The sequence below is a fragment of the Acinetobacter tjernbergiae DSM 14971 = CIP 107465 genome (genome assembly GCF_000374425.1).
In the GTDB taxonomy this organism is placed as follows: Bacteria; Pseudomonadota; Gammaproteobacteria; order Pseudomonadales; family Moraxellaceae; genus Acinetobacter; species Acinetobacter tjernbergiae.
In genome coordinates this window covers 57,672-146,657 of the sequence record NZ_KB894360.1, presented here as the reverse complement: position 1 = coordinate 146,657, position 88,986 = coordinate 57,672, and the positions used below count along the sequence as shown (strand labels likewise).

General features: G+C 36.5%; 93 protein-coding genes, 1 tRNA gene and 9 pseudogenes (1 of these 103 cut by a window edge). 60 read left to right on the top strand and 43 right to left on the bottom strand.

The features are described from left to right. The coding region (locus C502_RS0108005; RefSeq protein WP_018677050.1) for a transposase at nucleotides 1–266 on the top strand (266 nt) is incomplete at its 5' end. Nucleotides 267–408: 142 nt separating this feature from the next. Here C502_RS0108005 and C502_RS18610 read toward each other — a convergent pair. The 5 genes and pseudogenes from C502_RS18610 to C502_RS0107980 all read right to left on the bottom strand — a co-directional run bounded on the left by C502_RS18610 (nucleotide 409) and on the right by C502_RS0107980 (nucleotide 4,638). Then, nucleotides 409–1,707 (bottom strand): hypothetical protein, encoded by a 1,299-nt coding sequence (locus C502_RS18610; protein WP_018678316.1) that lies wholly within the window; start codon nucleotides 1,705–1,707, stop codon nucleotides 409–411. Further along, nucleotides 1,707–1,961 (bottom strand): annotated as a pseudogene (locus tag C502_RS19480) (hypothetical protein); the annotation flags it as partial. The gene C502_RS18610 and the pseudogene C502_RS19480, both read right to left, overlap by 1 nt. Continuing rightward, on the bottom strand, nucleotides 1,897–2,139 hold the full coding sequence (locus C502_RS0107990; protein WP_018678315.1) for a P-loop NTPase family protein: 243 nt from the start codon (nucleotides 2,137–2,139) through the stop codon (nucleotides 1,897–1,899). The pseudogene C502_RS19480 and the gene C502_RS0107990, both read right to left, overlap by 65 nt. 49 nt (nucleotides 2,140–2,188) lie before the next feature. Then, nucleotides 2,189–4,366 (bottom strand): Mu transposase C-terminal domain-containing protein, encoded by a 2,178-nt coding sequence (locus C502_RS0107985; RefSeq protein ID WP_018678314.1) that lies wholly within the window; start codon nucleotides 4,364–4,366, stop codon nucleotides 2,189–2,191. Next, a complete protein-coding gene (locus C502_RS0107980; protein WP_018678313.1) occupies nucleotides 4,363–4,638 on the bottom strand; it encodes a helix-turn-helix domain-containing protein in 276 nt (91 codons plus the stop codon). The genes C502_RS0107985 and C502_RS0107980 overlap by 4 nt, the downstream gene beginning before the upstream one ends. Before the next feature lie 148 nt (nucleotides 4,639–4,786). Here C502_RS0107980 and C502_RS0107975 point away from each other — a divergent pair, with 148 nt between their 5' ends. Together C502_RS0107975 and C502_RS0107970 are read left to right on the top strand one after the other, a co-directional pair. Next, the gene (locus C502_RS0107975; RefSeq protein ID WP_018678312.1) at nucleotides 4,787–5,524 is read left to right on the top strand and encodes a hypothetical protein; all 738 of its coding nucleotides are present in this window, start codon (nucleotides 4,787–4,789) and stop codon (nucleotides 5,522–5,524) included. Between the two features lies 1 nt (nucleotide 5,525). Beyond that, nucleotides 5,526–5,723 carry a hypothetical protein gene (locus C502_RS0107970; RefSeq protein ID WP_018678311.1) on the top strand — a complete coding sequence of 66 codons (198 nt, stop codon included), beginning with the start codon at nucleotides 5,526–5,528 and terminating at the stop codon, nucleotides 5,721–5,723. Between the two features lie 503 nt (nucleotides 5,724–6,226). Here the strand turns inward: C502_RS0107970 and C502_RS0107960 are convergent. Beyond that, a complete protein-coding gene (locus C502_RS0107960; protein ID WP_018678309.1) occupies nucleotides 6,227–7,378 on the bottom strand; it encodes a catalase family protein in 1,152 nt (383 codons plus the stop codon). A gap of 210 nt (nucleotides 7,379–7,588) precedes the next feature. Here C502_RS0107960 and C502_RS0107955 point away from each other — a divergent pair, with 210 nt between their 5' ends. Beyond that, nucleotides 7,589–8,017: an Sbal_3080 family lipoprotein gene (locus tag C502_RS0107955; RefSeq protein ID WP_026315767.1), complete on the top strand. Its 429-nt coding sequence runs from the start codon at nucleotides 7,589–7,591 to the stop codon at nucleotides 8,015–8,017. 133 nt (nucleotides 8,018–8,150) lie between these two features. On the opposite strand, the gene C502_RS0107950 is transcribed toward C502_RS0107955, so the two are convergent. From C502_RS0107950 to C502_RS0107920, 7 genes are all read right to left on the bottom strand, one after another. Further along, nucleotides 8,151–9,263: a tryptophan 7-halogenase gene (locus tag C502_RS0107950; protein ID WP_018678307.1), complete on the bottom strand. Its 1,113-nt coding sequence runs from the start codon at nucleotides 9,261–9,263 to the stop codon at nucleotides 8,151–8,153. A gap of 1 nt (nucleotide 9,264) precedes the next feature. After that, nucleotides 9,265–12,285, bottom strand: a complete 3,021-nt coding sequence (locus C502_RS0107945) for a LodA/GoxA family CTQ-dependent oxidase (protein WP_018678306.1) — start codon at nucleotides 12,283–12,285, stop codon at nucleotides 9,265–9,267. Nucleotides 12,286–12,728: 443 nt separating this feature from the next. Next, on the bottom strand, nucleotides 12,729–13,022 hold the full coding sequence (locus C502_RS0107940) for a type 1 fimbrial protein (protein WP_018678305.1): 294 nt from the start codon (nucleotides 13,020–13,022) through the stop codon (nucleotides 12,729–12,731). A gap of 260 nt (nucleotides 13,023–13,282) precedes the next feature. Continuing rightward, nucleotides 13,283–14,299 carry a fimbrial protein gene (locus tag C502_RS0107935; RefSeq protein WP_018678304.1) on the bottom strand — a complete coding sequence of 339 codons (1,017 nt, stop codon included), beginning with the start codon at nucleotides 14,297–14,299 and terminating at the stop codon, nucleotides 13,283–13,285. Further along, nucleotides 14,296–16,851: a fimbria/pilus outer membrane usher protein gene (locus C502_RS0107930; RefSeq protein WP_023274787.1), complete on the bottom strand. Its 2,556-nt coding sequence runs from the start codon at nucleotides 16,849–16,851 to the stop codon at nucleotides 14,296–14,298. The genes C502_RS0107935 and C502_RS0107930 overlap by 4 nt, the downstream gene beginning before the upstream one ends. 63 nt (nucleotides 16,852–16,914) lie before the next feature. Beyond that, nucleotides 16,915–17,649: a fimbrial biogenesis chaperone gene (locus tag C502_RS0107925; protein ID WP_018678302.1), complete on the bottom strand. Its 735-nt coding sequence runs from the start codon at nucleotides 17,647–17,649 to the stop codon at nucleotides 16,915–16,917. An 86-nt stretch (nucleotides 17,650–17,735) separates the two neighbouring features. Then, entirely contained in the window at nucleotides 17,736–18,269 is a 534-nt protein-coding gene (locus C502_RS0107920) for a fimbrial protein (RefSeq protein ID WP_018678301.1), read from the bottom strand. A 476-nt stretch (nucleotides 18,270–18,745) separates the two neighbouring features. Here C502_RS0107920 and C502_RS0107915 point away from each other — a divergent pair, with 476 nt between their 5' ends. Both C502_RS0107915 and C502_RS0107910 read left to right on the top strand, forming a co-directional pair. Then, nucleotides 18,746–19,093, top strand: coding sequence for a hypothetical protein (locus C502_RS0107915; RefSeq protein ID WP_018678300.1), 348 nt, complete (start codon nucleotides 18,746–18,748; stop codon nucleotides 19,091–19,093). 138 nt (nucleotides 19,094–19,231) lie between these two features. Beyond that, entirely contained in the window at nucleotides 19,232–19,444 is a 213-nt protein-coding gene (locus C502_RS0107910; protein ID WP_018678299.1) for a hypothetical protein, read from the top strand. Between the two features lie 47 nt (nucleotides 19,445–19,491). Here the strand turns inward: C502_RS0107910 and bioB are convergent, their stop codons facing one another. Both bioB and queG read right to left on the bottom strand, forming a co-directional pair. Beyond that, on the bottom strand, nucleotides 19,492–20,481 hold the full coding sequence (gene bioB, locus C502_RS0107905) for a biotin synthase BioB (RefSeq protein WP_016163427.1): 990 nt from the start codon (nucleotides 20,479–20,481) through the stop codon (nucleotides 19,492–19,494). An 87-nt stretch (nucleotides 20,482–20,568) separates the two neighbouring features. Beyond that, the gene (gene queG / locus C502_RS0107900; protein ID WP_018678298.1) at nucleotides 20,569–21,684 is read right to left on the bottom strand and encodes a tRNA epoxyqueuosine(34) reductase QueG; all 1,116 of its coding nucleotides are present in this window, start codon (nucleotides 21,682–21,684) and stop codon (nucleotides 20,569–20,571) included. A 21-nt stretch (nucleotides 21,685–21,705) separates the two neighbouring features. Between queG and C502_RS0107895 the strand changes: the two genes are divergently transcribed. Continuing rightward, nucleotides 21,706–23,214, top strand: a complete 1,509-nt coding sequence (locus tag C502_RS0107895) for a bifunctional ADP-dependent NAD(P)H-hydrate dehydratase/NAD(P)H-hydrate epimerase (RefSeq protein ID WP_018678297.1) — start codon at nucleotides 21,706–21,708, stop codon at nucleotides 23,212–23,214. Here the strand turns inward: C502_RS0107895 and ruvC are convergent. Continuing rightward, nucleotides 23,211–23,756, bottom strand: a complete 546-nt coding sequence (gene ruvC, locus C502_RS0107890) for a crossover junction endodeoxyribonuclease RuvC (protein ID WP_018678296.1) — start codon at nucleotides 23,754–23,756, stop codon at nucleotides 23,211–23,213. The two genes, C502_RS0107895 and ruvC, sit on opposite strands and share 4 nt — an antisense overlap. Nucleotides 23,757–24,052: 296 nt before the next feature. Here ruvC and C502_RS0107885 point away from each other — a divergent pair. The 9 genes from C502_RS0107885 (at nucleotide 24,053) to C502_RS0107840 (ending at nucleotide 28,410) form a co-directional block, all read left to right on the top strand. Further along, nucleotides 24,053–24,129, top strand: a tRNA-Met gene (locus C502_RS0107885). Nucleotides 24,130–24,308: 179 nt separating this feature from the next. Further along, entirely contained in the window at nucleotides 24,309–24,542 is a 234-nt protein-coding gene (locus tag C502_RS0107880; RefSeq protein ID WP_018678295.1) for a hypothetical protein, read from the top strand. A 117-nt stretch (nucleotides 24,543–24,659) separates the two neighbouring features. Further along, a complete protein-coding gene (locus C502_RS0107875) occupies nucleotides 24,660–24,869 on the top strand; it encodes a cold-shock protein (protein WP_018678294.1) in 210 nt (69 codons plus the stop codon). Between the two features lie 454 nt (nucleotides 24,870–25,323). Then, complete coding sequence (locus C502_RS0107870) at nucleotides 25,324–25,533, top strand: cold-shock protein (RefSeq protein WP_005054361.1); 210 nt, start codon at nucleotides 25,324–25,326, stop codon at nucleotides 25,531–25,533. A 435-nt stretch (nucleotides 25,534–25,968) separates the two neighbouring features. Beyond that, the gene (locus tag C502_RS0107865; protein ID WP_018678293.1) at nucleotides 25,969–26,187 is read left to right on the top strand and encodes a cold-shock protein; all 219 of its coding nucleotides are present in this window, start codon (nucleotides 25,969–25,971) and stop codon (nucleotides 26,185–26,187) included. A 466-nt stretch (nucleotides 26,188–26,653) separates the two neighbouring features. Next, complete coding sequence (locus C502_RS19265; protein WP_018678291.1) at nucleotides 26,654–26,815, top strand: hypothetical protein; 162 nt, start codon at nucleotides 26,654–26,656, stop codon at nucleotides 26,813–26,815. 24 nt (nucleotides 26,816–26,839) lie between these two features. Further along, complete coding sequence (locus C502_RS0107850) at nucleotides 26,840–27,133, top strand: hypothetical protein (protein ID WP_018678290.1); 294 nt, start codon at nucleotides 26,840–26,842, stop codon at nucleotides 27,131–27,133. Nucleotides 27,134–27,253: 120 nt separating this feature from the next. After that, nucleotides 27,254–27,688, top strand: a complete 435-nt coding sequence (locus C502_RS0107845; RefSeq protein ID WP_023274786.1) for a putative hemolysin — start codon at nucleotides 27,254–27,256, stop codon at nucleotides 27,686–27,688. 161 nt (nucleotides 27,689–27,849) lie between these two features. Continuing rightward, nucleotides 27,850–28,410 carry an FxsA family protein gene (locus C502_RS0107840; protein ID WP_018678288.1) on the top strand — a complete coding sequence of 187 codons (561 nt, stop codon included), beginning with the start codon at nucleotides 27,850–27,852 and terminating at the stop codon, nucleotides 28,408–28,410. Between the two features lie 44 nt (nucleotides 28,411–28,454). Here the strand turns inward: C502_RS0107840 and C502_RS0107835 are convergent, their stop codons facing one another. Next, on the bottom strand, nucleotides 28,455–28,637 hold the full coding sequence (locus tag C502_RS0107835) for a hypothetical protein (protein ID WP_018678287.1): 183 nt from the start codon (nucleotides 28,635–28,637) through the stop codon (nucleotides 28,455–28,457). Nucleotides 28,638–28,879: 242 nt separating this feature from the next. Here C502_RS0107835 and C502_RS19475 point away from each other — a divergent pair, with 242 nt between their 5' ends. Beyond that, nucleotides 28,880–29,137 carry a hypothetical protein gene (locus C502_RS19475; protein ID WP_026315766.1) on the top strand — a complete coding sequence of 86 codons (258 nt, stop codon included), beginning with the start codon at nucleotides 28,880–28,882 and terminating at the stop codon, nucleotides 29,135–29,137. Nucleotides 29,138–29,187: 50 nt separating this feature from the next. Here C502_RS19475 and metK read toward each other — a convergent pair whose 3' ends face one another. Continuing rightward, the gene (gene metK / locus C502_RS0107825) at nucleotides 29,188–30,354 is read right to left on the bottom strand and encodes a methionine adenosyltransferase (protein ID WP_018678285.1); all 1,167 of its coding nucleotides are present in this window, start codon (nucleotides 30,352–30,354) and stop codon (nucleotides 29,188–29,190) included. Between the two features lie 382 nt (nucleotides 30,355–30,736). On the opposite strand from metK, the gene tkt reads away from it, so the two are divergent. Both tkt and C502_RS0107815 read left to right on the top strand, forming a co-directional pair. Next, complete coding sequence (tkt, locus tag C502_RS0107820) at nucleotides 30,737–32,728, top strand: transketolase (protein ID WP_018678284.1); 1,992 nt, start codon at nucleotides 30,737–30,739, stop codon at nucleotides 32,726–32,728. A gap of 136 nt (nucleotides 32,729–32,864) precedes the next feature. Further along, on the top strand, nucleotides 32,865–33,497 hold the full coding sequence (locus C502_RS0107815) for a hypothetical protein (RefSeq protein ID WP_018678283.1): 633 nt from the start codon (nucleotides 32,865–32,867) through the stop codon (nucleotides 33,495–33,497). 37 nt (nucleotides 33,498–33,534) lie between these two features. Here the strand turns inward: C502_RS0107815 and C502_RS18810 are convergent. Next, nucleotides 33,535–33,639 (bottom strand): annotated as a pseudogene (locus C502_RS18810) (OsmC family protein); the annotation flags it as partial. Nucleotides 33,640–33,676: 37 nt separating this feature from the next. On the opposite strand from C502_RS18810, the gene C502_RS0107810 reads away from it, so the two are divergent. Next, nucleotides 33,677–34,174 carry a hypothetical protein gene (locus tag C502_RS0107810; protein WP_018678282.1) on the top strand — a complete coding sequence of 166 codons (498 nt, stop codon included), beginning with the start codon at nucleotides 33,677–33,679 and terminating at the stop codon, nucleotides 34,172–34,174. 9 nt (nucleotides 34,175–34,183) lie between these two features. On the opposite strand, the gene C502_RS0107805 is transcribed toward C502_RS0107810, so the two are convergent. Beyond that, entirely contained in the window at nucleotides 34,184–34,594 is a 411-nt protein-coding gene (locus C502_RS0107805) for an OsmC family protein (protein WP_018678281.1), read from the bottom strand. Nucleotides 34,595–34,821: 227 nt separating this feature from the next. Here C502_RS0107805 and C502_RS0107800 point away from each other — a divergent pair, with 227 nt between their 5' ends. Both C502_RS0107800 and C502_RS18180 read left to right on the top strand, forming a co-directional pair. Further along, complete coding sequence (locus C502_RS0107800; protein WP_018678280.1) at nucleotides 34,822–35,400, top strand: YceI family protein; 579 nt, start codon at nucleotides 34,822–34,824, stop codon at nucleotides 35,398–35,400. 152 nt (nucleotides 35,401–35,552) lie between these two features. Beyond that, nucleotides 35,553–36,578, top strand: coding sequence for a site-specific integrase (locus C502_RS18180; protein ID WP_023274785.1), 1,026 nt, complete (start codon nucleotides 35,553–35,555; stop codon nucleotides 36,576–36,578). Here C502_RS18180 and C502_RS0107790 read toward each other — a convergent pair. Further along, complete coding sequence (locus tag C502_RS0107790) at nucleotides 36,556–36,747, bottom strand: hypothetical protein (protein ID WP_018678278.1); 192 nt, start codon at nucleotides 36,745–36,747, stop codon at nucleotides 36,556–36,558. The two genes, C502_RS18180 and C502_RS0107790, sit on opposite strands and share 23 nt — an antisense overlap. 171 nt (nucleotides 36,748–36,918) lie before the next feature. Between C502_RS0107790 and C502_RS0107785 the strand changes: the two genes are divergently transcribed. The 7 genes and pseudogenes from C502_RS0107785 (at nucleotide 36,919) to C502_RS0107760 (ending at nucleotide 43,262) form a co-directional block, all read left to right on the top strand. Further along, a complete protein-coding gene (locus C502_RS0107785) occupies nucleotides 36,919–37,104 on the top strand; it encodes a hypothetical protein (protein WP_018678277.1) in 186 nt (61 codons plus the stop codon). Between the two features lie 9 nt (nucleotides 37,105–37,113). Further along, on the top strand, nucleotides 37,114–39,993 hold the full coding sequence (locus C502_RS0107780; protein ID WP_018678276.1) for an SGNH/GDSL hydrolase family protein: 2,880 nt from the start codon (nucleotides 37,114–37,116) through the stop codon (nucleotides 39,991–39,993). A gap of 77 nt (nucleotides 39,994–40,070) precedes the next feature. Continuing rightward, entirely contained in the window at nucleotides 40,071–40,355 is a 285-nt protein-coding gene (locus C502_RS0107775) for a holin (protein ID WP_018678275.1), read from the top strand. Next, on the top strand, nucleotides 40,345–40,854 hold the full coding sequence (locus C502_RS0107770; protein ID WP_018678274.1) for a glycoside hydrolase family protein: 510 nt from the start codon (nucleotides 40,345–40,347) through the stop codon (nucleotides 40,852–40,854). The genes C502_RS0107775 and C502_RS0107770 overlap by 11 nt, the downstream gene beginning before the upstream one ends. A gap of 393 nt (nucleotides 40,855–41,247) precedes the next feature. Next, nucleotides 41,248–41,313 (top strand): annotated as a pseudogene (locus C502_RS19115) (YceI family protein); the annotation flags it as partial. Nucleotides 41,314–41,417: 104 nt separating this feature from the next. Continuing rightward, complete coding sequence (locus C502_RS0107765) at nucleotides 41,418–42,287, top strand: IS982 family transposase (protein ID WP_018678273.1); 870 nt, start codon at nucleotides 41,418–41,420, stop codon at nucleotides 42,285–42,287. A 336-nt stretch (nucleotides 42,288–42,623) separates the two neighbouring features. Next, on the top strand, nucleotides 42,624–43,262 hold the full coding sequence (locus C502_RS0107760; protein WP_018678272.1) for an energy transducer TonB: 639 nt from the start codon (nucleotides 42,624–42,626) through the stop codon (nucleotides 43,260–43,262). A 174-nt stretch (nucleotides 43,263–43,436) separates the two neighbouring features. Here C502_RS0107760 and C502_RS0107755 read toward each other — a convergent pair whose 3' ends face one another. The 3 genes and pseudogenes from C502_RS0107755 to C502_RS0107745 form a co-directional block, all read right to left on the bottom strand. Further along, complete coding sequence (locus tag C502_RS0107755) at nucleotides 43,437–43,961, bottom strand: GNAT family N-acetyltransferase (protein ID WP_018678271.1); 525 nt, start codon at nucleotides 43,959–43,961, stop codon at nucleotides 43,437–43,439. Between the two features lie 53 nt (nucleotides 43,962–44,014). Continuing rightward, nucleotides 44,015–44,272: pseudogene (locus tag C502_RS18805) on the bottom strand (YjhX family toxin). Between the two features lie 231 nt (nucleotides 44,273–44,503). Then, nucleotides 44,504–45,037 (bottom strand): lecithin retinol acyltransferase family protein, encoded by a 534-nt coding sequence (locus tag C502_RS0107745; protein WP_018678270.1) that lies wholly within the window; start codon nucleotides 45,035–45,037, stop codon nucleotides 44,504–44,506. 171 nt (nucleotides 45,038–45,208) lie between these two features. On the opposite strand from C502_RS0107745, the gene C502_RS0107740 reads away from it, so the two are divergent. Continuing rightward, complete coding sequence (locus C502_RS0107740; RefSeq protein ID WP_018678269.1) at nucleotides 45,209–45,949, top strand: phosphodiester glycosidase family protein; 741 nt, start codon at nucleotides 45,209–45,211, stop codon at nucleotides 45,947–45,949. A gap of 45 nt (nucleotides 45,950–45,994) precedes the next feature. Here C502_RS0107740 and C502_RS0107735 read toward each other — a convergent pair whose 3' ends face one another. Beyond that, entirely contained in the window at nucleotides 45,995–46,222 is a 228-nt protein-coding gene (locus C502_RS0107735) for a hypothetical protein (protein ID WP_018678268.1), read from the bottom strand. 260 nt (nucleotides 46,223–46,482) lie between these two features. After that, nucleotides 46,483–47,568 (bottom strand): tRNA (uridine(54)-C5)-methyltransferase TrmA, encoded by a 1,086-nt coding sequence (gene trmA / locus C502_RS0107730; RefSeq protein ID WP_018678267.1) that lies wholly within the window; start codon nucleotides 47,566–47,568, stop codon nucleotides 46,483–46,485. A gap of 336 nt (nucleotides 47,569–47,904) precedes the next feature. On the opposite strand from trmA, the gene C502_RS0107725 reads away from it, so the two are divergent. Next, complete coding sequence (locus tag C502_RS0107725; protein ID WP_023274759.1) at nucleotides 47,905–48,264, top strand: hypothetical protein; 360 nt, start codon at nucleotides 47,905–47,907, stop codon at nucleotides 48,262–48,264. Between the two features lie 56 nt (nucleotides 48,265–48,320). On the opposite strand, the gene putA is transcribed toward C502_RS0107725, so the two are convergent. After that, complete coding sequence (gene putA / locus C502_RS0107720) at nucleotides 48,321–52,082, bottom strand: trifunctional transcriptional regulator/proline dehydrogenase/L-glutamate gamma-semialdehyde dehydrogenase (protein ID WP_018678265.1); 3,762 nt, start codon at nucleotides 52,080–52,082, stop codon at nucleotides 48,321–48,323. A 120-nt stretch (nucleotides 52,083–52,202) separates the two neighbouring features. Between putA and C502_RS0107715 the strand changes: the two genes are divergently transcribed. Further along, nucleotides 52,203–52,694 carry an Lrp/AsnC ligand binding domain-containing protein gene (locus tag C502_RS0107715; RefSeq protein ID WP_018678264.1) on the top strand — a complete coding sequence of 164 codons (492 nt, stop codon included), beginning with the start codon at nucleotides 52,203–52,205 and terminating at the stop codon, nucleotides 52,692–52,694. A 47-nt stretch (nucleotides 52,695–52,741) separates the two neighbouring features. Here the strand turns inward: C502_RS0107715 and putP are convergent, their stop codons facing one another. After that, the gene (putP, locus tag C502_RS0107710) at nucleotides 52,742–54,247 is read right to left on the bottom strand and encodes a sodium/proline symporter PutP (RefSeq protein WP_018678263.1); all 1,506 of its coding nucleotides are present in this window, start codon (nucleotides 54,245–54,247) and stop codon (nucleotides 52,742–52,744) included. 484 nt (nucleotides 54,248–54,731) lie between these two features. On the opposite strand from putP, the gene aspA reads away from it, so the two are divergent. Next, a complete protein-coding gene (aspA, locus tag C502_RS0107705; RefSeq protein ID WP_018678262.1) occupies nucleotides 54,732–56,174 on the top strand; it encodes an aspartate ammonia-lyase in 1,443 nt (480 codons plus the stop codon). Between the two features lie 66 nt (nucleotides 56,175–56,240). Here aspA and gcvH read toward each other — a convergent pair whose 3' ends face one another. The 4 genes from gcvH to C502_RS0107685 all read right to left on the bottom strand — a co-directional run bounded on the left by gcvH (nucleotide 56,241) and on the right by C502_RS0107685 (nucleotide 60,137). After that, nucleotides 56,241–56,615 (bottom strand): glycine cleavage system protein GcvH, encoded by a 375-nt coding sequence (gene gcvH / locus C502_RS0107700; protein ID WP_018678261.1) that lies wholly within the window; start codon nucleotides 56,613–56,615, stop codon nucleotides 56,241–56,243. 72 nt (nucleotides 56,616–56,687) lie between these two features. Further along, nucleotides 56,688–57,713, bottom strand: a complete 1,026-nt coding sequence (locus C502_RS0107695; protein WP_018678260.1) for an AraC family transcriptional regulator — start codon at nucleotides 57,711–57,713, stop codon at nucleotides 56,688–56,690. Between the two features lie 133 nt (nucleotides 57,714–57,846). Then, nucleotides 57,847–58,287 carry a MaoC family dehydratase gene (locus tag C502_RS0107690; protein WP_018678259.1) on the bottom strand — a complete coding sequence of 147 codons (441 nt, stop codon included), beginning with the start codon at nucleotides 58,285–58,287 and terminating at the stop codon, nucleotides 57,847–57,849. Continuing rightward, the gene (locus C502_RS0107685) at nucleotides 58,287–60,137 is read right to left on the bottom strand and encodes an ABC transporter ATP-binding protein (RefSeq protein WP_018678258.1); all 1,851 of its coding nucleotides are present in this window, start codon (nucleotides 60,135–60,137) and stop codon (nucleotides 58,287–58,289) included. The genes C502_RS0107690 and C502_RS0107685 overlap by 1 nt, the downstream gene beginning before the upstream one ends. Before the next feature lie 160 nt (nucleotides 60,138–60,297). Here C502_RS0107685 and C502_RS18175 point away from each other — a divergent pair, with 160 nt between their 5' ends. The 22 genes and pseudogenes from C502_RS18175 (at nucleotide 60,298) to C502_RS0107585 (ending at nucleotide 71,422) form a co-directional block, all read left to right on the top strand. Further along, nucleotides 60,298–60,864 carry a hypothetical protein gene (locus C502_RS18175; RefSeq protein WP_154650410.1) on the top strand — a complete coding sequence of 189 codons (567 nt, stop codon included), beginning with the start codon at nucleotides 60,298–60,300 and terminating at the stop codon, nucleotides 60,862–60,864. Between the two features lie 153 nt (nucleotides 60,865–61,017). Then, nucleotides 61,018–61,278, top strand: a complete 261-nt coding sequence (locus C502_RS19740; RefSeq protein WP_042064228.1) for an HNH endonuclease — start codon at nucleotides 61,018–61,020, stop codon at nucleotides 61,276–61,278. Further along, entirely contained in the window at nucleotides 61,275–61,418 is a 144-nt protein-coding gene (locus tag C502_RS19110) for a hypothetical protein (protein WP_018678255.1), read from the top strand. Before C502_RS19740 ends, C502_RS19110 begins: the two co-directional genes overlap by 4 nt. A 99-nt stretch (nucleotides 61,419–61,517) precedes the next feature. After that, entirely contained in the window at nucleotides 61,518–61,841 is a 324-nt protein-coding gene (locus C502_RS18165; RefSeq protein WP_018678253.1) for a hypothetical protein, read from the top strand. Nucleotides 61,842–62,036: 195 nt separating this feature from the next. Beyond that, a pseudogene (locus C502_RS18160) lies at nucleotides 62,037–62,690 on the top strand (IS1595 family transposase). Nucleotides 62,691–62,748: 58 nt separating this feature from the next. Continuing rightward, nucleotides 62,749–63,123, top strand: a complete 375-nt coding sequence (locus C502_RS18155) for a hypothetical protein (protein ID WP_018678251.1) — start codon at nucleotides 62,749–62,751, stop codon at nucleotides 63,121–63,123. Nucleotides 63,124–63,222: 99 nt separating this feature from the next. Next, nucleotides 63,223–63,645, top strand: coding sequence for a hypothetical protein (locus C502_RS0107650; protein WP_018678250.1), 423 nt, complete (start codon nucleotides 63,223–63,225; stop codon nucleotides 63,643–63,645). Nucleotides 63,646–63,834: 189 nt separating this feature from the next. Next, nucleotides 63,835–64,152, top strand: a complete 318-nt coding sequence (locus tag C502_RS19260; RefSeq protein WP_018678249.1) for a hypothetical protein — start codon at nucleotides 63,835–63,837, stop codon at nucleotides 64,150–64,152. Continuing rightward, on the top strand, nucleotides 64,153–64,599 hold the full coding sequence (locus tag C502_RS18600) for a hypothetical protein (protein ID WP_018678248.1): 447 nt from the start codon (nucleotides 64,153–64,155) through the stop codon (nucleotides 64,597–64,599). A gap of 156 nt (nucleotides 64,600–64,755) precedes the next feature. Further along, a pseudogene (locus tag C502_RS19685) lies at nucleotides 64,756–64,984 on the top strand (hypothetical protein). Between the two features lie 124 nt (nucleotides 64,985–65,108). After that, nucleotides 65,109–65,246 carry a hypothetical protein gene (locus C502_RS19105; protein WP_018678246.1) on the top strand — a complete coding sequence of 46 codons (138 nt, stop codon included), beginning with the start codon at nucleotides 65,109–65,111 and terminating at the stop codon, nucleotides 65,244–65,246. Between the two features lie 52 nt (nucleotides 65,247–65,298). After that, nucleotides 65,299–65,574, top strand: a pseudogene (locus C502_RS0107630) (hypothetical protein); the annotation flags it as partial. 5 nt (nucleotides 65,575–65,579) lie between these two features. Continuing rightward, nucleotides 65,580–65,969, top strand: a pseudogene (locus tag C502_RS18140) (putative metallopeptidase); the annotation flags it as partial. A gap of 14 nt (nucleotides 65,970–65,983) precedes the next feature. Then, nucleotides 65,984–66,118, top strand: coding sequence for a hypothetical protein (locus C502_RS19640; RefSeq protein WP_018678243.1), 135 nt, complete (start codon nucleotides 65,984–65,986; stop codon nucleotides 66,116–66,118). A 104-nt stretch (nucleotides 66,119–66,222) separates the two neighbouring features. Then, the gene (locus C502_RS0107620) at nucleotides 66,223–66,558 is read left to right on the top strand and encodes a hypothetical protein (protein WP_026315764.1); all 336 of its coding nucleotides are present in this window, start codon (nucleotides 66,223–66,225) and stop codon (nucleotides 66,556–66,558) included. Between the two features lie 47 nt (nucleotides 66,559–66,605). Next, nucleotides 66,606–66,782, top strand: a complete 177-nt coding sequence (locus C502_RS18135) for a YdcA family protein (RefSeq protein ID WP_154650409.1) — start codon at nucleotides 66,606–66,608, stop codon at nucleotides 66,780–66,782. An 8-nt stretch (nucleotides 66,783–66,790) separates the two neighbouring features. Then, a complete protein-coding gene (locus C502_RS0107610; protein ID WP_018678240.1) occupies nucleotides 66,791–67,093 on the top strand; it encodes a DUF4236 domain-containing protein in 303 nt (100 codons plus the stop codon). Nucleotides 67,094–67,146: 53 nt separating this feature from the next. Continuing rightward, nucleotides 67,147–67,707 (top strand): hypothetical protein, encoded by a 561-nt coding sequence (locus C502_RS0107605; protein WP_018678239.1) that lies wholly within the window; start codon nucleotides 67,147–67,149, stop codon nucleotides 67,705–67,707. Between the two features lie 73 nt (nucleotides 67,708–67,780). Further along, nucleotides 67,781–69,091, top strand: coding sequence for a DNA recombination protein RmuC (locus C502_RS0107600; RefSeq protein WP_018678238.1), 1,311 nt, complete (start codon nucleotides 67,781–67,783; stop codon nucleotides 69,089–69,091). A gap of 718 nt (nucleotides 69,092–69,809) precedes the next feature. Further along, nucleotides 69,810–69,974: pseudogene (locus C502_RS19735) on the top strand (hypothetical protein); the annotation flags it as partial. Between the two features lie 292 nt (nucleotides 69,975–70,266). Continuing rightward, a complete protein-coding gene (locus C502_RS0107590; RefSeq protein WP_018678236.1) occupies nucleotides 70,267–70,770 on the top strand; it encodes a hypothetical protein in 504 nt (167 codons plus the stop codon). A gap of 94 nt (nucleotides 70,771–70,864) precedes the next feature. Then, the gene (locus C502_RS0107585) at nucleotides 70,865–71,422 is read left to right on the top strand and encodes a lysozyme (protein WP_018678235.1); all 558 of its coding nucleotides are present in this window, start codon (nucleotides 70,865–70,867) and stop codon (nucleotides 71,420–71,422) included. A gap of 685 nt (nucleotides 71,423–72,107) precedes the next feature. Here C502_RS0107585 and C502_RS0107575 read toward each other — a convergent pair. Next, nucleotides 72,108–72,347, bottom strand: coding sequence for a hypothetical protein (locus tag C502_RS0107575; RefSeq protein WP_023274755.1), 240 nt, complete (start codon nucleotides 72,345–72,347; stop codon nucleotides 72,108–72,110). A gap of 1,048 nt (nucleotides 72,348–73,395) precedes the next feature. Further along, nucleotides 73,396–73,923 carry a hypothetical protein gene (locus tag C502_RS0107570; RefSeq protein ID WP_018678232.1) on the bottom strand — a complete coding sequence of 176 codons (528 nt, stop codon included), beginning with the start codon at nucleotides 73,921–73,923 and terminating at the stop codon, nucleotides 73,396–73,398. 515 nt (nucleotides 73,924–74,438) lie between these two features. Here C502_RS0107570 and C502_RS0107565 point away from each other — a divergent pair. The 4 genes from C502_RS0107565 to C502_RS0107550 all read left to right on the top strand — a co-directional run bounded on the left by C502_RS0107565 (nucleotide 74,439) and on the right by C502_RS0107550 (nucleotide 78,242). Continuing rightward, entirely contained in the window at nucleotides 74,439–74,633 is a 195-nt protein-coding gene (locus C502_RS0107565; RefSeq protein ID WP_018678231.1) for a hypothetical protein, read from the top strand. Nucleotides 74,634–75,396: 763 nt separating this feature from the next. Next, nucleotides 75,397–75,840, top strand: coding sequence for a DUF7868 domain-containing protein (locus C502_RS0107560; protein ID WP_018678230.1), 444 nt, complete (start codon nucleotides 75,397–75,399; stop codon nucleotides 75,838–75,840). A gap of 58 nt (nucleotides 75,841–75,898) precedes the next feature. Next, nucleotides 75,899–77,425 carry a tyrosinase family protein gene (locus C502_RS0107555; protein ID WP_018678229.1) on the top strand — a complete coding sequence of 509 codons (1,527 nt, stop codon included), beginning with the start codon at nucleotides 75,899–75,901 and terminating at the stop codon, nucleotides 77,423–77,425. 16 nt (nucleotides 77,426–77,441) lie between these two features. Further along, on the top strand, nucleotides 77,442–78,242 hold the full coding sequence (locus C502_RS0107550) for a copper chaperone (RefSeq protein ID WP_018678228.1): 801 nt from the start codon (nucleotides 77,442–77,444) through the stop codon (nucleotides 78,240–78,242). A 121-nt stretch (nucleotides 78,243–78,363) separates the two neighbouring features. Here C502_RS0107550 and C502_RS0107545 read toward each other — a convergent pair whose 3' ends face one another. The 9 genes from C502_RS0107545 to C502_RS0107505 form a co-directional block, all read right to left on the bottom strand. After that, complete coding sequence (locus tag C502_RS0107545) at nucleotides 78,364–79,614, bottom strand: mechanosensitive ion channel family protein (protein WP_018678227.1); 1,251 nt, start codon at nucleotides 79,612–79,614, stop codon at nucleotides 78,364–78,366. 117 nt (nucleotides 79,615–79,731) lie between these two features. Next, nucleotides 79,732–80,271, bottom strand: coding sequence for a DUF2058 domain-containing protein (locus tag C502_RS0107540; RefSeq protein WP_018678226.1), 540 nt, complete (start codon nucleotides 80,269–80,271; stop codon nucleotides 79,732–79,734). 3 nt (nucleotides 80,272–80,274) lie between these two features. Then, nucleotides 80,275–80,955 (bottom strand): YoaK family protein, encoded by a 681-nt coding sequence (locus C502_RS0107535; RefSeq protein ID WP_018678225.1) that lies wholly within the window; start codon nucleotides 80,953–80,955, stop codon nucleotides 80,275–80,277. A 9-nt stretch (nucleotides 80,956–80,964) separates the two neighbouring features. Then, nucleotides 80,965–82,164 (bottom strand): serine/threonine transporter SstT, encoded by a 1,200-nt coding sequence (sstT, locus tag C502_RS0107530; RefSeq protein ID WP_018678224.1) that lies wholly within the window; start codon nucleotides 82,162–82,164, stop codon nucleotides 80,965–80,967. A gap of 419 nt (nucleotides 82,165–82,583) precedes the next feature. Further along, entirely contained in the window at nucleotides 82,584–82,895 is a 312-nt protein-coding gene (locus C502_RS0107525) for an ArsR/SmtB family transcription factor (protein ID WP_018678223.1), read from the bottom strand. 515 nt (nucleotides 82,896–83,410) lie between these two features. Further along, nucleotides 83,411–83,977 carry a TetR/AcrR family transcriptional regulator gene (locus C502_RS0107520; protein WP_018678222.1) on the bottom strand — a complete coding sequence of 189 codons (567 nt, stop codon included), beginning with the start codon at nucleotides 83,975–83,977 and terminating at the stop codon, nucleotides 83,411–83,413. 349 nt (nucleotides 83,978–84,326) lie between these two features. Beyond that, a complete protein-coding gene (locus C502_RS0107515) occupies nucleotides 84,327–84,839 on the bottom strand; it encodes a hypothetical protein (protein WP_018678221.1) in 513 nt (170 codons plus the stop codon). Between the two features lie 34 nt (nucleotides 84,840–84,873). Beyond that, the gene (locus C502_RS0107510; RefSeq protein ID WP_018678220.1) at nucleotides 84,874–85,929 is read right to left on the bottom strand and encodes a linear amide C-N hydrolase; all 1,056 of its coding nucleotides are present in this window, start codon (nucleotides 85,927–85,929) and stop codon (nucleotides 84,874–84,876) included. 225 nt (nucleotides 85,930–86,154) lie between these two features. Continuing rightward, complete coding sequence (locus C502_RS0107505; RefSeq protein WP_018678219.1) at nucleotides 86,155–87,318, bottom strand: ribosomal protein uL16 3-hydroxylase; 1,164 nt, start codon at nucleotides 87,316–87,318, stop codon at nucleotides 86,155–86,157. A 192-nt stretch (nucleotides 87,319–87,510) separates the two neighbouring features. Between C502_RS0107505 and dnaX the strand changes: the two genes are divergently transcribed. Beyond that, a protein-coding gene (gene dnaX, locus C502_RS0107500; protein WP_018678218.1) for a DNA polymerase III subunit gamma/tau crosses the window boundary here: on the top strand, nucleotides 87,511–88,986 show its 5' portion. The gene runs 537 nt beyond the window's last position; 1,476 of the gene's 2,013 nt are visible here — the first part of the coding sequence; it begins with the start codon at nucleotides 87,511–87,513; its stop codon lies off the right edge, out of view.

Genomic DNA, 88,986 nt, shown 5'->3' with positions numbered 1-88,986 from the left:
AGTTAAAGAATCAAGGTATTGATTTAATTACGTATCATCGAAAGAACATGCGGACTGTTCAACTCTGTGCACAAGATGAATATCACTTAAAACAACGTAATAAGATAGAAACGTTATTTAGCTTATTGAAAGGACAATACAATTTAGTGACGAGTAAGGCACGTAGTATTCATGGATTTCTAAGTGGGATTTATGCATCGTTATGTGCATATCAATTAACCCAACGAAATAAGCCAAAAATTCAAATTATGGAATCAGTGGCTTAAACAGGATTCGGGTTAATTAACATACTAGTGTAAGTTTTCGCGCAATTTTGCACTAATTCATTTTTAATTTTGCACTAGAATTTTATATATTATTTTGCACTTACCACTTAAATAAGCCATGCATTGCATGGCTTTAATCAGATTAACTTCTACAATAAATAGTATTGATACCACCTAATGACCCAACTGGCATTGTACCTAAGCTTTGTGTTTGCTCTGAAGAATAATAAGCAACTTTATATACTACTGTTTCATTGTTCGGTGTATTAACGTTACGCATCGACAATGGTATTTGAGTAATAGCGATGCCATTACCATCTGTACCAGCTCGTAAAATTTGCTGTGAAACAGCGGTATAGTTGTCAGAAAGTGTTTGTGTTCCTACTTCTACAACTACCCATAAATCCGTATTAATCAAAGCCAGTGATTTTCTGTGGAAATGAGGTACTTTGTTAACAGGTGCTTCAAGTGTGCTAATCGAGCTTAACTGTAAATATTGATCAGTATCAGCATTGTAATAGAACCATTCGAATGCGGGGAACGGTGAATAATCGTTATTATTTGACTGAGTCGAATTTTCATTAAAGTTCGCTGCATCAACTCTCGATGTATAGCCAACAGGCATAAAGCTCTTAGCCCGATCTTCAACATAGATTGAACCTTTAAAAAATGCATACGCATCATTCCAAGGTTGACCCCATAGTCTTATTTTTGCATAGCCGCCTTTTTCTAGCTGAAAAACATGTTTCACGTCTTGAGCATAACTAGTGCTTTCCTCGTGCCAAATTTCATTATCACTTAACAAGATATCGTCTTTTGAATAAGTCCTTACAGTTAGCCAAGCTTTACCTTCGGGCTGACAAAATATTGATAACAGAAACGTTCCGTATGACCGCCAAGGCTTAAATGTCACTTCTTCATCGTGCCAATTCCACCAGCGGATACTTTTATCAAAAATACTTCTATCACCAGATTCACCGTCCCAACCAAAGACTCGATGAGTATCACTAGTCGCTGTATTTAAATTTGCGGTCATAAGTAAATGATCGCTAAATGTTGTCGCTAATAGGTATTGAGGGTGAGGGTTAGCACCATTTTTATGCTGTGCAATATTTGAGAGTAAATAGCTTACAGCTTGATCAAGCGCTGATTTTGTTGCACTAATTAACTCTAAATTATGGATTCTATTTTCCATTGCTTCAGCTAAAGCCATTACGGTTTCATTTGTTGCAATAACATCATATAGCTGTTTGCGGCTGTTTGGATCGAGCGCGACCCCATTCATTTCAATGATATTGCATAATTCTTCTTGAAACGCATTTAACCAGCGTGGAGACAAGTATGTTGCATCTTGACCCGATAAATCATCGTTAGCATGAAATCCAGTTTTACCCGCACCGTTTACGTTTGCGCGGGCATTCACTGTCGCAATTCGTTCCATTATACAAACTCCAAATCATATCGAATAAAAGCGGGTAAATAGTTTTTTATGATGCATTCCGTATCAGCCAAAACAGGGCTTTGAAGTCTCAATTTGACTTTAAATCTAAGTTGCTCTGTATTGACTGGTGAATTACATGAGTCCGTGCATTTCAGTGGTTTGTAAGTCACTAATTCAATTAAAGTAACGTTAAATAAACTCAATAATTGCTCTAAATAAGTTTTGTTTAAAACGTTTTTGGTGTTTCTCATCCAGCTCAGAATAGATATTCGCTACATAATTCGCGGCAAATGACTTTCCAAATCCTGAAGGACCATAGAAACATGCAAGCCCAGCTAAGTTTGGATTGCGTTGTAAAGTTCGCATTACAGCGTCATAGCATTGAGCTATGTTACGAATATCTGCGATTCCACCATTGACAGAATTAATCATGTAATTCATCCTTTTTAAGTTCGTTTAAATTAGTTTTGCGTCAACAAGACTAGAGACCATTTGATAAGCGCAGTTGCTCAGTATTTTCTAGGTGCTGTTGCAACTGCTTATCATCTTCACGTAAGCGCCCAAAGGCTTTCGACAACTGGAAGTTCTTCCAGTATTTTTTATCCTCCTCTGAAATATCTTCACGATTTAAAATCGCTTGGTCGATCTCAACCCAGCGCATCACTTTTTCATCATTTGAATGCGAAATTTCATTCTTGGTTTGATTACTTGGAATCACATATTTCACATCAAAAATCTGTTTTTCCTTTTGAGCTGGTAAAGCATTCAATTCAGCTAATAGAGAAGAATGATCACGACGAGTAGGGAACGTAATCACTGTTTGTTGTTCCAAATGTTCGATAACACGTTGAGGATTGAGTTCTGCAACTGCTTCAGCTTGTTTGACAGCAAGACGACGTAATCGACCTGATGCACGTTGTTCACGCGCTTTTTCCATCACAGTTTTAGGGAAATAATCACGCTTGTTGTCGTTCCAAATTGCGACACAAATCAGACGCCCATCTATGTCACGTACTGTAATTTTTTCAGCACAATGAATGTCATAGCCAACCTGTACCAACTCATCGTGATACTGCTCAAGGTCACGATGAAAATATCGGTTGCTAAACAATTCGATTTCACAACGACGAACTTTGCGTTCGACTGTTGGTCTAAAGAAATTTTCAACATCCCAATCATCAACACGATCAATAGGGTGTTCCTGATCTAACGATATGCCCCACATTTCTAACGGGGTCATGTGACGTGATTTCATCGTCACAGGGTCAGTGAAACGCTTTAAACTGCTATGTGGCTTATGGTTATAAGCTTCGACAACGCTTTCTGCATATTTTACAAAGTCAGTCCAAGCCATTAATGACTTAGCTTGCCCAAATTTGATGATTTCACCACGAGTCAATTTATGTGTCTTATTACTCGCTTCAGCATCCATATCTTTGCCGATATACGTTGGCAAGTTTTTAGCTGCTTTCACCCAAAGGGTTTGATGGCTACGTTCAATCAAACCCTTTGCTTGAGAGTTATATGGCAATGCATGACTAACCGTTACGTTTAAACGGCTTAAAATACCGTTTGTCCGTCCTTTTAATAGGTCATTTTTATAACCCGAACCATTATCAACATAGAAAATTGCTGGTATTCCACATTCGGTCGCACTCATTCGGATTGCATCAAGAACAGCCCAACGGTTTTCCGATAGATCAATAGACCAGCCCACAATACGACGTGTTGCTACATCAATAATTGATGTGATCTCAGGTCTAAAAGGCTTACCATGTATTGGGTGAGCGATTTCAGCATCAAAACAATGACCATCTGCCGTATAAACATCTGTAGCGAACAAATCAGAAGTATCACGACGAATAAAGCCTTTGATATTCTTTAATTCACGCGCACCCATCCGACCTTTTTGAACTTCAACATTGCCCATCTTCTCATTCAAGAAACGATAAGCTTGTGCATAGCTAGGGCATTCGATATTGCTATCTAAATAACTAGGAAGCAGTTCCAGTGCAGCGGTTAAAGTTGGTTTTTGTGGTTGTCCCCAAACTTTTAACAGGGCACTTGCCCAAGCTGGTAGGGTTGTCGCTCGTTGTTTCGGTGCTAAAACACTCAATAAATTAAGCTTATGCTTTTCAGCATCATCAACAGCACCGATCCAGTCGAAAACTGAACGACGGCTAACAGTACGATCTTCACCTGCTTTTGCATTTGCTTTACGAACTGCAATAAGCATTTCTTCAGGTAAAGTTTTTGCCACAGCTTGAGAAATAAATGACTCAACTGCTTTAGTTTTCTTAATTCCTGAAGTGACACTGTTTTGAATATAACGCACTACGAATAAACGGTTTTCTGCAACTTCGCGTTGCCATTCCATTAGATCATTCGCATTTGGTAAATTTTGAACAACAGCAATCTCTAAAGGTTGTTCGTAATTAACCATGTTGTGTAGTTCGCTTTTCATTTGTTTAAGCACGACTAACTGAGTTAATTCATCATTTAGTTCGTATTCCTTTCTTAAACCTCCTTTCCCTCGACTTGGAACTTCTCTATACTTGAATTGCTTGTTTAAGACGTATTTTTCTAACCCTCTACGAGTAGTGGGTAAACCAACCAATTCAAGTGCTTGTAAATCAGTAATGCTGTAGTACGCTTTCATTTACATTCACTCTTGTTGTAACGTGGATAAATACGCTTGTTATCAGTAGTCCAACGCTCTGGAAATAGCTCAAATAAAGGCTTTTCAAGAAAATTAGAGATAACACGCTCTGCTTCTAAACTCGGTTTAATCAACGCGCTGCGAATAGAAGATTCAGGCATTTGGTGAACTCTCGCTAAAGCTGCAAGACTGCCGCCCTTACGGCAAATTGCAGCTTTAATCGAGTATCTGTCCCAAATTTGTTCGCTTGGGTTTTGTGTGATTGCACCCATAAGAACTCCTTAACCTGCCAAAAATGGCATTTTTTTAAATCGTTAGAATCAACGTTTGTCGAATCTAACGCTAGATTAATTCGTAATTAGTTCGTTGTAAATAGTTCGTAATTTAATTTACGAACAAATTTAAGGGTGTTTCTAGCAAATGATTGAAAATAAAGAAGATATAATTGTTCGTTATTCTGAATTTAATTTTGCAGAGTGTTCGCAATTTAAGGAATTTAATTACGAACATGAAATGACAGATATTCAAAAGCGGATGTACTTCCTTATGATGCATAGTGAAATGCAGAGAGGAAAAGGGGAATCACTTTATAGTTGGAGTGGTAGAGTAGGGCTTTCCCGATCTACTGCATTCGGAATATTCAACAAAGGCAATGCAACAATGCATAGTTCTGTAGCTCAAAAGATTGCAGCAGCAACAGGCGCAAATGAGCAATGGGTTCAGAATGGCATTGGTGAACCCTTTACAGGTCGCACAGTCACCAATCAAGTCGTAAGTGATTCAGGCTCTAGCAGAGTTGAAACAGAAGGTCTAACGATTACCACGGCAATTGATAAAGACAAGCTACAGCAGGCATTTGAGACAACAGAACAGGCGCTTAATGACCAACACAAGACAATGAAGCCTGAACCAAAAGCTGAATTTATTACTATGCTTTACACGGCACTTATTGATACTGAAAAACAAAAAATTGATAAAAAACTATTAAATACAGCGATTTACTTAGTAGAGAATGAACTGTCTGTTCAGCGACATATTATGTCGCCTGATAAGAAAACTTTATTGATTATAGCTATTTACACGCTGTATATTGACGGCGCTTCAAACGTAGAAGCATTAGAACTTTCGATTAAAAATTTAATAAGGAGTGCCGCTTAATATGCCTGATTCAAATATTGTCAGTTTCTTCAACAAAAATGCAGAGGATTTACAAACACAACGAACATCTTTAAAGGTTGAAATCTATGGGGTAAAAATTGAAATGGATGTCTATGGTAAAGACAATACAGGAATAAAGGATTTTCTTGAAACTTGTCTAAGAACTGCTTCTACGTCCTCCCACGCTAGTGCAAAATAATAATTAAAAAAATCCGCCGCCGCCAAATTCAAATAATTTAGTGCAGAAAAAAGGGTAAAGCCATGATCTAGCTTTACCCAACAAAAAAAATCCTGAAACTCTTACGCTTCAATCATTTCATCCCGCTTCATCCCATTACTTCCCACATCTTCCCAGCTCTCTCTAGTGCAGAATCAATTAGAAAGTCACATGATTTTGGGTCTGGTGTATATCAAATCAATACTCAAAGTAATGCATTTGGTTCTAGTAAAGCAATGAGAACAAAGCTTCTTAAAAAAGCAGATGAACTATGCAAGGGTAAAGGTTTTGATGAATTAGATGGCAACAACAATATCATTAATAATATGAATGTTTACAATGCTGGGATGGTGATCCCCGTAAGTACAAAAGCTTCATATATGAAAATTAAATGTAAGGATTAAATTCGATTGTATATTCAACTTTTTTGAACTGAATCCAATAAGTGAAACATTGATGTGTGCTGAAATAGTAAGAGACTTCCACTATTGAGGCTCTTTCCTTGGAGCAGAATTCATTTCATGTCTGATCAGACTAATGTTTTCGTAAATCACCTTACGCAACCTGTTTATCGCGCCGAGAGGTCTATGTTCAGGAAGAGAATGCCAAGGGGTAAATGAAAGATTTTCACAAAATTGATTCTGCTCAGGTGTGTCAAAAATCTGCTGAGGTATATGAATAGTTGCAACCTGATAAAATGGTGCTTGGGTTTCTTGCCATTCAGTCATAGAGTCTTCAATGAGCATTTTATTTGATGTTCTCGGTTGTATTAGAAATTCCATACATGCATCATTTTTATTTAGCGTATTTTGTAGAGCTTCTCTTAAGAAATTTGGGCTTGGTTTATTCGGTATTTGATCTAAATGGGAAGAGCAAGGTCTTGCAGAATATTTTACAGCTTGACGATCAGCACCTAGTCCTAATTGATAAGGAACCATTGACCAATATCGTGCTTGTAGTGGATTAGAGATTTTTGAGTTACTTGCTCTCAATGCATTTATTGTTCCTTGAAAACCTAATGCAAAAGGAACATGTAATTTTTTAAGTGTACTTTTACTATTCATATCTTCGATAAAAGCTAAATAGCGATGAGGTTCATCCACAAAAAATACAGGGTGGTTGATCATAATAAAATCTTGGGTCATTGCTTGATCATCATTTTCCAAAATCTTTTTACCCGATACACCTAAAATTTTGATCGCCATACCACGCGCATCTTTTTTGTCATCAGCTTGGGTTGCATCTCCTGAAGCATTAGAGAAACGAATCCATGCGGAATAGGTTTTATCAGGAACAAAAATTCCTTTGGCTAAGTTTTTAGGCAATGATTTTGATACATGAAATTCGGCACGAACGCAGCCATGCGCTTTAGGGTGAGCATCTCGTAGAACATTGCCTGATGTATATTGTGTACGAATCGCTTGTCCAATATGATCTGCTATTTGTTTCGCTAGAATTTCTTCATTAGGTTGTAGTTTTTCACCTAATTCATGATCAATTTGGGGGTAGGGCAGTTGATGTGCCTGAGTCACTATTTGAGTTGGTTGAAGATTATTAGAGCAGCCATTTATACTGATAAAAATTGGGGAAAGTACGAACAACAGACTATAGCGTAGCGATTGCGTAAGATATGACATGTGTTAACTCCTTGCTGCAAATACAACGCTCAGATCAATGATGCACTTTATCGATCTGCTCATGTTCATCATTCGACTATCCTTCAGCTATTAGTACATCAAAATCAGAGTGATAATACAAGTTGTACTTAGATGTTTGTTTTTTAAGTCGCTTTTATTCACAAAGTGAAATATTCTTATTTACAGAGATCAGCTGCTTTATTGGTTAAAATAAAAAATATCGTATTACAGGGGTTTGCGATTACAGGTTGTACATCAATTCAGATTAATAATACTTCTGAATTTCATCCCGAGTCTATTCGGCAAGTATGTATCGTGAATAATCCGAAAGTAGTCATCAAAGATTTTAATGGAATTGTTGAGCGTAGTTTTTCTCGTTATGGGATTGAAGCTAGAACATATCAAGAAAATGATAATTTAAGTTTATGTCAAACGACGCTACATTATACGGCCCTGCGCTCATGGGACTTTGCTCCTTATATGGTTTCAGCCCAATTCAATTTACTACAAAATGGACGTCAAGTTTCAGAAGCTTCTTTTCGATTAAAGGGCAATGGTGGTTTAGCATTGAATAAATGGCGAAGTACGGAGACAAAAATTAATGAATTGATTGATCAACTACTTAACAAAAAATCTTGAAAATAATGCAATTATTCAAGCTTATTGGATGTGAAATCGGTATAAAAGTGATCCATATATGATGAATAGTCGACAAAAGCTTGCCTTAGATCTTAGGTCGCTAAAACTGACCTATTGATAGCAATTCTATTGATTAAGTTGTCTTTGTAATCGTCTGATGTGCTTGCCAAAAAGGATTTTCTGACCATCTTTGCTCCTGTTTATAGAGCAAATAGCGACGATTTTCATAGGTCTTTATAATCTGATTAATCTCTGTTAAATAGTCAGCGCGATGATGTGTATATTCCGTTGATGACAATATGGTCTCAGCTGCTTTCATCCCTGTGTAAATTGCATTAAATAAGCCTTGTCCAGCAATAGGGTCAAATGCAAGTAATGCATCCCCACAAGCAACCCAACCTTGACCCATAGGTTGCTCTAACCAACTACTACGAACATCATGTGAGAAAACATCTTTACCAAACTCAAAATTACCCAATAAGTTGTATAACCCTACATTATTACGAATGATTTGTTGCCATTGTTTTGCATCATGATGAAACTGAGTGGCTGTTTTAGGGGTAGTGTGATAACCAACAACCCATTGATGATCATTAATTTTACCTGCATAGATCCAACCATGTTGGCTTGCAGAGATAATTGTTCGATTGAGTTTTAGATTTTTCTCAGGTGTGCAGGTTCGATACAATGCAACCAATGGAACACCTCGATGACGTTGAATGCCAAGTAGACGAATTAATTTTGCACTACGACCCGTTGCATCCACGACCCATTTTGCTTGAATCATTTTCCCATCTTCAAGTTCAATCAGCCAAGATTCGTTATTTTTTGCTAAAGCGATGACATCTGAGGGATATAATATAGTCCCTTGTGCTAAGGCTTCTTTTCTTAATAATTCATCAAAATGTTTCCGATCAATCCTTAGTCCGAAGCCATAAGGATCATGAATAGAATCTGTTGTCGATAGAATATTACTTCCCCAAAAAGTCATATTGCCACCGACACGCTCTGAGTGGCTAACATTGCTATGACTTGCGGTTTGTAATTGCCCTGTCAGAGAAAAAAGCCCTAGTTTATTGAGTAGACGAATTGCCGCACTAGGCAATGTCTCACCAAATTTATGTGTTTTATGTGCAGGTCTATCAATCAGCATCACTGATAGACCCGCTTGTGCAAGTTGCCTTGCCGCAATGGTGCCAGCAGGGCCACTACCTGCTATGCACACATCAATATTGAGCGTTCCCATTTTAGCGTTTCTGTACACGAACAGAACGGAAAGCCAACAACTGTTCTTGATCTGCCCATCCCGCTTTCTCAAGTTCTGTGAGTGGGCGAGCTATATTTTGTAATAAGTTCGTTGCATTTTCCGCTGCGGTTTTGAGTTGTCCTGCAATCAACGTTTCAACATAGATGTATTCAGGAATATCTGGATCATCTTTGATGCCAGGGCGGACTTCTACAATGCCGAGTTCATTAAAATGAGCAATCATCCGCATCATGACTTCTGCGGTATTTGCATCTTTAATGGCACGAAGCCAGTTCAGACGTTGATTAAATGCTGCGATACGTTCTTCTCTCGGTAAATCAAGATTAATGACCTTTTGATAGTCTTGCTCTGTCAGTACATGGTTAGGAACACGTGCTGCCCAAAATGTTGGTAAGTATGGGTCAAAGTCGGGATCATAGCCCGAACGACAGAACGCGGTATCACCTTGCCATGGAATCGCCATCCATCTGGTAATACTTCCTGCGCTTTGAGCATACAATGGACCATCTACTTGTTGTACTTTAATTGGTGTCATTGTTGAGCCATAATTTGGCTCAGGTTCGGAACTTGGACGTAAGCGAATACGGAAAGGCGAGCTATACATACTGGCGTGACGCATTGGCCAAGTCATTTCACAACCAGGGTGGAAGGTATCAGCTAAACAATAATGTAGAGCAGCTTGATCAAGCATACTCGGTTGTTGTTTTAATGGGACTTGATCAATTGATGTAGGTGGCGTAGTGATTTCAGTTGACCAATCATTGATAAATTGACCATTGACCCAGTGTTGTAATAAGGCTTCTTGTAAACCTGTCATGGTGAGCATGTTACCCGTGCCATTTTCAGAGAAGCTTCCAAACGCATCACCATAGATCCAAGGCCAAATATGAGGCCATGTGACTGGTTCAGCAACAGCAGGTTTTGATGGTCGGAAGCTATGGAAAATCGCGCGACGTAGTTCACCATAAGGGTCTAAATCAGTTGGTTGCTCAGGTTTATACGATAATTTCGCAAGCAGAGATGGATTGGTGAAATCCATTGGGCAGCCTTTACCAAAATAAGCTGAGAAACCTTTGTTCACCCATTGCAAACCACCAAGACGTTGAAGCAGAGGTAAAATATCTTGAGTGAAAGAAGGAGATTCAGGCATGTTCATCCAACCAGCATTCACATACACATTGCACATCAAGTCATACATTGTTCTCCAACTTATAACGTCAGGTGCATAATTGGGTGGAGCAACAACGACCCAAGCCGACTCCACTGGAATCGCAATACCATCAATGGCAACGCTTGCGGTTACTGGGCCGTCAGAAGTGTCATCATACCAATCATTTGCATTGTTAAAACTGGGTGGGTTTTCTGGATCATACACAGGCGCACCTGTTGGTGAGGCTGCTTTACCATGTCCTCCGAGAAATAATAAGCGACCATTTTCATCGGTTTGAATTTCTCCTAGCGGTACAGTGACTGCTTGAGCAGCAGCGGCTTGAAATGTACCTGTATCAAAACGATGTTCAGCACCACCAGCGACACTACGACCAAAAATACTCCGTGGACCTGGGTCAATTGCCAATGTTTTACGATTCTTAACTTTGGGATTGCGTAAGGTAAAAGCATTGTCAGGTGCATTCACGGCTTCAGGGATATCGAGTGCATATTGGAACTGATACCATTCGGCTTTGCGGTTAGCAACATGTACTGTCCAAACAATGTCGGCATTATCAGGGTTTAGTTCTCGAACAACTTCACCCGCAGCATTGTAACCATATAGGCGGAAGCGAGCGGCTTGTCTTTTGATCGCACCTGTTGCATCACGATAAAAATTCGGTTGTTGAGTCGGATCTGCTGGAGCATCGACAACTTCTGGACCTATAAAGAATTCATTAAGACTATCACCCACACGAGCGATTCCGATCGCGGGATGAATTGCAGCACGAACAATTTGTGTATCGACAGCATTCGCCGTCGAGATTAATGGGCGAGGGGTATCGGGTTCACCTAATGGCACGCCATTTACATTGCGACGTAATTCTGCGGAAGCAGCATAAACAACACGACGTGCATCAGCGATAGAACCAACAGGTGCATGTGCAGCTGTTACACGCCAGATATTCATTGATAAGTTTTCGCCATATTCTGCTTGACCACGAGCAACAATATCTTGAATAGGGATGACAATATCGGCAACGTGAATAGGTGGACTGAGATCTTCTGGCCAAACCACAGTTGCTTCATCTAAAGGCATTCGTTCAGGATTAGTTCTCAGCTGAATCATAAATCGAAAACGTGCTTCAGCATTTTTTAATCTTGAGCTGAGATCAGTTGCAAGGTAGGACGGATCATTTGGGGAGTGAGTAGGCGGGTCAAGATAGAACGTTGGTTCGAGTTTATATTTGACATATTGGTGATCACCAAAGTGGAAAGGTAAACCACTCCAATAAGGAGAAACTAATACACTTGCGACAGGTTTTGCCATCGCATCAAGTAGTTCAGAAGTCTTCGGATGGGCTTTCAGATATGGGTCATAATCGCCATCAACAACACCAGCTTTGGTGAATTCACACATGTCTTTTGCTGTGTCGACAAAGAATGCATCAAAGTTCTGTAGGATAAAATCGAAGGTATCTGAATCAGGATTACCTAGTAGTTTCTCGCCCTCAACATCAAATAATTTAATTCCAATACCGAGTGTAGATTTATAATCTGTTCGTGTCGGTGTGGTATCTGATGAAAAACGAATCCAAGTGGGGTAGCTTTTGCCTAAATTTGTAAATATCCCAACACGTAGATTCTCAGGCAGATCATTACGGATAATAAATTCAGCCGCAGCAACGCCATGAGGTTTTAGAAATACAGGACGCATAGCAGGGCATTGACCTTTCGCAATACGCCCAGCCTGTACCATATCTACAAACATCGCTTTTAATGATTCTATCGGGTCAGTAGAACAGTCTACACAAGCTGTTTTTTCAGACGTTGTTGAACTTAAATGATCCATGTTTTATCCTTTATTATTCTAAATTATTTATAATGTGTATTGCCGATATGACGTTACAGAAAAGGATTTAGGTGGTCAATATCTATTATATAAAAACAGTTCTGTATGTTTTTAAGCTGCTGTTTGTATTAGTTTTATTTTAATTTATCCGCTGATTGGGTGATCGGATTAGTATTTTTTAGCTTGATAAGTTGTATTAAACAAACAGCTGATAATGATAATTGTTATTCTAATTCTTATGGATGAGATATTGCATTTATTTAGAGATAAATAAATGCAGAAATAAAAATGAGTTAAAATTATTAAGAATAATTAAACTTATTACTTTTGATTCGATGTGTTATTAAGATAATTTTCATTCAATTTTAATTTAATAACACCTAAACTTTAAAATAATAAAATGTTGCTTATTTCACGGTTATTTTTTATTTTGAGACTTTTTATTAGTAATAGGTAGCTAAAATAACAGCACTTTTTTGATCAGATAATTGTTCGATCGTTATTTCAGTGGTGTTATTTTTCTGTGATTTCGTTGTTAAATCACTGCCTGAGATTGACTGAGTCTCAATTTTTTGACGTAAATTATTCAGTATTTCACAATCATGGCTATTTTGATTCACAGAGCATGTATCTTCAACAATACTTCCACTGATTTGAATAGTATTTGCTGAATAAGCCACCGAAGTAAATGCAATTAATGATGAACCCAATAGAATTTTATAAATATTTTTATACATGAATATTTCCTTTATATAATATATTTATTATTAATTAACATGAAATTTATTATTAAGGCAATATTGAAATTAGCTATGATAAAAATATTTATTTAAAATGTGATGTATGTTTAATTTTTCTTTAGTAATGATAATCTTGGTGTATTTTTAATTATCTATACAATATCAATATTTCTTTATTTAGTGTGATTTATTTCAAATAAATAAAAACCCCAACTCTATGACTAGATTTGGGGTTAGGTAAATTGGGAATTAAAGTTTTAATCGTACTGAATGGTAACCGTTGCCATCGCCCGTACAGTTCCAGCAGTGACAGTTGTTGCTGTTTGATAGTAACGAGCAGCTAATGGAACATTGTATTGAATGACTTCATTTGATTTAACCGTACCCAGTGCAAGTTTGTCGCCACGAGCAATCACCTTATTGATATTTTGGTAATTTGAGATCAATTGAACCCCAACACCATTCGCTTTCGTTGCAGTCGGTGCGGTATTGGTTAAAACTTGGTTATTACTGCCATCTTGGGTGTAATCGAAGCTTAAACTAACCTGAGTTTTTTCTTCGTAACCTGTTGGGTTGATACCACCATTACATAAAATATTCAGATCAAATGCTTGTTCACCTTGAGTCGAACCAACACCTTTAAAACCAGATTTCATTACCGTTGGAAGCTGAACTGTTTTATTGATGTTGCCTTGTAGCTCACATGAAGAAGAAGCAATGGTAATAGCGTTACCATAAACAGTACTGGTTAAAAATGGACGACTGTTTTGTCCAGTCACGTAATAGGTACTATATCTACCCGGAACAAGGGCACCAGATCCAGTTTGCGATGCTGTTTTAACGATCTCAACAACAAAGTAGCCTTGTGCTAAATTGTAAAGTGTTCCTGGTGATAGACTGCGCGAGTAGGGATAATATCCAGAGAAATTGGTTGCATTTTCGGCTTCACGATATAGTCGAATACCAATTCCTGCAATATTGGTTGAGTAAATACTATCACCTAAAGGACTGATAGGATAATTTTGCGATAAATCTGCGTAAATTCGATCCGCACTTGAATTACATCTTAGTGTTGAGCCATTGGGATTGATCGGAAACGTTGCTTTACGCAAAATAGTCCCGACAGGATCACTTGGGCGCACAACCACGCGACCTACAGCCATAGAAATATCAACTGTACTGAAGCCTGAGCTGAGTGTACAAAATGCATTGGTCGCCGTATTAAAAGCAAAACCTGCCGTAAATAAAGCACCAGTAATTAGAATTTTCTTCATTTACAAATTGCCTCAGTCATGATCATATTTTGTTGATCTTTATCTAGTTGAGAACGAACATCATAGCTCACCTGACATTGCTCAGACGCTTCATCACCCCAGTTAACGTAAAGCGTATCTTGAGGTAATTTTGTTCGAACATAAATGAGGCTTCCTTGTGCAACCATGCCAACAGCTTCTTTGTCTTTGTTATAGACTTGAGTAGCAAAGGGTAAACTTTCTCCATTTGCCTGTTTGCTTTGGATATAGATTGCATAACCTGTTTTTGTTGAAAAATCTACTTTTGCAATTGCACCTGCAAAAGGGGCAATACGTTGGCTAGTTTCCTCTAGTTCAACATTTGTAGACATGTTTTGAGGGTCAAGGGTAATGTCATTTAAACGATATGGTGTAACATAAGGAATAACAGCATAACCCGCTTTATTAATACTTAAACCAACGGTATTACCGACTTTTGCACCTGCAGCGTCTGGTGCATAAACTAGAACCATGGTTTGCCCTTGATCTGGTCCAAATAAGACGCCTTGAGAATGTGCAACAATACTACCGCTTAGACTTAACATTGCCTGTTGATAGTCTTCTGCATAACTATAAGATCCGCCGACTGTTGCAAAATTAGTTCTATAACGACTATTGACGTTAGCGCTAGGATCATTGCGATCTTGGTGAGACATACTCGCACCGTAACTGAAACGATCACCTACTACGCCACTTACACCCACAGTACGATTATTATCTGCAATGGTAGTATTTACGTTCGCAGAATTTTTCTTGAAGCTTAGCGGGAAGGAGATTGTCGCTAAATATTCAGTATCTTGGTCACTACGATTTGAGCCATATTCTATTTGACGGCTTACAGCTGAAATACCATAGGTAATACCTTGATAATTATTACTATAACCAATCTGGTATTGCTTGGTTGATTCGCTGCGATTCCAATAATCAATCCATGAACCAACAACATAGACATTACCCCAACCTTCAGGTAGCCCTTGGTTCAGCGTAATTTGGAACTCACTACGTTGTTTGCCAACGGCATAAGTATTTTCGCCTTTTTCTTCAAGGTCACGAATTAAAATTGCATCACGAAGGTTGTAATAGTTTTCTGTAGAGTAGCGATATGCTGCAAGTGTTAAATTCGTATCCGTTGGAGCAATTAATTTACTGTAACTTAAGCGAAAACTTTGACCAGATTGAGACTCTTGTTTTTTGAAATCTGCTTGTGAGTGAGTTACGTCTAGAGAAATTGCACCTATTGGTGTAGCAAAAGCGGCTCCGACGAGTGCAGATCCATAATCTTCTGCTAATTGGAAACCAGTATATGCTGTTAGGTAGTTATTAATACCGCGCTGATATTTACCTTGCGTTACCCATGGCGTTAAATCTATATCTCGGTCGCGAAATTCACCCGCTGTGAGCGAGTAACGGCTTAAACCGGGACGTAGCATTTGAACAACTGAGGCATAAGGCACAGCGAATTTTTGAATTTCACCATTTGATTCAATAACCGAAACTTCGAGTTCGCCGCCAAATCCAGTCGGATATAAGTCATTAATTTCAAAACGCCCAGGAGCTACAGTAGTTTGATAAATCAATTGACCTTGTTGTCTAATCTCAACTTTTGCATTAGTTTTTGTATTACCACGGATCTGAGGCGCATAACCAATCATACTGTTTGGCAGCATCCGATCATCACTAGAAAAATCGACACCACGATACCCAAAAGAATCAAAAATTTCGCCGTTAGTAAAACTATCACCTAAAGTGAGAACGCCACGATAATTTGGAAAAGCACGTTGGGCATAGCTACTGACAGCTTCGTAATTTGAGCCTTTTTTTTCTGATTCTTTGTTATCTTGCCACTGCCATTGACCGTTATGTCTAAATTGCCAACCACCGATGTTGGCGCCTGTTGTTAGACCAATAAAAGCATTCGTCGTTTCTTGTTGATCAGAAGATTTGTTAAATGTTTTATAAGTACTTCCGTTATACGACAAAAAGCCAGCATTAATACCTCGATCCCAAACACTCGGATCGACATAACCCTGCGCATTTTTTTGTAATACGATTTGTGGAATAGAAACATCAATTCGTAGACGTGAGGTATCAAAATCGTAATAAGCATTTTCTACCCATTCTTCGATTTTATAACACGTATTTGGAGCTGTCGTTTCGGTACGATTGACCAAAACTTCTTGTTTCACGCCATATTCAAGTAATGAATTGGCGGTAAAACATGTATAAGCATTTTGATTTTGTTCGGTAGAGCGGAAAACCATCCGTTTTTTACCAAACCAATTTCCGTTGATATAAACATCAACGCTATATTCACCTGGTAGGACGGGATTACCGTATTTAAAACGTGAAATATCAACTTTTTGAGCGTCACCCATTAAGAAAACAGAGTCAAATTCTGCTTCCATAGGGGCTTGTTCTTTTGTTTGTTCTGCTGAGTAAACAGCCATAGGCATCGTAATTGTTATTATCCCAGAAGTAAGGTAATAACAAATACGACGCTTAAGGAACTTAGCAGAAGCTTTCTTATTTGACATAATTCTTTCGCCTATTCAAGGATAGGTATTCAATAATTTATCGCTAGGTAAGTAATATCTTTATTATTGAAGTTTGATTTGATGCTCAATACGACCGCCATAATCATTAATACTAATAAAGCTTAGTTTTTCAGTATTTGCAGTTTTTAGCTGTACTTTATCTTCACTAAAAGGCGATAACATTAAACCTTTGGGCAAGAGATCAACTGGCTGAGTACCATTAAGTTGATATACGGCAGTCATCGTAACGTGAAATGGAGTTGGATTTTTGACCGTTAAGGTCTGGCCATTTCTAATCCATTGCAGTTTTTCAGCAGCTAAATTAGCGTCTTCTTTAATACCAGCAGGTCGGTAGAAAAATTTAATACGTGAACGGATTGCAAGTTGCAAAAAATTATCTGGAACAACATCTTTGCTATTCGCAGTCGGTTTAGGAGGAATATCCAAAACATTAAGCCAATAAACAGTTTCTTTCTTTTGATCTAATTGTGCTGCATTCGGTAGTGCAGAAATACGAAGAGATTGACTCTTTGTTGGGTCGACACGAGAGATAGGTGGGGTAATCATAAATGGAACTTTAGATTGGTCTGGTGTACTTTTAGGATCACCATCATCAATCCATGCTTGAACAAGCGATGGTTTTGAACCATTGTTACTCACTTGCAAAGTCACTTCACGAGCGTCAGATGGGTATACAACGCGAGTACCATGTAAGATAATTTCTGCTTGAGCTGTGCTTACAGCCAAAACGGAAGATATCACTAAACCAAGCAAAATATTGTAACTGTTCAATGCCATTTATACGTACTCTATTACCGCAATATATTGTTTATAACAAACTGCGAATTTCTAAATTTTAGAAATTCGCATACATTATCAATAAATTATTGATAAATGATTGTGTACTGAACAGAAGTACTGACTTTACCAGCAGTAGAAGCACCAGTTGCATAGTATTCAGCATAGTAGTTCAAGTCAGCGCTGCCATTGTCTACAACATCAACCCATTGAGAGTTTGCTTGAGCGCCGTTTGAACCTGTTGCCAGTACAGGAATAAATTGGTTGTTGCTACCTAACAATTGAACTTTAACGTTATTCGCACCACCAACAGCTTGGTTATTTAAACGACCTGTAGAAAAGTCAACAGTTGCACCTGGTTCAAAATAAGTTGCAACTTTACCTTTTGAACATTGGTCAAGTTTGATTTGAAAAGGGGTACGGCCAGCAACATCACCTGTAGCAGCTAATGTTTGTTTAGAAACAGTTGGGAGTGTAACTGTAAAATCTTTTCCTGCAGGAGTAACAATTTTACAAGTTTGGTCAGTGACTAAACCATTAATAGTAATCGTACCATCAGCAGCTTGAGTGTTAGCGATACCAACAACTGAAAGAGTAGCGATCAAAGCAAGTTTTTTCATAATAATTTCTCTAATACATCAGCTAAAAGTTTGAATTAGATTACTTTTCCAGTTATTTTTTGCGCTGAACAAGTAATGTGCAAAATATATCATTTATTGTAAATAATGCAAAATTGATCACATTATTTTGCTGGATCATTTTGTTAAATTTTTATGAAAGATAACTTATTGTTTATTTTAAATTTTAATTATAAAAGCTATTTTATTATGTGAATTTTATTAAAAAAACTGTATAAAAATGCTATTTTTTGTAAGTAAAACTGAATTGTTTGTTTATTTTTTATTCAAATTTTAATGGGTTTTATGTGATGGTTTATATGAAATTTAAAAGTTTAGAGAAAATTTTCAAAAAATATTAAGTGAAAACAGTTCACAATTTTAACAAAAACACCGAACTGTTTTTAAGAAACTTTTAAGATTAAATCTTTAGTTTTTTAGTCATGATTTGATGAAAAAATCATCCTAAGGAGTTTCAAATGAACATGCTTTATACTCATAAACCGAATTACTATTTTTTCGCGCACAAGTTGGTTTTGTTTCTAGAAAGTTACCTAAAAAATCATCCTACGCAGGAACAGACAAGCTTTAATTTACAAACAATCTATGATTTATTCAGCCATGACCGTGCGTCGAGTACAACTAATCTTGAAGGTATTTTAAATATTGCTGATGAATATGTACTTGAAACTAATGAAGGACAGCAGCCATTGATTCGTGATTATCATGTACATTTAGACAATCATGTACTGACTCTGCAATTCAATGCTAAAGCTGTTGCGAGCTTAAAATCAGGTCAAATAATTGTAAGTCCCCAAGCAGCTTAATCGATATTACAGTTTCCTCTTTTATACACTTAGTCATTAATCTCCTTTGACTAAGTGTTTTTTTTATTTAGCTGATCTAAGACGTAGTATTGAGTATCATCATCATCATCATTGTTGATAATATTAGATAACGCGCTTATGCATAAGGATTTCAAGTTAGAAACATATACAGCAGATGACTGTATTGCTGATACTCTTTTATGGCTGATACATCATCAGGAAACCTTTGATTCATTCCATTTTGATGTACATACACAGGAGCTTTCGGTCACACATGCGGCTGGTGTGGATATCATTCGAGTAGGAATGTTTCTAAACGCTAAATATGGAATTTTAGTGACATCAATTTAGTTGTATAGAAAGAAAAAAAGCCTTGTTCGATGACAAGGCTTTTTTGTTTATGCACTCATGGCATCGACAGAGAGTTCTGCAATCGTTGGTTTTGGTTTTTCCGCAGTTAAACCTAATTTAGCAAATAGAACCTGATCTTTGCCTTCACCCGCATTTGGCGTCGTAAGTAATTTTTCACCAGAGAAGAGTGAGTTTGCACCAGCCATAAAGGCAAGTGCTTGGTCAGAATCACTTAATGATTCACGACCAGCAGAGAGGCGCACATAGCTATGTGGCATGATGATGCGTGCAACTGCAATCGTACGAATCCATTCAGTCACATCAAGTTTCTCAACATCAGCCAAAGGTGTGCCTTCAATTGGAACCAGCATGTTAATTGGCACAGATTCAGGATGTACTGGCATGGTCGCAAGTTCATGTAATAAACCAATGCGGTCATTACGGCTTTCACCTAAGCCAACAATACCACCACTACATACTTTCATACCTGCTTGACGCACATGATCTAGTGTATCCAGACGGTCGTCAAAAGTACGTGTGCTAATAATATGTGAATAATATTCACGAGAAGTGTCTAGGTTGTGGTTGTAATAGTCTAGACCTGCATCTTTTAAGCGTTCCGCTTGAGATTGGTTGAGCATACCTAAAGTCATACAGGTTTCTAAGCCCAATGATTTCACTTCACGCACCATTTCAAGCACGTAAGGCATATCACGCTCATGCGGATTGCGCCAAGCAGCTCCCATACAGAAACGCGATGAACCAGATTCTTTTGCTGCAAGTGCTTCACGAATAACTTTATCAACGGCAATACGCTTTTCTGCTTCTAACTTAGAGTCGTAACGAGCAGATTGTGAGCAATACTTACAGTCTTCAGGGCACTTACCTGTTTTGATTGAAAGTAGCGTACTGACCTGAATCGCATTTGCTTGGAAATGCTGACGATGAACGCCTTGTGCTTGAAATACTAAGTCTAAAAAGGGTTGGTCATATAAAGCTTGGATTTCATCACGAGTCCAGTCATTACGTAAAGTCATTGTTATATCCATGATGATTGATTACAGACATTGAGATTAATAATACAGAAATCGTGCCAAAGCCAAAGGGCAAAAAACATCATTTTTCTATTCAGGTACGTTTATTTGCTGCAATTGTTGTTGAATTGCCCACTCAATATGTACATTGACAATCTCATCGTGTAGAGCTTTAGCTTCTTGCAATTGGCTCACGATTTCAGCCGAGTATGGAGCATTTCCTAAGCCGATTGCAATATTCCGTTTAAAGGATTGATAGCCTGTGCGGCGAATTGGACTACCTTCTGTTTTTGCAAGAAAAGTTGCTTCATCCCATTGCCAGATCTCTAGTAAGCTAATGTCATCTAAACTATGTCTTGGGTCAAAGTCTGGAATTGACGCAGTTTTAGCAAAGCCATTCCACGGGCAAATCAGCTGACAATCATCACAACCAAAAATACGATTACCAATCCCTGATCGTAACTCTTCAGGAATGATTCCTTTATATTCAATAGTTAAGTAAGCAATACATTTCCTTGCATCCAACATATAAGGCTCAACAATGGCTTGTGTTGGGCAAATGTCGATGCAAGCAGTACATGAGCCACAATGGGCTGTTGCGGGTTGATCAAAAGGGAGGTCAAGAGAAGTAAATAGCTCACCCAAAACGAAGAAAGAACCTGATTTTTTATGAATGAGTAAGGTATGTTTTCCTGTCCATCCCATGCCTGCACTTTCGGCAAGTGATTTTTCAAAAATAGGTGCTGAGTCGGCAAATGGACGTGACTCAAAATCACCAACCTTTTCCCGAAGACGTGTGGCTAAAGTTTTGAGTCGTCCACGCATGATTTTATGATAGTCACGTCCACGCGCGTAGCGTGCAATAATGGCTGAATTTGGTTCAAATGGTACATAACGGGGCTTAGGTGATGCCACAAGATAATTCATTCGCACACAAATAATGCTTTTAGTCCCAGGCACAAGCAATGTTGGATCAGCACGTTTCTCTAAATTCTCTTCCAGGTAGTGCATATCAGCATGGTAACCACGTTTTAAATATTCTTTAAAACGAGGCATTTGATCTTGAGCATCTGGTTTGGCAATGACACAATCAGAAAAACCTAAGTCCAAAGCTTGTGCTTTTATCCATGCTTTAAGTGCTTGTGGATCGAACTGTTGTAGCTCGATTTTTTGAGACAATTTCTGAGATGAAGTGGATGAAGCCATAAACCAATAAGAGGAGAAAATATGCAACGCTCAGTTTACCATAGCCCTGTTTATCATAGCCAAAGTATTCACGCATGGGAGCAACGTTGGTTTGCTCAGCAAAACTCATCTTTAGGATTGATGCAACAAGCCGCTTGGACAATCTCACAACAGTTAATTGAACTATTTAATAAAAATAAAATTCAAAAGATCGCAATTTGGTGTGGACAAGGTAATAACGCAGGTGACGGTTACTATATCGCTGCTTTTCTAAAGCAACATGGATTTCACATCACGGTTTATGCAGCTGAACTCGGTCAATCTTTAGATTTAAAACAAGCTGTACAATATGCACTGTTAAATCGAGTTGATATTCAAAGTATTGATTATTTATTGTCGGAAAAAGTGGCTCACCAAGAAATACCAACTTTTGATTGTCATATTGACGCCCTGTTTGGCATTGGTCTCAATCGAATGCTGGATCAGAAATGGCAGTCGATCATCCAGTTATTTAACTCACAGATTGGTTTAAAGATTGCTATCGATATTCCGAGCGGACTACATGCGAATACAGGTCAAGTGTTGCCATGTGGAGTACAAGCCAATCAGACCTTTACAATTTTGGGTTATAAAGTAGGTTTGTTTACAGGTCAAGGCAAAGAATATGTGGGAAAACTACATTTAGTCAGCTTGATCCCAATTGATACAGAATTAAAACCACTTGCATATCTATCGTCTGAAAAAATTATCTTGCCGAAACGCCAAGCTTTTGGACACAAAGGGAGTTATGGGCATGTGCTTGTAGTTGGTGGGCATGCAGATATGGGCGGAGCGGTGATTATGTCTGCTGAAGCTGCTTTTCATGCTGGCGCGGGAAAAGTGAGTGTGGTTTGCCATGCCAAGCATCACCAAGCGATTTTATCTCGTTCACCGAATATTATGGTGCGAGATATTAATGCTTTAGACCAAGAAACCATTCAAAAGTTATTAAATCATGTCGATGCTGTCTGTTTTGGGATGGGTTTGGGACGAGATAAATGGGCAGAATATATTTATCAACAATGGTTTGCTTTATTGAATAAAAGCTCGCATTTAGAAGTGGTATTGGATGCAGATGGATTGTGGTTTTTGGCAAAACATCCGCAACACTTAAATGCCCATATTTACGCAACCCCACACTCTGGTGAAGCTGCTACGTTGTTGGCTTGTACTACCGCTGATATTGAGCAAGATCGCATTGCTGCGATTCAGCAATTACAACAAAAATATGCAGGGCAATGGGTGCTTAAAGGTGCAGGTAGCTTGGTCTTAGAAGATGAATTATTTATCTGTACCCAAGGCAATGCAGGTATGGGTACAGGTGGAATGGGGGATGTCTTAGCAGGCATGATTGCCAGTTTAAGAGCTCAGTTTCATCAGCAAGTCGCATTACATGAAATTGTGAGTTTACATGCGCGTGCAGGTGATCTCTTGGCTGAAAATGGAGAGAGAGGTTTGCAAGCGCATGACATGGGAAAAATGATTTATCGAGTGGTGAATCAAGACGATTAACGGCGTCTGCTACTTGAGCGACTACGCCCACGAGCCATACCACCTAATGCATTGAGTACTGCCATTTTGCTCATACTGCCTGACGCATGGGCATGACAAATCGCAGCAGCTAACGCATCGGCAGCATCGGCTTGTGGTTGAATGTTCAGATTTAATAAGCGCATCACCATCATTTGTACTTGTTCTTTTTCAGCAGCACCGTAGCCCACAACAGACTGTTTGATTTGTCGTGCTGTATATTCTGCTACCTGTAAATCCAGATTGACCAATGCCGCAATTGCAGCACCACGGGCCTGACCTAGTTTGAGTGCAGAATCAGGATTTTGGGCCATAAATACTTGTTCTACAGCAGCCTGTGTCGGACCATGAAATTTAACAATACGTTCTACACCTGCAAAAATACGTTTTAAACGCTCAGGCATTTCTTGAGTTTCGGTACGAATCGTACCTGCATCAATAAAACGTAACTTATTACCATCTTTTTCGATAATTCCGTAACCTGTTAAGCGTGAGCCAGGGTCAATACCAATAATCAGCGACATGTAATACTGTAAGAAAAAAAGAGTCTTGATATTGTTACATAATCGAGTTTTTGCTGCATAATAATTTTGTAGTATTCTAAATTATAAAAATATAGGTTTTTTATTGAACAACTCAAAAAATTCGCTTTAGATACTTTGCATTTTTATAGTTGTTGATGGGAAGCATTAGATTTGATTAGAAATGCAAGTTTATGTTGAATTTGTACTTAATGTGAGCACTTGGTTGAGAAATTTGTACTTTTTATCAAAATAATTTGCATTATTAAGTTTGCTAGCGTATAAAGCTAACTCGTTGATGCGGGATGGAGCAGTCTGGTAGCTCGTCGGGCTCATAACCCGAAGGTCGTTGGTTCAAATCCAGCTCCCGCTTCCAAATAATTTTGCTCTGTGATGTGTTTAAAATTACTGTTTTGGAAAGAACAAAACAGTAATTAAATTAGCTTAGATAACCCTAAATAAAGCTAAAAATTATTAGATTCTAGAAATGTTGTAATAAAACCCCTCATCTGTCTAGTCTTGTAGTAAATTCAAATCGATCACTTGAGCTCAGTAATGAGTGATTTTGTGTTGAAAATTATTAATGAATGGCATATAGCTAAAGCCAGTAATGGCAATGAAATTAGTGTGCAAATTATCCCGATTAAACGCCAGCAGAATACGATGACTGGGTTTAAGTGGGTAGAAGTAGGTAAAAAGGTGCTTTTGCAATCTGGTCAAGAAGTTGACTTTAATTTGGATGGCAATAGCTTTTATACTTCAGTCAATCAGTTGTATCGTTTGACTTAATATTTGCTTATACTTGAAGGTATCTATCTTAACAAAGGTAGACGGAGTTAGAGATAAGACTATTTGATAGTTAAATTTAGCTCTTTTATTAACAAAGATTTTAAAGGTTTAGATTTTATGTCTGAAACAGTTACTGGCACTGTAAAGTGGTTTAACGAAACTAAAGGTTTTGGTTTTATTCAAGCTGACTCTGGTCAAGATGTTTTTGCTCACTTTAGCGAAATCCAAAGCAATGGTTTCAAAGTTTTAAACGAAGGCCAACGCGTTAAGTTTGTTCTTGGTCAAGGTAAAAAAGGACCACAAGCAACGACTATTACTGTTATCTAATTAAGATAATGAAATAGAAAAGAAGCTCACAGTTTGTGGGCTTTTTTATTTAATATAGAATTGTAGCTCAATTTATCAAATTTGATTTTAGTTCACACAGCGGAAGTCATTCTTTAAAGCTAAAGTTTTGGGATGGAAGTGAGTGGTGAATACGCTAATTTAATGGGTTTGTCATATATTGAAACGACTAATCTACGTGACTCAATGATCTTTCTGAAAATACAATATAATGAATAACTTTAAATAGATAGAAGTTTTTTTTAGCTTATTGATAAATTAAATTACGTCAAAATGAAAAAAGTTTGCATACTTTCATCAATCAGCTATATCGCATGACTTAAAATTTGTTATGCTTATGGTATCTATTTAAGCAAAATAGACAGAGTTCATTTGAAAATATTTATGTTTTTATTTGACTCTTTTTCTAACAAAAGATTTTAAAGGTTTAGGTTTTATGTCTGAAACTGTTAACGGAACTGTAAAGTGGTTCAACGAAACTAAAGGTTTTGGTTTTATTCAAGCTGACTCTGGTCAAGATGTTTTTGCTCATTTTAGCGAAATTCAAAGCAGTGGTTTTAAAGTTTTACATGAAGGTCAACGCGTTAAATTTGTGCTTGGTCAAGGTAAAAAAGGACCTCAAGCTACAAATATTACCGTTATCTAACAGAAGTAATTCGGTAAGAAAAGCTCACATAAGTGGGCTTTTTTTATTGTTGAAAAATAAATTATTTCTTTAATTGGACTGATTTTAATAATTGAAAAATTGATATGGATATTTGTATTTCTGATAAATATCTCGGTTTAGGGGGCTATTCATAAATTTATATAAAATAAGAGTTAATTGCATTTTTATCTTTAGATGATCTTTTCAAAATTAAATTAAAACTGAATTTTTATATGTTGCTACATAATTATTGCGTGGAAAAAGTAAAGTAGTATATACTTAAAAACAACTAGAAGAATAACACTGTTGATTCAGCAAATCTTTAATTTCGTAGTTTAGACAAACCTCTCGTTTTATCAGATTTAGTCTCAGAGTTTATGATTCCAAGTTACTTGCTGCTAAAGCATTCCAAATTTTTTTAATAGGTTTAAGTATATGTCTAACACTGTGACTGGTACAGTTAAATGGTTTAATGAAACTAAAGGTTTTGGTTTTATCCATGCAGATTCTGGGCAAGATGTATTTGCTCATTTTAGTGAAATTCAAAGTAATGGTTTCAAGGTTCTTCACGAAGGTCAGCGCGTTTCTTTTACAATTGCTGATGGTAAAAAAGGGCCACAAGCAACAGGTATTACGGTAATTACACAGAACTGATTATTCTTAAAAAAAAGCTCACTATGGTGGGCTTTTTTTATTTCAACAGCCTAGTTTTTGAATTTTTGATGATTAATTTTAGGGATGTTCCCATTTTTGTCATAATTTGACTTTTTGGTTAAAATATTGCACTAGTATGTTCTTATACTTTTTGCTAATTTTGTTTTGTGGACTATTTAGGCAAATTAATAAATACCGTACATTAAATGAGCGTAAGGGTTATGGAAAACTTAGAGCAGTTTACTCAAGGGTTTGAGCAAGAAGTTCATGTACATTGTAAAAGATCTTTAGGTACGTTGTTGTTCAGTTTTATCGTTCTGATCGCAACTAGCTTATAGTGAGAAAAGCATCTTCGGATGCTTTTTTAATTTTAAATGTTTAAATTTTAAAATGACTCATAAGGTTGAAATTTAGACTGTATGTAAATCCCTACCGTATGCTAGGCTTAATAAAAAAGGGTAAGCCTATGGATGCTATCGAAATAAAAGATTTTCCTGCAATTACTGGATATACGAAAGCGATTTTAGCAATGGATGAATGGCTTGAACATAAGCCTGATTTCTATCTCATAAAAGATCACTATTTGGTTGATGAAGCGATTCGGGTTGAATACATCATTGTTCAGTAATTTTTGAAGTTAAGCGAACTCAAAATGAAACAAAACGTAGTCTTAATTTTTTTAATTGCTATGACAAATACGGCTTTTGCTGGAGATATCTATAAATGCACGATAAACGGTGCTGTGCTATATCAAGCAAAACCTTGTAAGGGTGTGGGGAATAAGCTAGATATTCCTCAAGCGTATAATCCGAAAGATGGTCGTAATTCAAGCGCTTCAAAGAAAAATACGCAGGTTGAAGCAAATACTGTACAAGAATCCGATGCTGCTAAAAAAGCTGGATTAGCAATCGCTCAAGAAGCCTATCAGATGACAAAGAATAGATAGTTCGAGTTAAGTTTGGCTTGTAGATAGCTCGTGTTTATCATATATCCTTGTTTCAAATAATAGACATAATATTCAGCTTTATTTGTTATCTTTATTTGTACTTTATTAGACTTCAAATTTATGAAAAATATTTTACTTCTAAGTGTTGTTCTCACTTCAGTTGTAGCGTGTTCAGCAACCCCAAATAAGGATATGACACCACCCAAAATTGGTATGGCAAATCCTGCTAGCCAATATTGTGTTGAACAGGGTGGGCAACTTGAGATCCGTAATGAAGCAAATGGTCAAGTTGGCTATTGCAAGCTAGCAAGTGGTCAGGTTATTGAAGAATGGGCATTTTTCCGTGCGAATCAAACCAAGTGTGTTGCTGATGAAGCGCAGAAATTAGTTGGTCAGTCGGGGTTGAGTGAAGATCAAATCAAGCAAAAAACTAAATCTGAGATTGTACGTCATGTTGGTCCAAATCAACCTGTAACAATGGATTATCGTGAAAATCGGATCACGGTGACGATTGATCCAGAGTCTAAAAAGATCATTAGTGCAAACTGTGGTTAACGTATAAGTCAGGTCTTTGCTTTCGATTAGGGGGCTTTTATTTGCAAGCTTTTCTTATCTTATTGAAACAAAGACCTTGATAAATCTTCATTAGTACCCATCAACTAAGATATTACAGTTGTATTTATTTTTCTAATTTTTGAGATAGACGAAATTTTGACATGAATCTACTTCTTATCGTAGTGTTTGGTGCAATTGCTGAGATTCTGGTATGGATCGGCGTAGGTGACTTTGTAGGGAGCATGTGGTACGTATTCTTTTGGTTTGTTATCACGTTTTTTATAGGTCTCAACCTCGTTCGTTCAAGTACATCTGGTATTATGCCGCAATTACAACAGATGCAAATGACAGGGCAGTTAGGTGGTGATCCTGCTGTTACCAAAAAATTAGCGATTGCGATGTCGGGTTTCTTATTGATGCTTCCGGGATTAATCTCAGATGTATTGGCTATTTTAGTTCTGATTCCTGCTGTTCAAACAGCGTTTAGAAATATGTTGATGAAAGCGATGGCAAAACGTCAACACGCGATGATGAATCAAATGATGGGTGGTATGGGGGGAGATGCTACAGGTCAGAATCCATTTGCTGATCTTATGCGTCAAATGCAAGATATGCAAAATCAACAAGGTGGTGGTCAATATCGTGACTCAACCATTATTGATGGCGAAGCGCGTGAAGTAAAACCAGATCAGAAGAAAATTGAATTTAAAGATGTGAATTAATTATTCATAAATCTTGTTAAAGCACATCGTATTGGTGTGCTTTTTTATGCTTCATTTTTAGGTGGATAATCCTGTTTTGGTTCTGTTTTGGTCAGTGGTGGCTCATCTTTGTGTTGGGGGTGATATTGGCTAGGAGGGAGGCTGGTTATCTCATTTTCTGATTGTTTGTATTTACGACTTCGATTGGCACGTTCACGAAAGCCACCTTTATTGATCAACTGAGTCATGATGATGTCATCTATGATTTAAAAGTTATATTTTAACAAATTATGTGAAAGATCAAAATAATACTACGAGCGAGCTGTATCTCTTGAACATACTCTGTTTACAATGTATCCAAGAGAATTGTTAATTTAAATGAATTACCCTTAAAACTAGATTGAATTCTCATTTTTTTTCTCATAGGATAAATCTGTGACGGTAGAAATTGTTGTAAAAAGAAAATAAAAAAGAGTAAATGGAAGGAGGAATGATGTTATATCAATATCATTGCGCATGTTGTGACAAGGTGGTCGCATCAACAGATAAGGAATGCCCTTATTGTGGTTCTCAACATATCAGAAGCCCTTATGGGTTATGGATGTTCTGTGTGGCGGCGTGTTTTGTTATTGTCGTAGTGATCAAATTCGTACATTTATATTCACAGCACTATGAAGATGAACCGCCTGCCCAAAGTAGCTCAATATTTGAAATATTTAAGCACGATAGTACCGAGCCAAATAAATAACAACAAATAAAAAAGTTCGCAAATTGCGAACTTTTTTATGAATTAGTAAATTACAGTCCAGCCGCATCTTTAAGAACATCGACTTTATCTGTTTTTTCCCAAGTAAATGCAGAATCTGAACCTTCACGACCAAAGTGACCATAAGCAGCCGTTTGTTTATACATTGGTTGGATTAAGTTCAGCATACGCGTGATGCCGTATGGGCGTAAGTCAAAGTGTTCACGAACAAGTTGAATGATCAACTCGTCTGATACTTTACCCGTATTGAACGTATTAATTGAAATCGAAGTTGGTTCAGCAACACCAATCGCATAACTCACTTGGATTTCACATTTGTCTGCCAAACCAGCAGCAACAATATTTTTGGCCACATAACGACCAGCATAAGCAGCAGAGCGGTCAACTTTCGATGGATCTTTACCAGAGAAAGCGCCACCACCGTGACGAGCCATACCGCCGTAAGTATCTACAATAATCTTACGACCTGTTAAACCACAGTCGCCAACTGGACCACCAATTACAAACATACCTGTTGGATTGATATGGAATTTCGTACCTGCATGGAACATATCGGCAGGAATGATTGGTTTAACAATTTCTTCAATGATTGCTTCTCTTAAATTAGCTTGGCTAATTTCAGGATCATGCTGTGTTGAAAGCACAACTGCATCTAAGCGTACAGGCATACCATTTTCATAGGCAAAAGTTACTTGGCTTTTTGCATCTGGGCGTAACCAAGGCAAAGCCCCTGAACGACGTAATTCAGCTTGACGCTCCATTAAACGATGCGCATAAGAGATTGGCGCAGGCATAAGTACATCGGTTTCACGGCTAGCGTAACCAAACATTAAACCTTGGTCACCAGCACCTTGATCTTCTGGTTTTTGGCGATCAACACCTTGGGCAATCTCTGGAGATTGCTTCCCGATCATATTGATCACGGCACAAGTTGAACCATCGAAACCTAAGTCTGAGTGATGATAGCCAATACCATTGACGGTTTGACGTACAATCGCTTCAAAGTCAACATTTGCTGTTGTTGTGATTTCACCAGCAAGAACAACCGCACCTGTTTTTACTAAGGTTTCACAAGCGACACGCGCATATGGATCCTCTTTTAGGATCGCATCTAAAATAGCATCACTAATTTGGTCAGCCATTTTGTCTGGGTGACCTTCGCTTACAGATTCTGAAGTAAAAACAGCATACTCGCGCATGAACGTCCTATCATGGTTATTTTCAAAAAGACAGAGTATGTTACATCGACTTGACTGATAGGACTAGCATAAGCTGACTAAAATGCATGAATTTATTTCATTTTCATTGTGTTTTTATTGATATGTGTATCAATAAAATTGATATTAAATTTAATATTATAAAGTTTTTCTGAATTTAGTTGTTTGTCAGTTTTATGAAAACGTTTTGGACTCGCCTATGAGTTGAACGTTTGTTTATATAATTGTTGGTGATTGATCGAAATATAAGAAATATCGTGTATTAGGCTTTACCCCATGTGTTTTTTTTAAGACAATAGTCGCATCTTTTGAAAGGTGATCTCTCATCTTCTCTCATCTAATTGATTTAATCGGATTCTGACTTATGACAACCCCTTTGAATGAACGTCGTATTGCAAATGCAATTCGTGTCTTGGCTATGGATGCTGTGCAACAAGCAAACTCAGGGCATCCTGGTGCTCCAATGGGGATGGCAGATATCGCTGACGTGGTTTGGCGTGAATTTTTAAATCATAACCCGACTAACCCACAATGGGCGAACCGCGATCGTTTTGTATTGTCAAATGGTCATGGCTCTATGTTGCAATATGCATTATTGCATTTGACAGGTTATGAATTATCTATTGAAGATTTAAAACAATTTCGTCAATTACATTCTAAAACTCCAGGTCATCCAGAATTGGGTTATGCACCTGGTATCGAAACGACAACAGGTCCATTAGGTCAGGGTATCGCCAATGCTGTTGGTTTCGCTTTAGCTGAAAAAACCTTAGCTGCACAATTCAACAAAGATGACTTAAACGTTGTTGATCATTTCACTTACTGTTTCTTAGGTGATGGTTGCCTAATGGAAGGTATTTCTCACGAAGTATGTTCACTTGCTGGTACTTTAGGTCTTGGTAAGTTGATTGCGTACTACGATGACAACGGTATTTCAATTGATGGCGAAGTGGAAGGTTGGTTTAGTGATGATACTGAACAACGTTTCAATGCTTACGGTTGGCAAGTCATTCGTGTAGATGGTCACGATGCTGCTGCAATTCGTCAAGCAACAGTTGAAGCGAAAGCTGAAACCAATAAGCCAACAATCATTATGTGTAAAACGATTATTGGTTTAGGTTCTCCAAACAAACAAGGTAAAGAAGATTGCCACGGTGCGCCACTAGGTAAAGACGAAATCGTTTTAACCCGTGAAGCATTAGGTTGGACGGATCAAACTGCATTTGCAATTCCTGAAGATGTTTATGCAGCTTGGGACGCAAAAGCCAAAGGTCAAAGCTCTGAAGCAGCTTGGAATGAATTGTTTGCTCAATATCAAGCAAAATATCCAACTGAAGCAGCTGAATTACTACGCCGTATCAATGGTGATTTACCTGCTGAATTTGCTGCACAAGCAGATGCATTCATTGCTGAAACCAATGCAAAAGCAGAAACGATTGCTACACGTAAAGCAAGCCAAAATACTTTACAAGCCTTTGGTCCATTACTTCCTGAGTTATTAGGTGGTTCTGCTGACTTGGCAGGTTCTAACTTAACACTTTGGAAAGGTTGCCAAGGTGTACAAGAAAACCCAGCTGGCAACTACGTGTATTACGGTGTCCGTGAATTCGGTATGACTGCAATTGCGAATGGTGTAGCTTTACACGGTGGTTTCGTTCCTTACGTTGCAACATTCCTCATGTTTATGGAATATGCACGTAATGCAGTGCGTATGTCTGCATTAATGAAGCAACGTGTAATTCATGTCTATACACATGACTCGATTGGTTTGGGTGAAGATGGTCCGACACATCAACCTGTTGAGCAAATAGCATCTTTACGTGGTACACCAAACTTAAATACTTGGCGTCCATGTGACACAGTTGAAGCTGCGATTTCTTGGAAATCTGCATTGGAACGTAAAGAAGGCCCATCAGCGTTAATTTTCTCTCGTCAAAACTTGCCATTCCAAGCACGCACTGAAGCTCAGATTCAAAATGTTGCAAAAGGTGGTTATGTACTTGCTGAAGAAAAAGGTGAATTGAAAGCAATCATCATTGCGACTGGTTCAGAAGTTTCATTGGCAATGGAAGCATATGCACAACTTGAAGGTGTGCGTGTAGTGTCTATGCCATGTGCTGAAGAGTTTATGAAGCAAGATGCTGCGTATCGTGAAGTGGTATTACCTGCACAAATCCGTGCGCGTGTAGCGGTTGAAGCGACTCATGTGGACTACTGGTGGAAGTTTGTTGGTTTAGATGGCAAAGTGATCGGTATGACGACTTATGGCGAATCTGCACCAGCGAAAGACTTGTTCCAATTCTTTGGTATCACTACTGAAGCAGTTGTTGCTGCGGTTAAAGAATTGACTGCTTAATTGAATTAAGTGGTATAAAAAAGCGTCCTGAATAGGGCGCTTTTTTATGTATCTCAATTGAGTTTATAAAATCAATGCTGATATAACTAACGAAATTATTCAATATTCTCTTTGCTATCGGTTAATAATAACGATCATGACTGACATACCACCACATTTATTCTCAATGATTTGTAGAATCGCTGCTAACCGTGCTTATTATTTTGAATTTGATGACTGGCGTTTAAAACTTAGGAATGCTCTATTTGAGCAAAGTGCTATGGCTGAACTTGGGCTGGGTTTTGATACAGAAATTCTTTTCACAGAAGACCCAAAGCAGAATTTATGTAAATATCACCTATTTAAATATACAGACTGTCTAATTCAAAGTTTGCAAGATATTGAAAATTTATCTACTTGGCGATTATTTGAAGTTGATTGTGTTAATGAATACGAAACACAATTTTTGAAGATGGCAAGTTTAGAGATGGTTCATTATTTTGAAAAAACAGAACTTTTTCCACAATATAAGCCTAAAATTGTAGAGCTGGTGAACATACTTTTATCCCATAAATATGGCTATGAGTTAAGAGGTGTTAATGGAAAATACATTAAATTGGATCAACAAAAGGGGCATTTCTACTGTCCAGATGATAAGAGTGAAGTGAATTGGTATGACTTAACTTATATGATTATAAGCCCAGAAGCAAAACAGATCGTTCCTCAGCATATGTTGGAAGAATTTGAGTGTCAGGAACTTAATTATCAGTTAAATATTAAATTTTTATAAAATATAGTCTTTAACATAAAGACTATATTTATATCACTCATCCGATATTTAATTTACTCTGAATCGAAATATTCGACGTTAACAATTTATGAGTCGGGCAATTTTCCGCTACTTTTAACAGGCGTTTGTGCAGATCAGTGGTACTTTATTGAAATTTAATAGATTGTGGGGATATCGTGATGAAAACAGAATTTGAACTTAATTCTTTTGATGAAATATTAAATAATATCAAATATTTATACTTTTTTAATTTGAACGGAAGTAAAAGATTTTGGCAACACGCTGAATATGATTTTTTGATTTGTTTTCTCCACGAAAGTTCAAAAATAAAGGAGCATAATGAGAGAGTTGATAACTATTCTTCTCGATTACATTCCTATTTTGATCAAGTGATTCAAAATAGGCTTAACCTTGAGATCAATAAATCTTTATTAAAGCTAGAAGGGAAAATCTTAGCTTTTAATGTTCATTCAACGATGTTTGATAGTCTAGGGGAGAGTGAAACAGGTGGGTTTATCGATGGTTGCGATACTCCACCACCTGAATTTTGGATTTATTTTGATGGCGAAAATTTGTATTCATTTATTCCTGCTGAATTCATCGAAATAGTAAATTCAGCAATAGAAGTTTCTATGGGTGAATCATTGAAATGGAAAACAGATTTAATTGAAATCTAGTAAGCGTATTTACTCTATATTCAATTCACTCTGAATCGAGATATTCGACGTTAATAATTTATGCACAGGACAGCTTTCAGCTACTTTGAGTAATCGTTTGTGCTGATCTTCGGTAAATTCACCTTTTAAGATAATTTTACGTTCAATATTGTTTTGACCTGATTCAGGTTCGCCATTGGGATTTAAAGCCAAATCAACCTGAACATGATCAAGCTTAATCCCTTTGTGGTTGGCATACATTTCCAGTGTAATAGTTGTACACGCACCTAACGCAGACAAGAGTAACTGAATTGGATTTGGTGCTGTATCTTGACCACCTTTATCGGTAGGCTCATCTGCATACCAAGTATGACCTGAAGAATCTGTAAGTGTTACACGATAAGGTGTAGATGTACTCAGTGCTTGTGCTGTATGTGTCATGTTTTACCTTGTTGTTTATCTATAAGAAATTAAATGAAAATATACCAATTGATCATGTTGTTTATAGGGTCAATTGTCCAGTACCGAATAGTCTTATAATAATTGTGTTTGATATGTGCTGTAACGCTTTTATTGTTGCATGGATGAAACATATCGTTTTATAAAGAATAATGAATAAAAATACTTGACCTATAAACTATTGCCTATATCAAACAAGGATACGAAAAATGCAATTTAAAACATTAAGCCTCGGTTTAGCTGCTGCTATCGCAAGTTCTGTAACATTAGCTGCGCCAGTAGACTATAAAATCGATCCAACACATACAGCAACAGTATTTAGCTGGAATCACTTTGGTTTCTCTACACCAAGTGCAAATTTCACTGATATCCAAGGTGTGATTAAAGTTGATAATGCAAAGCCTGCTAACTCATCTGTGGAAGTAACGATTCCTTTAAGTAGTGTAAATACCAATGTTGCTGCTTTGGATAAAGAATTCCAAGAGGAAGCTTGGTTTAATGCCGCAAAATATCCAAACATTACCTTTAAAAGTACCAAAGTAGAAACCAAAGATAAAAAGCACTTTAAAATTACAGGTGATTTAACCGTTAAAGGTGTAACTAAACCTGTGGTATTGGATGCTGTACTGAATAAACAAGGCGAGCATCCAATGGCGAAAGTACCTGCAATTGGATTTAATGCAACGACTTCATTTGATCGCTCAGTATTTGGTATCGGTAACTACGTTCCGAACGTAGGTGACAAAATCACTGTAAATATTACAACTGAAGCAACTGCTGCGAAATAATATTTAATAAATACAATGGCTTGTAAGATATTTTTCATGTATTTTACAAGCTTTTTTATCGCCTATGATTTTTAAAAAGTTGATTATTTTCTTCATTTTCGCAATAAAATAGCTAAAATAAAAAGAATATTACGCCAAGATTACGCCGAGAAATGAAGATTCCAAAACCTAGAAAAAGAGGAGACTCTTTTCGAATAGAGTTAATGTATGAAGGCAGAAGGATAAGTGCCACTAGAGATACAGAAAAAGAATGTGAGCAATGGGCAGCCTTGAAACTTCTTGAATTTAAAACAGGAAAGGCCCAAGAAGAAAAAGGAATTAAACCCTCATTTCCTTTTAAAAAGTTATGTGAGAAATACTTTTTAGAAAAAGGTTCTAAGCTAAAGTCTAGTCATGTGATTAGAAACAAACTGGATAACTTAGAGCGCATCACTGGTGAGTTAGCTAATAAGTCAATTTATGACTTCAAGCCTAATGATATTGTCCGTTGGCGAAATAGGCGTGTTCTAGAAGTGAAAAGCAGTACTGCACTGCGTGAGTTCGCAATGTTCTCAGCTATCTTTACATATGCCCAAAAAGAGCTTTTTCTAATAGAGAATAATGTATGGAATACAGTAGTTAAGCCAGATAAAGGTAAAGGTAGAAGTCAGCGTATTTCGCCAGAAGATCAAGAGAAGATTTTTAAAAGATCAAAATGGGATAATGAGACGGCACCTTTTTATTCTCAACATTATGTAGGCTGGTCTTTATTATTTGCTTTAGAAACTGCAATGCGTCAGGGTGAGATCCTTGCGATGAAGCGCAAAGATGTACGCGACGGGTTTATTCATTTGCCGATTACTAAAAATGGAGAATCTCGTGATGTACCATTGTCAAAAGAAGCAAAAAGACTTCTTTCGTTATTGCCAGTTGAAAATGATATTTTAGTTCCAGTTAAAGTTAAGACATTCAAGCGAACATGGATTCGTATGCGTGATGAAGCAGGGTTAAGTCATATCAACTTTCATGACACTCGCCATGAAGCAATCACCAGGATGGTTAGAAATAGAAAATTACCAGTTGAGGTTTTAGCGAAGATAACAGGACATAAGACGATTAATATTCTTATCAACACTTATTACAATCCAAATTACGAGTGCAAATTCTTTCCAAGGGTCAGTCATGACATTCACCAGTAATCCGTTCATACTCAATAAATGCCATTTCTATAGAGTCGCAGTCATAATGCTTTTCAGTGCTATCTATAAACAAAGACACATCCAAAGAAACCTGAGAACCACCACACCAATTTGCACTAACTGAGACAGATCCATGCTCTAAAATTATTTCATTACCTTCAACTTTCATTCTTCTTCTCCACGGAGCGCTTAAATGCGCTCTCTTAGTTCTTGTTCGATAATGTCTTTGATCTCTACAACATCGAGACGATCAACGTATGCTTGGATTGCTGCTTGTGCTGCCTGTTGAGCAGCTTGTCCAGCTCTAACCGCACCACCCTGAACTATTGGTGAGACACCTTTGGCAGCTTGTGCTGCAAGGCTAAATTCTGCTGATGCAGGAGATAATGAAACAGGAACATATGGGCCTGTCGTATTTGGACGTCCAAATTCAGGAGTTAAATCAAAAACACAACTTCAAATCAAATCATTTGGATTAACAGCAGCTCTTGATGCAGCAGAAGTCACCTTGTCAATAAATTGCTAGGAAAGAATTATGAGTAATATTATTACCCCGCCACACCTAATTTTCACTGATATTGATGGAAGCCCTCTTAATGAGGGCTTTGTTTTTATTGGGGAAAGTGGCAAAGACCCAGTAAGTTTTCCAATCAATGTGTATTGGGATGAAGAAAAAACGGAATTAGCACAACAGCCGATTCGCACTAAAAATGGTTATATCATTAACGGTGAATTGCCCGCTAAGATTTACACTGAAGTAAATAATTGCTCTATTTCGGTATCAAATAAGAATAATACAATCATTTTAATAGAGCAGTTTTTTGAGCAATTAGCACTGGCAGCTAGAGTCCAAGAATCTGTAAATAATGAAACCAGCAGAGCTCAATTGGCTGAAGCAGCTCTATCAACAAGTATAACTAATGAAGTTGCACGAGCAACTACAGCAGAAACAGCATTAAGCACCGCAGTAACGAATGAGACAAATAGAGCTGTAAGCGCAGAAGCTGCTATCCAAACTCAAGTCAATACGTTGGGGGTAGGAAACAAAGCATATCTAACATATGCAGCAATGGACGCAGACAAAGCAAGCATTCCTGCAAAATCAAAAGTTATGGTTACCAATGACGCGACATCATCAAATAATGGCGACTGGCAGTGGGATGGAACAACTTTCACAAAATCTGTTTACGATCCATTACAACAAGCAAAAAACTATGCTGACGCGAACCCAATGTTTAAGTCTGTAGCGATTGTTGCAGGAAACAACGTAAACAATTTTGTTATAGACGGTAAGTACAAACTATCTGCAAATTTAGCAACAGGAAATCTAATCAATTGGCCACAAGATAATGCAGGGTTCCATCAGTCAGGCACGATATTTGTTTTGGGCATAACGTCGGCAGGAGTAGATTACCCTACGCAGATCTATTTGCCGTATGTCAATCTATTCAAAATGAAAGTGCGACGCAAAATATCAAGTACAACTTGGGAGCCGTGGGGTACGCTAAGCACACTTGAGGACTTGGTGGCTATTTTTGTATCAAAGACAGAGCTTACAGCAAGTAATACCGCACTTTTATCTGAAATTGCTCAATACTCTTATTTTGGCAAGCCTTTTACTCCTGCTGAAATTTTAGGTACAGCAATATATTCAACTAATACTTACTATGTCGGGTTGAATGCTACACACACCAGCGCAGTCAATTTTAATAAAATTAAGGCAAGAATTTGGAACCCAACAGTTGGAAATGTTGAGTATCGAATTTTTACAGGATCAGCGGTAAGTAGTGGCGCACAGGGATATTTTGTCACATCTGCAAACACTGGTAATTACACTTACACTGGAACATGTAAGGTATTCCCAAGCTCGGATCTAGGTGATGAATCAATAATAGAACTAGATCAGATAATCTCGATTGGTGCTAACAGTCCATTCGTTATTGCATTCAAACATGCATCATTAGCAACTTTTAGAATTGGATATCATACTGTTCTAAGTGGTAATTTGGTAAGCCGAGGGTTTAACTTAGGCGCTACAAATACAGCGGGTTGGGCTTTAAATATCACAGCAACAAACCCTGCGGCATTCATTGAGGCTGGATTTCAACTTCTTCTCGATGTTATGACTACAAGTGATAATAGTGGAAGTGACTATGTACCAACATTGGTTATCCCGCCAAAAATTTATGCGTTAGAAGGCTTGGAAAGCCATATTTATCCTGAACACACGCTAGTAGAGGACTACAAGCTGTATGAACATGATGTGACATGCACAAAGGGTATTCACAAGAAACGTGGTTGGGTTTGGACACCTACTTCACAAGACACAGCAGGAACCTATCCAATAACTTTGGCTGTGCATAATAAACAGACAGGAGTGTTGCAGGATGTTAAAAGCTCTTCAGTGATTTTGGCAGCAAAAAATGCGTACAGTGGTATTACAAAGAATGTTTGTGTAATTGGCGATTCCCTAGTTCAGCCAGGAGTTATCACGCAACGATTACTTGATATTGATGTTACAGATGTGATGAATATCAGTCTTGTTGGTACAAGAGGCACTGCTCCAAATAAACACGAAGGACGCGGCGGTTGGACTATTGCTGACTACACTGGCGCAGGAAGAACTTATTATAGATTTTCAGTCAGCGGAGTTGTTGTAGAGCCAGCGGTAAATGCAACAATTTATGCTTATGGTGGATCTAAGTTTTTAGTCCAAGAAATTGCATTAAGTAGAGGTTCAGGAACAATCACTTGTAGCTTATCCAGCGGTTCAGCACCTACTAATGGATCATCTGGAACATTGGCGAAAGACAATACAGCGGCTGGAGATGCATCCATTGCGTTTAGCAATGTTCAATCACAACCTGGTAATCCTTTCTGGGATGGTTCGACCATTAATTTTGCAAACTATTTGAGTGTGAATAGTCTATCAACTCCTGACTATGTGTTTATCCAGTTAGGCATTAACGATACATTCAACTTAACAAGTGATGTTGCGGTTGAAGCATTTACATCAACAGCATTTCCAGCACTGGATACTTTAATTAACTCAATTAAGGCATCAAGTGCGTCTACCAAGATTGCTGTTGTAGCACCACCTTCGTATGCTGATCAGGATGCATTTGGATATAACTATGCGTGTAATCAAACTTCATGGAGAACGAAGCGAAATATCATCACATACAACAAAAAACTGTATGAATATTATGCTGGTAAAGAAGCACAAAATATTTATGTGGTTGGAGGTGGTGTGAATTTAGATACAGAAAACAACTTCCCTATTTTTTCGGATGGCGTTCCTGTGAACAGCCACAATCCAAAGCTGGAATATCCGCAAATAAATGCTGTCCATCCTGCTGATTCAGGCTATAAACAGATCGGGGATGTTTTCTTTGCATTTATAAAAGCGGTGTAACGCACAACAAACCACATCAAGCCTTAGCTTTAAATGAGCTAGGGCTTTTTTATTATCAAAAATTAGGGGAATGGTGAATGCAAGATCAAGCAGCAAGCAGCGTTGCAGAAATTGCAGCGGGGGTATCAGCAAAAACAACATATTTCGGAGGGGGGGCAAGCATATTTGGGATGATAGCGAGCATAGATTGGTTAGCACTGGCAGGCTTTTTTATTGCTTTGTTTGGATTTTTATTGAATGCATATTTCCAAATAAAAAAGAATAAACGAGAAGAAAAAGAGTCTGATCTGCGCATGAAGCGAGAGCAAGACATTCATGAGTTGAAAATTAAGCAACTCAAGGAGAATTGCAATGTCGAATAAAATTAAGATTTCAGTCGCATTATTAGCAGCTTCGGCTGCTTTTTTTGTGCCTTTAAAAATCAAAGAAGGATTCACAGCAAAACCAGTTATTCCTGTGGCTGGCGATCGACCAACGCAGGGGCATGGCTCAACATTCAAGCCAAATGGCACACCAGTCAAAATGTCAGATCCACCAATTACACGAGAAACTGCTGATAAATGGCTTCGCAACGATGTTTCAAAGCGAGAAGTTGCTTTTAAAAAAGCTTTGAATGGAGTGAAGCTTTCACAAGCTGAATATGACATCTATCTCGATTTCACATATCAATACGGCACATCTGCTTTTGCTAATTCTTCAATGCTTCGGAATTTAAAAGCAGGGCAATACAAAGCTGCCTGTGATTCTTTATTGAAGTATAAGTTTGTTGCTAAGCGTGATTGCTCTATCAGATCTAACGGCTGTTATGGAGTCTGGGCACGTCAAGTTGAACGTCACAAAAAATGCATTGAGGTGAACTAATGAAAAGCCACATCTCAATACATTGCAAAAGATCAAAAATAGCAATTCTTGTATGTGTGGCTTGTTTATTATTCTCAGGCTGCACAGCTCACTCAATTAAAACTAACGTCAATATCAGTGTTTGCTTGCAGTGTGTGCAGCATTAGTAAAAATTCTTGATAACACTTATAGACATACTGCTTGATATGCAGATATTGCTTTCCTTTCTTTATGTAGAAGTAGCGCATACCAAATCCTCATTGTTATTGTTTTGCATTTATAATAACCTTTAGTTCATGCCGACATAGTTTAAAAGCTTGTCGGTTTTGTTGTTTTTAATGACTGTGGATAACCCATATTTACGCCAATATTTCGCCAATTGTATTTAAGTATTTGAATATATGTATTTTATATTATATTCCGAATGTAGGTGACAAAATCACTGTAAATATTACAACTGAAGCAACTGCTGCGAAGTAATGTTTGTTAATTAACCCGAATCTCGGATAAGAAATTGACTTGAAAAATAAGAGGACTAGAGCCATCAGTTGAGTTACCACACCAAACTTAAAGCTCTAGTCCTAATGTTCAATAGTACCGAATTATTCTGTGTAATCGATGATTTCTTTCTTAAATTTGAAGCAACTTATTGGAAATTTCTTAAACAAAGTCGTCACTCTATAAGAATTCGACCAGCCCAATTGAGCCTCTCAGAAATCAATTTTATCGCCATTTGGTATAAGTGTTCTCACTTCAGTAATTTCAAAGCCTTTTTCACATGGTTAACGGAAGATAAAAGTCATTTATTTAAAACCTTACCCTGTTACCAACGAATGATTCACCTCATCAATATGCATCAATTGGCACTACATGCTTTACATGTCGCCTTAATGAAAGGCCAACGTAGCCAATATTTATGGGTTGATTCAACCACTTTACCTGTCTGTAAAAATCAACGGATTCAACGCCATAAATCATTAGCCAAAATTGCATCACGTGGTAAAAGCTCGATGGGCTGGTTTTATGGCTGTAAATTACATATCGGGATGAATCAATTGGGTGAAATCACTTGTTCTGCTTTATCGAATGGGCATATTTCTGACATCAAAATGGTTGAACATTTGGTTGAAGGCTTAGAAGCAAAGCTTTATGCGGATCGTGGCTATATCAGCCAAGAATTAAAAAGCAGATTAAAAAGTCAAGGTATTGATTTGATTACCTATCATCGAAAGAATATGCAGTCTGTTCAACTCTGTGTATCAGATGAATATCACTTAAAACAACGTAATAAAATAGAAACGTTATTCAGCTTATTGAAAGGACAATACAATTTAGTGACGAGTAAAGCACGTAGTATTCATGGATTTCTAAGAGGGATTTACGCATCGTTATGCGCATATCAATTAACCCAACGAAATAAGCCAAAAATTCAAATTATGGAATCCTTGGCTTAAACAGGATTCGGGTTAATTACAAAGGTTTATAATTAATTTTATAAACCTTTTTTATATTTAAAATGTAATTACTTTTTATTTCACAAGTAAAATAGCATAAATACAATTTATTGGGTTTAAAAAAGGGAATAACCTTGATTAAGGGTAGATTAATTTAAATTAGAAAATTTTGTAAGAAATTTATAAAAATCTATTTGAGAAAAATATTAAAATTATAGAGAATAGCTTCTAATAGAGGAATTTATGGTTCTTCAATGTTATATGAAATATATTAGATATATTTTTCAAATTGAAAACTCTTTTTTGTGAAAAACCAAATAAATCTAAAGGCATCAGATGAAAATTTTAAGTTCTATCTTTCTGTGTATGACATGCTTTATCACTACTAATGTTTATTCTAATAGTAGGGGTACAGATGAGATTAGTAGTATTCCTGATGTGAAATGGAAATGGTCCCCTAGAATTACCCTTAAATCGGCTGAACTTGAGGGGTATGATAGAGAGGCTTTAATCGAAATAGAGACAAATGTAAAAGGTGATATGGTTGATGCAAAAATAATTAGAAGTACTGGAATAGAGAAATTAGATCAAAAAATACTAGATAAAACTATGAAGTCTAGTTTCTATCCTTACCAAGAAAATGGAATATTTTATAGAATTAAAGTTGAGCAACCATTTAAATTTTTTCTCTCAAGAGAACCAGAGTTCGAAAAAAAACCAAATATCAAAGTTAATATTAATGATATTAAAGGGAAGAGTAGGTTTATTACTATTTATTCAGAAGCAGATAATAATGGAAATTTAACAATTGCAAAAATTGAAAAAAGTAGTGGGCTTACAGAACTAGATAACTATGTTTTAAACGAATTTCGTAAGCAAGCAAAATTTCTTCCACTTATTATTAATGGTAAGCCATACCCGATAACTAAATCAGAAATTTTTTACTTTTCAGAAAATTTTAATACGATCAAATAAACATGCTTACGTCAATCTCAACTTAAAACAGGTTTTAATTCAGACAATACCCCTCCCAGTCCCGCTTTGATAAAGGGGGGTGGGAGGGGTTGAAAAACATAAAAATAATATTATCTATTTGATTTTTATAAAATTAATATTTTATAAAATTGAGATTGGTGTATACTTATAGTTTTATACAGTGGATGGTGAACTCTCTGTTGCATTAAATGCGTCTGCATAAGTGACATAACCTGTTGGAACTATTTCTGAAAAAGTTAGGATTTGGAAATATTCAGCAGGCACTCCTTCTAAAATAAGTCTTGTATCCGCTTTAAAACCAAATCTACCGTAATATTGTGGATCACCCAGTAAGACACAGCCAGCAGCTTGTAGGTCTTTAAGTGCTACTAAACCTGCTTTCATCAATTGAGAACCAATGCCTTGTGCTTGGTACTTAGGCAAAACTGAAATTGGACCTAAACCATACCAGCCTTTTGTCCTGTCAGAGATTTGAACAGGGGATAAAGCAATATGTCCTACAATGTTCTGATCATTTTCAGCGACTAAAGAAACGGTTAATTGATTGGAGTCACGTAAAGCATTCACAATAAATTGCTCAGTATGACTAGAGTATTCTTGCTCTCTAAATGCCACCTCAGTTAAATCAAAAATAGCTTGAATGTCAGCCATTTGTTCATTGCGGATATGAATATTCATATTTAAAAACCTAAAATAGTATTGGATATTATCTTCTTCAATTTATTCATCAATTAGCGGTTATCTAATTGTGGACGTACAGACCTGAGACCATTCAAATTGATTTGATAGGGTTGACCATCTGCTGATTTGATGAGTTTTTTCTTTTTTAACGTTTTGAAAACTTCAACCGTGCAATCAGTTAATAAAAAACCTTCACGGCTATAGCATTCTACAGCGATGAGTTGTCCTGATTCATTTTTGAGTTTTACGATTTTTCCGCCTTTTGCTAAGACGTGTAAACTCTATTGTTCAGACTTGGATAGGTTCATGTTGGAATCCTGATATAAGTAATCAAAAGCAAAGCTAGGCTTTTAGCCTGAAAATTCGCGTTGATAACCCATTTCAAATTTTCATTGAAATATGGTTATCAGATTACTGCTATCTCCAACATAGAACCCTCAACATGGAAGTGATACAAACTGTACCGAAACAAATATAGTGGATACAGGAATAGATGTAAATGGTTGTGTGAATTTTACTCTATTTAAATACGAAAGAAATTATTTTTTTGGCTCTTTTCCTTTGAGCTGTAAATGTACTGGAATGGATTTTTTTGCTTGGCGTCTTAGTATAAGTTTGATGTATAGTACGATCGCAAAGCAAGCTGTAGCAATGGTCAGCATTAGACTATTCATATAACTCATAATTGAGCTGACATAGCCAATGGTCGCAAGTCGACGTTGCATGCGTACAACTTGCGTACTCGATTCAATACCTGTGATTGCCCACGTACACAAGTGTTCGCAATTGTTAATAATCAAATGATACTGATTTTCATGCATGCGTGAACGCATGCGCCGAACAATTGCTTTGGCTTTGTAACGAGGAGATGGATAGTCTCTCGTATAAATTGGTTTTCCACGAGCAAAGCGTTGAATTGATGTTATTTCGATAGGATGCTTTTTGAAAACATGTGCAAAACCAGAATAGTGAATGACACGTCCACGACCTGCATAAATACCATGATGGCTATAACCAAAGTGTTTGACGATTAGATGTGTGCCGAGTGGGAAATGTTGTTGTGTTTGCTGCATACTCATACAAGGTCATTGTATTTACAAGTGTATTTTAATAAAAAAATATGAATCAATCGAGTTTATTTACACGCTGAACTATAAGATTGTGTGTATAGATTGTATCCAGTCTTTTTATGCATTATCACACTGTGGGAGAATGGGATCGGTCGATTTGAACAATATTAAACTATGCTTAGAAAATGGCTTATAGCTTCATGGATTGGTTTGTTTATTCCTTATGCATATGCGATGCAACAACAAACGATTCAAGTAGATGATATTTCTTACGATGTAATCAAAGTCGAGCATCTACAACAACTTCGATTGTTTTTAAAGAATCCAAAAACTGAACATTATTATCAGAAATTCTCTCATATTCAAAACGTACTTCCAGCATGTGAACAGTTAAATTTTGCAATGAATGCAGGGATGTATCACCCAGATTTCCAACCTGTAGGTTTGTATATCGAACAGGGTAAACAAATTATTGGGCTAAATGAGGCGGCAGGTTTTGGTAATTTTTTTATGCAACCAAATGGGGTTGTTGCTTGGAACAATAAATATGCTGTGATTAAAACAACAAGAGATTATAAATCTGATGGATTCAAGGCGCAGTTTGCGACACAATCTGGACCAATGTTGGTTTATAAGGCGAAAATCAATAGCCAATTTTTAGCCGATTCAAATTCTTTAAAAATAAGAAATGGTGTTGGAATTAAAAATAATCAACTGTACTTTGTGATCTCACAGCAACGGGTTAATTTTTATCAGCTTGCCCAATTCTTTCAGCAGCATTTAAAAATTGAAAATGCACTATATCTAGATGGTTCGATTTCAAGTTTATATTCGGCACAAACTAAACGCCATGATAAGCGTTTTAATTTAGGACCGATCGTAGCCGAGGTTGCTCAAAAGAATTGTAAGTCATGAGCCCCTAATCTTCTGATCATCAGAAGATTAGGGGGGAATTTATTTTTATTGGATTGGCGACTTGATCAGTGCAAGAAGCTCTTTACGACTATAGCCTCGAGAAATCAGGACTTTTTTGATGCCTTGGATTACATCGTCATCGGTTGCTTTTACTAAAGCATCCAGTAATTGTTCATTTGATTTGCAAGAATAATCATTTTCAACACAAGAAGTCTGATTCTTATGTTCATTATATTGCTGATCTGCATTCAACAATTTTTGCCAAAAACTCATAGAGCCTTCATATACAACCTAACATAGATCGAAATATAGCCACTTTAAAATAAAATACAAGTCAGCTTAAGTGATAAAAGCAGCAGTTGAACTTCAGTTATTTCGATAACTATTTAATTTTTTAACGGAATTGTGACAAATTGATGAATTTGACTTTGATAAATATCATTTTTTTAAATGGATGCAACAGATAAACTTTAATAAAAAATAGAGAGTTATATGAACTCTCTATTTATAATACTTACTTTGCAATAATTTGTTTAAATCTTTTCTAGTAATACGCCTGATTCAACATGATGTGTAAAAGGGAATTGATCGAACATGGCGAACTTAGTGACGCGATGCGTTTGAGTCAATGTTTTTAAATTGTCATGTAAAGTATCAGGGTTGCATGAAATGTAAATAATACGCTCAAAACCTTGTAATAATTTAAGCGTTTCGTCATCAATCCCTGCACGTGGCGGATCTACAAAAACCGTGTCAAAGTCATAACTTTGAATATCAATATCGGCTTCTTGCAAACGTCTAAATTCACGTTCACCTTGATATGCTTGGGTAAATTCTTCAGCAGATAAGCGTGCAACCTGAATATTTTCGATTTGGTTTTGTTCAATATTCCATTGCGCTGCATAAACCGAAGATTTTGCCAGTTCTGTTGCCAATACACGTTTAAATTTTAACGATAATGGCAGGGTAAAATTACCATTGCCACAGTACAGCTCTAAAAGGTCTTTTTTCGCGCCTTCAGCAGCATCACATGCCCATTCAAGCATGTTTCGGCACACTTGGGCATTGGGTTGAGTAAAGCTACTTTCAATTTGCTTATATTTAAAAGACCGTCCATGAACGTTAAGTTGTTCTACGACATAGTCCTCACCAATAATGACCTTTTGACCACGACTACGTCCCATAATCTTAATATTGAGTTTTTCAGCGAGTGCTTTTGCAGCGATTTCCCAATCAGCATCTAATTTACGATGGTAGATCAAAGTCACTAACATCTCACCACTTAAAGTAGCGAGGAAATCTGCTTCAAAAATACGTTGCGATAAAATGGGTGTTGCTTTTAGTTCTTGCAGTAAGCGCGGCATTAAGCCGTTAATGCTACGGTCTGCAATTGGAAACGCATCAACACGGACGACTTCTTTTTGCTTACCATCCTCAGCACGTTCAAACATGGCATAGAACAAATCATCTTCGGTATGCCAGATACGAAATTCTGCACGCATACGGAAATGTTGTTCAGGCGATTGAAATACTTCTAAAGTTTGTGGGGTGAACGATGCGAATTGTGTGGTGATTCGTTCAACTTTCTCTTGAAGTTGCTGTTGGTAGGATACGGTCATAAAAAAGAAAACTGTAGGTAAAACTAAAGAGGGAATGGTATCAAAAAATAAGATGAGTGTGTGGTTAAAGTCATTATTTAGTGATGTTCAAATTGTGCCAGTAGTAATTATTTTATGCCTCATATAAAAACATGAATAAATTGAGTTGTTGGATTTAAAAAATCGCTATTCTTTTTGCTAAATAGATGAGTTTTTACAATCTAAAGCAAGTTTTCAGCAATATTCGGACAATCTAATAATGTGTCAAAATTATAGCATTTGAATTAATAATTAGATTGAGCTTATCTATTTCTATACTTTAGATGGGTTTCGAACTTTAAAATGGTAAAGAAGAGTATGTTAATACGAGGTCAATCAACTCTAATAGATGTCGTGGATGATTTTGTAGCATCATTAGATGGTCAAAAAATGGATTTATTTATGAGATATATTCCTAATCGTATGTGGATTCAGGTTTTAGATTTTTATGATTATTTAATTTCTCGATATGATTTTTATAACTCGGGTGCATGGATTGCAGAATTAATCTCGGAGAATGATCCAGTAGGAGCAACACTTTGCCAAAAATTCTCATCTAATGGGCAAAATACATTTGAGTGGGAAGCAGGAGTTATTATTGATCTTGCTAGGGAAAAGCTTGGTATAACCTTTGAGTGGCAAAGGAAAAAATATGGGAATCCGAGTGATTCTTTTTAAATAAAAACCCGAACCATGTAAACATGATTCGGGCTGGGAGATTGAAGACTATAAACCTAGTCTTCAGATAAAGTCATTAAACTCGCATTACCGCCGGCAGCAGCAGTATTTACACTAATAGCGCGTTCAATGACTAGACGTTCTAGAGGAATCTGCTCATCTGTCTTGAGATGAGTAATGCCCACGATTGCTCCAGAACGGTTCGCAATTTTGGTTTGCAGGTCAGTCAATTGCTCGACAGAACCATGATGTAAAACCGCATCAAAAGCATCTTTTTCAATACTTGAAATGACGGTGATTGCAGCTAAGATATCTTTTGGTAAAGATTTCTGATGTTTTGCCAAGAACATATTGTCTTTTTGTACCGCAGCAGAACTACCCACCGCAAAAATTGCGAGGAGTTGTTGCAATTGGGCACGTTCATCATTTGCAATTGAAAGCACACGATGGCGAGGTAAGATAATGTATTGGTTGCTTTCACCCGTAGGGCCTTGCAACTCATAGAACTTACCAATACCAAATGCTGGAATCATTGGAATTGCTTGAGGCATATTTTGTTTTGCCCAAGACAATAAGTTTTGATAAGCAACATTGGATACAGCATCAAAGTGAGAGATTTCAGCTTTAACTGCAAATGGTGTTGCTAAAACTTTATCTGAACAATGTTCCATCAAGCGATACATATACAGTGGCCCACCTGCTTTTGGACCTGTACCTGATAAGCCTTCACCACCAAATGGTTGCACACCAACAACAGCACCTACGATGTTGCGGTTGATATATAAATTACCCACTTCGGCACGTTGAATCACAGTGTTGATAGTTTCATCAATACGTGTGTGTAGACCCATGGTTAAGCCATAGCCTTTAGCATTGATGCGATCAATCAGTTGCTCAAGTTCACCGTATTTATAGGTAATGATGTGCAAGACAGGACCAAAAACTTCGCGCTCTAAGTCATCAAGATTTGGTAATTCAATCGCTGTTGGCGGAACAAATGTCCCTTGCGCAAGTGCTTGTTGGCTTGCAGCATCGTTAAACATTAATTGATGAACTGGGTAGCCCTTAGATTTCATCTTTTGAATGTGTGTATCGATGGTTTGTTTGGCTTCAGTATCGATGACAGGACCAATGTCAGTTTTTAAGATCGCAGGATTGCCGACGATCAACTGTTGCATTGCACCTTTCAACATTTTGATCACAGTTGCAGCACTGTCTTCTTGCACACATAAGATACGAAGTGCAGAACAACGTTGACCCGCACTGTCAAATGCAGAGCTTACAACATCGAGAACAACTTGTTCCGTGAGTGCAGAAGAATCGACGATCATCGCATTTTGGCCACCCGTTTCCGCGATTAGCGGGATTGGTTGACCATTTGGAGATAAACGTTTTGCTACTGTTTTTTGCAAGATTTTCGCAACTTCGGTAGAACCCGTGAACATGATGCCTTGAATGCGATCATCTTGGCTCAATTGCGCACCAACTGTTTCACCGCGACCTGGAATAAGTTGAACCACGCCGTGTGGTACACCAGCTTCCCAAAGCATTTGCACGGCTTGTGCTGCGATCAATGGTGTTTGTTCAGCAGGTTTGGCAATCACACAGTTACCACTGACCAATGCAGCTGCAATCTGACCAGAGAAAATCGCAAGAGGGAAGTTCCATGGGCTAATACAAAGCACGGTACCCAATGGTTTTACCTGTGCATTTGTAGGTAAATTCTCAATCTGTGTTGCATAGTAACGTAAGAAGTCTACCGCTTCACGAACTTCTGCAATCGCATTGGCATAGGTTTTACCACTTTCACGGCAAAGTAAGACCATCAATTCTTGAATATGTGCTTCCATCAAATCAGCAGCGCGTTTCAGGCAAGCAGCGCGTTCTGTTTTATTTGTCGCAGCCCAGCTTTGCTCAGCTTGTACCGCTGCTTCTAGCGCCAGTTGTACATCAGCGCTAGTCGCTTCATTCACGTGACCCACAATTTCGCTATTTTGTGCAGGGTTTGTAATTGCAAGTGCATTACTTTCATCATGAACTGTCGATTCAAAACCAAGCAATGGTGCACTTTTCCAAACGTGGCTACGCAGTTTTTGTGCAGTTGCATCTAAATCTGTTAAAGGTTGATCATTGTTTAGATCAAAACCATTTGAGTTTGGACGTAATGGATAAAGATCATGCGGAAGTGGAATCGCAGGGTGTTTTAAGCCAAGCTGACCTTCTTCTTTTGCAGATGTTTGAATATCTTTGATTGGAGACTGAATCAGGTCTTCAACTTTTAGCGTCTTGTCTGCAATACGGTTGACGAATGATGTGTTTGCACCATTTTCAAGTAAACGACGAACTAAGTAAGCCAATAACGTTTCATGGTTTCCAACAGGCGCATAAACGCGACATGGCACACCAAGTTTATTGTCTTCTTTTGAACCAACCACTTGTTCATACAATGGCTCACCCATACCGTGTAGGCACTGGAACTCGTATTGACCAGGGTAGTATTTACTTGGGTCAGCAAGTGTATAAATCGTTGCAAGTGATTGCGCATTATGCGTTGCAAATTGCGGATACACTTGATCTGGTGCAGCAAGAAGTTTCTTCGCGCAAGCAATGTATGACAAATCCGTGTGAACTTTACGGGTAAACACAGGGTAGTCAGTCATACCCTCAATTTGCGCTTTCTTGATTTCGCTGTCCCAATATGCACCTTTTACCAAACGGATCATCAGGCGTTTGTTACTGCGTTTTGCAAGATCAACAATATAATCAACGACAAAGAAACAACGCTTTTGATACGCCTGAATAACGAAACCAATGCCTTTCCAATTCGCAAGTTTTGGTTCGAAACATAAACGCTCAAGCAATTCGAGTGAAATTTCTAAACGCTCTGATTCTTCAGCATCAATGTTTAAGCCGATATCGTATTGCTTTGCCAAACATGCAAGTGCAAAAACTTTGTTGTAAAGTTCATAATGTACACGATCAATTTGCGCACGTTGGTAACGTGGGTGCAACGCAGAAAGTTTAATCGAGATACCAGGACCTTCATATACACCACGACCATTTGATGCTTTACCAATGGCATGAATCGCTTGCGTGTAATCATTGTAATAACGCTCAGCATCATGGTCAGTCAGGGCTGCTTCGCCTAACATATCGTATGAGTAGCGGAAACCTTTGTGTTCAAATGGTTTTGCATGCTCAAGTGCTTCGTTGATCGTTTCACCCGTAACGAATTGCTCACCCATCATTCGCATGGCAACATCAACTGCTTTGCGAATGATACCACGACCACTACGTGCTAAAAGACCAGTCAAAACACTTGATAAACTGGTTTGTTTAGGTGTTTCCATTAACTTACCAGTAAGCATTAAACCCCAAGCCGCAGCGTTGACAAACATCAGGTTACTTTGACCTAAATGCTCTTTCCAGTTGCCTTGGTTGATTTTGTCGCGAATCAATAAATCGCGTGTTGCTGTATCTGGAATACGAAGCAATGCTTCTGCCAAACACATGAGTGCAACACCTTCCTGAGACGAAAGTGAAAACTCTTGTAGTAGACCTTGTACAATACCAGCCTTACCCGCCGAACTTTTACGTTCACGTAAGTTATGCGCAAGGCTAAAAGCCAATTCATAAATTTTTTGATCAAGCTCTAGAGAAATATTTGCTGCTTCAGCCAATTCTGTTACCGCTTCAGGCTCTGCACGTCGCCAAGCGGTATTAATGCGTTGCTCAAACTCACTTTTTTCTTTAAATTCGGTGATATAACCGTTTGTGTGAGCTGTGTCCATTTGTGCGGGGGTATCCAATGTATTCATACTAAATTCCAATAACAATCTCTAAAATATATTGAGTAGAGAGGTTTAGATAATTTATGATTACAGAATAAAACCCGAGTAACTCACTATAATTTACCTATTTTTTAGAGGAAAATTCCGTTGAATAGCCCTATTTATGCATTAGATCGTACTGATCTAAAAATTCTGGATATTCTTCAAACAGATGGGAGAATTTCTAACAGTAAACTCGCTGAGTTAGTGAACCTTTCACCAACAGCAGTGATGGCACGTGTCCAAAAGCTAACCAAAGATGAATTTATCTTGGGATATGAGGCAAAACTCAATCCGAGTAAGTTAAATGCGAGTTTTCTTGTGTTTGTTGAAGTGCTTTTAGATAAAACCACACCGAACGTACTTGATGATTTCATTGATGCGGTGACGCAGTATCCTGAAATTGTCGAATGTCATATGGTGAGTGGAGGATTTGACTTCCTGATCAAATTGCGTAGTGCAGGGATGGAAGAGTTTCGTCGTATTGCGGGGCAAATTTTATGGCAACTTCCAGGGGTAAAAGAAACGCGAAGTTATCCAGTCATGCAGGTGGTCAAAGACAGTTCGAAGATCAAAATTAAATCACGAACCAAATTTTAAGTAAAAAATTAGGGGCTCGAAAGCCCCTTAAATTTTACTCAGAAATATTATTTCATTTCTCTGGTATAGATTTCATCTGCTTCTTCAAAGCGACTAGTGACTGCTGCACTTGGAGTTTTGCCAAGTAAGCTCACCACAACAATACTCACTAAGGCAAAAATGAAACCAGGAATAATTTCATAAATACCAGTACTAGCAAATAAATTTTTCCACACAATAACCGTAACTGCACCAACGATCATACCGATCAAAGCGCCATTTAGAGTCATGCGTTTCCAGAACAATGACATAATAATCAATGGACCAAAAGCAGCACCGAAGCCAGCCCAAGCATAAGAAACTAAGCCAAGTACTTTACTTTCAGGGTTTTGAGCTAAAGCAAGCGCGAGCATAGCAACGGCAAGTACCATTGCACGACCAATCCAAACTAACTCTTTTTGCGATGCATTTTTACGGATAAAGCCCTTGTACAAATCTTCTGTCAAGGCACTTGAACAAACCAGTAACTGACAACTCAAGGTACTCATGACTGCAGATAAAATCGCAGCAAGGATCACGCCTACAACCCACGGATTGAATAAAATCTTGGTGAGTTCCATAAACACAGTTTCTGGATTGGCAGTGACAACTGCTGCAAGCTCAGGATGTTGTTGGAAATATGCAATGCCGATAAAACCAGAACCGACAGCACCCGCCAAACATAAAATCATCCATGTCATACCAATACGACGAGCGGCAGGGATTGATTTAACTGAATCAGCCGCCATAAAACGGACTAAAATATGCGGTTGACCAAAGTAGCCTAAGCCCCACGCGGCTGCTGAAAGAATCCCAACAATACTTTCAATATTTAGATTTGAAACAAAATCATAAGCATGTGGACGAGCAGTTTCAACGATGGCGGTAAATTCTTCAACACCAATGCCTAATGACATGTATGTAAAGATTGGAAGTAATAATAACGCGAAAATCATTAAGCCTGCTTGGAAAGTATCTGTCCAGCTAATTGCCAAGAAACCACCAATACAAACATAACCAATCGTTGCAAATGCACCTAACCATAAAGCGGTTTGATACGGCAAATGGAACAATGTTTCAAATAAACGCGCACCTGCCACCATACCTGAAGCGCAATAGATCGCAAAAAAGATCAGGATAATCAGTGCAGAAGTAACACGTAAGATCTTCTTCTGATCATCAAAACGACCTGTGAAATAATCTGGTAATGTGAGGGCGTTATTCTGGACCTCGGTATGTACACGTAACCGTCCTGCAACCAGATACCAGTTGAGCCATGCACCAATGATCAAGCCAATAGCAATCCAAGATTCTGACAATCCTGTCAAATAAATTGCACCAGGTAAACCCATGAGTAACCAACCACTCATATCGGACGCACCTGCAGATAAAGCGGTGACAAAACTGCCTAAACTTCGTCCTCCAAGGATATAATCATCAAGATTTTTGGTGGAAAAATAGGCGTATAAGCCGATGCCAAGCATGGCGAGAATATACACCACAAATACAACAACAGTGGGATTCGAAAAATTCATAATGGATGCCTGTCCTTACTTATCCATAATTGTGCAATCACATCTGAATAGCCAAAAAAATGATTTACTATTCTAATAAGACTGATAAGGCCACAGATTCAAGCACGAATGATTTTTAAAATACCATTGTGTTTTTGTATATCATTTGTTTATTTTGTGTAATTTAAATTAAGTGCATGAATCTTAATTTTTAAATCCAGAAAACAGTACTTTTTTTGCATCATTATGCGGAATGATGTGGTTTAAAAATATTCAATATATTTCAAAATATTACAATGAAAGAAAAATGACTGAAAGAACAGAAGCTTTTGAGTATGAAAATGTCATGAATTTACGACACATGTTGTTACATAAGCAACAATGCAGAGAAATTCCATCATAAAAAGCTCGTAATGTTAAGCAATTCTGCTAATGAAAATTAAGTTGGAATCTTTCATATTATTACTTTGCACTATTAGGGTGCATTGCCTGAGAGAAATGGAAAGTGGATACGGTTCAAACAGCAACTATAAGAATAGAGCATGATCTGCTTGGTGCAAAAGAAGTACCAGTTGATTGTTATTACGGAATTCATACCTTACGCGCAATTGAAAATTTTAAGATTTCATCGCAAAAAGTTGGAACAAATAGCTATTTCATTCGAGCGTTGGCGCAAGTGAAAAAAGCTTCAGCTCAAGCGAACTTAAATTTTGGAAAATTAACGGAAGATCAAAGCTTGGCGATTCAACGCGCTTGTGATGTTTTAATTCATGAAACTGAAAAATGGCAAGGCTCGTTTCCAATTGATGTTTATCAGGGTGGAGCGGGTACATCTATTAATATGAATACCAATGAAGTGATTGCCAATATTGCACTTGAATCATTAGGTCATCAAAAAGGTCAATATGATGTGATTCATCCAAATGATCATGTCAATAAATCACAATCAACCAACGATGTTTATCCAACCGCAATTCGCTTATCGACTTATTGTTCTTTAGATGCTTTGTTCGGTCAAATGGATAACTTAATTACCTCATTTGAAAATAAAGCGATTGAGTTCCGTTATATTTTAAAAATGGGGCGGACTCAGCTTCAAGATGCTGTGCCGATGACACTTGGGCAAGAGTTTCATGCATTTGCAACGTTATTAAAAGAAGATGTACGGCTCATTAAGCGTACTCGTGAGTTGTTACTTGAAGTAAATTTAGGTGCAACTGCAATCGGGACGGGTGTAAACACACCTAAAGGTTATGCTGTAAAAGTTATTTCTTGTTTGAAAGAAATTTCAGGTTTAAATCTGGTGGGTGCAGAAGATTATGTTGAAGCAACCAGTGATTGTGGCGTATTTATTATTTTATCAAGTGCCTTAAAACGTCTTGCATGTAAACTTTCAAAAATTAGTAATGACTTGCGTTTGTTGAGTTCAGGGCCGCGTACAGGTTTTGGTGAAATTCAATTACCTGAATTACAAGCAGGTTCATCCATCATGCCTGCAAAAGTAAATCCAGTGATTCCCGAAGTTGTGAATCAGATTGCATTCAAAGTGATTGGTAATGATTTAACCATTACCTTTGCTGCTGAAGCAGGTCAATTGCAACTTAATGTAATGGAACCTGTGATCGCAATTTCTTTGAATGAGTCAATTGAATTGCTGACCCATGCGATTCAAAGCTTAGATGAAAAATGTGTACGTGGTATTAAAGCACATGAGCAAGCGTGTCATGATGCGGTGATGCGTAGTGTCGGAATTATTACTTTGCTTGATCCATTATTGGGTCATGCTTTGTGTGATGAAATTGGTAAGCAATGTATTGCAGAAAATAAAACTATTCAAGAAGTGGTTTTAGAGCGAGGTTTACTGACCCAAGCACAACTTGATGAGATATTCTCTTTTGAAAACTTGGTTTCGGAAGTCAATGGTATACAAGTGGATTACGTGGCTTAAATCTTAGGCTGAGCATTTAAAAAGCCCAATTCAATTGGGCTTTTTAATATTTAGATTTATAAATAATTATAAACCTGACTCGTATTCTTCATTTGAAAGAAGTTTTTCAACATCAGACATATTGTCAGGTTTGATTTTATAGATCCAACCTTTGCTATATGGTTCTTCATTGACAAAATCAGGATCATCTTCAAGATCGGTATTTACTTCAACAACTGTACCTGAAACAGGTGCATGAATGTCAGATGCAGTTTTTACTGATTCAACAGTACCTGCTTGCTCTGTTGCAGTTACGTGTTTACCTACTTCAGGCGCTTCCACATAAACTAAATCACCTAATTCTGCTTGGGCATGGTCACTAATACCAGTAACGACTAAATCACCTTCGATTCGTACCCATTCATGTGTACGTGCATATTTCAAATCTGCTGGATGATTCATTACAACTCCTTAACAATCTGTTGCATCATTTTATTTGGCTTTATACAGGTTTTTTAATAAAAACAAAAGTCTTTACAAATACGGGTCTTTGCGCCAGTTACTTGGGCTACGACCACTCCAACGCTTAAATGCACGGCTAAAGTTGGCTACATCAGAATAACCCAGTTCATCAGCAATTTGTTCCAAACTATAATCGGTTCGTGACAGTAAGGAAGTTGCATGGCGATAACGAACTTCATCAACTAGGGTGGAGAAGGAGGTTCCTTCTGCTGCTAATTGACGTTTTAAAGTACGGTCAGACATATGCAAACGATCAGCAACACTTTCAATGCTTAAATAATGTTGTTCCGAATTGGTCAAAATATCACGAACACGCATTGCGAGACGACGACGTTCGCCTAAAGCTGATAATTCAGTTTCGCATTGATTAATCGCAATTTGGCTCGCAATCGGATCTGCATTAACCATTTTCAAACCGAGGTATTTTTTATCAAAGCTTGAAATTAAATGTGGCTGATTAAAGCGCACCGTACTGGTGAGTTTGTCGCGGTATTTATCAAATCCAGCGGGCTCAGGAAAATCTAAATCAACTTCACCATTTAAATCTTCAATTCCAGTAAGGGCTTTTGCCATGGTCATAATACCAATGGTTAAGCCTAAAATAATTTCACTACGCAGAGGCTCAACTTCAATGTCACATTGTAATTGTAATGTGGCTTTAGGGCCAAAGGTAGAAAAATAGAGCTGTAAAAAAGGCAAGCGTAATTGAATAAAACGGCTTGCTAGTGCAATGGCATCGGTAATGTCATGTGCAGTCATAATGGCATAGCCAATAAAACCATGAATCGAAATACGCATTTGCGTACCCAAATGAAAGCCGAGTGTACTTTCACCCGTGAGGCGCAAGGAATGCTTCACCAACTCATTCGCGATTGGTGTTGGAATTCTATAGTTTGGATCAGCCAGTTGTTCGCTCGTTAAATGAAAGGGAGCAAATAAAGTTTCGTCGCTATATCCCCAGCGAGAAACAACGTCTAATAGCAATAAGCCATAGACGCCTGGTATACCTTGATCTTGACGAGTTGAGGTTGTTTTCATGTGCTTTCCGTGGCGCTCATCAATTTTGCCAATATCTTTTAAACATTTAAGTCCTAAACATATTTACATGAAATAAAATAATCAATCATAAAAATTGTTGGACAAGGAGCTGAGTCCCATTAATATTCAAAAATCAACTTGGTTTTCTAAAGACCATAATTTTGGTTGTTGATATTAATAGCACATCACCATGTTGGTTCAAAGCTTGAGTAACGTAACTGACGATACCACGATCAGTTTTGGTTTTAGATGGCACGATTGCAGTAATTTCAATTTCGACATGAATTTTATCGCCAACACGAGTAGGGCGAGGCCAACGAAGGCTAGATTCAGAACCCAGTAATCCGCCTGCGATCGGGAAGCACTCTGTCCATAAACGCATGGTTACTGCTGAAGTATGCCAGCCACTTGCCGCTAAACCTTGAAAAATAGGATGTTGTTCAGCAGCGTGTTCATCTAAATGAAAGGGCTGAGGGTCGTATAGGCTCGCAAATTGTTTAACTTCTTCAAGTGTCATTTCATAGTCACGGCTGATGAAACGATCTCCAATATTTAAGTCTTCTAAATACAACATTATTCTGTATCCTGAGCCACCACTCGTTGTTCAACTAAAAAACCGCCCGTTTGACGTTTCCATAGTTGAGCATACAAGCCATCATTTGCAATAAGTTCCTCATGCGTACCTTGTTCTGCAATTTTGCCTTGATCAAGGACAATGAGGCGATCCATTTGAGCAATAGTAGATAAACGGTGCGCAATTGCAATGACCGTTTTGCCAACCATTAAGTCATTTAAACTGCTTTGAATCGCGGCTTCAACTTCTGAGTCGAGTGCACTGGTTGCTTCATCTAAAATCAGAATTGGTGCATCTTTTAGAAAAACTCTTGAAATTGCAATACGTTGGCGTTGCCCACCAGAAAGCTTTACACCACGTTCGCCGACATAAGCATCAAAACCAACACGACCTTTTTGATCCGTCAATTGTGGAATGAATTCTTCGGCTTTGGCTTTTTTGACAGCAAGTTGAATTTCGGCCTCAGTTGCATTTGGACGACCATATTTAATATTTTCTGCAACAGTACGATGAAGTAGAGAGGTATCTTGAGTTACAAGTGCAATATTGGCACGTAAGCTATCTTGTGTGACATCATGAATACTTTGACCATCAATCAAAATGCGACCTTGATTCAGCTTGTAGAAATGCAAGAGTAATTGAATCAGTGTGGATTTGCCTGCTCCAGAACGCCCAACGATACCAATTTTCTCGCCTGGTTTAATGGTGAGATTAAAATGATCGATGACATTCTTTTGATTATAAGCAAAACTCACATCTTCAAAACGAATCTCACCATGTTGAACTTTGAGTTCAGTTGCATCTTTTTTGTCTTGAATCTGGATCTGTTTACCTAAAGTTTTCATCCCATCCTGAATCGTACCGACATTTTCAAAAAGCATTGTGATGTGCCACATAATGAATTCTGCCAAACTATCCAGTTTTAATACCATCGCCGTCGTTGCGGCAATGACACCAATCGCAGCTTGACCTTGTGTCCATAACCAAACAGAAGTGCCAATCACGCCAATAAAGAGAAAAGCACTGAGTAAACGAATGCTAATTTGGTATTTCACGCCTAAACGCATTTGCTTATAAACAGTGACCATAAACTCTTGCATTGATTCTTTTGCATATTGGCTTTCACGACCAGCATGGGCAAATAATTTCACAGTCTGAATATTGGTATAAGCGTCTGTAACACGACCTGTCATGATGGCACGAGCATCGGCTTGTTCTTGTGAGATTTTACCTAGACGAGGAATGAAATAACTCGCAATTGCAATAAATAATGTGAGCCATAAAAATAATGGAATGATTAAAACAGGAGCAATTGAACCCAAGACTAAACTGATGGTAATAAAGTAGATCAGCACATAGACCAACATATCACCTAGAATCATCCAAAATTCACGAACTGCTAATGCAGTTTGCATGACTTTGGCAGACAAACGGCCTGCAAAATCAGTGTGGAAAAAGTCTAAACTCTGTTGTAATAATAAATTGTGGAAGCGCCAACGCATTCGCATCGGAAAATTACTAAACAGAACTTGGTGTTTGAGAATAGATTGCAAACTTACAAAGAAAATATTGGCACATAAGATACTGATGAGAATTGTTAAATTTTGCTGATTAGTCTCTAAAAACGTATTCGGTTGGCTTTTGGTGAGCCAATCGACCAGCTTACCGATATAAGAAAAGAACAACGCTTCGAAACAGGCTGCTGCTGCTGTACATGCAATCAGCAAAAAGAGGAAAGGTCTTATGCCTTGAGTTGATTGCCACACAAAAGCAAAAAATGTGGTAGGTAATGGTTTGTTTAAGTCTTTGGTTGGGTAGGGATCAACTAATTTTTCAAACCATTGCAGCATTGTTTCTTTCCCTTTTCTTTAAACTATTGATAGTCAATGTTTAAATAATTAACTTTTTAAAAACATTAGTTTATGATTGATTGGTTTGCTGTTTAAACATGTGTGAAAGTGTTTAAACATGTGCGAAACACTTTTATTTTACGCCAAAGTTTACGCCATAATGAAAAAAACAGAAAGGCGTAAAATTATGGGTTCAATAAGGTCTAGAAGTCTTGCTGATGGTACGATTCGGTATCGAGCTGAAATTCGAATTAATTGCAAGGATCATCCTGAGTTCAAGGAAAGCAAGACCTTTAGTTCCCGTAGAATAGCAGAAAACTGGTTGTATAAAAGGGAAAAGGAATTAAACAAGAATCCTGAGCTTTTGGTTGGAAAGAATAGTTCGCATAATTTAACAATCGGTCAAGCTATTGAAAAATACCTTGTTGAGGTTGATGGGGTCTATAGTAAAAGTAAAGTAAACACACTTAAACTTTTGCAAAAATTACCCATAGCTAAAAGAGCAATTAATTTATTAAAGCCTCTTGATATTTCTAACCATGTAAATTTAAGGAAAGAAGGATATTTAAAATTAGAACTTCGTAGTGTCTCTCCAAGCACAATCCAAAATGAGTTATTGCAGATCAGAAGTGTTTTGGCTCACGCATCTAAGGTCATCCACCGACTCCACGAAATATTGGCAGAACTCGATACGCAGATCCACCAGTGCGTAGACGACAAGAGGTAAACCCCATGAGCTTAGATCAAAGAATATATTGTGATTTATGTCATACCCAAGAAATATTTAATCCGATTTACAGAATGAATTCTCAGTTTCGGCTGTGTGTAGAGTGTGCTAGAGAAATTGCGAATCTATATATTTGATTTAGAAGTACGCTGGATGGATTCTGATTTTGAAGAAAAATATGGGCCTGCTTCCAAAATCAAAGTCCGAGCACCATTACCACAAGTAATCAGAGAGGCTATATTTGTTCGTGATGGTCGTATCTGTAAGCACTGTGGATGCTCCGATGATTTAACCATAGATCATATTCTTCCAATAGCGCATGGAGGCACAGATGAACCTGAGAATTTGCAGGTGTTGTGCCGCAGTTGCAACTCTAAGAAAGGTACGAATATACAGAGTGAGGACAATCTATGAGCAGATTCGTTCCAAACTCATTTCAGATCACAAATGCTTTTGTCGATGATGTCATGAATAAGCTTAGTGATGCTTCAGTCAAGATTTACTTATTGATCGTACGCAAAACGGTTCTAAATATTGATGTGAGAGAGGTTTGATTAAATGAATGCTATCGCTAAAAACAAAGCAATGGACTGGTCTAAATTCACAATAGAAGATTGGCTAAAACAGTATGGAGCATATATCAAACTTGCCGTATGAAAAGTGGACATGAACCAGATAGTTTAGGCATCAATCAAATTTACTGGTTGATTAAATCAGCAGAAGACAAGCCATCAAAAAATAAGAGTTATGTAATTTGTGTGATTACAGATTTTGAGGCTGATCAAGTTCGATTGCTGATTAAGGATATTTCAGAAACTAAAACTATATGTGCATCTGCAAAGGCAGCAGTGAATTTATTTATTCAAAAAAATATCAGAGGTTTGTCATTACGGCGCATGGCAGAAGAATTTTGCTTAGGTAAAACATATTTAGATCAAATGATTTTTGCTGGCAAATATTACCTAAATTCACAATAAAAAATTACGATTAGAGTAGTGCTTGCATGTACGGACAGGATATGACATATTTATGTTATGGTGGATGTAGTTATGGTAGTTCACTAAGTATTTAAAAGCTCGCATATGCGGGCTTTTTTTGTAGTAGGTACATTTAGGTAACGGTTTTAATAATTTAGGGGCTGTAGTAGATTAGCCTTGTAATAATCTACTTTTATGAAGATAACTAGATGTAAATTAAATAGAAAAATCCAGATAAGATTATTAGAATTTTTCATTGCCGAAGTTACCGCTAGAACTGCTGCTAATTTATTGGGAATTCAACCTAATTCCGCAGCATTGTTCTATAGGAAAATTCGTCAAATCATTATGTTTCACCTTGACCAAGATGCCATTGAAGTGTTTCAAGGACAGATCGAATTGGATGAAAGCTATTTTGGTGGAGTGCGTAAAGGAAAGCGTGGTAGAGGTGCTGCTGGTAAAGTGATTGTTTTTGGTTTACTCAAGCGCAATGGTAAAGTCTATACGGTCATTGTACCTGATACTAAATCGAGCACCCTAATGCCTGTAATATCAAATAAAATCACTCCTGATAGCGTTGTTTATACAGATCATTGGCATAGTTATAATGCTTTGGATGTTGCAGGATTTAGTCACTATAGAATCAATCATTCAAGCAATTTTGCTGATGGTCAAAATCATATCAATTGAATTGAAAACTTTTGGAGTCAGGCAAAAAGAGTACTTCGAAAATACAATGGTATTGACCGAAATGCCTTTTCATTGTTTATTAAAGAATGTGAGTTCCGATTTAATTATGGCAGCCCAAAGCAACAGTTGAAAACACTATTAAATTGGACTGATATTTAACCTTATCTACTACAGCCCCATAATTTATTTGAATGTTTTTAAAAGGTTATACCCTTTCATGTTTATTGAATTTAAAGATTTAAAGAAGAAAAGAAATATTGCTCTCATAAGTGTATTTTTACTTATATATTTGGGAGTACATTTTATGATTAATACTAAGGATAATGTTCAGCGTGTAGAGTCTGTAATATATACAGATGATACGATAAGAAAAGAGTTTGGGAAAGTTACTAATTACAGTATTAAATCTGTTGGCAGTCCTGAATCCAAACAACTGGTATACTTTTATAAAGTTGAAATAACTGGTGATAAGAATTATGGAGTTGTTAAATTATTAATTAACGAAGATCAGAAAGATGGAAAGCCTGTTTATACCATGCAGATACAAGACATTGGTTCAACTAATTTTGGTATAAAGATTGGAAAGAATTAACTTTACAAAATGAATTTTTAATGTCTGATTTTTTTTAAGGTTTTAAGTATAGTATTTGATTTAAAAAAATATATAATCAGAAAAAATTTTGGTAAAGCCATGCTTAATAAATTGTTTTTATGTGCATTATTTCTATCTTTAAGTGGATGTGCAATAACTCAATTTGACTATATTAAAGTGGAAAAATTAGACCTCCCAACAATGACTAAGTATGTTATTGATGGTGCTGAATATGACTATGAGAATATTAGCAATATCGGGAAAAATTGGATTTATTTTCCAAATATATCTTTAGATAACAGTGAGCTTGAAAATAGATATAGAGGTTTTGAGTTTTTAGCTTTTATTGATGAACGTGGCTATGTTAGACATATCAAAGTGTTAAAGAGTACTGGTTTAGAGACCTTAGACAGAAAAATTGTTCATTTGTTTATAAATAGGGCAAGAACAAAAATTTGGCTAAAAGATGGAAAACCACATCGAATTTTTGCCTTACAAAAAATGGAATTTTATCCAGAATAGAGATAACTCTTAAATAAGTTGAATTGAAGCCGTTGAGGCGGTTTTTTATTACCGAACAGATTACGGCGCATGAAGCCCTGCCAATGCTAGAAAGACTTGGTAGATATCGAATTTTAAAGATGAAAGAGATGTTTTGAAGTATTTTTTATTAGGGTAAGATTGCCATAAATACATTAGTTACCAGCATTCATGAAAATTAGTACATGCAAACTATGCAATGAATTAAAAGAATTACAGCGTTCTCATGTAATTGGAAAATCTGTTTTTAGGAATATGCTTAAAAATGGTGAGCATTATGCAATTACAACAAGCCTTTCTGAGAACAAGATTTTCAGAAGTAATGATCAATGGACTACACCAATGCTTTGTAGTGATTGTGAACAGCTGCTGAATAATAAGTATGAAAATTATTCTTTATGGGCTTTGAGAAATAAGCAACGTGGAGTAAAGCACCGTGAAGGGCCGAACTGTTTAATAATCTCAAATCTAAACCAGTATAGAGTTTGAATGTATGTTTTATCTATATTTTGGAGAGCATCTCAGTCTAAACATAAGGCATTTGCTAATGTTGAGCTTACAGATGAGATAAATAGATATTTTCAGAATTGTATTAAAGATCTCATTGGATTAGATCCTAATGCCGTGATGATCAAAGTTGCAAAACTTAAATGCTCTAGGAACTATTACACGGAAGAACATCTTAGAGGTATTATAACTAATCCTGTATTACGCAAATTGGGTGAGAATAGGTTTTCCTACTTCATGATTTTCTCTGGGTATTATTTCGAGATTATGCTATATACAACCCCTGGATTAAAAGTTTCTGAAGCAGGTGTATTGAAGAAGAACAAGAGGATTTTAAAAGTACCTTATATCGATATTTTAAGTATTCCTGAGATGGTAAAAGCGTTTTTAAAAACTAGAGAGCTTCAAAAGTCACAACAGGTGTTTTAGATTTTGGAAAAGGCTTGAAGCAAGCTAAACTATCTAACTTTATAGGCTGTAAGAAAACTGGTGTTGATTAGTAATGCGTAGTTATTTGAAAAATTGAAGAGGCTTAGGGGTCGCCGTGATGTATTATAAAAATATCTCCAAGAATAAGGTGGGTGTATGTCAGACAATTCAACCAAATGGCTTTGTATAGGTGGTGTTTTAAGTGGTGAATAGCGTGAAAATGGAACCATTTGATGTTGATCCGTATGATTTAAACACTGATGGCTATAATCCGATGAGGTTTCTAAATCCAATTACTAAGATGGAAGAATACTTCTTTGTATGCAGTAAGCTAAATGAAACAGCATACGAAAGAGCTATAATAAGAGCGCTAAATGTACAATAGTTTTAAAATAAGTACATTTCATTTGAGCGAAAACTAGAATATAGTTGTTATGTATTGGTCAAACTTTAACTTTTGATCAAAATTGTTAAAATGTATCATTAATACTAAAGTTCTGGATTTAAAAATGACTAATGATTTACATCCAAGTGAGTTGTGCGATTATTGTGGTTTAAACCCATCAACAGTTATATATGAGCCAGTTGAAGGTGTTGAAGATGAAATTTGTGATGAGTGTTGTAAAAAACAGTTAAGCCAGAATTAATTTCTGAGTGAAAGAAAAACACCTTCGCGGTGTTTTTTAATGGGTGAAAATTATGGAAGCTGACCAATATTTTCAACTTACAAAAAAACGCGAACATAAAAACAAGCCACGAAGCACGCCGTTGCCAAAAGCCAAACAAAACTATTTAGAAGCTTTTGAAACATTAAAAGAAGAATTACAGGATCTAGCGATTGGTTTTGAAAGTAAATTTCAACCAATACACACGAAACACTGGCGCTTCGATTTTCATATTGTGAAATTACGATTGCTAATAGAGATTGATGGCGGTTCTTGGTCTGGTGGACGTGGCGGAAAACTATCAAAACGCTTGGCACCTCTGCACCAGATTTACAAGAATGGGTGATAGCGAATTATCTCACTGTAGATGCTGATTTATACAATCCTGACCATGACCACATTGCTGAACTGCTACACGACAATGAAGAATTTTTAGCATTTGCTTGGGCATCACAGGCTTGTACGGTTAAAAAGCAAATGGTTTTGGGCCAGTGTGAAAAAGTGATGTTTAACGTTGGAGGATGGTGTATGGCACGACAAGAGCAACAGATGCGCGACAGGTTTGGATTTGTACCTGTTTATTTGATCACGATTGATGCAAGCTTTTGCGAACGAACTTCAGATCGTGAATTTTGCGCTTTGATTGAGCATGAGCTATATCATATCGGTGTTGAGCGTGACGGTGAGATTGTCTATAGCGATAATCCGAAGTTTTGAATATGTCTTATGGTGCATTTTTAAAATATATAAAAGAAGCCCAAGCGATCGAAAGACAGCAGATCAAATCCTACGCAATTGCAACAAGAGTAGCCAATCATGCCAAACAGCAAGATTTTGAGAAATATTTAAAGTAATTGGATTGAACTTATTGGTATGGATCTTTATTTTTTGTAAAGTTATGTTATAAACGTCTACTTTTAAATAGACCAAGTTTTCAAAAGCTTAAAAAGTTAAATATATGAAAAAAATATTATTAATTTGTCTTACAGTAATGATTGCTGGTTGTCAGCAATCTAGCTTTGAGGAATCAATAGCAAACAAACATTTGGAAGAAGCTACCAAAAAGATTGAAGCATTTGTATATACTCTCAATGACCCTAAAGCTGATAAAGAGGATAAGGAAGATATTTTATGTTTAAAATATCCCAAAATTTATAAGTATGAATACTTGCAAGCATTGTTAAGACTTTCAAAGTTAAAGCTCTCCAATGTCGAGTCTAAAGAAAAATTAATGAGGGATCTTAAAATAACAACTGATTACTACAGTGATAAGTTAGGAATTATTTGTGACTAGCTTTCCCTCTAAAAAAATATCCTTCATTGGAGATAATGGGGATTTTTATGAAAAAGATTATTTTAAGTTTATTGTTAATTTGGAATTCAATAGGTATTGCTGAAGCAGGTAAGAGTAGGCAGCCATGCTCAGGAAAAAAGGGCGGTATTAGCCATTGCGAAGGAAAGAAGTTTGTATGCAATGACGGATCAATCAGTGGCTCTAAAAAAATTTGCTCAAGGTAGATAATAATATGGGATTTAATTTTAGGAAGAGTTTAAAAATAGCACCAGGGGTAAGGATAAACATTACCAAGAAAGGTGTAAGTAGTCTTTCGGTTGGTAAAAGTGGTGCTAGGGTAAATATTGGGAAGAAAGGAATAAAAACAACTGCTGGGCTGCCTGGTACTGGTTTATCTTATTCAAAATTTAGCAGTTATGGAAATAAGAAAAATATCAAATCTAATGAAAGAGATAGTGAAAAGACTATAGGGTTTGGTTCGATTTTATTAATAGGGGTGGTTTTGTTATTCCTCTATATAGTTTTGTTTGGGTAATTGATCTTGATAGGTTTTTTGTGAATCTGATATTTCTAGCAGTATTAATACTTATGGCTTTTAATGTTCAAGCTAATGATAGTGATAGTCTGGAGCAATTATCCAAAACATTAAGACAAGGTTCTTATAGCAACCCTGATGAGATTGATTTACCCGCTGTTTCTAGCGTCCCAGCAAAACTAAGAGATAAAACAATTGAATTAAGTGATGAGGAAATTGAAGAAAAATTTAGAGCAATAGCAAAGAGATATGTAAATAGTAATCTTATAGATGTCAGAAATAAGCCCAATGGTAATATTGTTGATAAATTAAAACGCGGTCAAAGTGTTTTTATTTATGATGTTTCGGGATATTGGGAAAGAATATCTAAAGAGAATGAATCTCCAAAATGGGTTGACTCCAATTCGTTATGTTCCACAAATGATTGCTATAAACCGATAGAAAGCAATATAAGCAATAAATTATCTTCATACACGCCGCGTTCAACGGTCTATACACCAAAAAAACAAGTGAGCTCAGTAGGTGGGTGTTCCTGTGGATCTGGTAATTTCTGTTATGGGCCAAGAGGAGGGCGATATTGCTACACTTCGGGAGGGAATAAATCATATAGATAGATTTTTTCTTATTGCTAGATTTAATCTATGAATATATATTTCAATCAAATATTTATAATTATGGATTGAGATAATGTCTATATTGGAAATTATTATTGCTTGTGGTGTGTTTTTAATCATAGTTTTACAATTAATCGTATTACTTAGAAAAAATAAAAATAGCGATCCATCAGAAATACTTACACCAATTAATCAAGCATTTGAGCGAATTGAAAGATTTACTGGTCATGAACTAGGTCGGAATAGAGAGGAATCTAGTCAACAATCAAGATTGACTAGAGAAGAGCTAGGCGGTGCAGTTAAGACTGAGTTACAGACTTATGCTCAAACTATGCAACAAAGCTTTAGATTGGTGTCAGACGAACAAACTAAATACTTAAACTCTCTTGTGGAGCGTGTTAATGCCATGAATCAAGCACAGGTATTGCAAGCTGAGCAATTAAGAGAAAAGATTGAAATTAAACTTTCTCATTTACAGAGAGATAATTCAGAACAATTAGAAAAAATGCGTGTCACTGTTGATGAGAAATTACAAGGGACCTTAGAAAAAAGGCTTTCAGAATCATTTCAGTTAATTGGTGAGCGACTGGATCAAGTCCATCGTGGACTTGGTGAAATGCAAGCTTTAGCAAGTGGCGTAGGCGACCTAAAAAAAGTTCTTACAAACGTTAAAACACGTGGTACATGGGGTGAAGTTCAACTAGGGGCAATGCTTGAGCAAGTTTTAACTATCGATCAGTATGAGACAAATGTTTCAACCAAAGGAAATAGTGAACGAGTTGAATATGCGATAAAAATTCCGAGTAAGCACAGTGATGGCGAGCATATATGGTTGCCGATAGATGCCAAATTTCCTATAGAGTTTTATACAAGATTAACTGATGCTCAAGAAAATGGTGATGCAGTAGGAGTAGATCAAGCATTAAAAGAACTTGAAAAATCTATTAAGCAGTGTGCAAGTGATATTTCCAAAAAGTATGTGTCTCCACCATTAACTACTGATTTTGCTATTCTGTATTTACCTACAGAGGGTTTATTTGCAGAAGTTACTAGACGTTCCGCTTTGGTGGATATGGTGCAAAGAGATTATCGAATCGTATTTGCTGGACCAACAACATTGTGGTCTATACTTAATAGTTTACAGATGGGCTTTAGAACTTTAGCAATCGAAAAACGCTCTGGTGAAGTTTGGAACACTTTAGCTGCTGTAAAAACTGAATGGTCAAAATATGGAGAGGCTTTAGACAAGGTTAAAAAGAAACTTGATGAAGCATCGAGCAGCATTGAGGCTGTACAAGTTAGGACTCGTGCTGTAGATAGAAAATTAAAAAGTGTACACGAATTACCAGCCACCCAAGCCGAAGAACTTTTGAGTTTGGAATAATTTTATGAAAAAAATACTACTACCTATAGACCTCTTTCATAAATCATTTTTTACTCAGTTCCAAGTTGTATATTCCAGCGATTAAATTGAATCTCAAACCAAGTCTCTTACCTCAGCAAATTACAGCTTGGCTTCGCCACGTGCAATGAGTGCTGTTGTACCATTACAAGGTTGGAGTGTTACTAAATCAACTGTAATGGGGGCTTCAACATTAATTGATGCTATCAAGGACACTAAAGTATCGGCGGCTTTGGTTACACCAAATGCTAAGCAAGTTGCTGAAGTTTTGAGAGGTGGTGCAGCTGGGATTGCTTTAAATATTGCAGTTGATCAGTTGATTGGTGCTGTTGACTGGGTGATGGATCCTGCAAATAATCAAATAGTTTATAAAAAGGAGCCAGTGCCATTACCAATTAATGCTTTTTGTATTACATATAGAACAGATACTTTTTGTTCATTTGATCATAAGACTACAGCGAGTTGGTTTGCCCAAGCATTCATGGCCTACAATAATTCAAGGTTATCGGCTACTGAAATACAGTATGGACGTAGTATTGTTTCAGCTGCAGTGACAGATCAAACTGATGTAAAAATAAATAATGGGAAAAGAGAATCCCGTTTTTATGTTGTGTTCACTACAGCAAAAGGAAATACATCTAAAAGTGGTGCGTATGCTGTTTATGCACCAATTGATTTGCCAGAAGTAGAGAACCAAAATTTAGCTTTAGAAGTCATTGCTGAACAAGTCATTTCCAATGCAGATGCAGGCAGTTTAGATGCTCAAGTTGCTACTAATATTGCAGCTCAAAATATCCTTAATGATATGGTTCAAGCTGAGCCAGTTGTTCAGGAGTTGGAGAATAATGCTAGAGATAAGGATCCACGCTGTAAAGCAATTATAGGTGAGATGGAGCGTTTAGCTACTGATGTCGAATTTAGATATAATGACCTATTATTAGACAGGCATGACTTATATAGAAATTATAGAAGTATTAAGAATGCTCACTGGAGTTATAGCTCTTGGGATGGTCATATTATTCAGTACAATAAAGTTCAAGGTACGCTCAAATCCTTGGTAACCCAGGCTGTTATAGAAGGGTGTACTGTATCAACCTATGTTAGGAAATGGTCTGAACAGAAACCTCCTGCACAACCACTTCCAAAAGAGTAAGGTAATGATTGAAGTAACGATTAATGAATCAACTGATTATGATCCTATAAAAAAGGTGTATTTCTCAGATTCGACAGGTAACTACTTTAGAACATCTTATTTTGATAAAGATGGTAAATTCATATTTGAAAGAAATGAGGAAATTCAACTTTCAAAAGAAGGTGTTCAAAGCACTTGTTTATTTGTTGGGGAGAATTATGAACTTGTTGCTTATCGTGAATATTTGCGATCTGAAAATAGTAAAGGTACTAAAGATTTTCACCGCTTAAAAGGTGGCACAATTAAACAGATTAACTCTTCCGAATATGTAACTTCAGATGATCCGTATTACTCAAAAATGTCTTGGTTTAGTTCCCAGGGGGAACTTTGTTATTACAATGAGTCAAATAGAAGTGGAACAGATTTCTATGATCCTTCGGGGAATGTAATAGAGAATCTGGATGAGTACTTGTTATCTATAGGTTTTGAGTCACTGGAAACAATTGAAGGTAAGTTGCTAAATAATTAATTTATATATCAAAAAAGCCTTTCGAGGCTTTTTTGATTACATCAAATTTCATTGCGCCTTATGGGCGCTTTTTTATTGCCAATAGGAAAGCAAAATGAATAGAAAACCGTTATTTGATGCCGCACGTGTGCTCGCCGGTGGTAAACTTATACAAGCACAAGTTGATGACCTAAATAAGGTTGTTGATGGGCTATCATCAACTCAGGGAATGACAACAAGTCGAGTCGGTATTAACTTAATCACCAGTTTCGAAGATGAAAAGCTCAATGCATATGACGATGGTGTAGGCGTTTGGACCATTGGGTTTGGTACCACAGTTTATCCTAACGGCGTTAAAGTCAAAAAGGGTGACGTTTGTACTGCAGAGCAAGCCAAAGCATTTTTTACATACGATCTTAAGCGCTTTGAAGCTGCTGTAAATGGTGCTGTAAAAGTCTCATTAACGCAAAATCAATTTGATGCTCTCGTCTTGCTTACTTACAACATTGGATCTGCTGCATTTAAAAGCTCGACATTGCTCAAAAAGTTAAATACTAAAGACTATGCAGGTGCTGCCGATCAATTTTTAGTGTGGAACTGTGGTGGTGGAGAAGTCTTAAAAGGTTTGGTTCGTCGTCGTGAAGCTGAGCGAACGCTATTCATAAAGAAGTAATCATGCATCACTGCAAACGCTCATTATCTTCATTGATAGTGAGCGTTTTTATTTTGTGCGTATTGCCAAGTTGCACGGCTAATACAATTAACAGCAATGTGCATGTTGGTATTTGTGTAAAAGCTCTCTGATGAGGGCTTTTCTTTTACTTTGGAAGAGAATGGGTATTGCATCGAAATTTTAAATAGAAATTCAAGATTGTTTAAAATTTCTAAATAGAAATTAAGGTTTCATATAAATTTAAGAGTACTATTGTATGCTTATTTATATCTTTGAGAATTATTCTCTATTAAGGGGTTTTTATGAAATTCAATGAAATAATTGGGATAGCTGCTTTTTATACAATTTTTTTAGGATCTATTGTTACGATAAGTTTTGGTGTGGTTTCATTCGACAAAATTATTATTGGAGTTGGGATTTCATTGTTCGCTTGTGCTTTTTTGATGAAGTCGGAGTTCAGGCTAGAGGTGATGTTCTGGAAAAATTTCTAAAATGCATAGTTCTAATAAATAATACAACTGAGATTAATAACTATTTACCATTTATGCTAAAGTTTTAGATATTCATAAAATAATTATGTTAGATTTACCAAGTCAATATCCATGTGATGGAAATTGATAATCCGCCCCAAATTCTGTCAGTTTATTTGGGGCGTTTTTATATTTATTTAACTTAAAAGAACAATTTATTTATTAGATTTTAAGTAGTCCTCTTTATATTCCTCAATTGCATCAGAGAACTCTTGTGATAAATTGTAGTCCAAAATTGTTTTGGTCATTAGATTGATAGCATCAGCACATGTATCTGCCTGCAAGTTTATTTTCAGCAAAGCACAACCTACTTCCCATTTTTGCTTATCTTCCTTCCATAGAATAAGAAATGAGTGCTGCAGTGTATCGTTGATAAATTGTCCTGTAGTTTTCATGATTACTTCAACTTTTTCTAGAATTGTTGATTGGTAGGGTTTAACAATCTTATAAAGAATATTTCTATTCCGCCCATTTACCCACAATATCAGCCAGCCTTACAGCATTTTTTATTCATCTTATTCAATAAAATAATTTTACGCCATTTTCTGCGCCACACTATTTTAATTTTTGTATAAGTTGTTGTTTTTAAATAATTAAATCAAACAATTGCAGCATTGTTTCTTTCCTTATTACATAAACTATTGATTAGTAAAAATTAGAATTTATATAGTAAAAGCGTTAGTTTAGCTGTTTCAACACGTAGAAACACACGTGAACATGTGATCAACACTTATATTTCACGCCAAAGTTTACGCCATAATTGAACAAAATCAAAAGGCGTAAATTAATGGGTTCAACTAGGTTGAGAAAGCCTTGAAGAAGATAGCGTAGAAATTCGAATTGACCGTAAGGACTATCCTGAATATAAAGAAATTAGAACCTTTAGTTTTCGTAGGATAGCAGAAAATTAGCTATCTAAATGAGAAAAAGAGTTAAATAATAGTTTAGATTTATAGTCAGGTAAACGTAGTCCTCAAAATATAATACAAGACTAGGTGCTAGAAAAAACTTGATAGAAGTTGTTGAAAAATAATAAATTTAAAATATTTGATTATTTTAATGATGCTATTTTACGAAAAAGCGATGATCTAAAATTAAAATTGGATAGTATTTCTGCAAACACCATTGAGTATGATACTTAGTCACTTCCTGTGTTATACCATTACTCATAAATTTTGGTAATTATAGATGTTTGGTAGGTGGAACTAGTATAAAACGCTGTGTAAATTGACAACGAGTAAATAAATAACAATCAATTAACTGTTTTAAACCCAAGTTTTTCAAATTAGTAAGAAGCAAACAGTTTGGGGTGTTGTTGTTGCGAGAAGTATACCTAAATACAGAGTTTCTATGCCAAGAGTAGGATACAAAGCGTGTTGCTTGCTCGTTTAAATCTAATCACAGAGATCATCGGCTAAACGAAAATGGAAAAAATTGTTATTTTCAGATCGAATAAATTACGTCAAAGTTCACATCAATAGACATAACGATTAAATCTGAAGTTTTGTTACCATTCAAAAATTTGGGGATCTGACCTAAACCACTTATTTCAAATGCTTTTAATTCTCTCATAAGAATATGGCAGGCTGTATTGAATTCATTAACATTCCAATCTTTGTTAAATAGAAATTTTATTGATGTTGATTCATTTACTTCATACATAAAGGTATGATGAAGTGAAAATCCTTTATCATCAAATATATTTGAATTCTGAAAAAGAGTTGGTTCATATTGATTGGCTTTTATTAGTATTAATGAATTAATCATCTCATTTGCTAATTCATTGTTTAGACCTACAAAAAAGCCAAACGAAAAAATTGTAATAACTGCTGCATCCATCCAAAGATGAGATTTATTTCTTACAGGCTCTAAACGTAGATTAATGAAATCTGGTTTATTGTTAAAATTAGTCATTTTAGCAAAAAATGAATAATCCGTTTCATTTTTAAATTTTATTGATGAATGAGGCATGATTGTTAACTCACTATTACATTGGATAACAATACTACTACAAAATGATTTTATCAAATGTTAAATTTATATTAATTTTTCTTTATTAATATTATTAACTTAGCTTTTTGTGGTGAGGTTTTGCATACAAGTTCAATTTTTTTTTACAAAATAGTAACTATTTAGTGTAATTTTTTGTCTATTAGCTTGTTTTAAGAATAAAGTAAGTGAAAGTGTTTCTTGGGAGAGTTTGTAATGTAGTGTCCAAGTATCGGTCACTAGCACCTATAGTTTTGAGGATACTAGGCTGATGGCTATAAAATCGTTAAATCGAATAGGTATATTTTAATAACTTAAGTCTTTGAATTTAAGTGTTAAATTTAAAAACCATCATGTGAGTTAAATTTTATTAGTTTGTAATTTACTACTAGTAAATTCATTCAAATAAGACATGTAATAATCAGAAAATAAATACACGAAGATCGAGACAAAGCGTATACTTCAAGACGAAGATGATAATTAGATAGGTGTAAGTGATGCTTGGTAAATTTGCAACTCGGTTTGTGGGTGTTTTATTTTCAGTTTTAATTTTAACTGCAATCGTAATCCATTTTTTCTTTTCAAACAAATTAACGACGGACTTATGGATTATTGTAATGCCAGTTATTTTGGGTATTCCAATCTTAATATCTGTAGTAATGGCTAAGGATGATGAACTTAGTATTCATTGATTTCTGATTGCATTGTCTAGCTATAGATTTATTTAAAAAGCTCATTTTAATGGGCTTTTTTATTTTGACGGTGTTGTGTCAGAAAATAAAGTTGACACTTTTTCAAGCTGAATTTGTAACCTTGATCGAAACAGTTTTTAAGAAAATCTACTGAGATTTTAACTTGGTTTGGCTTCGTTGTATAAATCTTGCCCTGTCCATCTAAATTTTGGAGATAATCCAAGTGTTGGCTACCTAGTTCAGTACATTGATTGAGTACTGCTACATATGATTGTTCTTATACTTTTCTAAGGCTTTGTATGCTCTAGTTGTAGTTGATGATCTCTTTCTAAAATTTGAGAAAACTTATTGCAAATTTAGTAAGTAGAACTTTGGATGCTTAAGCATTTGCTACTCACAGCTTAGTATTTACGAAGTTATCTTTATTACTCAATTGTTTAAAAGCAGGCTTTGTTACCACGCATGATTGATTGAATATACATCAACTGGCTTTATATACCTTTTTATGTACTGATTAATTCTGTTGTTAAAAAAAACTAATGATTTTATATGTGGAATAATTGGTCTAAAATAATTTTTAATTAAGATTTTTTAAAATGAATATTTGAAAAATCATTATTAGTTGATCTTCATAATTTTAGAGAAAATTTATTCTATATGAAGGTTGCAAATTTTATGTTTAAATAAAATTAAAAATAGTTTTAATTTTATTTATTTTTGGTATGATCTTGATCATTAAATTTATAACAAGAATAATTTTTTTATGATAGAGAGTTTTATAGAGACAAATGAGTCAATTATTTTTAGTGATAAAGCCTTTATTTCATTAAAGCTTAATCATTTTTGTGAATTGGTTTTGCATAAAAACAATAAGATAAGGATATGGTTAAAGTTTTACTCTATAGAAGCAGATGAGGAAGGTATTATTTTAGATGTCTTTCTAAGTCTGGATGATCGTGAAATGGATAGTCTGAGAGCAGAAAACTATATTGACTCAATTGCATTGTTTGGAATTACAAAAATTATAAAAGAACATCATAGAGGGATAGATCATGCGATTGATATAAGTAAGTTTATAAATGGAAAAAATATAAAACATTTGAATAATTGTTTTATTAATATTAGTATCTCAAATCGTAAAGAGCTAAAACAAAATAACAAGGTGACAATGGATAAGATTTCTATTCTAAAAGAAATTATTATCTGAATAAATAATTTTAAAATTGTCGGTATTTTATAAACAATCATTAAGGAATGAAAATAAAATGACATATATCAGAAAAAGCGTTTGGGCGAATGGTGGGGATTTCGATGATCCAATATTATTTTGGTACGCTAAAGCGGTTGGTGCTTTAAAAACCAAAGCATTGGATGATCCAACAAGTTGGCGTTTTTTTGCGGGGATACATGGTTTTGAGGCTGAACTATGGGAGGGCTTTGGTTATTACGATCCTACAGTTGATCAATTACCGAGCCAACAAGTTCAAGCGACTTACTGGCAACAATGTCAGCATGGAACATGGTTTTTTGTACCATGGCATCGTGGTTATCTTGTTGCAATAGAATCTATTTTAAGAACTGAAATCATAAATCAAGGTGGGCCGCAGGATTGGTCATTACCATTTTGGGATTATAGTGATACAACAAACCCAAATGCAGCATACATGCCACCAGCATTTGAAAGAACACATTTACCTGATGGTAGCGTAAATCCACTTTATGTAGCACAACGGTATGGAACTTATCATCCACTACCAGCCCAAGATATAACACTCACCGCTTTAGAAGACTTGCAATTTACCACACCACATAATTTTAAGGCTTTTGGTGGACCTGAAACCTCATTTTCTCACTCCAATCGTATATTTGGTGATCTGGAAAGTAAGCCTCATAATTTGGTGCATGATGATATTGGTGGTGATAATGGCATCATGAGTGATCCTGATTCAGCAGGTTTGGATCCAATATTTTATCTACATCATGCCAATATCGACCGTTTATGGAGTGTTTGGTTGGAATTGGGTGATGGGCGCTCTAACCCTGTTGATGCACAATGGTTAGAAGGTCCTGTCACAGGTCGAAAATTTATTATGCCTTTGGCTTCAGGGGATTCATGGCAATACACGCCACAAGATGTTCAAAATAACTTAGATATTAATGTTAATGGTACTCAACTCGGTTATGAATATACAGCAGGTTCAGGTGTCAGTGCTGCTCAAGAAATGCTGTCGACCAGTGAGAGCCGAGCTAAACTTTTAGGTTTTGAGTCCTTCAAGACGCCATTGAACTTGCAGCCTGTTGCATCAGAACTTATTGGTGCAACAACAAAAAAATTGCAGATTGATGGCTTAACCAACGTTGCAATTCCTTTAGACCATAAAATGAAAAATACGCTACAAAAAAGTTTTATGGCACTAGAAACGCTATCCGATAAGGGTGTGAGTGAGCCAGATCGAGTATTTCTAAAACTTGAAAATGTGAAAGCCAATCGTGAAGGGATTATTCTCGATATCTATACGACTTTGGCAAATGATGAGAATCAGAACAATACCAGTTTAGTTGAATCAATCGGTTTGTTTGGGATTCGCAAAGCATCTAATGCGAAGGAAGAGCATGGTGGAGCAGGGTTAAATATTATTGTCGATATCACTAACTATTTTGATGAACTTCATCTAAATAAACAGATCGCCGACACGAATGCATTTCCTATTTCATTTGTACCGCGTCAACCTTTAGCTTCGGATGCAGATTTAAGTATCGGGCAAATTAGCGTGTACCGAGAAGGCTTATAAGGATTTAAGCATCATCATGAAATTACAGGTATATTTTTCAATACTCAAACGTCCGCCATTTTCAATATTGTTATGTATTGGATTACTGGTTTGGTTGTTTTTATTACTACAGCCCATCGTTATGGTTGAATTCAATATACCTGTACATGGACATGCTCATCATCATATTCATACCCATCAGCGCAATGGTTTATGGTCTGTTATTATGCAGACCATAAACATACATTGGTTTTTAATGCTGATTGCGATGATGTTTCCTTTGCTGTCAGATGCAGTCTTGGCGATTTGGCGAAAAAATTTTCCACGAAAAAGATATATAGGTTTAACCACATTTTTTATCGGTTATATCGTTTTTTGGACGTTCATAGGTATTGTACTTTTATTCCTAACAGAAATCTTGAACAGTATTTTAGATAGCTCAAAGGAACTGGTTTTAGGCTGCATATTGGTTATTTTATTGTTTTGGCAAGCAACACCGTGGAAACAAATGAGCCTGAATAGATGCCATATACCACCAATGATTAATCCTTTTGGTCTCCAATCAGCGATTGATTGTTTTAGCTATGGTTTGAAGAAAGCATTTTACTGTGTAGGTACTTGTTGGCCACTCATGTGGATTTCATTGGTAACGATGCAACATACGATGTATCTGATGCCACTCTTTACTTTTATGATGTATTTTGAACAGAATTTGCCTTGGAAACCAGAACAATGGCGGATTCCTTATCTTTATTCTTTTCATAATTTCTATAAACAATTGAGTTTCAAACAGAAAAATTCTACTCATCCTATTCTAAGATTTGATAGGAAGTTTTGAAAAATTAACTTTATTATGAATAAGATCGGAACATCACTCATTTGATTTGAAACTTTGTATATTGAAATAGTTTTAAGGCTTTATTGCTTTAACGGATAAAGCCTTAAAACGAAGAGCCGTATTAGGTTTGTGGGTCTTTCATAGGAGTGTAAGCTTGAAAATCATAACCTGAAGGTGCTTGGTAAATTCGTAAGCCAAATTCAGGGATAATCGCAATTAAATGATCGAAGATATCAGATTGAATGGCTTCATAAGACACCCATGCAATGGTATTTGTGAATGCATAGATTTCTAGGGGTAAGCCTTCGCTAGTTGGTTGCAACTGACGAACTAAAATAGTTTGATTCTGAGCAATACCATGATGTTGGCGTAAGTAGAACTCTACATAGACTCTAAAAGTTCCTAAATTGGTTAAACGGCGTTGGTTATATTCCGATTGGTTACTCAAATGGTGATTGAACTTTTCAATTTCTGACTGCTTTGCATCGAGATATTGGTCTAAAAGTAAAAAATCTTTCAGTCTTCGTTGTTCAGCATCGGTCATGAAGTGGACACTACTTTGGTCAATAAAGATTGCGCGTTTGATACGACGACAGCCTGAATTACTCATACCACGCCAATTTCGGAATGTATCCGTGACGAGTTTATTGGTTGGGATCGTGGTGAGGGTTTTATCAAAGTTTTGTACAGTCACCGTATGTAAAGACATATCAATGACATCACCATCAGCATTCAAAGATGGCATCTCAATCCAATCACCAATACGAACCATGTCATAAGATGCGATCTGTACACTTGCAACGAGAGAAAGAATGGTATTTTGAAATACCAACATCAAAACTGCTGCCATAGCACCAAAGCCAGCGAGCAGGGTGAATACATCTTTTTTGAGGAAAGTACCCAAAATCATAAGACCGCATACAACGAATAAAATCAGTTTTATCAGTTGTAAATAACCTTTAATGGGTTTGTTTCTAGATTTAGGGTTACGTTGGTAAACCAGATTAAAAATATTTAGTGCTTCACTGATCGTCAAGGCAAGTGTAAGAAAAATAAATGCCTGAGCCCCCATTTGTATAAATGTCATTGCTTTTGAGGGGAGGTGTGGGATCGTAGTGATCCCATTCATAATCACAATTGCTGGAACAATGTTCGCAAATCGTCGAGTAACACTATGCTGTGCAAAGATTGATTGATGAGGAGATTTAAGTTTGGTAATAAAGTGGCGAATACCACGAACAATGATTTTTTTGGCAATGAAATTTGCTAAAGCTGCGAAAAAAATTAAAATTGTCAATGAAATGAGCATTTCTAACCATGGGTATTGGCTCAATTCATTTTGAATTTCACTTATAGAACCTAAATAATCCAAATCCAAACACCTTACAATTGATACTTATACAATTGTAAGGTGTTAAACATGAATATGATAAGTTGATCACATTTCACATACGATCTGTAAGGTTGTATTACAGAACTGAATTATGATTTACCACATTAAATCATCTGGAATGACATACGCTGCATACGGATCTTCTTCATTAGTCGATTGATCATTTTTCTCAGTGTTATTGTTGACTAAGATAAAGCCTTGCATTTTTTGATCAATTTTCTCTGCAAGTGCCTTAGGAAGATAAGCATACTTATCTTGATCTTTAGCAATGACTAATGAACCTGTAACTAATGCATTATAAACTTGTTGCGAGAGGTAAACCTTTTTGATTTTACCTTCATCAATAAACTGATAGCTAACATCACCTTCAGTCTGGGGGATTTTGTGCTGTTTAATCATTTGAATGATCGAAGCTTTTAATGCCTTTTCTTCTAAGATTTTCTGCTTTTCTAAATTCAATGCTTGATCTTTGGCTAGTTTTTCTTGGTTTACTCGATCAATGTCCGCTTTTAAAGCAGCATCATCATTTTTCCCAGTACGTTGCTCATGTTGCACTTGTTTAGTTAATTTTTTTGCCTTTTTATTATCGACTAAACCAGCTTTTAGTAACTGAGCTTGCAATGCATTTTTAACCATAATTCAATCCGAATTTGAGTTGAATGAAGAACGAAAGTAGACCACCCAATAAGCCATGCTCATGATAAGACTGAGACTTGCTGGTATGAGAAAGGTTTGTAATTTTAAAGAAGGATAAAGCAAACTCGCAATCAGTCCACCGACAAAAAAGCCAATAAAAATGAGTAAATGCAAAAAAATACGTCGATTTTCAATTTTTAGACCACGGGCTTTATAGCCTAAGGTTAAACCAATGTCAGTCAAAACGCCTGATAAATGGGTGGTACGGATAATTGCCCCTTTATAGTGACTGACCATTGCATTTTGTACACCCATTGCCCCACATGCCCACAGCAAGCCATAACGTGGAAAGTAAGGGAGTAATAACCATGTCAGAAATAGAAATGTAGCGACTAAACTGAGAGGAAAACCATAGTGACGACCAAATGCAACGTTGCTATTACCAAGGATTAGGCCGCTATAGAATGACCCAATAACAAAACAAAGAATCACTAAACTTAGGTAAATAAAATGCTCTGGTTGCCATTCTAAAAGACTCATCGCAAGCATGCTGACATTACCCGTCATATGTGAAACAGATTGGTGTAGAACGGTAAATAATCCTAAAACGTTTACCATACCAGCATTTAATGCAAGTAAAAAAGCACCAAGTTGAATCCAGTTTGGTAAACGTTGTAAGGGCATAACAATCTACTAATTTTTTCGGTTTCTGAAATCTACAGCAGCAGTGAATAAAACGTCGGTTGAAGAATTAAGAGCAGTCTCAGTTGAATCTTGTAATACGCTGATAATCATACCAATCGCCACCACTTGCATTGCTATTTCAGATGATATACCAAACAAGCTGCAAGCAACAGGGATGAGAAGCAATGAACCGCCTGCAACACCAGATGCACCACATGCCGAAACAGTTGCGACAACAGACAGAATAATCATGGTGCTTAAATCAACATGAATTCCGAGTGTATGAACAGTTGCAAGCGTTAATACGGTAATTGTCACTGCGGCACCAGCCATATTTACCGTTGCACCGAGAGGAATAGAGACACTCGCCGTTGCTTCATTGACACCTAAACGCTGAGCTAAATCTAGATTTACAGGAATATTTGCAGCCGAGCTACGCGTGAAAAATGCAGTAATTCCACTTTCTTTTAAGCATTTAAACACCAGTGGATAAGGATTAGCTCGCATTGTGAAGGCAACTAATGCAGGGTTAATGATTAAAGCAACGAATAGCATCGTGCCAATCAATACAATTAGAAGATGTGCATAGCTTGATAGTGTTGCTAAACCTGCATCTGCAAATGTTACTGCAACTAAGCCAAAAATTCCGATAGGTGCAAAGCCTATGACCGTATGAATAATTTTATTAACCGCATCAGCAATATCAGTCAGAACTTGTTTGGTTGTCTCCGAACTATGACGTAATGCCAAGCCTAAGCCAATTGCCCAAGCTAAAATACCAATAAAGTTGGCTTCACTGATTGCTTGTACAGGATTGGCAATAAAACTTAGTAGTAGATTCTTTAATATTTCGGTCAAACTACCAGGTGCTTGTAGGGCAGGTTGGGTTGACAAATTTAGGAACAGTTGACTTGGGAATGCGATACTTGCAACCACAGCACTAAATGCTGCGAGCAACATTCCAACGACATATAAAATCATGACTGGTTTTAAGTTCGAGTTTTGCCCCATTTTGAAATTAGCAATGGATGCAAGAACTAAAACAAAGACAAGAATTGGTGCAACCGACTTTAATGCTTTAATAAACAATTCACCCAATAAACTTAAATAAGGTGTAAAGTTCGGGAATAGCAGCGCCACGCCAACTCCCAAAAAGATAGCAATAATAATTTTGCTGATTAAGCTCAAGCGAGACAATATATTAAACATATAAGTGGTTTAAGGTTAAACAAGCGCCGTATTCTATACCTAAGCCATCTGTTTTTTTGAACTTTTTTGATGAGTGAATTACTTTAAAAGTAGCATAAAAATTAAAATAATGTTTTTAAAAGTATTTTGTATAAATACGATAAATCTTTTTGTATAAAAAAAGATCTATCGATTGCATTTACTTCGAGAAACAAAGCAAATTGGTTGTCGTTTTTGCTCATGTAATAGATGGAGCCATCTTGTTAACTTATTGATAAATTTAAAATCTGAAAAATAAATCTATGCTTGTATCCACTTCCAATAAGTATGGTTCTTATCTTGGCCTTAACACACTTTGAATATGTTTTTTAGCAATCCAAAATACTTTAAAGATGCATGTTCTTGAAAGTATTAAAAGCTCCGAAATTGCTTATCTCAGGCTATATATCAGGGCAATAGTTCTCATAGAGTGTGGTTAAAATGACTTTTAATTTAGGATCACTAATTGAATAAAAGATTTGCTTACCATCACGGCGTGTCGAAACAACATTACTTTTCCTTAACATCATCAGTTGTTGTGACAGAGTGGGTTGCAGGATGTGAGTTGTTTCCTCAATTTGAGATACATTTAATTCTTGTTTGGCTAAATGGCATAAAATGATTAAACGATCAGTGTTTGCCAAAGACTTGAGTATATTAACAATAGAGCTTGCTGACTCTCTCATCACATTGATCTCTATATCCTTTTGCATATCATCCTCATTACATTTAAGCCGGAGTTAGTATAAAGTGAGAAAAAGATAAAAATGTATTAAAACTGGATAAATACAATGGTTTTTTGTGAATATATATATCAGTAAAAATTATATTTATTTGCTAATTTCTTATGGATCTATTGTTATAGCCTTTCCGAGGCAAAGATATTGATGGATGATGGTTCAAAACACTTATTGTTAAAATATTCTAAACAATAAAATTAAGTGATTAATATAATTAATAAATATAAAAAATTCAAAAAATGATTGTGTTTTAATGAGAACGGTATATAATAAAAATAAGACAGAACGATCTGTCTTTAAAAGCATAAAAAGGAATGGGATGTGCGACACGTACGACCACCAGAGGGTAATATTTTTATTATTCTTTTCATAATTCAGACGCAAGCGTGAGTCACAATCATAACTATAAATCACGCTTTATTTTTTATTAAAAATTTATGGTAAAACTTCCCCTTTATGTTTATTTCTTCTAAAGGAGAAGAGGTCGCCTAAGCTAAAGCCTTTTCAAAATTAATCAAATGTTCTACACGTGTCCAGTATTCATTCATCTGCACAGAATTTTTATTTACATGTGCTTGAATAGTCATTCCATCTAAGATGCTGACGATCAGAGTCGCTAAATGGGTTGGATTGCGAATATCTAGGTTTGTTAACAAATTCTGAATGAGTGTTGTTAACCATATTTTATATTGTGTAGCTGGTTTCAAAGTAGAAGGATAAATTTTAATGACTTCTTCAAGTGCTTTTTGGAACATACAACCATTGAAGTCTTCACTATTAAACCAAGCATCATACCATTGAAAAATGGCATTAATTTGCTCTAAGTAATTAGTTGGATCACACTCAGATAATGTTGCATTGAGAGAACTCTGAAGGTTTACATTGCGTTGAAGTAAACATTCTTCTATCAATTTTTCCTTAGATGGGAAATATTTGTAGAACGTCATTTTAGCAACACCAGACTCACTAATAATTCGGTCAACCCCAATCGAATTATAACTATGTGAGTTAAAAAGCCTTAATGCTGTGTTAATAATATCTTCTTTTTTTGACATACAAAGCCTCGAATTCGCTCATCGCCATAAGAGCATTGTTTTGCATTCAGTCATGCAATTTTGGCATGGGATTTTACATGTTATTTTGAAAATATCATAGGGAAAACTAATATTATTTATTTAATGTATTCTGATATTTAGTCGTTATCATAAGTGATAAAGTTAACATTATGAATATATAGAGTTAATTAATCGAAAGAAGAGTTAATTAGAATAAAGAAAAAGATTTTTCTTATGCTAAGTATTATAAGTGTTCATCATAAAGGTGTAATTTCTAGTTACAGTCTCAAATTTTTGCGTCTGAGTCAGTTATTTAGGAGTTATCTAAATAACTGACTTTTAAATATTTTTATTTATTTTTTTGCAAACCATTGATTAATTTAGCAAAGTTTTGATAAAGCATAGATTGTTGAGTAGCACTATAAACAGGCCGTTTAATTGATCCTTTATTTGTTTCAATTGATAATTCTACATCTTTTACATTTTTAAGTTCATAAAGAAATTGACTCGGAATAATAAAGGTGTTGGATGAACGTTTTGGAATTAAACGGTTTATATATTTTTGTTGGGTTTTTTCAGAGGGAAGATAGTTAAATGATTTTCCGTCAACAAAAAAGGTCATGCCTGTTATATCGTAATATTCATAAGTACTTGTCAATGCGACATCAACTTTTAAACGTTCTTTCTGTTGTTTATCCCATTCAACTACTACATTTGGACAAAGTTCGTTTACTTTACAACTTAAGGAACCAGCTGTAGAAAGATTATTTATAGCGGTTGATGGGGTGGGTGAATTCTGTAAATTTGTACAGCCACTTATTAAGATTACAGATAGACTAAGCGAACATAGCACTTTTTTCATATTAGCTTCTCTCATTTATTTTGACGTTAAAATATTAATGGTGCAATGATGGGCCAAGAAATTCAAATGGTTTTGCAATTTTAAACTGATCTGTTGCATCTCCAGCAAAAGTATTTTGCTGATCTTTCCCTAAATCTAATTTACGTGTGACACCATCTTTGAAGTTGATTTTTTTTAAATCTATCCAAAAAACGTTGGGTGATACAGCAGATTCAAAAAAGTAAAGTTGTTGTTTATGATCTGCAACAGTTCGCCATCGTGTTGATGAAATATTGGGTTCTTCTTCTGTATTTAAGCCAAAAGGAACGGATGTATTACGAATAACACTGAATACGGAGGCAATCGCTTCTTTAGGATTATCATTTTTGGGGATCGCATTAATGTAGAAAGAAGCTCTTGCGAAGCGGTCAGCAGCTCTATTGGTTCCAGGTAACATCACAGTGCCACCTATTTGCTGCCAATAACTATTAAGCGCAAGTTGTTGGTCAAAGGTAGGTGAGTTCGTCATGACTTGATATTTTTTATCATGGTGAATGACTTGTTTACCATTAATGTATTCAATAATTGCACTATCTCCACTCTTGTCTGAAAGAGATAGGTGAAGTGTCGCTAAACGTTGCTCACCGGGAACATTATCTGTAATTAATGTAAAAGGTTCTTTTTCTAGTACAGTAATTGCTTCAGAGACGGTGGCATAGTTATCAAGGACATATTGTGCCCACGCTGAAATACTCAGTTGAGGTTTATTCGACTTTTTTGCATCAGGGTATTCAGACTCGACAAGCCATAATACATTGGCAACTAAACCTGCTTCATTCATACCATCTGTGGTTGATACATCATAGCCTGTAGCAATCACACTACCGTATTTTGATTTCCATTTGAGTGATTTAGGGCCAGCATTACTATCTCTATTTATGCCACTTGGCATCACCCATAGATTTGTACCCACATCAACTTTCCAGTCCATAGAGCGAGCAGTAATAATATGATCATTGCTACCTAAATAGACTGCGCGTGTACAGGCATTGGCTGCTTGAATGAAAAGTGAAGATGTAATAAACGAACAAAGTAGTACTTTTTTAAACATGGTTTTCTCCGTTCTAGTTAAAAATTATTTAGATGTAATATATGTTTTAAGTTATAAATAGTTAGTTTATAAATTTTTTATTCGTATTCAATCATTAAAGTGTAATTCTTATAAAAATAAATGAATCAACATTTTTAAGTATAACTAAACTATTGTAATAAAAAGATTAACTCAATTTATGATTGCAAATAGTTTAGTTATTCTCGAAGCTATTGATTCAGCGTTTTATTCGCTGGGAGGTAATAGCATTAATACAGCATTATTTAAAAGTTGCGCAATATCTTCGAGTATTTCGGTTCGATTGAACTGTTCATCAAAGATAATGCTCATACCATCAGCAATTTGTTTAAGATCTGCCTCAAATGTCTGAGAAATACATAGTTGCTCGCCATTTGCCCAAAATTCTAAGCAATCATTTTGTTGGCGGTAGAGTATTTTTGAAGCAGGTTCAAGTAGCAATTGATAGCCACTATGAATGACTTCAAGTAAATCATCTACTGCAATTTCTTCTGGTTCAGGAATACTATTCGGATATTTAGATTCACTCATGTATGCCATGATGGCTGCATCAAACTCAGGTGCTTGTGTGAGGTAGTCGAGCAATTGTGTTTTTAGATAAGAGAATTCTGTACCGTTTATTTCACCAATATTGTTAGTTTTTTGGCGAGTAATGTCCGCTAAAGGTTGTTTCAGTGCTGAATTTTTTGCAAATTGCTCACTCAATCGATCACTCATTTCAGCTAGGTTTGGCATACGGAAACCGAAAGAGAAGGTGAGGCAGTCATCTTCAGCAACACCATAATGAGCAAGACCAGGTGGTACATACAATAAATCACCAGGTGCAAGGACTTCATCAAACTGGACATCTATTTCTGTTAATAGTTTTAATGGTTGATCTGGAACAAATGCGGTTGATTCATCACACATTTGACCCAATTGCCAACGGCGATGCCCATGACCCTGTACTAAAAACACATCATAAAAGTCGAAATGTTTCCCGACCGAGCCGCCTTTAGGTGCATAAGACACCATGATGTCATCACGTCGCCATTGTGGGATAAATGGAAATTTCTTCCAAAGTTCAGCAATATCAAATGAATAATGGTCAACAGCTTGAACGAGGATGGTCCAAAGATTGGGTAACTTTTGGAAATCACCTTTGGTTAATGGTGATGATTTTACATGCCATTCATTTGGATTTTTATTTTTTTGTCGAATTAAACGAGCACTTATGTCTTCATCTAAAGCCAACTCTTTGACGTCATCGGGTTCTAATAACCCGATAATTTCAGGCATTGCATTACGGACAAGCAAAGGTTTTTTTTGCCAATATTCAGTTAAAAATTGTTCTGCGGTAATGCCGCCTAATACCGTTAAAGATTGAGACATGTGAATGAAGCCAACAACATAAAAATTAAGGTGTATTCTCCCTTGAGTTGATTATCGGTGCAAGTCTTGTATAAAAGTGATGAAATCGTCATTAAAAAGAATTGAATGTATTTAAACTTGATCAATTAGAAGCGTATTCGTTTACAGTCCTTTCAAAAAAACAGTATCCTTAAGCTGCAAAAAGGAGCATACATGTATCAAGTACTGGCAAGAAAATACCGTCCACGTAATTTCAATGAGTTAGTGGGGCAAAACCATGTTTCTCGTGCTTTAACTAGCGCATTAGAGCGTGGACGCTTGCATCATGCTTACTTGTTTACAGGAACGCGTGGTGTCGGAAAAACCACGATTGCCCGTATTTTAGCCAAATGCTTGAACTGTGAGACAGGCGTAACTTCAACGCCGTGTGAAGTCTGCGCGACATGTAAGGCGGTGAATGAAGGTCGTTTTATTGATTTAATTGAAATTGATGCAGCATCGCGTACCAAAGTTGAAGATACACGTGAGTTACTCGATAATGTTCCTTATGCACCGACACAAGGTCGCTTCAAGGTCTACTTGATTGATGAAGTACATATGCTTTCAACGCATTCATTTAATGCGCTCTTAAAAACACTAGAAGAACCACCTGAGCATGTAAAATTTTTATTTGCGACCACAGATCCACAAAAATTACCTATCACCGTAATCTCACGTTGCCTACAGTTTACCTTGCGTCCTTTAGCTGTTGATGAAATTACAACGCATCTAGCGGCGATTTTAAGTAAAGAACATATTGACGCAGATCAGGATGCGATTTGGCAAATTGCTGAATCTGCACAAGGTTCTTTGCGAGATGCATTGTCTTTAACTGACCAAGCGATTGCTTATGGTCAGGGTGCAGTCCATCATCAAGATGTGAAAGACATGTTGGGATTGATTGATCGAACCATTATTTATGATTTGATTTTGGCAATTCACCAAAATCAGCAAGCGCGTGTGAGCCAGTTACTTTTACAGTTTAGGCAACAAGCCTTAGATGTGTCATTGGTGTTGGATCAATTGGTTTCGACATTACATGAACTGGCTTTGTTGCAGTATTTACCTGATCTTGCTTTGAAATATAGTGAAGAAATAAATCAGAAAATTTTGCAACTTTCTAAACTGATTTCTGCTCAAGATTTGCAGCTTTATTATCAAATTGCATGTAAAGGACGATCAGATTTGCAATTGGCTGTCACCCAAGAGCAAGGTTTTGAAATGTGTGTTTTACGCTTGCTTGCATTTAGACCTTTGTCTGCAGGTGAGATCACGATTGAGGGGAATAATAATCCTCATCATGTTGACGTACCTCAACCGAGTGTAATTTCATCTCATGTTCAGCAATTACAACAAACGCCACAGCCAGTCAATATTCAACTTGCAGTTCAGCAGGAAGTGCTTAGTGTTGAACCTGAACCTGAACCTGAACCTGAACCTGAACCTGAACCTGAACCTGAACCTGAACCTGAACCTGAACCTGAACCTGAACCTGAACCTGAACCTGCTATGCAAGATCATCAGCTTATGGTCTTTGATGCACAGGATGGAGAGCTTATTGGTTTAGAGCAGAGTTTAGAGCAACTAAACCCTCAGTTTGATCTTATGCAATCAGATGATGTTTTGATTTTTCCTGTCGAACAAAATATT

Excerpts from the sequence above, each read along its gene's own strand:
- C502_RS0107870 (WP_005054361.1), top strand. The coding sequence starts at position 25,324 with ATGTCTGAAACTGTTAACGGAACTGTAAAGTGGTTCAACGAAACTAAA.
- C502_RS0107770 (WP_018678274.1), top strand. The coding sequence starts at position 40,345 with ATGTCGAATAAAATTAAGATTTCAGTCGCATTATTAGCAGCTTCGGCT.
- C502_RS0107520 (WP_018678222.1), bottom strand. The coding sequence starts at position 83,977 with ATGTCAAAAAAAGAAGATATTATTAACACAGCATTAAGGCTTTTTAAC.
- C502_RS19105 (WP_018678246.1), top strand. The coding sequence starts at position 65,109 with ATGACTAATGATTTACATCCAAGTGAGTTGTGCGATTATTGTGGTTTA.
- C502_RS0107745 (WP_018678270.1), bottom strand. The coding sequence starts at position 45,037 with ATGCAGCAAACACAACAACATTTCCCACTCGGCACACATCTAATCGTC.
- C502_RS0107555 (WP_018678229.1), top strand. The coding sequence starts at position 75,899 with ATGACATATATCAGAAAAAGCGTTTGGGCGAATGGTGGGGATTTCGAT.
- C502_RS0107815 (WP_018678283.1), top strand. The coding sequence starts at position 32,865 with ATGACTGACATACCACCACATTTATTCTCAATGATTTGTAGAATCGCT.
- C502_RS0107865 (WP_018678293.1), top strand. The coding sequence starts at position 25,969 with ATGTCTAACACTGTGACTGGTACAGTTAAATGGTTTAATGAAACTAAA.
- C502_RS0107740 (WP_018678269.1), top strand. The coding sequence starts at position 45,209 with ATGCTTAGAAAATGGCTTATAGCTTCATGGATTGGTTTGTTTATTCCT.
- C502_RS0107725 (WP_023274759.1), top strand. The coding sequence starts at position 47,905 with ATGTTAATACGAGGTCAATCAACTCTAATAGATGTCGTGGATGATTTT.
- C502_RS0107525 (WP_018678223.1), bottom strand. The coding sequence starts at position 82,895 with ATGCAAAAGGATATAGAGATCAATGTGATGAGAGAGTCAGCAAGCTCT.
- C502_RS19110 (WP_018678255.1), top strand. The coding sequence starts at position 61,275 with ATGAGCAGATTCGTTCCAAACTCATTTCAGATCACAAATGCTTTTGTC.
- C502_RS0107695 (WP_018678260.1), bottom strand. The coding sequence starts at position 57,713 with ATGAAAACAACCTCAACTCGTCAAGATCAAGGTATACCAGGCGTCTAT.
- C502_RS0107605 (WP_018678239.1), top strand. The coding sequence starts at position 67,147 with ATGGCTTTTAATGTTCAAGCTAATGATAGTGATAGTCTGGAGCAATTA.
- C502_RS0107925 (WP_018678302.1), bottom strand. The coding sequence starts at position 17,649 with ATGGCATTGAACAGTTACAATATTTTGCTTGGTTTAGTGATATCTTCC.
- C502_RS0107875 (WP_018678294.1), top strand. The coding sequence starts at position 24,660 with ATGTCTGAAACAGTTACTGGCACTGTAAAGTGGTTTAACGAAACTAAA.
- C502_RS0107910 (WP_018678299.1), top strand. The coding sequence starts at position 19,232 with ATGCATAAGGATTTCAAGTTAGAAACATATACAGCAGATGACTGTATT.
- C502_RS0107800 (WP_018678280.1), top strand. The coding sequence starts at position 34,822 with ATGCAATTTAAAACATTAAGCCTCGGTTTAGCTGCTGCTATCGCAAGT.
- C502_RS0107915 (WP_018678300.1), top strand. The coding sequence starts at position 18,746 with ATGAACATGCTTTATACTCATAAACCGAATTACTATTTTTTCGCGCAC.
- C502_RS0107975 (WP_018678312.1), top strand. The coding sequence starts at position 4,787 with ATGATTGAAAATAAAGAAGATATAATTGTTCGTTATTCTGAATTTAAT.
- C502_RS0107565 (WP_018678231.1), top strand. The coding sequence starts at position 74,439 with ATGCTTGGTAAATTTGCAACTCGGTTTGTGGGTGTTTTATTTTCAGTT.
- C502_RS0107895 (WP_018678297.1), top strand. The coding sequence starts at position 21,706 with ATGCAACGCTCAGTTTACCATAGCCCTGTTTATCATAGCCAAAGTATT.
- bioB (WP_016163427.1), bottom strand. The coding sequence starts at position 20,481 with ATGACTTTACGTAATGACTGGACTCGTGATGAAATCCAAGCTTTATAT.
- tkt (WP_018678284.1), top strand. The coding sequence starts at position 30,737 with ATGACAACCCCTTTGAATGAACGTCGTATTGCAAATGCAATTCGTGTC.
- C502_RS0107790 (WP_018678278.1), bottom strand. The coding sequence starts at position 36,747 with ATGAAAGTTGAAGGTAATGAAATAATTTTAGAGCATGGATCTGTCTCA.
- C502_RS18600 (WP_018678248.1), top strand. The coding sequence starts at position 64,153 with ATGTATGTTTTATCTATATTTTGGAGAGCATCTCAGTCTAAACATAAG.
- C502_RS18135 (WP_154650409.1), top strand. The coding sequence starts at position 66,606 with ATGAAAAAGATTATTTTAAGTTTATTGTTAATTTGGAATTCAATAGGT.
- C502_RS0107735 (WP_018678268.1), bottom strand. The coding sequence starts at position 46,222 with ATGAGTTTTTGGCAAAAATTGTTGAATGCAGATCAGCAATATAATGAA.
- C502_RS0107765 (WP_018678273.1), top strand. The coding sequence starts at position 41,418 with ATGTTCAATAGTACCGAATTATTCTGTGTAATCGATGATTTCTTTCTT.
- C502_RS18165 (WP_018678253.1), top strand. The coding sequence starts at position 61,518 with ATGAAAAGTGGACATGAACCAGATAGTTTAGGCATCAATCAAATTTAC.
- C502_RS0107685 (WP_018678258.1), bottom strand. The coding sequence starts at position 60,137 with ATGCTGCAATGGTTTGAAAAATTAGTTGATCCCTACCCAACCAAAGAC.
- trmA (WP_018678267.1), bottom strand. The coding sequence starts at position 47,568 with ATGACCGTATCCTACCAACAGCAACTTCAAGAGAAAGTTGAACGAATC.
- C502_RS19260 (WP_018678249.1), top strand. The coding sequence starts at position 63,835 with ATGAAAATTAGTACATGCAAACTATGCAATGAATTAAAAGAATTACAG.
- ruvC (WP_018678296.1), bottom strand. The coding sequence starts at position 23,756 with ATGTCGCTGATTATTGGTATTGACCCTGGCTCACGCTTAACAGGTTAC.
- C502_RS19740 (WP_042064228.1), top strand. The coding sequence starts at position 61,018 with ATGGATTCTGATTTTGAAGAAAAATATGGGCCTGCTTCCAAAATCAAA.
- C502_RS0107850 (WP_018678290.1), top strand. The coding sequence starts at position 26,840 with ATGAAACAAAACGTAGTCTTAATTTTTTTAATTGCTATGACAAATACG.
- C502_RS0107985 (WP_018678314.1), bottom strand. The coding sequence starts at position 4,366 with ATGAAAGCGTACTACAGCATTACTGATTTACAAGCACTTGAATTGGTT.
- C502_RS0107845 (WP_023274786.1), top strand. The coding sequence starts at position 27,254 with ATGAAAAATATTTTACTTCTAAGTGTTGTTCTCACTTCAGTTGTAGCG.
- C502_RS0107945 (WP_018678306.1), bottom strand. The coding sequence starts at position 12,285 with ATGGATCATTTAAGTTCAACAACGTCTGAAAAAACAGCTTGTGTAGAC.
- C502_RS18180 (WP_023274785.1), top strand. The coding sequence starts at position 35,553 with ATGAAGATTCCAAAACCTAGAAAAAGAGGAGACTCTTTTCGAATAGAG.
- C502_RS0107980 (WP_018678313.1), bottom strand. The coding sequence starts at position 4,638 with ATGGGTGCAATCACACAAAACCCAAGCGAACAAATTTGGGACAGATAC.
- C502_RS0107970 (WP_018678311.1), top strand. The coding sequence starts at position 5,526 with ATGCCTGATTCAAATATTGTCAGTTTCTTCAACAAAAATGCAGAGGAT.
- C502_RS0107990 (WP_018678315.1), bottom strand. The coding sequence starts at position 2,139 with ATGATTAATTCTGTCAATGGTGGAATCGCAGATATTCGTAACATAGCT.
- C502_RS19265 (WP_018678291.1), top strand. The coding sequence starts at position 26,654 with ATGGATGCTATCGAAATAAAAGATTTTCCTGCAATTACTGGATATACG.
- C502_RS0107515 (WP_018678221.1), bottom strand. The coding sequence starts at position 84,839 with ATGAAAAAAGTGCTATGTTCGCTTAGTCTATCTGTAATCTTAATAAGT.
- C502_RS0107950 (WP_018678307.1), bottom strand. The coding sequence starts at position 9,263 with ATGGGAACGCTCAATATTGATGTGTGCATAGCAGGTAGTGGCCCTGCT.
- C502_RS0107920 (WP_018678301.1), bottom strand. The coding sequence starts at position 18,269 with ATGAAAAAACTTGCTTTGATCGCTACTCTTTCAGTTGTTGGTATCGCT.
- C502_RS0107835 (WP_018678287.1), bottom strand. The coding sequence starts at position 28,637 with ATGACTCAGTTGATCAATAAAGGTGGCTTTCGTGAACGTGCCAATCGA.
- C502_RS0107810 (WP_018678282.1), top strand. The coding sequence starts at position 33,677 with ATGAAAACAGAATTTGAACTTAATTCTTTTGATGAAATATTAAATAAT.
- C502_RS0107930 (WP_023274787.1), bottom strand. The coding sequence starts at position 16,851 with ATGTCAAATAAGAAAGCTTCTGCTAAGTTCCTTAAGCGTCGTATTTGT.
- C502_RS18610 (WP_018678316.1), bottom strand. The coding sequence starts at position 1,707 with ATGGAACGAATTGCGACAGTGAATGCCCGCGCAAACGTAAACGGTGCG.
- C502_RS0107960 (WP_018678309.1), bottom strand. The coding sequence starts at position 7,378 with ATGTCATATCTTACGCAATCGCTACGCTATAGTCTGTTGTTCGTACTT.
- C502_RS0107760 (WP_018678272.1), top strand. The coding sequence starts at position 42,624 with ATGAAAATTTTAAGTTCTATCTTTCTGTGTATGACATGCTTTATCACT.
- C502_RS0107650 (WP_018678250.1), top strand. The coding sequence starts at position 63,223 with ATGCTTAATAAATTGTTTTTATGTGCATTATTTCTATCTTTAAGTGGA.
- C502_RS0107510 (WP_018678220.1), bottom strand. The coding sequence starts at position 85,929 with ATGTTTAAAAAAGTACTACTTTGTTCGTTTATTACATCTTCACTTTTC.
- metK (WP_018678285.1), bottom strand. The coding sequence starts at position 30,354 with ATGCGCGAGTATGCTGTTTTTACTTCAGAATCTGTAAGCGAAGGTCAC.
- queG (WP_018678298.1), bottom strand. The coding sequence starts at position 21,684 with ATGGCTTCATCCACTTCATCTCAGAAATTGTCTCAAAAAATCGAGCTA.
- C502_RS0107780 (WP_018678276.1), top strand. The coding sequence starts at position 37,114 with ATGAGTAATATTATTACCCCGCCACACCTAATTTTCACTGATATTGAT.
- C502_RS0107590 (WP_018678236.1), top strand. The coding sequence starts at position 70,267 with ATGATTGAAGTAACGATTAATGAATCAACTGATTATGATCCTATAAAA.
- C502_RS0107535 (WP_018678225.1), bottom strand. The coding sequence starts at position 80,955 with ATGCCCTTACAACGTTTACCAAACTGGATTCAACTTGGTGCTTTTTTA.
- C502_RS0107585 (WP_018678235.1), top strand. The coding sequence starts at position 70,865 with ATGAATAGAAAACCGTTATTTGATGCCGCACGTGTGCTCGCCGGTGGT.
- C502_RS0107540 (WP_018678226.1), bottom strand. The coding sequence starts at position 80,271 with ATGGTTAAAAATGCATTGCAAGCTCAGTTACTAAAAGCTGGTTTAGTC.
- gcvH (WP_018678261.1), bottom strand. The coding sequence starts at position 56,615 with ATGAATCATCCAGCAGATTTGAAATATGCACGTACACATGAATGGGTA.
- C502_RS0107560 (WP_018678230.1), top strand. The coding sequence starts at position 75,397 with ATGATAGAGAGTTTTATAGAGACAAATGAGTCAATTATTTTTAGTGAT.
- C502_RS0107840 (WP_018678288.1), top strand. The coding sequence starts at position 27,850 with ATGAATCTACTTCTTATCGTAGTGTTTGGTGCAATTGCTGAGATTCTG.
- C502_RS0107755 (WP_018678271.1), bottom strand. The coding sequence starts at position 43,961 with ATGAATATTCATATCCGCAATGAACAAATGGCTGACATTCAAGCTATT.
- C502_RS19475 (WP_026315766.1), top strand. The coding sequence starts at position 28,880 with ATGATGTTATATCAATATCATTGCGCATGTTGTGACAAGGTGGTCGCA.
- C502_RS0107600 (WP_018678238.1), top strand. The coding sequence starts at position 67,781 with ATGTCTATATTGGAAATTATTATTGCTTGTGGTGTGTTTTTAATCATA.
- putP (WP_018678263.1), bottom strand. The coding sequence starts at position 54,247 with ATGAATTTTTCGAATCCCACTGTTGTTGTATTTGTGGTGTATATTCTC.
- C502_RS0107805 (WP_018678281.1), bottom strand. The coding sequence starts at position 34,594 with ATGACACATACAGCACAAGCACTGAGTACATCTACACCTTATCGTGTA.
- C502_RS0107690 (WP_018678259.1), bottom strand. The coding sequence starts at position 58,287 with ATGTTGTATTTAGAAGACTTAAATATTGGAGATCGTTTCATCAGCCGT.
- C502_RS19640 (WP_018678243.1), top strand. The coding sequence starts at position 65,984 with ATGTCTTATGGTGCATTTTTAAAATATATAAAAGAAGCCCAAGCGATC.
- C502_RS0107575 (WP_023274755.1), bottom strand. The coding sequence starts at position 72,347 with ATGAAAACTACAGGACAATTTATCAACGATACACTGCAGCACTCATTT.
- C502_RS0107935 (WP_018678304.1), bottom strand. The coding sequence starts at position 14,299 with ATGAAGAAAATTCTAATTACTGGTGCTTTATTTACGGCAGGTTTTGCT.
- C502_RS0107620 (WP_026315764.1), top strand. The coding sequence starts at position 66,223 with ATGAAAAAAATATTATTAATTTGTCTTACAGTAATGATTGCTGGTTGT.
- C502_RS0107880 (WP_018678295.1), top strand. The coding sequence starts at position 24,309 with ATGAGTGATTTTGTGTTGAAAATTATTAATGAATGGCATATAGCTAAA.
- C502_RS0107775 (WP_018678275.1), top strand. The coding sequence starts at position 40,071 with ATGCAAGATCAAGCAGCAAGCAGCGTTGCAGAAATTGCAGCGGGGGTA.
- C502_RS0107550 (WP_018678228.1), top strand. The coding sequence starts at position 77,442 with ATGAAATTACAGGTATATTTTTCAATACTCAAACGTCCGCCATTTTCA.
- C502_RS18155 (WP_018678251.1), top strand. The coding sequence starts at position 62,749 with ATGTTTATTGAATTTAAAGATTTAAAGAAGAAAAGAAATATTGCTCTC.
- C502_RS0107610 (WP_018678240.1), top strand. The coding sequence starts at position 66,791 with ATGGGATTTAATTTTAGGAAGAGTTTAAAAATAGCACCAGGGGTAAGG.
- C502_RS0107570 (WP_018678232.1), bottom strand. The coding sequence starts at position 73,923 with ATGCCTCATTCATCAATAAAATTTAAAAATGAAACGGATTATTCATTT.
- sstT (WP_018678224.1), bottom strand. The coding sequence starts at position 82,164 with ATGTTTAATATATTGTCTCGCTTGAGCTTAATCAGCAAAATTATTATT.
- putA (WP_018678265.1), bottom strand. The coding sequence starts at position 52,082 with ATGAATACATTGGATACCCCCGCACAAATGGACACAGCTCACACAAAC.
- C502_RS18175 (WP_154650410.1), top strand. The coding sequence starts at position 60,298 with ATGAAAAAAACAGAAAGGCGTAAAATTATGGGTTCAATAAGGTCTAGA.
- C502_RS0107940 (WP_018678305.1), bottom strand. The coding sequence starts at position 13,022 with ATGTATAAAAATATTTATAAAATTCTATTGGGTTCATCATTAATTGCA.
- C502_RS0107505 (WP_018678219.1), bottom strand. The coding sequence starts at position 87,318 with ATGTCTCAATCTTTAACGGTATTAGGCGGCATTACCGCAGAACAATTT.